The organism is Streptomyces sp. 3211.6 (genome assembly GCF_003634815.1).
GTDB classification, from domain to species: Bacteria; Actinomycetota; Actinomycetes; order Streptomycetales; family Streptomycetaceae; genus Streptomyces; species Streptomyces katrae_A.
Window position 1 is genome coordinate 3788109 of sequence record NZ_RBXC01000001.1, and the last position, 111434, is coordinate 3899542.

At 72.2% G+C, this 111434-nt stretch carries 103 protein-coding genes, 2 tRNA genes and 5 pseudogenes; 45 read left to right on the forward strand and 65 right to left on the reverse strand.

All coding sequences use genetic code 11. The annotated features are described in order from the left end of the window. Positions 1–154 precede the first annotated feature (154 nt). Positions 155–976 carry an oxidoreductase gene (locus BX286_RS17335; protein ID WP_121015416.1) on the reverse strand — a complete coding sequence of 274 codons (822 nt, stop codon included), beginning with the start codon at positions 974–976 and terminating at the stop codon, positions 155–157. A gap of 109 nt (positions 977–1085) precedes the next feature. Here BX286_RS17335 and BX286_RS17340 point away from each other — a divergent pair, with 109 nt between their 5' ends. Next, positions 1086–2096 (forward strand): ATP-binding protein, encoded by a 1011-nt coding sequence (locus BX286_RS17340; protein WP_121015418.1) that lies wholly within the window; start codon positions 1086–1088, stop codon positions 2094–2096. Here the strand turns inward: BX286_RS17340 and BX286_RS17345 are convergent. Continuing rightward, positions 2053–3360 (reverse strand): hypothetical protein, encoded by a 1308-nt coding sequence (locus BX286_RS17345; protein ID WP_121015420.1) that lies wholly within the window; start codon positions 3358–3360, stop codon positions 2053–2055. The genes BX286_RS17340 and BX286_RS17345 overlap by 44 nt on opposite strands. 234 nt (positions 3361–3594) lie before the next feature. Here BX286_RS17345 and BX286_RS17350 point away from each other — a divergent pair, with 234 nt between their 5' ends. From BX286_RS17350 to BX286_RS36605, 6 genes are all read left to right on the forward strand, one after another. Continuing rightward, a complete protein-coding gene (locus tag BX286_RS17350; protein WP_121015422.1) occupies positions 3595–6078 on the forward strand; it encodes a bifunctional SulP family inorganic anion transporter/carbonic anhydrase in 2484 nt (827 codons plus the stop codon). Positions 6079–6343: 265 nt separating this feature from the next. Further along, positions 6344–8299, forward strand: a complete 1956-nt coding sequence (gene acs, locus BX286_RS17355; protein ID WP_079428196.1) for an acetate--CoA ligase — start codon at positions 6344–6346, stop codon at positions 8297–8299. A gap of 238 nt (positions 8300–8537) precedes the next feature. Continuing rightward, on the forward strand, positions 8538–9983 hold the full coding sequence (gene nhaA, locus BX286_RS17360) for a Na+/H+ antiporter NhaA (protein ID WP_100863410.1): 1446 nt from the start codon (positions 8538–8540) through the stop codon (positions 9981–9983). Between the two features lie 54 nt (positions 9984–10037). Further along, positions 10038–10496 carry a phage holin family protein gene (locus BX286_RS17365; protein WP_079428200.1) on the forward strand — a complete coding sequence of 153 codons (459 nt, stop codon included), beginning with the start codon at positions 10038–10040 and terminating at the stop codon, positions 10494–10496. Further along, positions 10493–11467 (forward strand): alpha/beta fold hydrolase, encoded by a 975-nt coding sequence (locus tag BX286_RS17370; protein ID WP_100863409.1) that lies wholly within the window; start codon positions 10493–10495, stop codon positions 11465–11467. The genes BX286_RS17365 and BX286_RS17370 overlap by 4 nt, the downstream gene beginning before the upstream one ends. Before the next feature lie 160 nt (positions 11468–11627). Then, on the forward strand, positions 11628–11804 hold the full coding sequence (locus tag BX286_RS36605; protein ID WP_187344156.1) for a hypothetical protein: 177 nt from the start codon (positions 11628–11630) through the stop codon (positions 11802–11804). 4 nt (positions 11805–11808) lie between these two features. On the opposite strand, the gene BX286_RS17375 is transcribed toward BX286_RS36605, so the two are convergent. From BX286_RS17375 to nth, 3 genes are all read right to left on the reverse strand, one after another. After that, positions 11809–13011, reverse strand: a complete 1203-nt coding sequence (locus tag BX286_RS17375; protein WP_079431796.1) for a MarP family serine protease — start codon at positions 13009–13011, stop codon at positions 11809–11811. A gap of 13 nt (positions 13012–13024) precedes the next feature. After that, positions 13025–13744 carry a CoA pyrophosphatase gene (locus BX286_RS17380; RefSeq protein ID WP_079428205.1) on the reverse strand — a complete coding sequence of 240 codons (720 nt, stop codon included), beginning with the start codon at positions 13742–13744 and terminating at the stop codon, positions 13025–13027. A 115-nt stretch (positions 13745–13859) separates the two neighbouring features. Beyond that, the gene (gene nth / locus BX286_RS17385; protein ID WP_311736938.1) at positions 13860–14723 is read right to left on the reverse strand and encodes an endonuclease III; all 864 of its coding nucleotides are present in this window, start codon (positions 14721–14723) and stop codon (positions 13860–13862) included. Positions 14724–15058: 335 nt separating this feature from the next. On the opposite strand from nth, the gene BX286_RS17390 reads away from it, so the two are divergent. Beyond that, positions 15059–15733 carry a Crp/Fnr family transcriptional regulator gene (locus tag BX286_RS17390; protein WP_042811540.1) on the forward strand — a complete coding sequence of 225 codons (675 nt, stop codon included), beginning with the start codon at positions 15059–15061 and terminating at the stop codon, positions 15731–15733. A 126-nt stretch (positions 15734–15859) separates the two neighbouring features. Beyond that, positions 15860–16669: a nucleotidyltransferase domain-containing protein gene (locus BX286_RS17395; RefSeq protein ID WP_100863408.1), complete on the forward strand. Its 810-nt coding sequence runs from the start codon at positions 15860–15862 to the stop codon at positions 16667–16669. Between the two features lie 3 nt (positions 16670–16672). Here BX286_RS17395 and BX286_RS17400 read toward each other — a convergent pair whose 3' ends face one another. The 5 genes from BX286_RS17400 to BX286_RS17420 form a co-directional block, all read right to left on the reverse strand. Next, positions 16673–16978, reverse strand: a complete 306-nt coding sequence (locus BX286_RS17400; RefSeq protein WP_079428210.1) for a ribosomal protein L7/L12 — start codon at positions 16976–16978, stop codon at positions 16673–16675. Then, a complete protein-coding gene (locus BX286_RS17405; RefSeq protein ID WP_121015424.1) occupies positions 16975–17820 on the reverse strand; it encodes an MBL fold metallo-hydrolase in 846 nt (281 codons plus the stop codon). The genes BX286_RS17400 and BX286_RS17405 overlap by 4 nt, the downstream gene beginning before the upstream one ends. After that, positions 17817–18725, reverse strand: a complete 909-nt coding sequence (locus tag BX286_RS17410; RefSeq protein ID WP_121015426.1) for an NUDIX hydrolase — start codon at positions 18723–18725, stop codon at positions 17817–17819. The genes BX286_RS17405 and BX286_RS17410 overlap by 4 nt, the downstream gene beginning before the upstream one ends. Before the next feature lie 561 nt (positions 18726–19286). Beyond that, positions 19287–19760 (reverse strand): RidA family protein, encoded by a 474-nt coding sequence (locus BX286_RS17415; protein WP_079428216.1) that lies wholly within the window; start codon positions 19758–19760, stop codon positions 19287–19289. Further along, the gene (locus BX286_RS17420) at positions 19757–19918 is read right to left on the reverse strand and encodes a DUF4177 domain-containing protein (RefSeq protein WP_007264966.1); all 162 of its coding nucleotides are present in this window, start codon (positions 19916–19918) and stop codon (positions 19757–19759) included. Before BX286_RS17420 ends, BX286_RS17415 begins: the two co-directional genes overlap by 4 nt. 46 nt (positions 19919–19964) lie before the next feature. Between BX286_RS17420 and BX286_RS17425 the strand changes: the two genes are divergently transcribed. Both BX286_RS17425 and BX286_RS17430 read left to right on the forward strand, forming a co-directional pair. Further along, positions 19965–20951, forward strand: a complete 987-nt coding sequence (locus BX286_RS17425; RefSeq protein WP_079428218.1) for an ArsA-related P-loop ATPase — start codon at positions 19965–19967, stop codon at positions 20949–20951. A gap of 17 nt (positions 20952–20968) precedes the next feature. Continuing rightward, positions 20969–22225: an ArsA family ATPase gene (locus tag BX286_RS17430; protein ID WP_398898894.1), complete on the forward strand. Its 1257-nt coding sequence runs from the start codon at positions 20969–20971 to the stop codon at positions 22223–22225. Between the two features lie 38 nt (positions 22226–22263). Here BX286_RS17430 and BX286_RS17435 read toward each other — a convergent pair whose 3' ends face one another. After that, a complete protein-coding gene (locus tag BX286_RS17435) occupies positions 22264–22614 on the reverse strand; it encodes a WhiB family transcriptional regulator (protein WP_052713450.1) in 351 nt (116 codons plus the stop codon). A gap of 397 nt (positions 22615–23011) precedes the next feature. On the opposite strand from BX286_RS17435, the gene BX286_RS17445 reads away from it, so the two are divergent. Continuing rightward, positions 23012–25345, forward strand: a complete 2334-nt coding sequence (locus BX286_RS17445) for a transglycosylase domain-containing protein (protein WP_121015428.1) — start codon at positions 23012–23014, stop codon at positions 25343–25345. 65 nt (positions 25346–25410) lie between these two features. Here BX286_RS17445 and BX286_RS17450 read toward each other — a convergent pair whose 3' ends face one another. Then, positions 25411–25872, reverse strand: a complete 462-nt coding sequence (locus BX286_RS17450; RefSeq protein WP_079428224.1) for a GatB/YqeY domain-containing protein — start codon at positions 25870–25872, stop codon at positions 25411–25413. A gap of 68 nt (positions 25873–25940) precedes the next feature. On the opposite strand from BX286_RS17450, the gene BX286_RS17455 reads away from it, so the two are divergent. From BX286_RS17455 to BX286_RS17475, 4 genes are all read left to right on the forward strand, one after another. Further along, positions 25941–26879, forward strand: a complete 939-nt coding sequence (locus BX286_RS17455) for a metallophosphoesterase (protein WP_079428226.1) — start codon at positions 25941–25943, stop codon at positions 26877–26879. A 108-nt stretch (positions 26880–26987) separates the two neighbouring features. Beyond that, positions 26988–27061, forward strand: a tRNA-Pro gene (locus BX286_RS17460). Between the two features lie 419 nt (positions 27062–27480). After that, positions 27481–27978, forward strand: coding sequence for a potassium channel family protein (locus BX286_RS17470; protein WP_237292910.1), 498 nt, complete (start codon positions 27481–27483; stop codon positions 27976–27978). After that, positions 27975–29303 (forward strand): chloride channel protein, encoded by a 1329-nt coding sequence (locus BX286_RS17475; protein ID WP_121015430.1) that lies wholly within the window; start codon positions 27975–27977, stop codon positions 29301–29303. The genes BX286_RS17470 and BX286_RS17475 overlap by 4 nt, the downstream gene beginning before the upstream one ends. A gap of 44 nt (positions 29304–29347) precedes the next feature. On the opposite strand, the gene BX286_RS17480 is transcribed toward BX286_RS17475, so the two are convergent. The 3 genes from BX286_RS17480 to BX286_RS36610 all read right to left on the reverse strand — a co-directional run bounded on the left by BX286_RS17480 (position 29348) and on the right by BX286_RS36610 (position 31500). Then, positions 29348–29941 carry an HD domain-containing protein gene (locus BX286_RS17480; RefSeq protein ID WP_121015432.1) on the reverse strand — a complete coding sequence of 198 codons (594 nt, stop codon included), beginning with the start codon at positions 29939–29941 and terminating at the stop codon, positions 29348–29350. A gap of 10 nt (positions 29942–29951) precedes the next feature. Continuing rightward, a complete protein-coding gene (gene codA / locus BX286_RS17485; RefSeq protein ID WP_261993451.1) occupies positions 29952–31253 on the reverse strand; it encodes a cytosine deaminase in 1302 nt (433 codons plus the stop codon). 79 nt (positions 31254–31332) lie between these two features. Further along, complete coding sequence (locus BX286_RS36610) at positions 31333–31500, reverse strand: hypothetical protein (RefSeq protein WP_159036766.1); 168 nt, start codon at positions 31498–31500, stop codon at positions 31333–31335. A 91-nt stretch (positions 31501–31591) separates the two neighbouring features. Between BX286_RS36610 and BX286_RS17490 the strand changes: the two genes are divergently transcribed. Together BX286_RS17490 and BX286_RS17495 are read left to right on the forward strand one after the other, a co-directional pair. Continuing rightward, the gene (locus BX286_RS17490; protein WP_398898895.1) at positions 31592–33463 is read left to right on the forward strand and encodes a prolyl oligopeptidase family serine peptidase; all 1872 of its coding nucleotides are present in this window, start codon (positions 31592–31594) and stop codon (positions 33461–33463) included. Positions 33464–33506: 43 nt separating this feature from the next. Continuing rightward, the gene (locus BX286_RS17495) at positions 33507–34409 is read left to right on the forward strand and encodes an SURF1 family protein (protein WP_079428234.1); all 903 of its coding nucleotides are present in this window, start codon (positions 33507–33509) and stop codon (positions 34407–34409) included. Here the strand turns inward: BX286_RS17495 and BX286_RS17500 are convergent. From BX286_RS17500 to BX286_RS17530, 7 genes are all read right to left on the reverse strand, one after another. Then, positions 34387–35538, reverse strand: coding sequence for a hypothetical protein (locus tag BX286_RS17500; protein ID WP_121015434.1), 1152 nt, complete (start codon positions 35536–35538; stop codon positions 34387–34389). The two genes, BX286_RS17495 and BX286_RS17500, sit on opposite strands and share 23 nt — an antisense overlap. Further along, positions 35535–36344 (reverse strand): SigE family RNA polymerase sigma factor, encoded by an 810-nt coding sequence (locus tag BX286_RS17505; protein WP_121015436.1) that lies wholly within the window; start codon positions 36342–36344, stop codon positions 35535–35537. The genes BX286_RS17500 and BX286_RS17505 overlap by 4 nt, the downstream gene beginning before the upstream one ends. A 169-nt stretch (positions 36345–36513) precedes the next feature. Next, positions 36514–37590: an aspartate-semialdehyde dehydrogenase gene (locus BX286_RS17510; protein ID WP_079428238.1), complete on the reverse strand. Its 1077-nt coding sequence runs from the start codon at positions 37588–37590 to the stop codon at positions 36514–36516. Further along, positions 37587–38867 carry an aspartate kinase gene (locus tag BX286_RS17515; protein ID WP_079428240.1) on the reverse strand — a complete coding sequence of 427 codons (1281 nt, stop codon included), beginning with the start codon at positions 38865–38867 and terminating at the stop codon, positions 37587–37589. Before BX286_RS17515 ends, BX286_RS17510 begins: the two co-directional genes overlap by 4 nt. 89 nt (positions 38868–38956) lie before the next feature. Next, entirely contained in the window at positions 38957–39604 is a 648-nt protein-coding gene (locus BX286_RS17520; protein ID WP_079428242.1) for a DUF5063 domain-containing protein, read from the reverse strand. After that, complete coding sequence (recR, locus tag BX286_RS17525) at positions 39597–40196, reverse strand: recombination mediator RecR (protein ID WP_042816380.1); 600 nt, start codon at positions 40194–40196, stop codon at positions 39597–39599. The genes BX286_RS17520 and recR overlap by 8 nt, the downstream gene beginning before the upstream one ends. Before the next feature lie 83 nt (positions 40197–40279). Beyond that, the gene (locus tag BX286_RS17530; RefSeq protein ID WP_045945808.1) at positions 40280–40627 is read right to left on the reverse strand and encodes a YbaB/EbfC family nucleoid-associated protein; all 348 of its coding nucleotides are present in this window, start codon (positions 40625–40627) and stop codon (positions 40280–40282) included. Positions 40628–40904: 277 nt separating this feature from the next. Here BX286_RS17530 and BX286_RS17535 point away from each other — a divergent pair, with 277 nt between their 5' ends. Beyond that, positions 40905–41630, forward strand: coding sequence for an SLATT domain-containing protein (locus BX286_RS17535; protein ID WP_185117294.1), 726 nt, complete (start codon positions 40905–40907; stop codon positions 41628–41630). Between the two features lie 15 nt (positions 41631–41645). Here BX286_RS17535 and BX286_RS17540 read toward each other — a convergent pair whose 3' ends face one another. The 3 genes from BX286_RS17540 to BX286_RS17550 all read right to left on the reverse strand — a co-directional run bounded on the left by BX286_RS17540 (position 41646) and on the right by BX286_RS17550 (position 44536). Further along, complete coding sequence (locus tag BX286_RS17540; protein ID WP_121015438.1) at positions 41646–42296, reverse strand: hypothetical protein; 651 nt, start codon at positions 42294–42296, stop codon at positions 41646–41648. Positions 42297–42406: 110 nt separating this feature from the next. Continuing rightward, positions 42407–43075, reverse strand: coding sequence for a GntR family transcriptional regulator (locus BX286_RS17545; protein WP_079428248.1), 669 nt, complete (start codon positions 43073–43075; stop codon positions 42407–42409). A 108-nt stretch (positions 43076–43183) separates the two neighbouring features. After that, positions 43184–44536, reverse strand: coding sequence for an aspartate aminotransferase family protein (locus tag BX286_RS17550; RefSeq protein WP_100863399.1), 1353 nt, complete (start codon positions 44534–44536; stop codon positions 43184–43186). Positions 44537–44708: 172 nt separating this feature from the next. Here BX286_RS17550 and BX286_RS17555 point away from each other — a divergent pair, with 172 nt between their 5' ends. Beyond that, positions 44709–45470, forward strand: a complete 762-nt coding sequence (locus BX286_RS17555; protein ID WP_261993452.1) for a DJ-1/PfpI family protein — start codon at positions 44709–44711, stop codon at positions 45468–45470. Continuing rightward, entirely contained in the window at positions 45463–45957 is a 495-nt protein-coding gene (locus BX286_RS17560; protein ID WP_121015440.1) for a MarR family winged helix-turn-helix transcriptional regulator, read from the forward strand. Before BX286_RS17555 ends, BX286_RS17560 begins: the two co-directional genes overlap by 8 nt. Positions 45958–46054: 97 nt before the next feature. On the opposite strand, the gene BX286_RS17565 is transcribed toward BX286_RS17560, so the two are convergent. Further along, positions 46055–46531, reverse strand: coding sequence for an HIT family protein (locus BX286_RS17565; protein ID WP_079431803.1), 477 nt, complete (start codon positions 46529–46531; stop codon positions 46055–46057). 174 nt (positions 46532–46705) lie between these two features. On the opposite strand from BX286_RS17565, the gene BX286_RS17570 reads away from it, so the two are divergent. The 7 genes from BX286_RS17570 (at position 46706) to BX286_RS17600 (ending at position 54307) form a co-directional block, all read left to right on the forward strand. Beyond that, complete coding sequence (locus tag BX286_RS17570; protein ID WP_121015442.1) at positions 46706–47737, forward strand: alpha/beta hydrolase; 1032 nt, start codon at positions 46706–46708, stop codon at positions 47735–47737. Continuing rightward, on the forward strand, positions 47730–48953 hold the full coding sequence (locus BX286_RS17575; protein ID WP_121015444.1) for an acyltransferase: 1224 nt from the start codon (positions 47730–47732) through the stop codon (positions 48951–48953). Before BX286_RS17570 ends, BX286_RS17575 begins: the two co-directional genes overlap by 8 nt. Before the next feature lie 64 nt (positions 48954–49017). Further along, a complete protein-coding gene (locus BX286_RS17580) occupies positions 49018–50340 on the forward strand; it encodes a sensor histidine kinase (protein ID WP_261993453.1) in 1323 nt (440 codons plus the stop codon). Next, positions 50337–51008 carry a response regulator transcription factor gene (locus BX286_RS17585; RefSeq protein WP_079428258.1) on the forward strand — a complete coding sequence of 224 codons (672 nt, stop codon included), beginning with the start codon at positions 50337–50339 and terminating at the stop codon, positions 51006–51008. The genes BX286_RS17580 and BX286_RS17585 overlap by 4 nt, the downstream gene beginning before the upstream one ends. An 87-nt stretch (positions 51009–51095) precedes the next feature. Beyond that, positions 51096–52424 (forward strand): histidine kinase, encoded by a 1329-nt coding sequence (locus tag BX286_RS17590; RefSeq protein ID WP_121015446.1) that lies wholly within the window; start codon positions 51096–51098, stop codon positions 52422–52424. Next, positions 52421–53080: a response regulator transcription factor gene (locus BX286_RS17595; protein ID WP_100863394.1), complete on the forward strand. Its 660-nt coding sequence runs from the start codon at positions 52421–52423 to the stop codon at positions 53078–53080. The genes BX286_RS17590 and BX286_RS17595 overlap by 4 nt, the downstream gene beginning before the upstream one ends. A 9-nt stretch (positions 53081–53089) precedes the next feature. Beyond that, on the forward strand, positions 53090–54307 hold the full coding sequence (locus BX286_RS17600) for a cytochrome P450 (RefSeq protein ID WP_121015448.1): 1218 nt from the start codon (positions 53090–53092) through the stop codon (positions 54305–54307). A gap of 58 nt (positions 54308–54365) precedes the next feature. Here the strand turns inward: BX286_RS17600 and BX286_RS17605 are convergent, their stop codons facing one another. After that, a complete protein-coding gene (locus tag BX286_RS17605; RefSeq protein WP_079428266.1) occupies positions 54366–55196 on the reverse strand; it encodes a diacylglycerol kinase in 831 nt (276 codons plus the stop codon). A 184-nt stretch (positions 55197–55380) separates the two neighbouring features. Here BX286_RS17605 and BX286_RS17610 point away from each other — a divergent pair, with 184 nt between their 5' ends. Beyond that, positions 55381–56664, forward strand: a complete 1284-nt coding sequence (locus BX286_RS17610) for an adenylosuccinate synthase (RefSeq protein WP_045945791.1) — start codon at positions 55381–55383, stop codon at positions 56662–56664. 95 nt (positions 56665–56759) lie between these two features. Here the strand turns inward: BX286_RS17610 and BX286_RS17615 are convergent, their stop codons facing one another. Beyond that, positions 56760–57830, reverse strand: coding sequence for a serine hydrolase (locus BX286_RS17615; RefSeq protein WP_121015449.1), 1071 nt, complete (start codon positions 57828–57830; stop codon positions 56760–56762). A gap of 102 nt (positions 57831–57932) precedes the next feature. After that, the gene (locus tag BX286_RS17620) at positions 57933–58604 is read right to left on the reverse strand and encodes a DUF4097 family beta strand repeat-containing protein (protein WP_121015451.1); all 672 of its coding nucleotides are present in this window, start codon (positions 58602–58604) and stop codon (positions 57933–57935) included. A gap of 226 nt (positions 58605–58830) precedes the next feature. On the opposite strand from BX286_RS17620, the gene BX286_RS17625 reads away from it, so the two are divergent. Next, complete coding sequence (locus BX286_RS17625) at positions 58831–59592, forward strand: helix-turn-helix domain-containing protein (RefSeq protein ID WP_121017676.1); 762 nt, start codon at positions 58831–58833, stop codon at positions 59590–59592. 101 nt (positions 59593–59693) lie between these two features. Beyond that, the gene (locus tag BX286_RS17630) at positions 59694–60200 is read left to right on the forward strand and encodes a carboxymuconolactone decarboxylase family protein (RefSeq protein WP_107438274.1); all 507 of its coding nucleotides are present in this window, start codon (positions 59694–59696) and stop codon (positions 60198–60200) included. 327 nt (positions 60201–60527) lie between these two features. On the opposite strand, the gene BX286_RS17635 is transcribed toward BX286_RS17630, so the two are convergent. The 3 genes from BX286_RS17635 to BX286_RS17645 all read right to left on the reverse strand — a co-directional run bounded on the left by BX286_RS17635 (position 60528) and on the right by BX286_RS17645 (position 62070). After that, positions 60528–60890 (reverse strand): hypothetical protein, encoded by a 363-nt coding sequence (locus BX286_RS17635; protein ID WP_261993454.1) that lies wholly within the window; start codon positions 60888–60890, stop codon positions 60528–60530. 80 nt (positions 60891–60970) lie between these two features. Further along, on the reverse strand, positions 60971–61216 hold the full coding sequence (locus BX286_RS17640) for a DUF397 domain-containing protein (protein ID WP_079428272.1): 246 nt from the start codon (positions 61214–61216) through the stop codon (positions 60971–60973). Further along, complete coding sequence (locus BX286_RS17645) at positions 61213–62070, reverse strand: helix-turn-helix transcriptional regulator (RefSeq protein ID WP_261993455.1); 858 nt, start codon at positions 62068–62070, stop codon at positions 61213–61215. Before BX286_RS17645 ends, BX286_RS17640 begins: the two co-directional genes overlap by 4 nt. A 125-nt stretch (positions 62071–62195) precedes the next feature. Between BX286_RS17645 and BX286_RS17650 the strand changes: the two genes are divergently transcribed. Further along, on the forward strand, positions 62196–62672 hold the full coding sequence (locus BX286_RS17650; RefSeq protein WP_237292926.1) for a hypothetical protein: 477 nt from the start codon (positions 62196–62198) through the stop codon (positions 62670–62672). Here BX286_RS17650 and BX286_RS17655 read toward each other — a convergent pair. The 5 genes and pseudogenes from BX286_RS17655 to BX286_RS17675 all read right to left on the reverse strand — a co-directional run. Then, positions 62597–63472 (reverse strand): alpha/beta hydrolase, encoded by an 876-nt coding sequence (locus BX286_RS17655; RefSeq protein WP_121015455.1) that lies wholly within the window; start codon positions 63470–63472, stop codon positions 62597–62599. The genes BX286_RS17650 and BX286_RS17655 overlap by 76 nt on opposite strands. A 171-nt stretch (positions 63473–63643) precedes the next feature. Continuing rightward, positions 63644–64846, reverse strand: coding sequence for a kynureninase (kynU, locus tag BX286_RS17660; RefSeq protein ID WP_079428278.1), 1203 nt, complete (start codon positions 64844–64846; stop codon positions 63644–63646). Beyond that, positions 64839–65687: a tryptophan 2,3-dioxygenase family protein gene (locus tag BX286_RS17665; protein ID WP_100863389.1), complete on the reverse strand. Its 849-nt coding sequence runs from the start codon at positions 65685–65687 to the stop codon at positions 64839–64841. The genes kynU and BX286_RS17665 overlap by 8 nt, the downstream gene beginning before the upstream one ends. Positions 65688–65816: 129 nt before the next feature. Then, positions 65817–66230 carry a DUF3151 domain-containing protein gene (locus tag BX286_RS17670; RefSeq protein WP_079428282.1) on the reverse strand — a complete coding sequence of 138 codons (414 nt, stop codon included), beginning with the start codon at positions 66228–66230 and terminating at the stop codon, positions 65817–65819. A gap of 247 nt (positions 66231–66477) precedes the next feature. Next, positions 66478–67545 (reverse strand): annotated as a pseudogene (locus BX286_RS17675) (CE1758 family FMN-dependent luciferase-like monooxygenase); the annotation flags it as partial. Between the two features lie 237 nt (positions 67546–67782). On the opposite strand from BX286_RS17675, the gene BX286_RS17680 reads away from it, so the two are divergent. Next, positions 67783–69060 (forward strand): transposase, encoded by a 1278-nt coding sequence (locus BX286_RS17680; RefSeq protein WP_261993456.1) that lies wholly within the window; start codon positions 67783–67785, stop codon positions 69058–69060. On the opposite strand, the gene BX286_RS17685 is transcribed toward BX286_RS17680, so the two are convergent. The 9 genes from BX286_RS17685 to BX286_RS17725 form a co-directional block, all read right to left on the reverse strand. Continuing rightward, positions 69033–70988: a helix-turn-helix domain-containing protein gene (locus tag BX286_RS17685; protein WP_121015459.1), complete on the reverse strand. Its 1956-nt coding sequence runs from the start codon at positions 70986–70988 to the stop codon at positions 69033–69035. The genes BX286_RS17680 and BX286_RS17685 overlap by 28 nt on opposite strands. 175 nt (positions 70989–71163) lie before the next feature. Further along, entirely contained in the window at positions 71164–71871 is a 708-nt protein-coding gene (locus tag BX286_RS36615; protein ID WP_159402097.1) for a BTAD domain-containing putative transcriptional regulator, read from the reverse strand. An 80-nt stretch (positions 71872–71951) separates the two neighbouring features. Further along, a complete protein-coding gene (locus BX286_RS17695) occupies positions 71952–72680 on the reverse strand; it encodes a ScbR family autoregulator-binding transcription factor (RefSeq protein ID WP_261993457.1) in 729 nt (242 codons plus the stop codon). 188 nt (positions 72681–72868) lie between these two features. After that, on the reverse strand, positions 72869–73891 hold the full coding sequence (gene fbaA, locus BX286_RS17700; protein WP_079428286.1) for a class II fructose-bisphosphate aldolase: 1023 nt from the start codon (positions 73889–73891) through the stop codon (positions 72869–72871). A 314-nt stretch (positions 73892–74205) separates the two neighbouring features. Next, positions 74206–74745, reverse strand: a complete 540-nt coding sequence (gene pyrE, locus BX286_RS17705) for an orotate phosphoribosyltransferase (protein WP_079428287.1) — start codon at positions 74743–74745, stop codon at positions 74206–74208. A gap of 21 nt (positions 74746–74766) precedes the next feature. Beyond that, a complete protein-coding gene (locus BX286_RS17710) occupies positions 74767–75555 on the reverse strand; it encodes an aldose epimerase (protein WP_079428288.1) in 789 nt (262 codons plus the stop codon). Between the two features lie 91 nt (positions 75556–75646). After that, positions 75647–76495, reverse strand: coding sequence for an SRPBCC family protein (locus BX286_RS17715; RefSeq protein ID WP_079428289.1), 849 nt, complete (start codon positions 76493–76495; stop codon positions 75647–75649). Between the two features lie 59 nt (positions 76496–76554). Further along, on the reverse strand, positions 76555–78195 hold the full coding sequence (locus BX286_RS17720; RefSeq protein ID WP_237292931.1) for a polyamine aminopropyltransferase: 1641 nt from the start codon (positions 78193–78195) through the stop codon (positions 76555–76557). A gap of 116 nt (positions 78196–78311) precedes the next feature. Next, positions 78312–78830 (reverse strand): DUF2617 family protein, encoded by a 519-nt coding sequence (locus tag BX286_RS17725; protein ID WP_079428290.1) that lies wholly within the window; start codon positions 78828–78830, stop codon positions 78312–78314. A 703-nt stretch (positions 78831–79533) separates the two neighbouring features. Between BX286_RS17725 and BX286_RS17735 the strand changes: the two genes are divergently transcribed. Further along, positions 79534–80718, forward strand: coding sequence for a pyridoxal phosphate-dependent aminotransferase (locus BX286_RS17735; protein ID WP_100863387.1), 1185 nt, complete (start codon positions 79534–79536; stop codon positions 80716–80718). Positions 80719–80726: 8 nt separating this feature from the next. Beyond that, positions 80727–81875: a hypothetical protein gene (locus BX286_RS17740; protein WP_260338082.1), complete on the forward strand. Its 1149-nt coding sequence runs from the start codon at positions 80727–80729 to the stop codon at positions 81873–81875. A gap of 21 nt (positions 81876–81896) precedes the next feature. Here BX286_RS17740 and BX286_RS17745 read toward each other — a convergent pair whose 3' ends face one another. Together BX286_RS17745 and clpB are read right to left on the reverse strand one after the other, a co-directional pair. After that, positions 81897–82439 (reverse strand): YbjN domain-containing protein, encoded by a 543-nt coding sequence (locus BX286_RS17745; protein WP_100863385.1) that lies wholly within the window; start codon positions 82437–82439, stop codon positions 81897–81899. Positions 82440–82563: 124 nt separating this feature from the next. Next, positions 82564–85155, reverse strand: coding sequence for an ATP-dependent chaperone ClpB (gene clpB / locus BX286_RS17750; RefSeq protein ID WP_121015463.1), 2592 nt, complete (start codon positions 85153–85155; stop codon positions 82564–82566). Between the two features lie 112 nt (positions 85156–85267). On the opposite strand from clpB, the gene BX286_RS17755 reads away from it, so the two are divergent. Beyond that, entirely contained in the window at positions 85268–85687 is a 420-nt protein-coding gene (locus tag BX286_RS17755; protein WP_079428295.1) for a pyridoxamine 5'-phosphate oxidase family protein, read from the forward strand. A gap of 185 nt (positions 85688–85872) precedes the next feature. On the opposite strand, the gene BX286_RS17760 is transcribed toward BX286_RS17755, so the two are convergent. Both BX286_RS17760 and BX286_RS17765 read right to left on the reverse strand, forming a co-directional pair. Then, positions 85873–86187, reverse strand: a complete 315-nt coding sequence (locus BX286_RS17760; RefSeq protein ID WP_042820115.1) for a (2Fe-2S)-binding protein — start codon at positions 86185–86187, stop codon at positions 85873–85875. Beyond that, a complete protein-coding gene (locus BX286_RS17765; RefSeq protein ID WP_185117295.1) occupies positions 86187–86459 on the reverse strand; it encodes a hypothetical protein in 273 nt (90 codons plus the stop codon). The genes BX286_RS17760 and BX286_RS17765 overlap by 1 nt, the downstream gene beginning before the upstream one ends. Positions 86460–86561: 102 nt before the next feature. Here BX286_RS17765 and BX286_RS17770 point away from each other — a divergent pair, with 102 nt between their 5' ends. Continuing rightward, positions 86562–87629, forward strand: a complete 1068-nt coding sequence (locus BX286_RS17770; RefSeq protein WP_100863384.1) for a helix-turn-helix transcriptional regulator — start codon at positions 86562–86564, stop codon at positions 87627–87629. Positions 87630–87736: 107 nt separating this feature from the next. Here the strand turns inward: BX286_RS17770 and BX286_RS17775 are convergent, their stop codons facing one another. The 4 genes from BX286_RS17775 to dnaK are packed head-to-tail and all read right to left on the reverse strand — an operon-like array spanning position 87737 to position 91930. Then, positions 87737–88201: a heat shock protein transcriptional repressor HspR gene (locus tag BX286_RS17775; protein WP_079428299.1), complete on the reverse strand. Its 465-nt coding sequence runs from the start codon at positions 88199–88201 to the stop codon at positions 87737–87739. Position 88202: 1 nt separating this feature from the next. Then, positions 88203–89378 (reverse strand): molecular chaperone DnaJ, encoded by a 1176-nt coding sequence (gene dnaJ / locus BX286_RS17780; RefSeq protein WP_079428300.1) that lies wholly within the window; start codon positions 89376–89378, stop codon positions 88203–88205. 39 nt (positions 89379–89417) lie between these two features. After that, on the reverse strand, positions 89418–90086 hold the full coding sequence (gene grpE / locus BX286_RS17785; RefSeq protein WP_079428302.1) for a nucleotide exchange factor GrpE: 669 nt from the start codon (positions 90084–90086) through the stop codon (positions 89418–89420). After that, positions 90086–91930, reverse strand: a complete 1845-nt coding sequence (gene dnaK / locus BX286_RS17790) for a molecular chaperone DnaK (RefSeq protein ID WP_079428305.1) — start codon at positions 91928–91930, stop codon at positions 90086–90088. The genes grpE and dnaK overlap by 1 nt, the downstream gene beginning before the upstream one ends. A gap of 354 nt (positions 91931–92284) precedes the next feature. Here dnaK and BX286_RS17795 point away from each other — a divergent pair, with 354 nt between their 5' ends. Continuing rightward, on the forward strand, positions 92285–92926 hold the full coding sequence (locus BX286_RS17795; protein ID WP_315974740.1) for a sugar transferase: 642 nt from the start codon (positions 92285–92287) through the stop codon (positions 92924–92926). A gap of 110 nt (positions 92927–93036) precedes the next feature. After that, positions 93037–95283, forward strand: a pseudogene (locus tag BX286_RS17800) (heterodisulfide reductase-related iron-sulfur binding cluster); the annotation flags it as partial. Positions 95284–96103: 820 nt separating this feature from the next. On the opposite strand, the gene BX286_RS36620 reads toward BX286_RS17800, so the two are convergent. Beyond that, entirely contained in the window at positions 96104–97111 is a 1008-nt protein-coding gene (locus BX286_RS36620) for a hypothetical protein (RefSeq protein WP_121015465.1), read from the reverse strand. Positions 97112–97361: 250 nt separating this feature from the next. Here BX286_RS36620 and BX286_RS17815 point away from each other — a divergent pair, with 250 nt between their 5' ends. Beyond that, a complete protein-coding gene (locus tag BX286_RS17815; protein WP_121015467.1) occupies positions 97362–98306 on the forward strand; it encodes a Yip1 family protein in 945 nt (314 codons plus the stop codon). A 72-nt stretch (positions 98307–98378) separates the two neighbouring features. On the opposite strand, the gene BX286_RS17820 is transcribed toward BX286_RS17815, so the two are convergent. Together BX286_RS17820 and dcd are read right to left on the reverse strand one after the other, a co-directional pair. Beyond that, positions 98379–98876: a phosphoribosyltransferase gene (locus BX286_RS17820; RefSeq protein WP_079428312.1), complete on the reverse strand. Its 498-nt coding sequence runs from the start codon at positions 98874–98876 to the stop codon at positions 98379–98381. Next, positions 98873–99460: a dCTP deaminase gene (gene dcd, locus BX286_RS17825; protein ID WP_007265045.1), complete on the reverse strand. Its 588-nt coding sequence runs from the start codon at positions 99458–99460 to the stop codon at positions 98873–98875. Before dcd ends, BX286_RS17820 begins: the two co-directional genes overlap by 4 nt. A 470-nt stretch (positions 99461–99930) precedes the next feature. On the opposite strand from dcd, the gene BX286_RS17835 reads away from it, so the two are divergent. Then, positions 99931–100004, forward strand: a tRNA-Gly gene (locus BX286_RS17835). 829 nt (positions 100005–100833) lie between these two features. Here BX286_RS17835 and BX286_RS17840 read toward each other — a convergent pair. From BX286_RS17840 to BX286_RS17860, 5 genes and pseudogenes are all read right to left on the reverse strand, one after another. Further along, complete coding sequence (locus BX286_RS17840; RefSeq protein WP_121015469.1) at positions 100834–101268, reverse strand: NUDIX domain-containing protein; 435 nt, start codon at positions 101266–101268, stop codon at positions 100834–100836. An 18-nt stretch (positions 101269–101286) separates the two neighbouring features. After that, a complete protein-coding gene (locus BX286_RS17845) occupies positions 101287–101700 on the reverse strand; it encodes an NUDIX hydrolase (RefSeq protein ID WP_121015471.1) in 414 nt (137 codons plus the stop codon). After that, positions 101697–101950 (reverse strand): annotated as a pseudogene (locus BX286_RS37455) (NUDIX hydrolase); the annotation flags it as partial. The pseudogene BX286_RS37455 and the gene BX286_RS17845, both read right to left, overlap by 4 nt. A gap of 70 nt (positions 101951–102020) precedes the next feature. After that, complete coding sequence (locus BX286_RS17855) at positions 102021–104405, reverse strand: FtsX-like permease family protein (RefSeq protein WP_121015473.1); 2385 nt, start codon at positions 104403–104405, stop codon at positions 102021–102023. After that, positions 104402–105094, reverse strand: a complete 693-nt coding sequence (locus BX286_RS17860) for an ABC transporter ATP-binding protein (protein WP_121015475.1) — start codon at positions 105092–105094, stop codon at positions 104402–104404. The genes BX286_RS17855 and BX286_RS17860 overlap by 4 nt, the downstream gene beginning before the upstream one ends. Positions 105095–105402: 308 nt before the next feature. On the opposite strand from BX286_RS17860, the gene BX286_RS17865 reads away from it, so the two are divergent. Next, positions 105403–106530: a sensor histidine kinase gene (locus BX286_RS17865; RefSeq protein WP_315974742.1), complete on the forward strand. Its 1128-nt coding sequence runs from the start codon at positions 105403–105405 to the stop codon at positions 106528–106530. Next, a complete protein-coding gene (locus tag BX286_RS17870; protein WP_121015479.1) occupies positions 106527–107207 on the forward strand; it encodes a response regulator transcription factor in 681 nt (226 codons plus the stop codon). Before BX286_RS17865 ends, BX286_RS17870 begins: the two co-directional genes overlap by 4 nt. 204 nt (positions 107208–107411) lie before the next feature. On the opposite strand, the gene BX286_RS17875 is transcribed toward BX286_RS17870, so the two are convergent. Both BX286_RS17875 and BX286_RS17880 read right to left on the reverse strand, forming a co-directional pair. Next, entirely contained in the window at positions 107412–107855 is a 444-nt protein-coding gene (locus BX286_RS17875; RefSeq protein ID WP_079428350.1) for an ester cyclase, read from the reverse strand. 56 nt (positions 107856–107911) lie between these two features. Next, a complete protein-coding gene (locus tag BX286_RS17880) occupies positions 107912–108970 on the reverse strand; it encodes an NAD(P)/FAD-dependent oxidoreductase (protein ID WP_100863375.1) in 1059 nt (352 codons plus the stop codon). 31 nt (positions 108971–109001) lie between these two features. Between BX286_RS17880 and BX286_RS17885 the strand changes: the two are divergent. Beyond that, a pseudogene (locus tag BX286_RS17885) lies at positions 109002–109488 on the forward strand (sigma factor-like helix-turn-helix DNA-binding protein); the annotation flags it as partial. 183 nt (positions 109489–109671) lie between these two features. After that, a pseudogene (locus tag BX286_RS17890) lies at positions 109672–110613 on the forward strand (sigma-70 family RNA polymerase sigma factor); the annotation flags it as partial. A gap of 6 nt (positions 110614–110619) precedes the next feature. Here the strand turns inward: BX286_RS17890 and BX286_RS17895 are convergent. Continuing rightward, the gene (locus BX286_RS17895) at positions 110620–111336 is read right to left on the reverse strand and encodes a DUF998 domain-containing protein (protein WP_121015481.1); all 717 of its coding nucleotides are present in this window, start codon (positions 111334–111336) and stop codon (positions 110620–110622) included. Positions 111337–111434 lie beyond the last annotated feature (98 nt).

Sequence of the window (111434 nt, forward strand, 5' to 3'; positions counted from 1 at the left end):
GCCGCACCAGGCCACGGGCAAAGTACCCGGCCTGATGGGCATCATCGAGGACGCTTGGTAACTGGGCGTGAATGCCAGCGGCGACACCAGAGCAGTACGGTGTCGCCGCAACCCTGTGTCCGGACCCTCCGCCCGGACGCCCGTCGCGCGGGCCCTACGCCGCGCCGCGCTGGAGCGCCTCGCAGACCGCCGTCGACTCGCGCGCACCGAGCTCGACCGCGCGGCCGCAGTGCGCGATCCAGGCCGCCATCCCCTCCGCCGTACCGGAGGCGTAGCCCTTGAAGGCCTCCAGGTAGGCCTCCGTCCCCTGTTCGGCGTGGCCGACCTCCGCCGGGCAGATCGCCTTCGGGTCGAGCCCGCTGTTGATCAGCACGATCCGCTCCGCCGCCCGCGCGACCAGGCCGTTGTACGAGGCGAAGGGACGCAGCGCCAACAGCTCGCCGTGCACCACCGCGGCCGTGACCAGAGCCGGAGCCGACCCGCCCGCGATGACCACGCGCGCCAGCCCGTCGAGCCGGCCCGCGACCTCCTCGGCGTCCGGAAGCTGGAGGTCCACCAGGGGCTCGTCCACCGGCTCACCGGCCAGGCGCGGGCGGCCCACCACGTCCCCCGCCACGGCCGAACCGGACGCCACCAGGTGCAGCCGGGCGAGGACCCGCATCGGCGACTGGCGCCAGATGCTCAGCAGCTGGCCCGCCTCCGCCGTCAGGCGCAGGGCCGCGCCGACCGTCAGCGCCTCCGGGTCCGCGCCGAAGTCGGTCCGGCGGCGCACCTCCTCCAGCGCCCAGTCGGCCGCCGACAGCGCCGCGCTCCCCCGGGCGCCGCGCAGCGCGGCCTCCGAGGTGATCTCCCCGCCGCGCCGGCGCATGACCCGGTGCCCGTAGACCCGGTCCACGGCCTTGCGTACGGATTCCACGGACTCTGCGACGCCCGGCAGGGCGCCCAGGGCCGCCAGGGGATCGGAAGCGCTACTCATAAGTAGGGAGCCTACGCACTGCGGGCCCATAGCACCGACCCCTCCTTGGAGTGGTCTTCTTCACTCACCTCGGACACACCGCGCTGTCATCCCACTACTCTTGGTGAACATGAAGATCGCTTTCGTGGGAAAGGGAGGCAGTGGGAAGACGACGCTGTCCTCCCTCTTCATCCGCCACCTCGCAGCCAGTGGAGCCCCCGTCGTCGCGGTGGACGCCGACATCAACCAGCACCTCGGAGCCGCCCTCGGGCTCACCGAGGAGGAGGCCGCCGCGCTGCCCGCGCTGGGTGCGCACCTGCCCCTGATCAAGGAGTACCTGCGCGGTTCGAACCCGCGCATCGCCTCGGCCGACAGCATGATCAAGACGACGCCGCCCGGTGCGGGTTCGCGCCTGCTGCGGGTGGACGAGGACAACCCCGTCTACGAGGCCTGCGCGCGCACGCTGCTGCTCGACGGGGACGCCGTACGGCTGATGGCGACGGGCCCGTTCGCCGAGTCGGACCTGGGGGTGGCCTGCTACCACTCCAAGGTCGGAGCCGTCGAGCTCTGCCTCAACCACCTGGTCGACGGGCCGGACGAGTACGTCGTCGTCGACATGACGGCGGGCTCGGACTCCTTCGCCTCGGGCATGTTCACCCGCTTCGACATGACCTTCCTGGTGGCCGAGCCGACCCGCAAGGGCGTCTCGGTCTACCGCCAGTACAAGGAGTACGCCCGGGACTTCGGGGTCCGCCTGCGGGTGGTCGGGAACAAGGTGCAGGGGCCCGAGGACATCGAGTTCCTCCAGGACGAGGTGGGCGAGGACCTGCTGGTCACCTTCGGGCACTCCGACTGGGTGCGGGCGATGGAGCGGGGCCGCCCGGCCGCGTTCGAGCTGCTGGAGGCGACCAACCGGCTCGCCCTGCGGGCCCTCCAGGAGGCGGCGCAGGACTCCTACTCCGTCCGCGACTGGGCCAGGTACACCGAGCAGATGGTCCACTTCCACCTGCGCAACGCGGAGAGCTGGGGCAACGCCAGGACCGGGGCCGACCTGTCAGAACAGGTCGACCCCGGCTTCGTCCTCCACGAGGGGCTGGTCAGCCCGCGTCCGGCTCGCCGGCCGGCCCCGCAGCCGGCTTGACCTTCCCCGCCGGGGCGGCCGGCGCGGCCGGCGGCCCCGCGGTGAGGAACTTGTTCCAGCCCTCCTTCGGCGCCTGGCCGACCTCGAGGGTCCGCAGCCAGTCCAGGGTCTTCGGGTCCTGGGCGTCCAGCCAGTCGGCCAGCTCGCGGAAGGGCACGCAGCGGACCTCCTTCTGGCCGCACATGCTCTTGATGGACTCCTCCACGGCGCGCATGTAGGTGCCGCCGTTCCAGGACTCGAAGTGGTTGCCGATGATCAGCGGTGCGCGGTTGCCCTCGTAGGCCCGGTCGAAGGCCTGCTTGAGGCCGTCGCGCATCTGGTCGCCCCAGTACTGGTGCTGCGAGGGGTCGCCCTGGGTGGTCGTCCCGGACTGGTTGACCATGTAGTTGTAGTCCATGCTCAGCGTGTCGAAGGCCCGGCCGGGCATCGGCACCAGCTGGAGCGGGAGGTCCCAGAGCCCGTCCGTCTTCTTGGGCCAGACCTGCTTGCTGATCCCGCTGGAGTCGTAGCGGAAGCCCATGTCCTTGGCCGCCAGCATGAAGTTCTTCTGCCCCTCCAGGCAGGGGGTGCGGGCGCCGATGAGCTCCTTGTCGTAGTCGAAGGGGAGCGGGTCCATCTCCTTCAGGCCGGCGTTCGTCTTCCAGTTCTTGACGAAGGACTTGGCCTGGTTGATCTCGCTCTTCCACTCCTCGACGGACCAGGTGCCCACACCGCCGTCGGGGCCGCAGAAGTGGCCGTTGAAGTGGGTGCCGATCTCGTTGCCCTCCAGCCAGGCCGCGCGGACCTGGGTGGCGGTGTCCTTGATGCCCTGGAGGTCGCCGAACCCGATGTCGGAGAGGCCCGGCGAGTGCTGCGGCGCGGTGTAGAGGGACCGCTTCTCCTCCGGCAGCATGTACACGCCGCTGAGGAAGTAGGTCATCCGGGCGTTGTACTCCTTGCCGACCTCGCGGAAGTGCGAGAAGAGCTTCTGGCTGTCCTCGCCGGCCCCGTCCCACGAGAACACCACGAACTGCGGCGGCTTCTCACCGGGCTTCAGCTTCTGCGGCTTCTGCACGTTCGGCTGCGGACCGGTGTAGGCGGTCGAGCCGTCGCCGATGGGCCGGTTGACGCTGCCGGGCGCCTCGGGGGCGGGGGCGCCCTTCCTCCCGTTCGGCGCGCCGGGGGCCCCGCGCCCGGTGGACCCCGAGCCGCTGCACCCGGCGGCGCACAGGACCAGGGCCGTGGCGACCAGCCCGCCGGCGATCTTCTTCGTGGCGGCCATCATCCGCACACCTCTCCCTCGCAGTACCGATGCAGGACGTTCCCGACGCAACGTCCCATGCGGTGCGGTTTTAGGAAGGTATGACAAGCCAGACAAAATGCTTAATCACTCCTGCGAGTGGGTTTCTAAGCCGTTTGCCCGCATTCCCTCCCGCCCTTCTTTACTCTCCATTACCATCCATTTACCGAGTGTTGAGACTCCCGCCGCTTCATCCCTCCCCAGAGGAGACGGGAACCCATGACAGCCAGCGCACCAGCCCCATCCGCCCTCCGACCGCCACCGGGCGGGAGCGCCTTCCGCAAGGACCTCCCGGCCGATCTGTCCGCGTCCGCAGCCGTCTTCCTGATCGCCCTGCCGCTCTCCCTCGGCATCGCGCTCGCCACCGGCGCCCCCCTTCAGGCCGGGCTGGTGGCCGCGGCGGTGGGCGGGATCGTTGCCGGACGGCTCGGCGGCGCGCCCCTCCAGGTGAGCGGCCCCGCCGCCGGACTCACGGTCGTGACCGCCGAGTTGATCCAGCGCTACGGGTGGCGGACCACCTGCGCGATCACCGTCCTCGCGGGCTGCTGCCAGCTGGGGCTCGCCTTCCTGCGCACCGCGCGGTCGGCGCTCATGGTGAGTCCGGCCATCGTGCACGGCATGCTCGCGGGCATCGGCGTGACCATCGCACTGGCCCAGCTGCACATCGTGCTCGGGGGCACCCCGCAGAGCTCGGCCGTGGCCAACGTGCTCGGCCTGCCCGCCCAGTTGGCCGACCCGCACCCGGCCGCGCTGGCGGTGAGCGCGCTGACGCTGTGCGTGCTGCTCGGCTGGAACCGGCTGTCCGGCCGGGTGGGCCGCGCCCTGCGCAAGGTGCCGGCCGCCCTGGCCGCGGTCGCCTCCGCCACGGCGTTCGCGGCCCTGGCCGGGCTCGCCCTGCCCCGGGTCGACCTGCCGTCCTGGAGCAGCCACGCGCTGCCAGGGGTGCCCGAGGGGCCGGTGCTCGGGCTGATCGCCGCCGTCCTGACGATCACGCTGGTGGGCAGCGTGGAGTCCCTGCTCTCCTCGGTCGCCACCGACAAGCTGATCGCCTCCGAGCGCGGGACGGACGCCCGCCCGCCCCGGGCCGACCTCGACCGCGAACTGCGCGGCCAGGGCGCGGCGAACATCGTCTCCGGGCTGCTGGGCGGACTGCCGATCACGGGCGTGGCCGTGCGCAGCGTGGCGAACGTCAAGGCGGGCGCGGTCAGCCGGAAATCAGCCATGTTCCACGGGCTGTGGGTGGTGCTCGCCGCCGGTCTGCTGGTCCCGGTCCTCGACCTGATCCCGCTCGCGGCCCTGGCCGCGCTGGTGATGTTCGTCGGAATCCAGATGGTCAGCATCACGCACCTGCGGACCGTCTCCCGGCACCGCGAGGTCCTGGTCTACGCGACCACGATCGCGGCCGTGGTGCTGGGCGGGGTACTGGAGGGCGTGGCCGTCGGCATCGCGGTGGCGGTGGCCCTGGCGCTGCGCCGGCTGGCCCGCACCCGGATCACCGTGGCGGAGGAGGGAGGTGTCCACCGGGTCACGGTGCGCGGTCAGTTGACCTTCCTGGCGGTCCCCCGGCTGAGCCGGGTGCTGAACCAGGTTCCGCACGAGGGGCATGTGGTGGTCGAGCTCGACGGTTCGTTCATGGACCACGCCGCCTACGAGACCCTGCACGACTGGCAGGAGTCACACCTGGCGCACAGCGGGACGCTCGAACTGACCGGCCGGGGCGGCAGGGCGTTCTCCGGCGGGACCCCGGACGGCTCCTGGGCGGCCGGCGACGGCGGGGACGAGGGCGGGCGCGAGGGCGCGCCGGCCGGCGGCCACCGGGGCGAGGCGGGCCGGGGGGCGCACCAGTGCTGCCGCCCCTGGACGCCCTGGCAGAACCACTGCGACCACCGGGCGGCTCCGGTCGCGCAGTCCGCCCAGCCCGCACCGGCGGACCGGGCGGGACACGGCGCCGCGGGCCCCGCGAGCGCCCCCGCCCGTACGGGTCCGGGCGCGGGCGGGACTCCCGGCGCTGCGGCGGTCGCCCCCCGGCGGTCCGGCGCGGGCCAACTCGCCAGCGGGATCACCGCCTTCCAGCGGGACACCGCCCCGCACGTACGCGAGGAGCTGGCCCGGCTGGCGCGCGAGGGGCAGCGTCCCTCGCAGCTCTTCCTGACCTGCGCCGACTCCCGTCTGGTCACCAGCATGATCACCGCCAGCGGTCCGGGCGACCTGTTCACCGTGCGCAACGTGGGCAATCTCGTCCCGCTGCCCGGTGCGGAGTCCGGCGACGATTCGGTGGCGGCGGCCATCGAGTACGCCGTGGACGTGCTGAAGGTCGCCAGCATCACGGTGTGCGGGCACTCGGGCTGCGGGGCCATGCAGGCCCTGCTCAACTCCCGGCCGGGCGCTCCGGCGACCCCGCTGAGCCGATGGCTGCGGCACGGCCTGCCCAGCCTGCAGCGCATGGGCAGCCGGCACCACGCCTGGGCGCGGATCGCGGGGCGGCTCCCGGCCGATGCCGTGGAGCAGCTCTGCCTGACCAACGTGGTGCAGCAGCTGGAGCACCTGCGGGCCCACGAGTCGGTGGCCCGGCGCCTCGCCGAGGGCACGCTCGAGCTGCACGGGATGTACTTCCACGTGGGAGAGGCCCAGGCCTATCTCCTCTCCGCCGGCGAGGACTTCTTCGACTGTCGGGTTTTCGACAGCGTCGGGCAGAACGCCTGACCAGAGGCCCTCCCGAACCGATACCCTCCCGTATCCGTGCAAGCCATGGGCCCTCCCGCACCAGCGGCGGGAAGGGCCCTTGGCGCGCCGCCCCGCCCGCACGCCGACACGCCGCGCGCGCGAAGGCGGAGCACGGGCCCAGTCGTGGTATAGGTCTAAACCAATTTTCGGCAACCCCTTGTCACCTGGGCGTCTGACTGATGAGCTGTCCCCGGGGACTCAGCTATGCCCGGGGACAACGGACACCCTGGGAAAGGGAGATGTCGTGAGCAACGAGAGCCTGGCCAACCTGCTGAAAGAGGAGCGGCGGTTCGCACCGCCCGCCGATCTGGCCGCCGCCGCGAACGTGAAGGAGGCCGCGTACGCGAAGGCCGACACGGACCGGCTGGGCTTCTGGGCCGAGCAGGCCCGACGGCTTTCCTGGGAGACCGAGCCCACCGAGACGCTCGACTGGAGCAACCCGCCCTTCGCGAAGTGGTTCGCCGACGGCAAGCTGAACGTCGCGTACAACTGCGTGGACCGCCACGTGGAGGCCGGCAACGGCGACCGCGTCGCCCTCCACTTCGAGGGCGAGCCGGGCGACAGCCGCTCGATCACCTACGCCCAGCTCAAGGACGAGGTCTCGCAGGCCGCGAACGCCCTCACCGAGCTCGGTGTCCAGGCGGGCGACCGGGTCGCCGTCTACCTCCCGATGATCCCCGAGGCCGTCGTCGCGATGCTCGCGTGCGCCCGCGTCGGCGCCGCGCACTCGGTGGTCTTCGGCGGCTTCTCCGCCGACGCCGTCGCCTCCCGCATCCAGGACGCCGACGCCAAGCTGGTCATCACCGCCGACGGCGGCTACCGCCGCGGCAAGCCCAGCGCGCTCAAGCCCGCCATCGACGAGGCCGTCGCCAAGTGCCCGCAGGTCGAGCACGTCCTCGTCGTCCGCCGCACCGGCCAGGACACCGCCTTCACCGAGGGCCGCGACCTGTGGTGGCACGACCTGGTCGGCCGCCAGTCCACCGAGCACACCCCGCAGGCCTTCGACGCCGAGCACCCGCTCTTCATCCTCTACACCTCGGGGACCACGGGTAAGCCGAAGGGCATCCTGCACACCTCGGGCGGCTACCTCACCCAGGCCTCGTACACCCACCACGCCGTCTTCGACCTGAAGCCGGAGAGCGACGTCTACTGGTGCACCGCCGACATCGGCTGGGTCACCGGGCACTCCTACATCGTCTACGGCCCGCTGGCCAACGGCGCCACGCAGGTGATGTACGAGGGCACCCCGGACACCCCGCACCAGGGCCGGTTCTGGGAGGTCGTGCAGAAGTACCGCGTCACCATCCTCTACACCGCGCCCACCGCGATCCGTACGTTCATGAAGTGGGGCGACGACATCCCCGCGAAGTTCGACCTGTCGAGCCTGCGCGTGCTCGGCTCGGTCGGCGAGCCGATCAACCCCGAGGCCTGGATCTGGTACCGCAAGCACATCGGCGGCGACCGCTGCCCGATCGTGGACACCTGGTGGCAGACCGAGACCGGCGCGATGATGATCTCCCCGCTCCCCGGTGTCACCGCGACCAAGCCGGGCTCGGCCCAGCGCGCCCTGCCGGGCATCGGCGCCACCGTCGTCGACGACGAGGGCCACGAGGTGGCGAACGGCGGAGGCGGCTACCTGGTCCTCACCGAACCGTGGCCGTCGATGCTGCGCACCATCTGGGGCGACGACCAGCGCTTCATCGACACCTACTGGTCCCGCTTCGAGGGCCGCTACTTCGCGGGCGACGGCGCCAAGAAGGACGACGACGGCGACATCTGGCTGCTGGGCCGCGTCGACGACGTGATGCTGGTGTCGGGCCACAACATCTCCACCACCGAGGTGGAGTCGGCGCTCGTCTCCCACCCCGCCGTGGCCGAGGCCGCCGTCGTCGGCGCGGCCGACGAGACCACCGGGCAGGCCATCGTGGCCTTCGTCATCCTGCGCGGCAGCGCCTCGGAGACGGACGGCCTGGTCGCGGAGCTGCGCAACCACGTGGGCGCCACCCTCGGCCCGATCGCCAAGCCGAAGCGGATCCTGCCGGTGCAGGAGCTGCCGAAGACCCGTTCCGGCAAGATCATGCGCCGTCTGCTGCGCGACGTGGCCGAGAACCGCGCGGTCGGCGACGTCACCACGCTCGCCGACTCCTCCGTGATGGACCTGATCCAGACGAAGCTGCCCAGCGCCTCCGACGAGGACTGACCTGCGGCAGGACGAGTACGACCCGACGAGGGCGTCCGGCGCACAGCGCGCCGGACGCCCTCCGTCCGTTTAAGGTGAAGATCACCCGATACGACGGAACGGACCCTGTAAAATATGAGAAGCGTCAAGATTTGACGCCCTAAAGCCTCAACGAAGCCTCACTGAAGTCTCTGGGTGTGCCGGGAAGTCTGGTCGGCAACTGCATGCGTCATGCCGTCGACCAACCGGAGGTCCCCCCGTGGCCACGCCCGCACCCCGCCGCAAGCTCCTCGGACGGCTCTCCCTCCCCGAGCACCGCTTCGTCGCGGACGCGCTGCGCACCGAGACCGTCGGCGGCGTCCTGCTGCTGGTGGCCGCGATCGCCGCACTCCTGTGGGCGAACATACCCGCGATATCGGACAGCTTCGCCGACGTCCGTTCCTTCCACATCGGCCCCGCCTCCCTCGGCCTGGACCTCTCGCTCCAGCACTGGGCGGCCGACGGCCTGCTTGCGGTCTTCTTCTTCGTCGCCGGCATCGAGCTCAAGCGGGAACTCGTCGCGGGCGACCTGCGCGACGCCAAGGCCGCCGCGCTCCCCGTCATCGCCGCCGTCTGCGGCATGGCCGTACCCGCGCTGGTCTACTTCCTGGTCAACACCCTCGGCGGCGGCTCGACCGACGGCTGGGCGGTCCCCACCGCCACCGACATCGCCTTCGCCCTCGCCGTCCTCGCGGTCATCGGCACCTCGCTGCCCTCCGCGCTGCGCGCCTTCCTGCTGACCCTGGCCGTCGTCGACGACCTCTTCGCCATCCTGATCATCGCGGTGTTCTTCACCGGCAGCATCGACTTCGCCGCGCTGGGCGGGGCCGTCGCCGGCCTGGTCCTCTTCTGGTTCCTGCTGCGTGCCGGGGTCCGCGGCTGGTACGTCTACGTGCCGCTGGCGCTGGTCATCTGGGGCCTGATGTACAACAGCGGCGTCCACGCCACCATCGCCGGCGTCGCCATGGGCCTGATGCTGCGCTGCACCCGCCGGGAGGGCGAAGAGCACTCCCCGGGCGAGCACATCGAGCACCTGGTCCGGCCCCTGTCGGCCGGCCTGGCCGTGCCCCTCTTCGCCCTGTTCTCCGCCGGGGTCTCCCTTTCGGGCGGGGCGATCGCGCAGGTCTTCACCCGCCCCGAGACCCTGGGCGTGGTCCTCGGCCTGGTCGTCGGCAAGACGGTGGGCATCTTCGGCGGCACCTGGCTGGCCGCCCGCTTCACCCGTGCGGAGCTCAGCGAGGACCTGGCCTGGCCCGATGTGCTCGCCGTGGCCTCCCTGGCCGGCATCGGCTTCACCGTCTCCCTCCTGATCGGCGAACTCGCCTTCGCCGAGGACCCCGTCCTCACCGACGAGGTCAAGGCCGCCGTCCTGCTCGGCTCGCTCATCGCGGCGGTCGTCGCCTGCGTCATGCTCAAGCTCCGCGACCGCACGTACCGCTCCCTGACCGAGGCGGAGGAGCGCGACGAGGACCGCGACGGGATCCCGGACATCTACGAAGAGGGCAACCCGGAGTACCACCTGCGGATGGCTCGGATCCACGAGGAGAAGGCGGCCGAACACCGCCTGCGGGCCACCGCGCTCGCCCTGGCGCAGTCCCCGGAGCCGGACGACGGCGCGGGCGAAGCAACGGGCGGGTCCAGCGCGCGGGCCGACCGTCCGGCATGATCTGACTGACGACGGAGGACAGCCGCCGGCAGACGACGACAGAGGGAGACAGAGATGAGCGCAGTGGACCAAGGGGCTCCGGGGGCCGAGCGCACCCTCGGCCAGCTCGTCGCCGCGGCCACCGCCGAGATGTCCGCCCTGGTGCACGACGAGATCGCGCTCGCCAAGGTGGAGATCAAGCAGGACGTCAAGCGCGCGGGCATCGGCAGCGGCGCCGCGATCGCGGCGGGCGTGCTCGTGCTCTTCTCCCTCCCCGTACTGAGTTTCGCCGCGGCCTACGGCATCCACAACCTCGGTCTCGGGCTCGCCTGGTCCTTCCTCATCGTCGGCGGCGCGTTCTGGCTGCTGGCGGGGCTGGTCGGGCTGCTGGCGGTGGCCAAGTTCAAGAAGATCAAGCCGCCGGTGAAGACGATGGACTCCGTCAAGCAGACCGCCGCGGTGGTGGGAACCGTCAAGCCGCATCCGCGGCCGGTGAGTGACCAGGCCGTGGGTGTGGCACGCTCGTCCTCATGACAGCCCCCTCGCCGGACTCCAGCACTCCGCCCACCGCCGCCACGGCGGTACGGATCGCCCTGCCGGACGGCAGGGCGGTGACTCACCGGGACGTCGCGGCCAACGGCGCCCGGTTCCACGTCGCGGAGCTCGGCGACGGACCGCTGGTCCTCCTGCTGCACGGCTTCCCGCAGTTCTGGTGGACCTGGCGGCACCAGCTGACCGCCCTCGCGGACGCCGGGTACCGCGCGGTGGCGATGGACCTGCGCGGAGTGGGCGGCAGCGACCGCACCCCGCGCGGCTACGACCCGGCGAACCTCGCGCTCGACGTCACCGGGGTCATCCGCTCCCTCGGCGAGCCGGACGCCGCCCTCGTCGGACACGACCTGGGCGGCTACCTGGCCTGGACGGCGGCCGTGATGCGGCCCAAGCTGGTGCGCCGGCTGGTCGTCTCCTCCATGCCGCACCCGCGCCGCTGGCGCTCGGCCATGCTGGGCGACGTCGGGCAGACCCGGGCGAGCTCCCACATCTGGGGCTTCCAGCGGCCGTTCATCCCCGAGCGGCAGCTGGTCGCCGACGACGGGGCTCTCGTGGGACAGCTGATCCGGGAGTGGTCCGGGCCGCGGCTCCAGGAGGAGGGCTCGGACGAGGAAGCGCTCGGCGTGTACCGGCGGGCGATGTGCATCCCGTCCACCGCGCACTGCTCGATCGAGCCCTACCGCTGGATGATGCGCTCGATGGCCCGGCCGGACGGGCTGCAGTTCTACCGCCGGATGAAGCGGCCCGTACGGGTGCCGACGCTGCACCTGCACGGATCGCTGGACCCGGTGATGCGTACGCGCAGCGCCGCCGGATCCGGGGAGTACGTCGAGGCTCCCTACCGCTGGCGGCTCTTCGACGGCCTCGGGCACTTCCCGCACGAGGAGGACCCGGCCGCCTTCTCCGCCGAGCTGGTGAACTGGCTCAAGGACCCCGAGCCCGACCGCCCCTGACGAAGCCTTGGCCTGTACCTGACGGGTCGATGACCGGTTCCTGACGGGTCCGCAGTTTATTCGTACGACTGGCTTACGGTCATTCAATTGCCCGGCGCATAGGCCAATTGGCCGCCGCGGACGGGGTTACCGACCTTGGAGGCCGGGCACAGCTCGTTGTATGGGCTGGACGCACGACCACGGTGACACCACACGCGAACGCCGCTCGGCCACGGTGCCGGGCACGCACGACAGGGGGGCGGGCCGCGAAGGCCACGACCCCCGCCTCGGGATTCCGCGCATCCTGCGCCGCCGCGCCCGCTGGGTGTCGGCGCGGCTGCGCCATCCACGGGTGTAGCGGGTCAGAGGGCGCAACCCTGGGTGTCGACCCGCCGGTCGGCGATCCTGCCGACGCGGATGTCGTCCCGGATCTCGTCCGCCGTCAGGGCGTAGCCGGTGTTCGGGTCGTCGAGCGACTTCGCGAAGACGACCCCGTACACCCGGCCCTCGGGCGTCAGCAGCGGGCCGCCGGAGTTGCCCTGGCGGACGGTCGCGTAGAGCGAGTAGACGTCGCGGCGGACGGTGCCCCGGTGGTAGATGTCCGGGCCGTTGGCGTTGATCCTGCCGCGGACGCGGGCGGCGCGGACGTCGTACCCGCCGTTCTCCGGGAAGCCGGCGACGATCGCGTCGCTGCTGCTCGTCGCGTCCTTCTCGGTGAACTCCAGGGCCGGGGCGCGCAGCTTCGGCACATCCAGGACGGCGATGTCGCGCTCCCAGTCGTAGAGCACCACCTTGCCGTCGTACAGCTTGCCCTCGCCGCCGATCTGCACGGTCGGCTCGATGACCCCGCCGACGACATGGGCGTTGGTCATCACCTTGCCGGGCGCGAAGACGAAGCCGGTGCCTTCCAGGACCTTGCTGCAGCTGGGCGCGGTGCCGACGACCTTCACGATCGAGAGCCTGGCCTGCTGGGCGACGGCGCCGGCGGCCAGCGCCGGGTCGGGCGGCTTCACCTCGGCGATGGGCTCGTTCGAGAAGGGGCTGAAGACCTGGGGGAGGCCGTTGCGGGCGAGGGTGGAGCTGAAGTCCGAGAACCAGGTGTTGGCCTGGTCGGGCAGCACCCGCGACACGCCCAGCAGCACCTTGGAGTTGCGGACCTCCTTGCCCAGGGTGGGCAGTGAGGTGCCGGCCAGCGCGGAGCCGATCAGCCAGGCCACCAGCAGCATCGCGACGACGTTGACCAGCGCGCCGCCGGTCGCGTCGAGCGCGCGGGCCGGTGACCAGGTGATGTAGCGCCGGAGCCGGTTGCCCAGATGGGTGGTCAGGGCCTGGCCGATCGAGGCGCAGATGATGATGACCACGACGGCGATCACCACGACCGTGGTGGACACCTGGGTGCCGTTTTCCGTCACCCGGTCCCAGATCAGCGGGAGCAGGGACACGGCGATGAGGCCACCGCCCAGGAAGCCGGTCACCGACAGGACGCCGACGACGAAGCCCTGGCGGTAGCCGACGATCGCGAACCACACGGCCGCGAGCAGCAACAGGATGTCCAGCACGTTCACGAGGGTCACCGTCTCATGCGTGCCAGTCGAGCGGGACGTGACGTGAGCGGTCCCACGGGCGTTCCCAGCCCGCGAAGTGCAGGATCCGGTCGATGACCCCGGCGGTGAAACCCCAGACCAGGGCCGATTCCACGGTGAAGGCGGGCCCCTGATGGCCCCTCGGGTGGACCACGGTGACCCGGTGGGCGGGGTCCGTGAGATCCGCCACGGGCACCGTGAAGACCCGGGCAGTCTCCGCCGGGTCCACCGGGCCGACCGGCGAGGGCTCGCGCCACCAGCCGAGCACCGGGGTCACGACGAACTCGCTGACCGGGATGTAGAGCCGGGGCAGTACGCCGAAGAGCTGCACGCCCGCCGGGTCCAGCCCGGTCTCCTCCTCGGCCTCCCGCAGCGCGGCGCGCAGCGGGCCGGTGGTGTGCGGATCGCCGTCCTGCGGGTCCAGGGCGCCGCCCGGGAAGGAGGGCTGGCCGGCATGCGAGCGCAGCGTGCCGGCGCGCTCCTGGAGGAGGATCTCGGGGCCGCGCGGGCCCTCCCCGAAGAGGATCAGCACGGCGGACTGGCGGCCCCGGCCGTCCTCGGGGGGCAGGAAGCTGCTGAGCTGGCGGGGCCGGACCGTCCGGGCCGCCTCGACGACGGGGTCGAGCCAGCCGGGCAGGCCGGCCGTCGTCAGCTCCAGGCCGTCGGCCCGGTGCCCGGCCTCGGCCGTGGTCTCGTCCTGCGTACCGCGCGTCATGGGCAACCCCTGTCCGTGTTCTCCTCGTCCGCTGAACGCGGCCCGGGTACCGATTCGTTCCGCCGGGGGCGCGCGGCGGCTGCGCCACACGCCCCCGGCGGCGCGGGCGCCCCGCTCAGGCCCCCGTACGGGCCCCCAGGGGCGCGGCGGGGAGGCCGGGGTAGTCCGGGGGCGGCGAGAGCCGCTGGCCCGGCTGGCCGCCCTTCTCGTACTTCAGCAGCTTCTTCGCCTTCTCCGGGTCGGTCTCGCCCTCCCCGTAGGCCGGGCAGAGCGGGGCGATCGGGCAGGCTCCGCAGGCGGGCCGGCGGGCGTGGCAGATGCGGCGGCCGTGGAAGACGACGCGGTGCGAGAGCATCGTCCACTCGCTCTTGGGGAAGATCGCGCAGATCTCCGCCTCGACCTTCTCGGGGTCCTCCTGCTCGGTCCACTTGAACCGGCGCACCAGCCGTCCGAAGTGGGTGTCGACGGTGATCCCGGGGACCCCGAAGGCGTTGCCGAGGACGACGTTCGCCGTTTTGCGGCCGACTCCCGGCAGCTTGACCAGGTCTTCCATGCGGCCCGGCACCTCGCCGCCGAAGTCGTCCCGCAGGGCCTGCGAGAGGCCGAGGAGGGACTTCGCCTTCGCCCGGAAGAACCCGGTCGGCCGAATGATCTCCTCCAGTTCCTCCGGCACGGCCGCGGCCATGTCCTCGGGGGTCGGGTAGGCGGCGAACAGGGCCGGGGTCGTCTGGTTCACCCGCAGGTCGGTGGTCTGCGCGGAGAGGACGGTGGCGACCAGGAGCTCGAAGGGGTTGCGGAAGTCCAGCTCCGGATGGGCGTACGGGTACACCTCGGCGAGCTCGCGGTTGATGCGGCGGGCCCGGCGGACCATGGCCAGGCGGGACTCGGGCTTGGGCGCGGCGGCCGGCCGCGGGACCCGGGCGGCCTTCGTCGCGGGCTCCGCAGCCTGCGCCGGCCCGGCCGCCCCGGCGGCCTTCACGGACTGCGATTTCTTGGCCGAAGCTTTGCCCTGGGGGGCAGGTCGGGGCGTTTCGGACGCCACCGCAGGGGCCTGTTCGCCCACGGCTGAATTCTGGGCCGCCGTCACTCCCGCGGACCCCTTGGCCTGTGCTCTCACCGGCTTATTGGACACCCGGCCAGCCTAAGGCCGGACGCTGACACCCCGCCCGGACCTCAGGTAACACCACCCCGATTGGCCTCTCGCCGCACAGCACGCCCGTCCGTCCGGCATCCTTGTGATTGATCGCACTGTTTGAGCCGTCCGGCAAAATGGGGAACGGTCCCCACTGGCCGGTCGACATAGGAGAGAGACTCGTGGACGACGTTCTGCGGCGCGCCCCGCTCTTCGCGGCGCTCGATGACGAGCAGGCCGCGGAGCTCCGCGCCTCCATGGGCGAGGTGACCCTCGCACGCGGTGACGCCCTGTTCCACGAGGGCGACCCCGGTGACCGGCTGTACGTCGTGACCGAGGGCAAGGTGAAGCTGCACCGCACCTCCCCCGACGGCCGCGAGAACATGCTGGCCGTCCTCGGCCCCGGCGAGCTGATCGGCGAGCTGTCGCTGTTCGACCCGGGCCCGCGCACCGCCACCGCCACCGCCCTGACCGAGGTCAAGCTCCTCGGCCTCGGCCACAGCGACCTCCAGCCCTGGCTGAACGCCCGGCCCGAGGTCGCGACCGCCCTGCTGCGCGCCGTCGCCCGGCGCCTGCGCAAGACCAACGACCAGATGTCCGACCTGGTCTTCTCCGACGTCCCGGGCCGCGTGGCCCGCGCGCTCCTCGACCTGTCGCGCCGCTTCGGCGTGCAGTCGGAGGAGGGCATCCACGTCGTCCACGACCTCACGCAGGAGGAGCTCGCCCAGCTCGTCGGCGCCTCGCGCGAGACCGTGAACAAGGCGCTCGCCGACTTCGCGGGCCGCGGCTGGCTGCGCCTGGAGGCGCGCGCCGTGATCCTGCTGGACGTGGAGCGGCTCGCCAAGCGCTCGCGCTGACCAAGCTTCGCGCAGGGGCCCCGTCCGGGTGTCGGACGGGGCCCCTGCGCGCGTCCGGCGGCGCGGGCCGGGCCGCCGGACGTAAATGCCCGCGGCCCGGGCCGTGCGCCGGGCACAGTAGGGATCATGGATCTCAGAGGGCTGGACGCGGACGGGTACTTCGAGCGGGAGGGCTCCCTCGGCAGGATCCAGCCCGCGTTCGCGGACCTCGTCGCCGCCGCGCGCGGCCGGCTCGTGGAGGCGTACGGGAACCGGCTCCACAGCGCCTACCTGTACGGTTCCGTGCCGCGCGGCACCGCCCGCCCCGGCCGCTCCGACCTCGACCTGCTGATCGCCCTGCACCGGGAACCCGCCGACGAGGACCGGGACACCGCCGAGGTACTGGGCCGCGGGCTCGACCAGGACTTCCCGCAGATCGACGGCGTCGGGATCCTGCTCTACGGCAAGGACCGGCTGCTGAGCGAGCAGGAACGTTACGACCTGGGCTGGTTCCTGGCCTGCCTGTGCACCCCGCTGCTCGGCGCCGACCTGGCCGAGCACCTGCCCCGCTACCGGCCCGACAGCCTGCTCGCGCGGGAGACCAACGGCGACCTGGCCGCCCTGCTGCCCCGGTGGCGGGACCGGTGGGAGGCGGCGACGGAGCCCGCCGAGTTCCGCCGGATGAACCGGTTCTTCTCGCGGCACCTGGTGCGGACCGCCTTCACGCTGGTCATGCCCGAGTGGGGCGGCTGGACCAGCGACCTCGCCGAGTCCGCGGAGGTCTTCGGCCGCTACTACCCCGAGCGGGCGGCGCAGCTGCGCGAGGCCGCCGCCGTGGCCCTGGAGCCGGTCGAGGACCCGGCCGTGGCCCGCCGGTACCTGGACGACCTCGGTCCGTGGCTGGCGGCGGAGTACGGGGCCCGGCACGGCACGAAGGCCCCGCGGCCGGGGGCGTGAGGGTCAGCCCCGGGCCTTGCCCGCCAGGTCCAGGGACTCGACGGCCTGCTTGGCCTCCGCCAGGCCCGCGCCGGTGATCTCCCGGTAGGCCTTGATCGCCGAGACGGTCCGGCCCTCGCGCATCAGCGCGCGTACTCCGTCCAGCCCGGCCGGCTCCGGCTCCTCGACGCCCAGGTGCTCCAGCACCAGGCCGAGCCGCCGCTCCAGCCGGTCCGCGCGGTCCTGCAGGGCGCGCATGCGCAGGCTCACCGTGGAGGTGATCCAGCCCGCGGCCGCGAGCACCGCGAGCAGCACGTACAGCGTGTTCATTCAGGTCCCCCCGGGATCAGTCCGTGTTCACGAAGGTACTCGAGCTGCGCGCGCACGGACCATTCGGCGGCCGGCCACAGCGAGCGGTCCACGTCCGCGTAGACGTGGGCGACGACGGCCTCCGGGGTGACCAGACCGTCCTCGACCGCCGTCTCGACCTGGGCGAGCCGGTGGGCGCGGTGGGCCAGGTAGTACTCCACGGCGCCCTGCGCGTCCTCCAGGACCGGGCCGTGCCCCGGCAGCACGGTGTGGACCCCGTCGTCGACGGTGAGGGAGCGCAGGCGGCGCAGGGAGTCCAGGTAGTCGCCCAGGCGGCCGTCGGGGTGCGCGACGACGGTCGTCCCGCGGCCCAGGATGGTGTCGCCGGTCAGCACGGCCCCGTCGGCCGGCAGGTGGAAGCACAGGGAGTCGGCGGTGTGGCCGGGCGTGGCCACGACCCGCATCTCCAGGCCGCCGGTGCGGATCACGTTCCCCGCGGCCAGGCCCTCGTCGCCCAGGCGCAGCGCCGGGTCCAGGGCGCGCACCTTGGTGCCGGTCAGCTCGGCGAAGCGGCCGGCGCCCTCGGCGTGGTCGGGGTGGCCGTGGGTGAGGAGGGTCAGCGCGACCCGCTTGCCCGCCTGCTCGGCGGTGGCGATGACGGCGCGCAGGTGCGCCTCGTCGAGGGGGCCCGGGTCGATGACGACGGCGAGCTCGGAGTCGGGCTCGGAGACCAGCCAGGTGTTGGTGCCGTCCAGGGTCATGGCCGACGGGTTGGGGGCCAGGATGTTGACCGCGCGGGCGGTGGCCGGTCCGGAGACGACCGTTCCGCGGGGCTGGCCGGGCAGGGCCGCTGCGTCGGTCATGCGGGGCCTCCTCCGAGGGTGACGCGCTTGGTGAACTCGTCGTGGCCCGGCCAGCTGAGCACGACCACGCCGTCCTCCAGCGTGGCCTCGGCCAGCACCGGGGTGAGGTCCTGCGCGCCGGACGCCGCGAGGGCGTCGGCGGCGGCCCCGTACGGCTCCAGGGAGCGCAGGGTGGAGATGGTGGGCGGCATCATCAGCAGCTCGCCCGCGTCGTAGCCGGCGGCGGCGTCCTGCGGGCGGATCCAGACGGTCCGGTCGGCCTCGGTGGAGGCGTTGCGCGTGCGCTGGCCCTCCGGGAGGGCGGCGACGAAGAACCACGTGTCGTAGCGGCGGGGCTCGAACTCGGGGGTGATCCAGCGGGCCCAGGCCCCGAGCAGGTCGGAGCGCAGCAGCAGGCCGCGGCGGTCGAGGAACTCGGCGAAGGACAGCTCGCGGCCGACGAGGGCCTGCCGGTCGGCCTCCCAGTCGTCCCCGGTGGTGTCGCCGACGACGGTGTCCGGGGTCTTCCCGGCGAGCAGGACGCCCGCCTCCTCGAAGGTCTCGCGGACCGCGCCGCAGACGATCGCCTGGGCGGTGGCGGCGTCGGTACCGAGGCGTGCCGCCCACTGCTCCTGGTCCGGGCCGGCCCAGCCGATGCGGTGGTCCTCGTCGCGGGGGTCGACCCCGCCGCCGGGGTAGGCGTAGGCGCCGCCGGCGAACGCCATGGAGGAGCGGCGGCGCAGCATGTGCACGGCCGGGCCGGCGGGGGTGTCGCGGAGCAGCATCACCGTGGCGGCGCGCCGGGGCTCCGCGGGGGTGAGGGCGCCTTCCGCCAGGGCGCGGATGCGGGCGGGCCACTCCGGGGGGTACCACTGGCCTCCGGCGGGGGGCTCGGGCGAGGGCTGACCGTGCTGACCATTCGGCATGGCCGGATGCTACGACCATCCGGCCCGATGTTCGAGGGCCGCTCCTGCCGGACGGCGTCCGCCGGCCTGCCGGACGGGGCCCCGGCCACGGCGGGTCCGGCGCCGCGGGTCCGGCGCCGCGGCCCCCGGCCGTCACGGGTCCGGCGCCGCGGCCCCCGGCCGTCACGGGTCCTGCCGTCACGGGTCCTGCCGTCGCTGCCCCAGCCGTCACGGGTCCTGCGCCGCGGCCCCCGGCCGTCGCGGGGGGGGGCGGCCGTCGCGGGTGCGGCCGTCGCGGGTGCGGCCGTCGCGGGTGCGGCCGTCGCTGCCCCAGCCGTCACGGGTCCTGCGCCGCGGCCCCCGGCCGTCGCAGGGGGCGGCCGTCGCGGGTGCGGCCGTTGTGCCTCGGATGCCGGCGGGGCCGTTCACAGCCCCGCCGGCCTGGGAGGCGACGGGCGCGCAGCGCCCGGGGAACCGCCCCGCCCGGCCACCGGCGGGCGGAGTCCGGCGCAGCGGCGCGGGGCCGGCAAGGCGCCCCGGCGCCGGGCGGCGCGAGCGGTACGGCGAGGCCGAGAAGGGCCCTCAGGCGTCCGGGGCGAGTTCCACCTGGATCTCGACCTCGACCGGGGCGTCCAGCGGGAGGACCGCCACGCCGACCGCGCTGCGGGCGTGCACGCCCTTGTCGCCGAGGACCTCGCCCAGCAGCTCGCTCGCGCCGTTCAGCACGCCCGGCTGCCCCGTGAAGTCGGGGGCCGAGGCGACGAAGCCGACGACCTTCACCACGCGCGCGATCCGGTCCAGGTCACCGGCCACGGACTTCACGGCGGCCAGCGCGTTCAGCGCGCACGTCGCCGCCAGCTCCTTGGCCTGCTCCGGCGAAACCTCCGCGCCGACCTTGCCGGTCAGCGGGAGCTTGCCCTGCACCATCGGGAGCTGCCCCGCGGTGTACACGTACGCGCCCGAGCGCACCGCCGGCTGGTACGCGGCCAGCGGCGGGACGACCTCGGGGAGGGTCAGGCCGAGCTCGGCGAGCCGGGCCTCGACGGCGCCGCTCATGCCTTCTCCCGCTTGAGGTAGGCCACGAGCTGCTCGGGGTTGTTCGGGCCGGGCACGACCTGGACGAGCTCCCAGCCGTCCTCGCCCCAGGTGTCCAGGATCTGCTTGGTGGCGTGGACCAGCAGGGGGACCGTCGCGTATTCGAACTTCTTGGTCATGGGGGCGAGCGTAACGCCTGAGCGGGAGTGGTTAGGCTCGGAGGTTGTGAGCAGGCTCCAGGTGGTCAGCGGCAAGGGCGGCACCGGCAAGACCACGGTCGCCGCCGCACTCGCGCTGGCCCTCGCGCGCGAGGGCAGGCGGACTCTACTCGTGGAGGTCGAGGGCAGGCAGGGCATCGCACAGCTATTCGGCACGGAAGCGCTCCCCTACGAGGAGCGGAAGATCGCCGTCGCGCCGGGCGTGGGCGGCGGAGAGGTGTACGCGCTCGCCATCGACGCGGAGCGGGCGCTGCTGGACTACCTCCAGATGTTCTACAAGCTCGGGTCGGCGGGACGCGCCCTGAAGAAGCTCGGGGCCATCGACTTCGCGACGACCATCGCACCCGGTCTGCGGGACGTCCTGCTGACCGGCAAGGCGTGCGAGGCGGTGCGGCGGAAAGACAAGGCCGGGCGGTTCGTCTACGACCACGTGATCATGGACGCCCCGCCGACCGGCCGGATCACCCGCTTCCTGAACGTCAACGACGAAGTGGCGGGGCTGGCCCGCTTCGGGCCGATCCACAACCAGGCGCAGGCCGTCATGAAGGTGCTCAAGTCCCCGGACACCGCCGTGCACCTGGTGACCCTGCTGGAGGAGATGCCGGTCCAGGAGACCGCCGACGGGATCGAGGAACTGCGCACGGCCGGACTTCCGTTCGGGCGGGTCATCGTCAACATGGTGCGCCCGCACCACCTGGACGAGGACACCCTGCGCACGGCCGCCGAGGGCCGGCGCCCCGGAATCGCCAAGGCCCTGTCCCGGGCGGGTCTCGGCGGGGCCCGGCGGGGCGGGCTGGCCGAGCGGCTGGTGGAGCCGCTGCTGGCACAGGCCGCCGAGCACGCGAGCCGCGTCGAGCTGGAGCGGGAGCAGCGCGCGGTGCTGGCGGGGCTTCAGGTGCCGACGTACGAACTCCCCCTGCTGGGCTCGGGGATGGAGCTGGCCGGGCTGTACGAGCTGGCGACGGAGCTGCGCAAGCAGGCGGACGCGCAATGAGCGGGAGCGGGAACACCATGGGCCTGGACACGCCGCAGCGGCTGGCGGTCGACGCGCTGCTGGACGACCCCACGACGCGGATCATCGTGTGCTGCGGCGCGGGCGGGGTCGGCAAGACCACGACGGCCGCGGCGCTGGGCGTACGGGCGGCCGAGCGGGGGCGGAAGGTGGTGGTGCTGACCATCGACCCGGCGCGCCGGCTGGCGCAGTCGATGGGCATCGACTCGCTGGACAACACCCCGCGCAGGGTCGAGGGGGTGGACGGCGACGGCGGTGAACTGCACGCCATGATGCTGGACATGAAGCGGACCTTCGACGAGATCGTCGAGGCGCACGCGGACCGCGAGCGGGCGCGGGCGATCCTGGCGAACCCCTTCTACCAGTCCCTGTCGGCCGGCTTCGCGGGCACGCAGGAGTACATGGCGATGGAGAAGCTGGGCCAGCTGCGGGCGAAGGACGACTGGGACCTGATCGTCGTGGACACCCCGCCGAGCCGCTCCGCGCTGGACTTCCTCGACGCGCCGAAGCGGCTGGGGTCCTTCCTGGACGGGAAGTTCATCCGGGTGCTGATGGCTCCGGCGAAGGTCGGCGGGCGGGCCGGGATGAAGTTCCTGAACGTCGGCATGTCGATGATGACCGGCACGCTGAGCAAGCTGATGGGGGCTTCGCTGCTGAAGGACGTGCAGACGTTCGTGGCGGCGATGGACACGATGTTCGGCGGGTTCCGCACCCGCGCCGACGCGACGTTCCGTCTGCTCCAGGCGCCGGGCACGGCCTTCCTGGTGGTCGCGGCGCCCGAGCCGGACGCGCTGCGCGAGGCGGCGTACTTCGTGGAACGGCTGGCCGCCGAGAGCATGCCGCTGGCGGGTCTGGTGCTGAACCGGGTGCACGGCAGCGACGCGCGGCAGCTGTCCGCGGAGCGGGCGCTGGCGGCTGCAGAGAATCTTGAAGAAGGCGGCATTGTCGATCAGGAGCCCGGGAAAGCTGGACTTCGTGACGCCGACGACGGCTCCCCCGCCGTGGACGACGTGGACGACATGAACACCGCGGACGGCTCCGGTGACGCTGACGCGATCACTGCGGGGCTGCTGCGCCTGCACGCGGAACGCATGCAGGTGATCGCGCGGGAACAGCGCACGCGCGATCGCTTCACCTCGCTGCATCCCGAGGTGGCGGTGGCCGAAGTGGCCGCCCTGCCCGGCGATGTGCACGACCTCGCCGGGCTGCGGGCCATCGGAGAGCGACTCGCGGCCGGGGTTCCGGCCGGAGCTTGACCGTGGTGACGAGTGCTTCCTGCGCGGTGTCCGGGTGGCTACCCGGCCGCCGCGTAGGTCTCGTACGCCACGTCGATCTCCGCGCCGACATCCACGGTGAGGATGCCGGTACTGCGCTCGTACTCCGTGCGAGCGGTTTCGAGCAGCCGTCGCCACGAGGTGACGGTGGGACGCCTGCGCAACAAAGCGCGCCGTTCCCGCTCGGTCATTCCGCCCCACACTCCGAACTCGACACGATTGTCGAGCGCGTCGGCCAGGCACTCGGTCCGCACCGGGCATCCGGTGCACACCGCCTTGGCCCTGTTCTGTGCCGCTCCTTGAACGAACAGTTCATCCGGATCGGTAGTGCGGCAGGCTGCCTGCGCACTCCAGTCGGTTACCCAGCCCATCCCGGTGCCGTCCTCTCCCGAATCGAGGCTCCCCCACGGCGGTAGCGGCATATTCACCGCTGCCAGTTGAGGACGTTACGGAAGGCGAGGACGCCGCAACACCCCCGACGGGCCCAATCTTGAATGGTCCGAACGGACTATGGGTAAGCGGCAGATCACCCGACGGAGTGATCCGGCGACATGCCCGGCCATTCCGGCGATTCGGGTGAAATCAGGGAAGCGCCGGTGAGCGGCCGTCAGAGCGAAGGGCGAGATTCGGACATCCGTCCACCCCATTCGGGAAGGGTGAAAATCAAGCCGAAGGGTTGATGTCGCACCACACTCCTGTGACAGTTGGGGACAGCTTAGGCCAAGGCATTCGCGCGTGTCCGGCGAATGAGAACGTAGGCTGCCCTCCATGGGAAAGAAGCGCTCGGGCGCAGGGCTCACGGGGCCGCAGCAGGCCACCAGGTTCCTCGGTTTGTCGGTTCTCTCCGGAGTCGTTCTCGCCGGCATCGCGATCCCGGGCGCCGGTGCGCTGGGTCTCGCCGCCAAGGGCACCGTCGAGGGTTTCGATGAGATCCCGGCCAATCTCAAGACGCCTCCGCTGAGCCAGCGGACCACCATTCTGGACGCCGAGGGTGGCCTGATCGCCACCGTCTATTCGCGGGACCGGCAGGTGGTCCCGCTCACGGCCATCTCGCCGTACATGCAGAAGGCGATCGTCGCGATCGAGGACTCGCGTTTCTACGAGCACGGCGCCGTCGACCTCAAGGGCATCCTGCGCGCGGTCAACCGCAACGCGCAGGAGGGCGGCGCCGCGCAGGGCGCCTCCACGCTGACGCAGCAGTACGTGAAGAACGTCTTCGTCGAGGAGGCCGGCGACGACCCGGCCAAGGTCGCCGAGGCGCAGCAGAAGAGCCTCGGGCGCAAGATCCGCGAGCTGAAGTACTCGATCCAGGTCGAGGAGGAGCTCGGGAAGAAGAAGATCCTCGAGAACTACCTCAACATCACCTACTTCGGGCAGGCGGCCTACGGCATCGAGTCCGCGGCCCAGCGCTACTTCAGCAAGCCGGCCAAGGACCTGACCCTGGACGAGTCGGCCCTGCTGGCCGGCGTCGTGCAGTCGCCGAGCCGGTTCGACCCGGTGAACGACGCGCAGGAGGCGATGAAGCGCCGCAACGTCGTCCTCCAGCGGATGGCCGACGTGAAGGACATCTCGCAGGCCGAGGCCGACGAGGCGAAGAAGCTGCCGGTCACCCTGAAGGTGACCCGCCCGAAGAACGGCTGCATCACCGCCGTCAAGGGTGCCGGCTTCTTCTGCGACTACGTGCGCAACACCTTCCTGTCCGACCCGGTCTTCGGCAAGACCCGCGAGGAGCGGGCGAAGGTCTGGAACCAGGGCGGTCTGACGGTCCGCACCACCCTGGACCCGCAGTCGCAGGACGCCGCGAACAACTCGATCCGCGACCACGTCAACCAGGACGACTCGATCGCCACGGCCGTGACCATGGTCCAGCCGGGCACGGGCCGGATCCTGGCGATGGGCCAGTCCAAGCCGTACGGCTTCGGGAAGAACGAGACGCAGATCAACTACTCCGTCGACAAGCGGATGGGCGGCTCCAACTTCGGCTTCCAGGTCGGCTCCACGTTCAAGCCCTTCATCGCGGCCGCGGCCATAGAGAAGGGAGTGGAGCCGACGAAGGTCTACTCGGCTCCGAACAAGATGGACTACCCGAGCCCGGTCTCCCGGTGCGAGGGCACCCCGCCGTGGCAGAACCTGCCGCTGGACGGCGGCAAGCTGCAGACCGCCCAGAACGAGACGGCGGACGAGCAGGGCCCGTACGCGCTGAAGACGGCGATGGAGAAGTCCATCAACACCTACTTCGTGCAGATGATCTCCGACATCGGGCTCTGCCCGGTGACGGAGATGACGCAGAAGCTCGGCGTGGTCCCGGCCAGCGGGGTGAAGCTGCCCGAGGAGCCGTCCATCGCGCTCGGCTCGGCCGAGATGTCCCCGCTGACGATGGCCAACGCGTACGCCGCATTCGCCAACCGGGGCGTCTACTGCACCCCGATCGCCCTGGAGTCGATCACCGACGCCCACGGCAAGGCGCTCGCGGTGCCCAAGAGCAAGTGCGATCGGGCCATGTCCCAGGACACCGCCGACACGATCAACAACCTGCTGCGCGGAGTGGTCGACTCCGGCACCGGTGAGAAGGCCGGCCTGACCGACCGCGACAACGCGGGCAAGACCGGTACCACCGACAACCGCTACAACGCCTGGTTCGTGGGCTACACCCCGAACATGTCCGGCGCGGTGTGGGTCGGCTCCGGCGGCGCGAAGAAGATCACGATGGAGGACATCACCATCGGCGGTCAGTACTACCCGAAGGTCTTCGGCGGCGGCCTGCCCGGCCCGATCTGGAAGGACGCGGTCTCGGGCGCGCTGGCCGGCCGGGAGGCACCGCCCTTCGCGAACGTCCACGTCCCGGACCCGGTGGTCGGGGGCGGCGGCGGCAACGGCGGCGGGGCCGGCGGCAACGGCGGCGGCGGACGGGGCAACACCCCGAACCAGCCGACGAACCCGCGCAAGCCCGGGAAGCCCGGCAAGCCGGGCGGCGACGGCAAGCCCGGCGACAGCCGGCCCGGCACGGCCGGCGGTGCCGGCACCCCGGCCGACCCGCCGGTCAACCCGATCCCCGGGCTCCCCGCGGACCCGGGCCTGATCGGGGGCAACGAAACCCAGTAGCAGCACGGGGGAGGGCCCCGGCCGGATCATCCGGCCGGGGCCCTCCCCCGTCTTCCCCGCGCGACTTACGAAAGCCGCTTCTTGACGGCGGCGGCGACGCGGCCGCCCTCCGCCAGACCCGCCACCTTCGGGTTCACGATCTTCATGACGGCGCCCATGGCCCGCGGCCCCTCGGCACCGGCCGCCCTGGCCTCCTCGACCGCCGCGGCCACGATCGCGTCGAGCTCGTCGTCGCCGAGCTGCTTGGGCAGGTAGGCGTCGAGGAACTCGCCCTCCGCCGTCTCGCGCGCGGCCTGCTCGTCGCGGCCGCCCTGGGCGAAGGCCTCCGCGGCCTCGCGGCGCTTCTTCGCCTCCTTCGCGATCACCTTGAGGACCTCGTCGTCGGAGAGCACGCGCGCCTCCTTGCCCGCGACCTCCTCCTTGGTGATGGCGGCGAGGGTCAGGCGCAGCGTGGACGAACCGAGTTCGTCGCGCGCCTTGATGGCGGTGGTGAGGTCTTCCTGGAGCTTGGCCTTGAGCGTGGTCATGCCCTTGAGTCTGCCAGGTGCGGGGGCTGTGGCGCCCATCCGTTTTCCGCGTCTGCGACCATGGGGCCATGCGTGCGCGTTACGGAGTACCCCTGAAGGTCACCGCCTCGGTCGCGGCGGTGGGGGCCGCGGGAGTGGCCTACGCCGCCGGGTTCGAGGCCCGCTCCTTCCGGCTGCGCCGGGTCACCGTTCCGGTGCTCCCCGCCGGGGCCCGCCCGCTGCGCGTCCTGCAGGTGTCGGACATCCACATGGTCGGCGGGCAGCGCAAGAAGCGCGCCTGGCTCCAGTCCCTCGCCGGGCTGCGCCCCGATTTCGTCGTCAACACCGGTGACAACCTCTCCGACACCGAGGGCGTGCCGGAGCTCCTCGACGCGCTCGGTCCGCTGATGGAGTTCCCGGGCGTGTACGTCTTCGGCTCCAACGACTACTACGGGCCGCGGCTGCGCAACCCGGGCCGCTACCTGATCGAGAAGGCCCAGGGCCGGCACGGCCTGAACGGCAACAAGCCGGTCGTCGGCGCCGTCCACAACCCCTGGGAGGGGATGCGGGACGCCTTCGACGCGGCGGGCTGGCTGAACCTGACCAACACCCGGGGCCGGCTGAAGCTGGGCGGCATGGAGCTGGCGTTCACCGGCCTGGACGACCCGCACATCAAGCGCGACCGCTACGAGCGGGTCGCGGGCGGCCCGGAAGCGGACGCGGACTTCTCGATCGCCGTGGTGCACGCCCCGTACCTGCGGGTGCTGGAGTCCTTCACCGCCGACCACTACCCGCTGATCCTGGCCGGGCACACGCACGGCGGCCAGCTGTGCATCCCCTTCTACGGGGCCCTGGTCACCAACTGCGACCTCGACACGAAGCGGGTCAAGGGGCTGTCGACGTACGAGGCCGGGGGCGAGCGCGCCTACCTCCACGTCTCGGCGGGCTGCGGCACCAACCGCTTCACCCCGGTCCGCTTCGCCTGCCCCCCGGAGGCCACCCTCCTGACCCTCGCCCCGAAGCCCTAGAACCCGGGCGGGGCCCCCGCGGGCACCCCGCGAAAACCGGATTTCGTCTCCGGCGCCGGGTCCGCTAAAGTAATCGATGTCGCCAGGCAGAAACGCCGGGGCGGCGATCGGGGTGTAGCGCAGCTTGGCAGCGCGCTTCGTTCGGGACGAAGAGGTCGTGGGTTCAAATCCCGCCACCCCGACTTCGTAAGACCAGGTCAAGGGCCTGATCCACTCAGTGGATCAGGCCCTTCCTGCGTCTCCGGTGGCTGCTGGGCATCGCCTTCGGGCCGATCGTCTCCTGGAGCCCGATGGCCGCACTGGCCGCACAGGCCGCGTTCATGGTGATGGTCTGCTTCGCGACGGTCGACCGTCGGGATCATCGGCCTGCACAAGCACAGCGCCCGCAAGCACCGCGAAGAGTGAGCAAGCGGGGTGGTGGGTGGGGTACGCCGTTCGGGGGTGGCGCCAAGTGCTGGCGGGCTTGGCTGTGTTCTCTGCCTGTGCGCTGGTGGCGGTGTGTGGGGTGCGGGTGGGGGTGGGGGGTGTTGGAATGCCCGGAGGGGGGTGGCGGGTGTGAGGAGGTGTGGGTATGGGGTGTGGTGGCTTTCGGCTCGGGGGTGTGCTGGGGCACCTGCTGCTGCCCGCCGGGACGGTGGTGCTGATCACCTGGCTGTACTACCTGGCTCCGCTCGACTACGGCTTCGGGGCCGTGGCGGTCCTGGCGCTGGCCGGGGGGCTGTTGCTCTTCGGGTGTCTGGTGCTGTGGCAGGTCGGCGCCATCGCCCGTTCGGCGCGTCCGCGGCTGCGGGCCCTGGAGGCGATGGCCACCGCCGTGCCGTTGTTCCTGGTCCTGTTCGCGTCGACGTACTTCCTGCTGTCGCGTGACCGGCCCCTGTCGTTCTCGGAGCCTCTGAGCAGGACCGACGCCCTGTACTTCGCGGTGACGGTGTTCGCGACCGTGGGGTTCGGGGACATCGCGCCGGCCGACGGGACGGCGCGGGCGCTGACCACCGTGCAGATGGTGGCCGACCTGATCGTGGTGGGACTGGTCGCCAAGGTGCTCCTCGGCGCGGTCCAGACCGGGCTGTCCCGGCAGCCCGAAAGGAGCGGGCCGTGACCGCGACGCAGGCGGGGGAGGCGGAACTGCTGCGGGGGCTGCTCAAGACGCCTCCGTACCGGAAGACGCTGGCGTTGTGCGCCCTGGTCGGCATTCCGGTGTCCCTGGTGTGCTTCTGGTTCCTGGCCGGGCTGCACGAGTTGCAGCACCTGGTGTGGGAGAGCCTGCCGCACGGGCTGGGCTGGGAGACGGCGCCGTGGTGGTGGCCGCTGCCGTTGCTGCTGGTCGCGGGGGTCGTGGTGGGCTGGGTGGCCGCCCGGCTGCCCGGTGCGGGCGGGCACGTTCCGGCGGCCGGGCTGGCCGTGGGCGGGGCCTCGACCACGGCGTTGCCCGGGGTGGTGCTCGCCGCGACCGCGAGCCTGCCGCTGGGTGCGGTACTGGGTCCCGAGGCCCCGCTGATCGCCCTGGGCGGCGGCCTCGCGCTGCTGCTGCGGGACCTCGCGCGCGGGCCGGGAACCCCGCAGGCCAGTGTGCTCATGGGGGTGGCGGGGGCCTCCGCGGCCATTTCGGCGATCTTCGGGAGCCCGCTGATCGCGGCGGTGCTGCTGATCGAGGTGGTGGGGGTGGGCGGGCCCCAGCTGGTCGCCGTCATGCTGCCCGCGCTGCTGTCCAGCGGGCTGGGGGCGCTGGTGTTCACCGGCTTCGGGCGGTGGACCGGGCTGAAGACCGGCGGGCTGACCGTCAAGATCCCCGAGGCGGCGCCCCGGCTGGACGTGGCGGACGTGGGCTGGGGGCTGCTGCTGGCGGTGGCCGTGGCGGTGGTGCTGCGGCTGACGGTGGGTGCGGGGCAGGGCGTCGCCGCCTTCGTGACCCGGCAGACCGTCGCCCGCACGGCGCTGTGCGCGCTCGGCTCCGGGGTGTGCGCGGCGGTGTACGCCCTGGTCACCGACCGGTCCCCGGCGGAGGTCGCCTCGTCCGGGCAGGCCACGATGGCCTCGCTGGTCGGGAACCCGCACGCCTGGGGGGTGGGCGTGCTGGTGGCGGTGCTGCTGTGCAAGACGGCCGCGTACGCGCTGTGCCTCGGCAGCCTGCGCGGCGGCCCGATCTTCCCGGCCCTGTTCCTGGGGGCCGCGGCCGGGGTGCTCGCGGCGCCGCTGCCGGGCCTGGGCGTGGTGCCGGCCGTCGCGGCGGGGCTGGCCGCGGCCGGTGTCAGCGTGCTGGGGCTGCCGGTCAGCAGTGCGGTGATGGCGCTGCTGCTGACCGGCAGCCCGTCGATGACGCCGGTGGTCATCCTGGCGACGGTCGCCGCCCTGATCACCGCCGAGCTCCTGCCGGTGGGACGCAAGCGCCGCGAACCGGCGCACCCTGCCGGTCAGCGGGCCTGAGCCCGGCCGGAGGACTGCGGGGGCCTATGGGTCTCGCAGTCGGATCACGCGTCCAGCGGGTTCGCCGCAATGCGCTTCGCCGCGCCGCCCGCCACGTACGCGGCCGCCGCGCAGGCGGGCTTGCGGGCCGCCTGGTCCTCGACCAGGGACAGGAAGGAGGGGCCGAAGCCGAGACGGGGGTGGGCGGACAGGAGGGCGGCGCGGAAGGCGGGGTCGAAGTCGGGGACGCGCAGGCCCGAGACGTCCGCGCTGGTGCCCACCTGGAGGAGGTGGCTCTCGACGTCCTCGGCGGCGGTGACGTCGTCGCGCATGTGGAGCACGATCACCTCCTCCGCCCGCGCCCGGCGGGCCGCCTCCCAGCCCAGGCCGGCCGTGAAGACGCGCGCCACGTGGCCGCCGGCCTCCTCGAAGGGCAGGGTGTGGCTGTCGAACGGCACGGTCAGGCCCAGGTCGTGGAGCAGGGCGCTGACGTAGAACAGCTCGGCGTCATGGGCGAGGCCGTGCTGCCGGGCGTACTCGGCGCCGAAGGCGTAGGAGCGGACGGAGTGGTTGAGGAGTGCGGCGTCCGCGTACTCCGAGGCGATCTCGAAGGCGCGGCGGGCCGCGTCCGAGTCAGGCTGGTGAAGGGTCCACGTCATGCACCGCACCTTAGAGGGGCGGGGTGAAGTCCACTTCCGACGGGCCCTGTTGCCCGGGCCACCACAGCCGGGCCGGGGCGGGCGGGTTCTCGGCGAGGACGGTGCCGCGCGAGACCACGTACCGGGGGCGGACCTGGCGGCGGACGGCCTCCTCGGGGGTGGGGGCCGGGAGGAGGACGAAGGAGGCGGGGGCGCCCTCGGCCACCCCGTACTCGTCCGGGCCCAGGCCCAGGACGCGTGCCGCGCGCTCCGTCACCATCGAGAAGGCGAGCGGGATCTCGTCGGCCCCGGTGAGCTGGGCGGCGTACAGGCCGACGAGGGCGGTCTGGAGCGGGTTGCCGGTGCCGAGCGCGTTCCAGGGGTCCATCACGTCGTCGTGGCCGAAGGCCACGTTGACCCCGGCCGCCAGCATTTCCTTCACCTGGGAGAGGCCGCGCCGCTTGGGATAGGCGTCGAAGCGGCCTTGGAGGTTGAGGTTGGCGAAGGGGTTGGAGACCAGGTTGATGCCCGAACGGGACAGGAGGCGCTGGAGTTTGTACGCGTAGGCGCCGTTGTAGGAGCCCATGGCCGTCGTGTGGGAGGCGGTGGCCCGCTCCCGCAGTCCCGTGCGCAGCGCGAGGGTGGCCAGCACCTCCACGAAGCGGGACTGTTCGTCGTCGATCTCGTCGCAGTGGGCGTCCAGCCGCAGCCCGTGCTCCTCGGCCAGCGCGAACGCGGTCCGCAGGGAGGTGATCCCGTCCTCGCGGGTGTCCTCGAAGTGCGGGATCGCGCCGACCACGTCCGCGCCGCGCGCCACGGCCTCGCGCAGCAGCGCCTCACCGTCGGGGAAGGAGACGATCCCTTCCTGGGGGAAGGCCGTGATCTGAAGGGTCATCACTTCCCGTACCCGGTCGCGGACCTCCAGCAGGGCGTCGAGGGCGGTCAGTGAGGGGTCGGTGACGTCGCAGTGCGTGCGGACGTGCAGGACGCCCTGGGCCGCCTGCCAGCGCAGCACCTCGGTGGCCCGCGTGATCACGTCCTCACGGGTCAGGGTCCGCTTGCGCTCGCTCCAGCAGGCGATGCCCTCCCAGAGAGTGCCGGAGGCGTTCGGGCGCGGCTGTCCGGCGGTCAGGGCGGTGTCCAGGTGGATGTGCGGCTCGACGAAGGGGGCGCTGAGCAGCCCGCCATGGGCCTCGATGAGCACGCCCGTCGCCGGCGGCTCCTTCTGGTCGTCGTACGGGAGGACGCGCGCGATGCGTCCGTCCTCGGCTACCTCCACGTCGTGAAGGCCCTCGTCGTGCAGCAGCCGGGCGCCCCGGACGATCATCCGCATGGCGTCAGGCTAGGGCGGCACGGTCGGTGTTTCACGTGAAACACGGACCGTGACCGGATACTGCGTCCGGTGTCGCGGCTCAGCCGCGCTTGGCCTGGGCCTTCTGGTGCATGCCCCGCGTCTTCGCCGAGAGGGACTGGGCATCCCTGCCCGCGGCCTTGGCACGCGCCTCGGCCGCCGTGTTCTTCGCCATCGCCCGCTCGGAGTCCTGATGGCTGTGGTGACCGGTATGCGCCTTCTTGGCCATGATCAACACCCTCTTGGGAAGCGTTCTTCGTACGCCCTCCACCATGCGCCCGTTCGGAGCAGTCGGCATCCCGGCGGCCCGTCGGGCCAGAATGGAGGGCATGACCAGCAGCGACAGCGATCTGACCGCCGGTGTGACCCCCGGCGGGACCCGTGGCGAGACCCCCGCTTCCGACATGCCCGACTGGGAGAAGCGGTTCCGGGCCCCGCGCGTGGGGCTCCCCGAATGGGCCGAGGACGCCCCGGACCGCTCGCTCTTCGTCTCGAACGCCACCGGGACCTACGAGCTCTACGCCTGGGACCGCGCCACCGGCACGCAGCGCCAGGCCACCGACCGTCCCAACGGCACCACCGACGGCACCCTCTCCCCCGACGGGGAGTGGATCTGGTGGTTCTCCGACACCGACGGCGACGAGTTCGGCACCTGGGTCCGCCAGCCCTTCGCGGGCGGCCCCGACGAGCCCGCCACCCCCGGCCTGGAGCCCTCCTACCCCGCCGGGCTGGCCATCGGCCGCGACGGGACGGCGGTCGTCGGGCGGTCCACCGACGAGGAGGGCACCACGATCCACGTCGTCCGCCCCGACGGCAGCGCCCCGGCCGTGATCTACCGGCACCGCGAGTCGGCCGGCGTCGGCGACCTCTCCCGCGACGGGACCCTCGTCGCGATCGAGCACACCGAGCACGGCGACGCGATGCACTCGGCGCTGCGCGTGGTCACCCTGGACGGGGCCACCGTCGCGGAGCTGGACGACTCGCGCGGCGGCACCGAGGAACTGGGCCTGGAGGTGCTGGGCTTCGCCCCGGTCGAGGGGGACACCCGGCTGCTGGTCGGCCACCAGCGCCGCGGGCGCTGGGAACCGATGGTGTGGGACGTGGCCACCGGCGCCCAGGAGGACCTTGCGATCGAGCTCCCGGGCGATGTGAGCGCCGAGTGGTACCCGGACGGGACGGCGCTGCTCATCGAGCACAGCTTCGAGGCGCGCGACGAGCTGTGGCGCTACGACCTGGCCGCGCGGGAGCTCGTACGGGTGGACACTCCCCCAGGGTCGCTGTCGGGGGCCACGGCGCGCCCGGACGGCACGGTCGAGTACCAGTGGTCCTCCGCGGCCGAACCGGCCTCCGTACGGTCCACCGCGGGCGCAGTGGTGCTGGACCCGCCCGGTTTCCGGCCGCCCGGCTCGGTGCCGGTGGAGGACGTGTGGGTGGAGGGCCCCGGCGGGCGGATCCACGCGCTGGCGCAGCGGCCGCAGGGGCACGGCGAGGGTCCCTTCCCGACGGTCTTCGAGATCCACGGCGGTCCGACCTGGCACGACTCCGACTCCTTCGCGGCCGCCCCGGCGGCCTGGCTGGACCACGGCTTCGCGGTGGTCCGGGTCAACTACCGGGGCTCGACCGGCTACGGCCGGGAGTGGACGGACGCCCTCAAGCACCGCGTCGGCCTGATCGAGCTGGAGGACATCTCGGCGGTCCGCGAGTGGGCCGTCTCCTCGGGTCTGGCGGACCCGGCGCGGCTGGTGCTGTCCGGCGGCTCCTGGGGCGGCTACCTGACCCTGCTGGGCATCGGGACGCGGCCCGACGACTGGGCGGTCGGGCTGGCCGCCGTACCGGTGGCGGACTACGTGACGGCGTACCACGACGAGATGGAGGCGCTGAAGTCCCTGGACCGCACCCTCTTCGGCGGCACTCCGGAGGAGGTGCCGGACCGCTTCGAGGCCTCCTCGCCGCTGACGTACGTGGACGCGGTGAAGGCGCCCGTGCACATCGCGGCGGGCGTGAACGACCCCCGCTGCCCGATCCGGCAGATCGACAACTACGTCGACCGGCTCGTGGCGCGCGGAGCGGTCCACGAGGTGTACCGCTACGACGCGGGGCACGGCTCGCTGGTGGTGGAGGAGCGGATCAAGCAGGTCCGGATGGAGCTGGAATTCGCCCTCAAGCACCTGCCTCAGGGCCCGCCGCGCTGACCCGGCACCGGGCTTCGGGTGCACCCCCCGTACCGTTGGTGGGGTGCACCGGTTTCTCCTGACCCCGCGCTGGTGGGGGATCAACGTCTTCGTCGCGCTCGCCATCCCGTTCTGCCTGTTCATGGGGACCTGGCAGCTCGGCCGGTTCGAGGACCGCGTGGGCAGCCACCGGGAGGCGAGCGCCGAGCGGCCCGCCGAGGAGGCGGCCGCGCCGCTGGACTCGCTCCTGCCGGTGGACACGAAGACCTCCGGGCGGCCGGCCTCCGCGTCCGGCGAGTACGGGCAGCAGCTGCTCGTCCCCGACCGGGACCTCGACGGCAAGCGCGGTTTCTACGTCCTGACCCTGCTGCGGACCGACTCCGGCAAGACCGTCCCGGTGGTCCGGGGCTGGATGCCGGGTACGGCGGACGCGGCAAAGGCTCCGGCCCCGCCGGCCGGGCGGGTCGAGGTGACGGGGGCCCTGCAGGCCTCGGAGAACGCCGGCACCAAGGGCGTGCACGCCCAGGGCGGGCTGCCGCCGGGCCAGCTCGGGGTGATCGGGTCGGCCACGCTGGTCAACCTGGTGCAGGACCCGCTGTACGACGCCTGGCTGACGGTGCAGACCCCGGCGGACGGGATGGTCCCCGTCCCGGCGCAGGCGCCCAGCAACACCGGGCTCGACCTGAAGGCCTTCCAGAACCTCGGTTACACCGGCGAGTGGTTCGTCTTCGTCGCCTTCGTGCTGTTCATGTGGTGGCGGCTCTACCGGCGCGAGCTGGAGACCCTGCGCGACGCCGAGGCGGGGCTGCTGCCCGCCGCAAGCCCGGCGGGCACGCCCGGCGCGCCCGGCACCGCCTCCGCCAAAGCGGACACGGACACCTACACGCACGACGCGGACAGCGACGCGGCCCCGGTGAAGGCGGCGTCCGCCGGAACGGCCTCCGCTACGACGTCGGCTGGGGAATGAGCCCCGTCCGGTAGACCGTGCCGCCGCAGGCCTGCGGGATGGTGGTCTGGGTGACCGGGGCGCCCGTGGCGGTGGCCGGGGCGTGCGAGACCGCCACTCCGGCCGTGTCCGGGTCGGCCGGCCGCTGCACTCCGCCGGCCGAGTCGCCGGCCCCGGCCGGGACGCCCGCGGCCCCGCCGGCCGCGGTGTCGGCCGGACCGCCGTCGGACTGGCCCGCCGGGCGCTGCGCCGTACCGTTCTGCCGCTCGGGCGTGGTCGTGGGGCCGGGGGTGCCGGCCGGGCAGGAATGGGCGGAGGGCACCCAGGCGAAGAGGACCTCGTACGCCTGCTTCGGCTGGAGCACCAGAGCCGGCGCCTCCTCGGCGGGGTCGGGCAGTCCGCTCGCCGGGTCCCCCGCCGTGTGGCCCGTGACCGTCACCCCGCGGGGCTGTGCGGGCGGCGGGCCTTGCGTCAGGGAGGCGGCCGTCACGGTGTCGGGGCCGGTGACCGTGCAGCCCCGGGGGGAGACGTTGGTGACCTTGAAGCTGCCGTAGACCTTGCCGTCGGACTCGGGGGCGCGGGCGCTGCCCGCCACTCCGAGCTGGTCGGCGGTGCATTCGGGGGCCGCGGCGGCCGCTCCGGCCGGGGGCTGCGGGCCGTTGCCGAGGGGGGCCGTGGGGAGGCCGTCGCCGGAGGGGCCCGCCGATACGCCGCCGGAGGGGGAACCGCCGGGCCGCGGGGAGGGCCGTCCGCCCGTGCCGCCCGGCGTCTGCCCCCGGTCGGCGGGCCTCGTCGGCTGCGGCCGCGTCCCGCCCTCGGGCCCGTCGTGGTGCGGGTCGCCCGGGAGGCCGCCCGGTGCCTCGCCGTGGCCCGCCATCGCCGAGTGCCCGGCGGCGGAGCCCTCGTCCTCCTCGCCCAGGTGCAGTGCGGCGGGGATCCCGGTGCCGGCCAGGAGCACGGCCACGGCCGCCCCGACGAGGGTCTGCCGTTTGCGGGCCCGGCGTGCGGGCACGGCGTGGCGCAGCCGCTCCAGTGCCCCTTCGGAGGGTTCCAGGCCCTGCACGGCCCCGGCGAACAGGCTGCGCAGCACCTGCTCGTCACCGGCGGTCGGGGTGGCGGGGCACGGCGGGTTCTTGTGGTCGTCCCTCATGACTGCGCAGCCTCCATCGCCACCCTCAGCGCGGCAATGCCCCGCGATCCGTACGCCTTGACCGAGCCGAGCGATATGCCGAGCGTCTCGGCGACCTGGGCTTCCGTCATGTCCGCGAAGTAGCGCAGCACCAGCACCTCGCGCTGGCGGCGCTGGAGTCCGCGCATGGCCTTGATCAGGTCGTCGCGCTCGAGCTGGTCGTACGCCCCTTCTTCCGCGCTGGCCATGTCCGGCATCGGCTTCGACAGCAGCTTGAGGCCGAGGATGCGGCGGCGCAGTGCCGAGCGCGAGAGGTTCACGACGGTCTGGCGGAGGTAGGCCAGGGTCTTGTCGCGGTCGCGCACCCGGTTGCGGGCGGAGTGGACGCGGATGAAGGCCTCCTGGACGACGTCCTCGCAGGAGGCGGTGTCGTCGAGGAGGAGCGCGGCCCGGCCGAGGAGCGAACGGTAGTGGGCCTGGTAGGTCTCGGTGAGGTGGTCGACCGTGGTCCCGGCCACGACGGGCGGCGCATCGGCGGCGGCTCCCCCGGCGACGACGGCGGCCCCGGCGACGGCGGCCCCGGCGACGGCGGTGCCGGCGACGGCGGCCATGTCGGCAGCCGCGGGGCCCGCGGCCGGCTCCGCGTGGTCACGGGGCGCGGGCACACGGACGCCCGGCGCCGCCCCGACGGACGGCGCGGCGGGAACGCCCGCCGGCGGGACGGGCACGATCACAGGAATGCCGCCGTATGCGCCGGTGCGCCGGCGCGGGGGAACGATCCCCGGGCGTGCCGGTACGACGGCGAAGTCCAAGAGTGCCTCTGCCACGCCCGTTGGACACGCGTGCCCCCGCCAGGGTTGTACGCGCGAGGCAGAGTATTCAGCAATTTCCCCATTGCCTTCATGCGTACCCGCTCTTCCCGATTGCCCCATTCATCCAGGCGGCAGTCGGGCCATCACCTTGACCAAGGGATCACAACCGATCCTACAAAGCGGATTACGCGAATTCACCCGCGATCAGTTCCGAGATCTGAGCGGCATTCAGCGCGGCGCCTTTGCGTAGATTGTCCGCGCACACGAAGAACTCCAGGGACCGGGCGTCGTCCAGCGAGCCCCTGAGCCGGCCCACCCAGGCCGGATCCGTCCCGGCCGCGTCGGCCGGCGTCGGCCACTCCCCCGCCGCCGGATCGTCCACGAGGACCACCCCGGGGGCCGCTTCCAGGATCTCCCGGGCGTGCGCCGCGGCCACCTCCCGCTCGAAGCGGGCCCGCACGGTCAGGGAATGCCCGGTCACCACGGGAACCTGTACACAGGTCACGGAGACCGGAAGGGCCTCCAGGCCCAGGATCCGCCGGGTCTCCGCCCGTACGGCCAGCTCGTGCGAGGACCAGCCGTCCGCGCGCAGCTCGCCGGACCAGGGCACCACGTTCAGCGCGAGCGGGGCCGCGAACGGCCCGGTGTCCTCGCCGACCGCGCGCCGCACGTCCCCGGGCTGCTCCCCCAGCGGGCTCCCGGCGACCAGCGACAGCTGGCGGCGCAGCGCCTCCGCGCCGGCCCGGCCCGAACGGCTGGCGGCCTGGTACGAGGAGACGGCCAGCTCGGCCAGCCCGTACTCGGCGTGCAGCGCGCCCAGGGCGGCGATCATCGCGGCGGTCACGCAGTCCGGGCCCGCGACGATCCCGCGCGGGCGGCTGCGTACGGCGGGGGCGTTGACCTCGGGCACCACCAGGGGCACCTCGGGGTCCTCCCGGAAGGCGGCGGACTGGTCCACCACCACGGCCCCGCGCGCGGTGGCGACGGGAGCCCAGCGCGCCGACACCTCGGCCGGGGTCAGGAAGAGCACGACGTCGCCCTCGCCAAGGCCCTCGAAGGCGTCCTCGGTGAGGGCGAGCACCTCGGTCTCCTCGCCGCGGACGGCCAGCAGGCGGCCGGCCGAGCGTGGGGAGGCGATCAGGCGTATGGCGCCCCAGACGTCCGCCCGCTGGGACAGGATCTGGAGCAGGATCGATCCGACCGCCCCGGTCGCCCCGACCACGGCGAGCGCCGGGGCCGGGGCCGACCGGTGCGGACTCATCGTCCGGTGCCTCCGTAGACGACCGCCTCGTCGCTGTCGGAGTCGAGGCCGAAGGCCGTGTGGACGGCGATGACGGCCGCGTTGACGTCGTCCTGGCGGGTCACCACCGAGATGCGGATCTCGGAGGTGGAGATCAGCTCGATGTTGACGCCCGCGTCGGACAGCGCCTGGAAGAAGGAGGCGGTGACGCCGGGGTTGGTCTTCATGCCCGCGCCGACCAGGGAGATCTTGCCGATCTGGTCGTCGTAGCGCAGGGAGTCGAAGCCGATCTGCCCCTTGGCCTTCTCCAGGGCGTCGATGGCCTTGTGGCCCTCGGCCTTGGGGAGGGTGAAGGAGATGTCGGTCAGGCCCGTGGAGGCCGCCGACACGTTCTGGACGATCATGTCGATGTTGATCTCGGCGTCCGCGATGGCGCGGAAGATGGCCGCGGCCTCGCCCGGCTTGTCCGGGACGCCGACGACGGTGATCTTGGCTTCGGAGACGTCGTGGGCGACTCCGGAGATGATGGCGTGCTCCACCTGCTCGTCCCCTTGCGACTCGGGCTTCTCGTTGCTGACCCAGGTACCCGGCAGTCCGGAGAAGGACGAACGGACGTGGATCGGAATGTTGTAGCGGCGCGCGTACTCGACGCAGCGGTGCAGCAGCACCTTGGAGCCGGAGGCCGCGAGCTCCAGCATGTCCTCGGAGGAGATCCAGTCGATCTTCCGGGCCCTCTTCACGACGCGGGGGTCCGCGGTGAAGACGCCGTCGACGTCGGTGTAGATCTCACAGACCTCGGCGTCCAGCGCCGCGGCCAGCGCCACGGCGGTGGTGTCCGAGCCGCCGCGGCCCAGGGTGGTGATGTCCTTGGAGTCCGCGGACACGCCCTGGAAGCCGGCCACGATGGCGATGTTGCCCTCGTCCAGCGCGGTGCGGATACGGCCCGGCGTCACATCGATGATGCGCGCTTTGTTGTGGACCGAGTCGGTGATCACGCCTGCCTGGCTGCCGGTGAACGACTGGGCCTCGTGGCCCAGGTTTTTGATCGCCATGGCCAGCAGGGCCATGGAGATCCGCTCCCCGGCGGTCAGCAGCATGTCGAATTCGCGCCCGGCAGGCATCGGCGATACCTGCTCGGCGAGATCGATCAGCTCGTCCGTCGTGTCGCCCATCGCGGAAACCACGACGACCACCTGGTGGCCGTTCTTCTTGGCATCCACGATCCGCTTGGCGACGCGCTTGATGCCCTCGGCATCGGCTACGGAGGAGCCTCCGTACTTCTGCACGACAAGGCCCACGTGCGCTCCTCGCTCGGTCCGTCTCATTGCGGGTGCAGTCTAACGAGCGGCCGGGATCCGACCGCCTCGTACCACATCATGAGATGGGATTATTTACGGCCGAGACGGCCGAGCTCCTGCTCCATGACCTGGCCGGCCTGCTCCACGAGGTCCTCCTCGGTCAGGTCCTCGTCCGTGTCCAGGCCGTCCAGGGCCGCGAGCGGCTGGTCGAGACGGACGTGCGAGATCAGCGACTGGAGGGCCCGCAGGGTGGCCGAGGCCGTCGGCCCCCAGTTGGTGAAGTACGAGAACTGCCACCACCACAGCGCCTCGGTGACCCGGCCCGCCTGGTGGTGGATGAGCCCGTGCCGCAGGTCGGCGACCACGTCGGCCAGGTCGTCGGAGATCCGGTGCGCGACCGGGGCCTTGCGCGGCTCGTACGGGTCGAAGACCTCGGAGTAGACGTCGACCGGCTCCAGCATCACGGCGAACCGCTCGCGCAGCTCGTCCACGTCCGGCTCCGGGCCCAGGTCGGGCTCGTAGCGCTCCTCGGGCAGGACGTCCTGGTACGCGCCCAGCCGGCCGCCCGCCAGCAGCAGCTGGGACACCTCCAGGAGGAGGAAGGGAACGGCGCTGTCCGGGTCCTCGCCCTTGGCCACCTCGGTGACCGCGACGAGGAAGGACTCGATCTGGTCCGCGATCGAGGCGGCGAAGTCGTCCGGATCCTGTCCCAGGGCGTGCAGCGTTGCGTCAGACATCGAGAAGTCGCCTTCCTTCAAAGGCCCGCCCGAGCGTGACCTCGTCCGCGTACTCCAGGTCTCCCCCGACGGGGAGCCCGCTGGCCAGGCGGGTGACCTTCAGGCCCATGGGCTTGATCATGCGGGCGAGGTAGGTGGCGGTCGCCTCGCCCTCCAGGTTCGGGTCGGTCGCGAGGATCAGCTCGGTGACCGTCCCGTCCGCGAGGCGCGCCAGCAGCTCGCGGATGCGCAGGTCGTCGGGGCCGACGCCCTCGATCGGGCTGATCGCGCCGCCCAGGACGTGGTACTTGCCCCGGAACTCGCGGGTCCGCTCGATCGCGACCACGTCCTTCGGCTCCTCGACCACGCAGATCACCGTGGCGTCGCGGCGCGGGTCGCGGCAGATGCCGCATCGCTCCTCCTGCGCCACGTTCCCGCAGACCGCGCAGAACCGGACCTTCTCCTTGACCTCGAGCAGCGCGTGCGCGAGGCGGCGGACGTCGGTGGGCTCGGCCTGCAGGATGTGGAAGGCGATCCGCTGCGCGCTCTTGGGCCCGACGCCGGGCAGCCTGCCCAGCTCGTCGATCAGGTCCTGGACCACGCCTTCGTACAACGGAATGCCTTCTTTCGGTTCTGGTGCCGTGTTCTACAGGGAACGGGGAGGGAAAGGGAAGGGACGGGAACGAAAGGGGCGGGCTAGAAGGGGAGGCCGGGGATGCCGCTGCCGGCGCCGCCCAGGCCCTGGGCCAGCGGGCCCAGCTTCTGCTGCTGGAGCGCCTGCGCGTTCTCGTTGGCCGCCTGGACCGCCGCGACGACCAGGTCGGCAAGGGTCTCGGTGTCCTCCGGGTCCACGGCCTTCGGGTCGATGACCAGGGCCCGCAGCTCACCGGAACCTGTGACGGTGGCCTTCACCAGGCCGCCGCCGGCCTGCCCCTCGACCTCGGTCCGGGCCAGCTCCTCCTGGGCCGTCGCAAGGTCGCGCTGCATCTTCTGGGCCTGCTGGAGGAGCTGCTGCATGTTGGGCTGGCCACCACCGGGAATCACGGGTACTCACTCCATCTGCGCATCGGCCTGGCTTCGGCCGTCGGGAACGCTCGGTCAATCCGAGCCTACGTGCTCCCCGCGCGCCGCGCCCTACGCCGGGAGGACCAACTCTTTCGGGTGAGAGAGGGGGCGTGCGCGTCCCTGAGGGAGCCCTCCTTGCGGGCGGAAAACCGGGGATTCGTTGTCCATCGCGTGTCATTCGAAGGTAGGAAGAGCATGCGCACCATTGCGCACACGCGCACCACGACACGTCAGTGCAGGCAGAGGGAGTGCCCGGGTGAGTCAGCCGGAGATGCAGCCCGAGGGGCCACCCCGGGATCCCGCAGAGGACGGCGACCTGACCGGCCGGCCGTTCCCCCTCGGCGACTGGGGCGAGCCCGCCGAGCGGCTCGACGAGCTCTACCGGCGGGTGGAGGCCGACGCCCTGCGCACCGCCGAGTGGTACCTGTCGGACCGGGCCTGGAAGCGGCGGGGCGCGCGGACCCTGCGGGCGGGCGCGGCCGTGGGCGCCGTCACGGGGGCGGCGATGCCGCTGCTGGAGCTGACCGGCTCGGCTCCCGGGGTGGCCCCGTACGGCTACCTCTCGCTGCTGCTGGCCGCGGCCTGCCTGGCCTGCGACCGGTTCTTCGGGCTGACGTCGGGGTGGATGCGCGACGTGGCGACCGCCCAGGCGGTGCAGCGCAGGCTCCAGACGCTCCAGTTCGACTGGGCCTCGGAGAACGTGCGCGAGGTGCTGGGGCCGACGGAGGGGACGGCGAGCGAGGCCGCCGAGCGCTGTCTGACGGTGCTGCGACGGTTCTCGGAGGACGTCACGGAACTGGTGCGCTCCGAGACGGCCGACTGGATGGTGGAGTTCCGGGCGGGGCCGACGCCGCTGGCCATGCAGTCCCTGGCCGCCGCCCCGGCCCGCCCGGACCCGGGGCTCCCCCCGGCCCGCTTCCCCCTCCCCCCGGGCACCCGCCCGAACATGCCGCGCCAGCGGCCCCCGGAGCAGCCCCGCTGAGCGGGGCGGGCCCCCTCAGCTAAAGATGATCATGGAGCCCTGGCCCAGACTCCGGGTGGCCGCCGCGTGCAGGCCCAGCCAGACGTGCCGCTCCCGCGCGAAGGGGCTCGCATCGTACGGGATCGGCCCCGCCGGCTCCTCCAGCGCCGTCGGTCTGCCCGGCGGCGCCGGCGCGGCGGGGGGATTCACGGGGTCTATCCCGATCGCGGGGGCGACGAAGGCCAGCTCCCGCAGCAGCCCCTGCGCCGACCCCAGCGGACCGCCCCCGGCCAGCAGCTCCTCGTTGGCCAGCGGCGCGGGGAAGTCCACCGGGACGTAGGCCCCGGCGTGGTCGTAGTGCCACACCAGGTGCGACTGCTGCGCGGTGGGCTCGAACATCTCCAGCAGCTGCTCGTAGTCCCCGCCCAGCTCGTCCACCGGTGTCACCGGCAGTCCGCAGACCTGCAGCAGGTACGCCCGCCGCAGGAAGTGCAGGGCGTCGTAGTCGAAACCGGCCACCGGGGCCACGTCCCCGCTCAGGCCCGGCATGTAGGCGAACACGGGCACCGACGGCAGACCCGCCTCGCCCAGCGCCTTGTCGTACGCGGCGATCTCCTCCGCGAAGGGATTGTCGGGGCTGTGGCACAGCACGTCGACAAGGGGGACCAGCCACAGGTCACAGGCCACGCGGGCTCCGATCAGTCGTTGCCGCCGATCCGGTCAGCGTAATGCGCCGGACACGCTCCGCGAAGGGGTGCGCAGAACCTGGCGCGACGGGCTGACGCCGGGCCCGCGCCTCAGAGGGTGGCGGCCCAGTCCAGCCCGTGCTGGTTGTAGGCGCGCACGATGCGGCGCACCTCCTCGGCGTCGGCCAGCGTCACCGCGTCGACCAGCTCGCCGTGCCCGTCCCACAGGGCGGTCCCCAGCTCCGGGGCCTCCTGGAGGTGCGGCACGGAGAAGACCCAGCACTGCACGCGGATCCGGTGCAGGAACTCGGTGATGTACGTGTTGCCGACCAGCCCGCTGAGCTCCCGCCAGAACCGCAGGTCGTAGCCGATCAGCACTTCGAGCGAACCGCTGCGCGCGGCCCGCCGCGCCTCCTCCGCGCGGCGGCGCACGGACACCAGCCGCTCGGCCGAACCGGGCGCGGTCCCGCACTCGACGAGCCGGCGGAAGATCCCGTCCAGTATCAGCATCCGGGCCTCGATCATGCCCCGGTAGTCGTCCACGGAGTAGACGCGGACCCGGAAGCCCCGGTGCTGCACCGATTCCAGCAGCCCCTGTGCGGAGAGGTCGACGAGCGCCTCGCGGACCGGGGTCGCGGAGACCTCGTACTGCTCGGCGATCTGCTTGACCGTGAACTCGGTGCCCGGGGGCAGACGGCCCGCGAGCACCTCGTCACGCAGCGCGTCCGCGATCTGCTGTCGCAGGGTGCTGCGGGTGACACCTCCGCCGCTGCCTGACATAGGGGCCCGTCTCCTCGGTAGAACTTCGGACACCTTAGGCCAGACAGCGCGGCCGAAACCGATCGGTTCCCCGCCGTTATCCGGAGATACCGACCGCTATGCGGACGATCAGGCCCCCGTGGTGTGGCGGTCGGCGACGGTGAGGGCCGCGTCCAGGAGCGCCAGGCCCTCCTTGGCCTCGGCGTCCGTGACGTTGCACGGGGGGACGACGTGCGTCCGGTTCATGTTGACGAACGGCCACAGTCCGGACGCCTTGCAGGCCGCCGCGAACTCGGCCATGGGAGCGTTGTCGGCGCCGGCGGCGTTGTACGGGACGAGCGGCTCGCGCGTCTCCTTGTCCCGTACGAGCTCCACCGCCCAGAAGGTGCCGAGCCCGCGGACCTCGCCGACGGACGGGTGGCGCTCGGCGATCTCGGCGAGCCCGGGGCCGATGACCTCGGCGCCGACGCGGGCGGCGTTCTCGACGATGCCCTCTTGCGCCATCGTGTTGATCGTGGCGACGGCGGCGGCGCAGGCCAGGGGGTGGCCGGAGTAGGTCAGTCCGCCCGGGTAGGGGCGGGTGGCGAAGGTCTCGGCGATGGCACCGGAGATGGCGACGCCGCCGAGCGGCACGTATCCGCTGTTCACGCCCTTGGCGAAGGTGATCAGGTCGGGGGTGACGTCCCAGTGGTCGGCGGCGAACCACTTGCCGGTGCGGCCGAAGCCGGACATGACCTCGTCCAGGATGAAGACGATGCCGTAGCGGTCGCAGAGCTCGCGGACGCCGGCCAGGTAGCCGGGCGGCGGGGTCATGATGCCGGCGGTGCCGGGCACCGACTCCAGGATGATCGCGGCGACGGACTGCGGGCCCTCGAAGGCGAGGGTGTCGGCGAGGTGGGCGAGGGCGCGCTCGCACTCCTCGGCCTCGGTGGTGGCGTGGAAGGGCGAGCGGTAGAGGAAGGGGCCCCAGAAGTGCACGACACCGGCGGAGGCGGTGTCGGAGGGCCAGCGGCGCGGGTCGCCGGTGAGGTTGATCGCGGCGGCGGTGGCACCGTGGTACGAGCGGTAGGTGGACAGCACCTTCTGGCGGCCGGTGTGCAGCCGGGCCATCCGGACGGCGTTCTCCACGGCCTCGGCGCCGCCGTTGGTGAAGAAGATCTTGTCGAGGTCGCCGGGGGTGCGCTCCGCGATCAGGCGCGCGGCCTCGGAGCGGACGTCCACGGCGAACCCGGGCGCCAGGGTGCACAGCTTGGCGGCCTGCTCCTGCACGGCCGCGACCACCTTGGGGTGCTGGTGGCCGATGTTGGTGTTGACCAGCTGGGAGGCGAAGTCGAGGAAGCGGTTCCCGTCGTAGTCCCAGAAGTAGGAGCCCTCGGCCCCGGCGACGGCCAGCGGGTCGATCAGGGCCTGGGCGGACCACGAGTGGAAGACGTGAGCGCGGTCGGCGGCCTTGACGGTCGCGCCGGTGACATGAGGGGTCATGGCGTCACGCTAGAAGTGCGCAGGTGGGAAGGGATATCGGCGGACTGTATGGGGGTGGGGGGCCGCCCTCGGCAGTCTGTCGGCCCGGAGCAGTATTGACAGCATGCTGTCATGAGGGGAGCGTGGTGGTGTCCCTCCCGCGCTCCGTCCGCTCGTATCCCGGAGGCGTCCCATGAACACCCCGATCGCTGCGGCCACCCCCGTCGCCGCGGCCGCCCCCGTCGCCGCGGCCGCCCCCGTCGCCGCGGCCCACCCGGTCGCTGCCGCGGCCACCCCCGTCGCTGCGGCGGCCCCGGTCACTGCGGCGGCCCCCGCGACCACGCGGCCCGTGCACCTCGCGGTCTACGACACGTACGCGGACTGGGAGACCGGCCACACCACCGCGCACCTCACGCAGCGCGGCCACCGGATCCGCACGGTCGGCCCGGCGGCCGGGGTGCCGGTCACCAGCATGGGCGGCCTGCGCGTCCAGCCCGACCTCTCCCTGGCCGACCTGCGCCCCGAGGACTCCTCGCTGCTGATCCTGACGGGCGCGCGGCTGTGGGACACCGGCGACGAACTGGCCCCGTTCGCGGCCAAGGCCCGCGAGTTCCTTGCGGCCGGGGTACCGGTCGCGGCGATCTGCGGGGCCACGGCGGGCCTCGCCCGGGAAGGCCTGCTGGACGACCGCCCGCACACCAGCGGGGCCGCCGCCTACCTCGCCGCGCAGCCGGGGTACGGGGGCGCCGCCCGGTACGTGGAGGCCGACGCGGTCACCGCGGGCGACCTGATCACGGCGGGGCCGACGGAACCGGTGGCCTTCGCCCGGGAGGTGTTCGCCCGGCTGGGGGTGTACAAGCCGGACGTACTGGACGCCTGGTACCGGCTCTTCCACGACTCCGACGCCGGCGCCTTCCCGGTCCTGATGGCGGCGGCGGAAGCCGGCGATGCCTGAGCCGGTGCCGCGGGATCCCGCGGAGCCCCTGTCCGGGCGGGAGCGGCAGGACCTGCTCAGCCGGACCGCGCTCGGCGTCTTCCAGCTGAACGGCCAGTTCCTCGCCGTCTCCGAGGAACTGGCCCGGCCGGCGGGGCTGACGGCCGCGTGGTGGCAGGTGCTGGGCGCGGTACTGACGGAGCCGCTGCCCGTCGCCGGGATCGCCCGGAAGATGGGGATCACCCGGCAGAGCGTGCAGCGCGTGGCGGACCTGCTGTCCGCCAGGGGGCTCGCCGAGTACGTGCCGAACCCCGCGCACCGCCGGGCCAAACTGCTCCGTCCGACGGAGGAGGGGCGCGCGGCGATCGCCCGCATCGGGCCGGGCCACGCGGAACTGGCGGCCCGGCTGGCGGCCCTCCTGGGCGAGGCGGCCTTCGCGGAGACGGCGGCGGCACTGGAACGCCTGTCCCAGGCCCTGGCCACGCTGGCGTCGGAACCCGGCGGCTGAGGGGGCGGGGTCCGGCGCCTCGAGCTGGACGGGTCGGACAGCGCCCCTCTCACGTATGACCGGGACTAGGACTGGAGGGGGGTCCGGGCGGATTGCGTCATCCGGTGAGCCGGTCCAGTTCCTCCGTGATGGCGGTGCGTACCGCGTCGTGGCGGGGTGCCAGGGCGTGGCGGTCGCCGCGCCAGTACTCCTCGTCCCGGTAGAGCCAGACCGGCATCCGGACGAGGTCGGCGGGCTCCCAGTCGTAACGCGGCCAGATGTGGGCGTGCAGGTACGGGTCGGTGTTGCCCAGGATCTCGATGTTGACGCGGCGGAAGGCCGGGTCGAGGCGGGCGCAGGCGCGCTCGACGGCCTCGGCGAACCGGTCCAGGTCGGCGAGGTAGGCGGTGCGGCGGGCCGGCGTGAGGTCGGAGAGGCGGGTCACAGCAGGGTCGTCGGTGAGCAGGACGGAGTAGCCGGGGAGGAACTGCCGGTCCCCGATCGCCGCGAATCCTGCCTCCAGGCGGCGCAGGACGGTGGGGTTCTGCCCCCGGTGGGCGCTGCCGATGCGGTCCTGCCGCCAGTCGTTGCCGATGTCGATCATTCCCGGACCCTAGCCGCGGCGCTGGCTCTCAGGTAGGGCGCGTCATACCTGAGAGCCAGTTTGAAGGCGGCTCCGCAGTGTGATGCCGGCCAGGGGTCCGGATTCCTAACTTCGGTACCGGAGCGGGCGAGTGCCCGATCGGGAGCGAAGTACGGGGGCACCGCCATGAACAGCCGGCTGAACAGCGAGGACTGCAACGGCAACGGCAACGGCGTCGACGGCGTCGACGGCGACAACGGCCGCGGCGGCCGGTTCCGCGGCCGTGGGGGCCGGCTGCGGCGCACGCTGCTGGCGGGGATCGTCGCCGCGGCCGTGGTCGTCCCCGTGTCCGCCGCCGCTTCCCCCCGAGTACCGGCGCCGGCGCCGGCCGTGTTCGCCGAGTCCGCCACTCCGCGCGACCGTTATGCCGCCAACCTCGCCAACCTCGCCGAATCGGCCCGGATGGCCGAGGAGGCGGGGCGGGTCGAGCGGGCGGCGAAGCTGCGGGAGATGGCGTCGGCGGGAGAGGGGGACGCGCGGTTCCTCACCTTCGACGGGCGGGGCAGGGGCCGGGCCATAGAGGTCTTCGGCGATCTGGGCGCCGCCGACCGGATAGCGGTGCTGGTGCCCGGCTCCGACACGACCCTGGACACCTACCGGCGCTTCCGCGACGGCGCGCTCAGCCTTCAGCGGCGGCTGACGGAGGAACACCCGCGCTCCGCGGTGATCGCCTGGCTCGGGTACGACACCCCGGGCACGGTCAGCACCACCGTGCTGACCGCCGACCGCGCCGACGAGGCCGCCGCCCAGCTCGGGCCGTTCCTGTCCCGGCTGCCGGGTCTCGCCCCGGCCGGCGCCCGGATATCGCTGCTGTGCCACTCCTACGGCTCGGTGGTCTGCGCCCGCACGGAGACCGGCCCCGGGGTGACGGACATCGCCTTGTTCGGCAGCCCGGGTACGGGGGCCGCTTCCGCGGCCGGACTGCCGACCCGGGCCCGGGTGTGGGCCGGGCGGGGCAGTGAGGACTGGATCGGGGGCGTGCCGCATGTCCGGGTCGGCGGGGTCGGGTTCGGCCCCGATCCCGTGGACCCCGCCTTCGGCGCCCGGGTCTTCGCGGCGGGCACCGCCGGGCACAGCGACTACCTCAAGCCCGGCACCGCCTCCCTCGACAGCCTGGCCCGCATCGTCCTCGGCGCGGAGGTGGTCCCGCATGTCTGAGGTGCGCGACCGGTGGGCCACGCTCGCGGAGCGGGTGGACCGTGCGACCCCGGCCGGGAGGGACCGGGCCGTGGACGCCCTGCGGGCCTTCGCGATCCTCGGGGTGGTGCTCGGGCACTGGCTGGTCACCGCCCTGACCACGGGCGACGGCGCCCTGCAGGGCACGAGCCCGCTGGTGCGCATGCCCTGGCTGGCCCCGGTGTCCTGGGTGTTCCAGACCCTGGCCGTGTTCTTCCTGGTCGGCGGCCATGTCGCGGCCCAGGGGTACGCGTCGGCGCGGGCGCGCGGGGTCGCGTACGGGGACTGGGTCCGGCAGCGGCTGGGGCGGCTGTTCCGTCCGGTGGCGGCGGTGGTCGCCCTGTGGGTGGTCGTAGCGGGCGGACTGCTGCTGGGCGGGGCCGGAGGGGAGACCGTGGAGACGCTGCTCACGCTGGCGTGGTCGCCGCTGTGGTTCCTGCTGGTGTTCGCCGCGCTCACCGCCGCGACTCCGCTGGTGGCCCGGCTCAGCCCGGTGTGGCCGCTGGCCGTGGTGGCGGGGGTCGACGTGTGGCGGTTCGGGCTCGGCGGGCCGCAGTGGGCCGGCTGGGTCAACGTGGCCGCCGGCTGGCTCGTCCCCTACACCCTGGGGGCCGCCTGGGCCCGGGGGGCATTCGCCCGGCGGCGTCCGGCCCTGTTGCTGCTGGGCGGTGGGGCGGCCGCCACCGCCGCGCTGGTCCTGTGGGGCGGGTATCCGGCGTCGATGGTGGGGGTGCCCGGGGCGGCGATATCGAACCTGAACCCGCCGACTCTGGCCGCCGTCGCGTTCGGTCTGGCCCAGTGCGGGCTGGCCCTGCTGGTGCGCGAGCCGCTGGCCAGGGCGATGCGCCGGCCCCGGACCTGGGCGAAGGTGGCGTTGCTGAACCTGTCGGCGATGACCGTGTTCCTGTGGCACCAGACCTCGATGATGGCCGTCACCGCGCTCGGACTGCTGGTCTCCACCGATCTGCCCGGGCTGCACACGGTGCCCGTCTCGGTGGGCTGGATCGCCGCCCGGCTGCTGTGGCTGCCGGTGTTCGCCGGGGTCCTGGCCGTCTGCTGGGCCGCGTTCCGGGTCCACGAGCGGCCCCGGCCGCGGGCGGCCGGCCGTATCGCGGGCGCTGCGGACACCGCCGCGGACACCACCCGTACCAGCCGTGACCGGCGTCCGGCAGCGGCCCCGGGAGGCTTCCGTGCCTAGGCGGTCCCTTTCGGGTCGACCCGGGCCCGGCCTGCTCCCCAAGACACTGCCTACGCTGGGCGGCGTGAACGAGCAGAGCGAACCCCCGGCACCGGTGACCTCCCCCGAGCGGGACGGCCGCGCCCAGCACGGGGTGGCCGGGCAGTTGTTCACCCTCCGGCGGGACCCGCTGCCGCCCATGAAGCGGCCCCGGTGGCTGGCCCGGCTGCCGCACGGGCTCATCGTGTACGCGGCCGTCTTCTTCGGGTTCATGACGTCCCTTCAGCTCCAGGACCACTACGGCGTGCACGATCCGCGCATCGTCGTCCTCTCCTTGTTCACCGGCTTCTCGATCGTGGCCGCGATGTTCCGTCCGATCGCCGCCTGGTGGCTCGGGCTGGTGACGGCCGGGTTCATCGCCTCCACGATCCACGGCCACGTCGGACCGGGCCAGAGCTGGCCCTGGACGCCGATCGGGCCCTTCGCCTTCGCGCCGCTGGTCCTGCTCGTGGCCCTGCGCGTGCCACCGAAGGTCACGGCCGCGGTCATCGGGGTCTCCATCGCCGCCACCGGCGTGGCCGAGGGGGCGTTCAAGCCCGAGCACAGCCAGAGCAGCGCGATCGGCGCACTCCTCGTCTTCGGCTTCGCCGGGCTCCTCGGGTACGCCCTGCGCGCCACCCGGCTGGCCCGCAGCCAGCTCGTCGCACAAGAGACCTTGACCGAGGAGGAGCGGGCCCGGCGGACCCTGCTGGAGGAGCGCAGCCGCATCGCCCGCGAGCTGCACGACGTGGTCGCCCACCACATGTCGGTGATCTCCATCCAGGCGCAGGTCGCCCCGCACCTGGTGGAGAACCCTTCCGAGGAGCTCAGGGAGAACCTGGCGGGCATCCGCGAGAACGCCCTGGAGGCCCTGACGGAGCTGCGCCGGGTGCTGGGCGTGCTGCGGTCCGAGCAGCCCGGGGATCCGGCCGGCCCGCACCATCCGCAGCCCACCCTCGCCGAGCTGGACGGGCTCGTGGACAACGTGCGCGGCGCCGGGCTGGAGGTCACCCAGGAGGTGGCGGGGATCCGGCGGCCCCTGACCCCGGGCGTGGAGCTGACCGCGTACCGGATCGTGCAGGAGGCGCTCAGCAACTGCCTGCGGCACGCCCCCGGTTCCCGGGTGGAGGTCGGCATCGCCTACGGGCCGCGTGACCTGCACCTGTGCGTGGCGAACTCCGCTCCGACCCGGCCCGTGCCCCCCTCGCCGGGCGCCGGGCACGGGCTGCTCGGGATGCGGGAGCGGGCGGGCATGCTGGGGGGCGAACTGGCCGCCGGGCCACGCCCCGACGGCGGGTACGAGGTGAGCGCCGTCCTCCCCGTGGACCCGCCGGGCCGGTCCTCCCACGAGACGAAGAAGGACGCATGAGCACTCCGATCAGGGTGATGATCGCCGACGATCAGATGATGGTCCGGCAGGGCTTCACCGTTCTGCTCAACGCCCAGCCCGACATCGAGGTGGTCGGCCAGGCCGTCGACGGGTCGGACGCGGTGGCGAAGGCCGCCGAACTCGGGCCGGACGTGGTCCTGATGGACATCCGCATGCCCGGGATGGGTGGCATCGAGGCCACCTCGGTCATCACCGCCGTCCCGGACTGCGCGGTGAAGGTCCTCGTGCTGACCACCTTCGACCTGGACGAGTACGTGTACGAGGCGCTGCGCGCCGGTGCCTCCGGGTTCCTGCTGAAGGACGCCTCGGCCGATCAGCTGGCCGAGGCGGTACGGGTGGTGGCGGCCGGGGAGGCCCTGCTGTCGCCGAACATCACCAAGCGGCTGATCACCGAGTTCTCCCGGCTGGGTGCCCCGCGCGCGCCGTCGAAGGCGCGGCTGCGGGACCTGACGGAGCGGGAGACGGAGGTGCTGTCGCTGATCGCCCAGGGGCTGTCCAACGCGGAGATCGCGGAGCATCTGGTGCTGGCGGAGCAGACGGTGAAGACGCATGTGGGCCGGATCCTGGTGAAGCTGGGCCTGCGGGACCGCACGCAGGCGGCGGTGTTCGCGTACGAGACGGGTCTGATCCGTCCGACGGGCTACTGACGGGCCCGTGTAGTACCTGAGAGGGACCCCGGGAAATCCCCTTCAGCGGCGACGCGGACGAACCGGGCCCCGGCCTACGGTGAAGGCATGACCGAGACGACCACCGGGGCGACCCCCCGGCCTCCCGAACTGCGGCTGGCTTCGGGCTTGATCCAGAGCCTGCGTGACGACCTGCTCACCGATGCCTTCGCCTACCGGCCGCTCGCCCCGATGCGGACCGACGGGCGGCTGCCCCGGCTGCTGCCGCGGCGGATACGGCCGAAGGCCGCCTACCTGCCGCATGCGGCGGTGGCGGCGGTGGCGTTCTTCGTGTTCCTGCTGGGGAACACCGACAGCTTCGACGGGGTGCCGCCGGTCCAGGCCCTGGTGATCGGCGTGCTGGCGGCGGTTCCGGTGCTGATGACCCTGGTGCGGCCGGTGGGCGCGTTCTGGGCGGCCCTGGCCGTCACCGCGGTGCTGTCCGTGCTCCAGGACCGGATCATGGTCTGGCCGTGGTCGCCGGCCACCTTCGTCGGGCAGCTCGCGGTGATGGCGTTCGTGGCGATGCGGACCCGGCCCCGGGTGGCCGGATGGATGTGGGTCATCACCCTGGTGTTCGGGACGGCCCTGCCGGTCCTCGTGGGCTCCGCCGGTTCGGTGCAGCCGGCGCCGATGGTGGTCGCCTCGGCGGTGCTGCTGCTGGCGGTGACCGTGCGCAACACCCGGCGGGAGGCGAGGCAGGAGGTGACGGCGCAGCAGGAGGTGACGGCCGTCGAGCGGGACCGGCGGACCCTGCTGGAGGAGCGGACGACCATCGCGCGCGAGCTGCATGACGTGGTGGCGCACCACATGTCGGTGGTGGCGATCCAGGCGGAGGCGGCCCCGTACCGGGTGAAGAACCCGCCGCCGGAGCTGGAGGCGGCCTTCGCCACCATCCGGGAGAACGCGGTGGCGGCGCTGACGGAGCTGCGCCGGGTGCTGGGTGTGGTCCGGTCCGCGGACTACGAGGCCCCCCAGGCCCCGCAGCCGACGCTCGCCGCGCTGGACGGGCTGCTGGCCAATGTGCGGGAGGCCGGGCTGAGCGTGGACAAGACGGTCACGGGGGCGGTGCGCGAACTGCCGCAGGGCGTGGAGCTGTCGGCGTACCGGATCGTGCAGGAGGCGCTGAGCAACAGCCTGCGGCACGCGCCGGGGGCGTCGGCCGGGGTGGAGCTCTCGTACGTGCTGGGGGGCTTGGGGATACGGGTGGTCAACGGCCCGGCGGTCGGGGACGTCCGGCCCTCGCCGGGCGCCGGGCACGGGATCACGGGGATGCGGGAGCGGGTGGCCATGCTGGAGGGGGAGATGACGGCCGGGGAGAGCGCGGGCGGCGGGTACGAGGTGGCCGTGTTCCTTCCGGTGCGCAGCCGGCCGCAGCCGGAGGAGTCGCCGGTATGACGATCAGGGTGTTGATCGTCGACGACCAGATGATGGTCCGCGAGGGGTTCTCCGTCCTGCTGAACGCGATGGAGGGCATCGAGGTCGTCGGTGAGGCGGTCGACGGTCGGCAGGCGATCGCGCAGGTGGCGGCGCTGCGGCCGGACGTGGTGCTGATGGACATCCGGATGCCGGAGATGAACGGGCTGGAGGCGACCCGGCACATCGTGGCGGCCGACACGGACGCGAAGGTGCTGGTCCTGACGACCTTCGACCTCGACGAGTACGTGTACCAGGCGCTGCGGGCGGGGGCTTCGGGGTTCCTGCTGAAGGACGCGTCCGCGCGGCAGCTGGCGGAGGGGGTGCGGGTGGTGGCGGCCGGGGAGGCGCTGCTGGCCCCTTCGGTGACGAAGCGGCTGATCCTGGAGTTCTCGAAGCTGTCGGAGGTCGCGCGGTCCCCGGATCCGGCGGGGGTGGGGGAGTTGACGGAGCGGGAGACGGAGGTGCTGGTGCTGATCGCCCAGGGGCTGTCCAACGCGGAGATAGCCGACCGGCTGCTGGTCGCGGAGTCCACGATCAAGACGCATGTGAGCCGCGTCCTGGTGAAGCTGGGGCTGCGGGACCGTACGCAGGCGGCGGTGTACGCCTACGAGACACGGCTGGTGACACCGGCTTAGGCTGCGGGGATGGGCTTTGATCCGTGGGACGCCGGCTTCGTCGCCGATCCGTACCCCGCCTACCGGGAGTTGCGGGAACGGGGGCGGGCCGAGTGGTCGCAGGCGACCGGGCAGTGGCTGGTGTCGCACTACGCCGATGTGAGCGCGCTGCTGCGGGACCGCAGGCTGGGGCGGACCTACCTGCACCGGTTCAGCCACGAGGAGTTCGGGCGCGAGGCCCCGCCCCCGGAGCACGAGCCCTTCCACGTGCTCAACGGCAACGGGCTGCTGGATCTGGAGGATCCCGCGCACGGGCGGGTGCGCCGGCTGGTGTCGAAGGCGTTCACCCCGCGCACGGTCGAGCGGCTCGCGCCCGCCGTGGAGCGGCTGGCGCGGGAGCTGGTGGCCGGGCTGCTGGCCGAGGGCGGCGGGGACCTGCTGACGGCCGTCGCCGAGCCGCTGCCGGTGGCGGTGATCGCGGAGCTGCTGGGGATCCCGGAGGCGGACCGGGGGCTGCTGCGGCCTTGGTCGGCGGACATCTGCGGGATGTTCGAGCTCCGGCCGGACGCGGAGACCGCGCGGCGGGCGGTGACGGCCAGTGTGGAGTTCAGCGCCTATCTGCGGGAGCTGATCGCCGAGCGGCGCCGGCGGCCCGGCCCGGATTTGATCTCCGCGCTGATCGCCGCCCACGATGAGGGGGGCCGGCTCAGCGAGCAGGAGATGATCTCCACCTGTGTCCTCCTGCTGAACGCCGGGCACGAGGCGACGGTCAACACCACCGTCAACGGCTGGTGGGCCCTTTTCCGCAATCCCGCACAGCTCGCCGGGCTGCGCGCGCTCCCCGGATCCCCCGGTCCCGAAAAGTTGTCCACAGCTGTGGATGAACTCATGCGCTACGACACACCCCTACAAATGTTCGAGCGCTGGGTGCTCGACGACATCGAGGTGGGGGACACCGTGATCCCGCGCGGTGCCGAGGTCGCCCTGCTCTTCGGGTCCGCCAACCGGGACCCCGCGCGCTTCGAGGACCCGGACACGCTGGACCTCGCCCGGGCCGACAACCCGCACCTGACGTTCGGCGCCGGCATCCACTACTGCCTGGGCGCCCCGCTGGCCCGCCTGGAGCTGGTCTCCTCGTTCGGCGCGCTGCTGGACGAGAAGGTCCCGCCGATGCGGCTCGTCCGGGAGCCGCAGTGGCAGGAGGGCTACGTCATCCGGGGCCTGCGGGAGCTGCCGGTCGAGTTCTGAGCGGCGGCTCCCGGGGCGGGCCGCCCTCGGGCGGCGCGGGCTCAGGGGCGGCGCGGCCTCAGGGGCGGGGCAGCGTCAGGGACCAGGCCGACGGGTGGCGGGTCCAGGTGCGGCGGCGGGTCGGGGCGCCGGGCTGGGCGTGGTCGGCGCGGTAGTGGAACGCCGCAGCGGGGCCCGTCACGGACACCGTCACCGCCTCCCCGTGCCCCGTCAGCGGCGCCCCGCCCCGGACCCGGACCACCACCCGGGCCGGCCCCCCGTCCTCCCGGGTCCGTACCGCGACGTCCTCCACCGGCCGGTCCTCGCCCACCAGCACCACCCCGTCCACCTCCACCCGCAGCGACTGCACCGGCCGCCCCGCCCCGGGCGCCGCCGCCGGAGCCGGCAGCAGCGTCCGCAGCAACGACCGGTACCCCCCGGCCCGCCGCGCGGCCTGCGCCGGGGGCGGGCCGGTGATCCGCAGACCGCCCAGCACCACCCCGCCGCAGTCGTCCACCAGCAGGTCCCGCGGCCGCGGGACCCCGTCCAGCGCGGCCCGCGCCGCGAACACCGCCGACAGCGGCACCCCCAGCGAACGCGCCAGCGCCAGCGACCCCGCCGGCCCCACCGGCACGAGGGAGACGGCGGCGTCCCCGGGTCCCGGCTCCCCGTGCAGCAGCCCCACGGCCCGCACCAGCGCCCGGTCGTCGCCGACCACCACCGGCCGCCGATGACCCCGGCGGGCGAGCGCCCGCGCAAATTCCTCCTGCGAATCCGGGAGGCAGATTTTCGCCGCAGCCCCCGCTGACAACACATCCTTCGCGATTCGCACGGACTCGCCGTCAAGACGGCGGGCGACCGGGTCGACGAGCACGAGCAGACCGCCTACCGGCGCGCCCGCATGGCTCATGGTGGGCTCTGGAGCCGACACCTCGGTCCTTCCTCGGGTAGCATCTTTGTGCAAGAGGCCCTTGCGCTATTGCGCCAGGGCCTTCGTCTATTCCGGGGCACCGGTCCGACGGCTCAGCCTGCGGTGTACATCGTCGTACGCCCCCTGACCTTGGACATGCCCCATCCGGAAGAGGTGTACGCCTGTGCCCGCTCTTGTGCTGCTCGGAGCTCAGTGGGGTGACGAGGGCAAGGGAAAGGCCACCGACCTGCTCGGTGGTTCCGTCGACTATGTGGTGCGCTACCAGGGCGGCAACAACGCCGGCCACACGGTGGTCGTAGGTGACCAGAAGTACGCGCTGCACCTCCTCCCCTCCGGCATCCTCTCCCCCGGATGCACGCCGGTCATCGGCAACGGTGTCGTCGTCGACCCGGCCGTCCTGCTCTCCGAGCTGCGCGGCCTGAACGAGCGCGGCATCGACACCTCCAAGCTGCTCATCAGCGGCAACGCGCACCTCATCACGCCGTACAACGTCACCCTCGACAAGGTCGGCGAGCGCTTCCTCGGCAAGCGCAAGATCGGTACGACCGGCCGCGGCATCGGCCCGACCTACGCGGACAAGATCAACCGCGTCGGCATCCGCGTCCAGGACCTGTACGACGAGTCGATCCTCAGCCAGAAGGTCGAGGCGGCACTGGAGAACAAGAACCAGCTGCTCGCCAAGCTCTACAACCGCCGCGCCATCGAGGTCGACGCGATCGTCGAGGAGATGCTCCAGTACGCGGAGCAGATCAAGCCGTACGTCGCCGACACCACCCTGATCCTCAACAACGCGCTGGACGAGGACAAGGTCGTGCTCTTCGAGGGCGGCCAGGGCACCCTGCTCGACGTCGACCACGGCACGTACCCCTTCGTCACCTCCTCGAACCCGACCGCCGGCGGCGCCTGCACCGGCACCGGCGTGGGCCCGACGAAGATCAGCCGCGTCATCGGCATCCTCAAGGCCTACACCACGCGCGTCGGCGCCGGTCCGTTCCCGACCGAGCTGTTCGACGAGGACGGCGAGGCGCTGCGCCGCATCGGCGGCGAGCGCGGCGTGACCACCGGCCGCGACCGCCGCTGCGGCTGGTTCGACGCCCCGATCGCCCGCTACGCCACCCGCGTCAACGGCCTGACGGACTTCTTCCTCACCAAGCTCGACGTGCTGACCGGCTGGGAGGAGATCCCGGTCTGCGTCGCGTACGAGATCGACGGCAAGCGCGTCGAGGAGCTGCCCTACTCGCAGACCGACTTCCACCACGCGAAGCCGATCTACGAAACCCTGCCGGGCTGGTCCGAGGACATCACCAAGGCCAAGACCTTCGCCGACCTGCCGAAGAACGCGCAGAACTACGTGAAGGCGCTGGAGGAGATGTCGGGCGCCCCGATCTCCGCGATCGGCGTCGGCCCCGGCCGCACCGAGACGATCGAGATCAACTCGTTCCTGTAAGCAGGACGGCGGTACGGCATACGGCGGTACGGCGCTGAGGGGCGGGGCACGCGATGCGTGCCCCGCCCCTCCGTCGTACCCCGGCCCCTCCCTGATCAGAACACCTCGGCGACGAGCCGCTTCTGGGCCTCCCCGAACAGCTCCCCCACCCGCATCATGTCGAGCCGGGCGTCCCCGCAGGTCAGCGAGGCGGTGAAGGTGGTGGCGCCGTCGGGCGAGCTGAACATCAGCGCGCCCCAGCCCCACATGCCGCCGTTGTGGGTGTAGACGGTGCGGCCGTCCTCCGTCTGCTGCACGAACAGCCCGAGGCCGTAGCCCAGCTTGGGGTGCGGCGTGCGCATGTCCTCCAGCAGTCCGGCCGGGAGGATCCGGCCGCCCATGAGGGCGGAGAAGAAGACGTGCAGGTCGCGGGTGGTCGAGATCATGTCACCGGCGGCGGAGATCCAGGAGGGGTTCGAGCGGGTGACGTCGAGCGTCTTCCACTCCTCCCCGTCCTGGTAGGTGTACATCGCGTGGGCGTGCGGCTCGGGGATCTCCGGCGAGTCCTCCGGCGCCACGGTGCCCGTCAGGCCCAGCGGGGTGAGGATCCGGCGCCGCATCTCCTCGGCGTACGGGCGGCCGGTGACCTTCTCGACCAGCAGGCGGAGCAGGACGTAGTTGGTGTTGGAGTAGCTCCAGTCCGCCCCCGGCTCGAACCGCGCGGGCTTGGACAGGGCCAGCCGGACCAGTTCCTCGGGCCGGTAGGTGCGCAGCAGGTTGTCCACCCATTCCCGGCCTTCCCAGGCAATGCCCGGGGCGGTCGTCCCGTCCTCGTAGTACTCGCCGGTGAAGTTGAACAGCCCGCTGGTGTGCTGGAGGACCATCCGCAGGGTGATCCGCGGGTCCAGGCCGTACTCCGGGAGGTGGTCGGCGACCGGGCCGTCGAGCTCCAGCCGGCCGTCGGCCACCAGGAGGAGCACGAGGGTCGCGGTGAAGACCTTGGTGTTGCTGCCGATCCGGAAGTGCCCGTCGGCCGGCGGCGCGGCGCTCCGGCCCGGCTCGGCCACCCCGGCGGTGCCGACCCACTCTCCGCGCGGGTCGTTCACCCGCAGCTGCATCCCGGCCCAGCCGGAGTCGACGATGTCCTGGATGGCCTGCTGGAGCTCGGGGCGGTGGTCGTCGGTCATGGTGGTGCGCTCCTTGGGTGTGGTGGGGAGGTGGTGAGGCGGGGCGGGAGGTGCGGTCGCGGAGGCTTCTTCTGCCGCCGTCCATGCGGGGGGGGAGGCCGGTCAGATGCTGCGGGCGGTGATGTCGCCGTAGGAGGTGGTCGCGCGGATGGTGAGGGCGGCCGCGGGGCCGTCGGTGTTGTTCAGGGCGTTGTGGATGCGGCCGTAGCCGGTTCCGGCGTCGAGGGTGGCGCTGACCCCGCGGGCGGCGCCGACCGTGATGGCGCCGTGCTGGGTGGTGAGGGTGAGCTCGCCCTTGGCGGCCTCGGCGATGGTGATGTCGCCCTTCTGGGTGCCGATCTCCGCGGGCCCGTTCAGCCGGCCCAGTACGACGTCACCGGCCTGGACGGTCACCCGCGCGGAGGCGGCCTCCTCGACCTTGACCTCCGCCTGCGCGCCCTCCAGGACGACCTCGCCGAGCGGCCCGGCGGTGCGGAACTCGGCGGCGGCCACGGTCGCGGTGACGTGGGAGCCGGCGGGCAGCTGCACGGTCACCTCCACGTGGCCGGAGTTGCCCATGATCCGGCTGCCGCCGGGTGCGGCGGCGATCCGCAGGACCCCGTCGCGGAACTCGACCGTGGTCTCCTCGGCCGCCTTTACGTCCCGGCTCCGGGACGCGTCGGCCGGGCGGACCTCGACGGTGGCGTCGGAGCGGTCGGCGGCGACGAGCCGGATGCGTCCGGCGGGGATGTCGAGGACGGTCGAGACGGCGGCGGTGGTGGCGAAGGTCTGCATTGTGGTCTCCTGCGCTCGGCGTTGTTTCTGACAGGAGAAACGCTAAGTTGCGTTTGTTGGAGTGGCAACACTGTCGTTGCGTCGGATTCTCATTTTCGCAGGTCACACCACTGAAATCGTTGCATCGGCTTGAAATCTAACGCAACGAAACCTGGCCGATCATTGCAATGGACTGCAACTGAACGCTATGCTGGCCGCCTCACCGCGCACCACCGAGGAGGACGCAATGCCGGGAGGCAGACTCACCCAGGCCGAACGCCAGCACATCGCGCTGGGACTGGCCGACGGACTCGCCTACGCCGAGATCGCCAGACGGCTCGACCGTCCGACCTCCACGGTCACCCGCGAGGTCATGCGCAACGGCGGCCCCGCCTCCTACCGCGCCGACCTGGCCCACCGCGCCACCGAACACCGCGCCCACCGCCGCAAGCAGGCCGCGCCCCGGGGCCCGGAGGCCCCACCGCTGGCCCACGGACGCGACCCCGAGGCGGTGGCCGCGTACGAGGAGACCTTCACGACGGTCCTGATCGCGACGGGCACGCCCAAGATGATGGCCCGGGTGATGACCTGCCTGTACACCAGCGACTCCGGCAGCCTCACCGCGGCGGAACTCGTCCAGCGGCTCCAGGTCAGCCCGGCGTCGATCTCCAAGGCGATCGCCTTCCTGGAGACCCAGGGCCTCGTCCGCCGGGAACGCGACGAACGCCGCCGCGAGCGGTACGTCGCCGACAACGACGTCTGGTACCAGTCGATGATCGCCAGCGCCAAGGGCACCGCCCACCTCGCCGAGACCGCACGTCAGGGCGTGGGCGTCTTCGGCTCCCAGACCCCGGCGGGCGTCCGCCTGGAGAACATCGCCCGGTTCGTCGACTTCGTCTCCGAGAGCATCGCCCGAGCGGCGGAACAGGCCCGCGAGATCCTCCACACGAAGCCGGAGGCGGGTGCGGAGGCGGAGACGGAGACGGAGGATCCGGACGGGACGGCCTGAGGTTCCTCCCGCCGGGCTGTCACATCACGGCCCGCCCGCACGTCAGTGGGGTGAGGGCCGACGCACACGGCGACGGCCACCACCCGAGGAGACGGGCAGCCATGACGGACAACCCGACCACCGCGACCACCTCGATCTCCCGCATGCCGAACCCGGGCGAGTTCGTGCCGGAACTGGCCGACATCGGCGCCGCCCTCTTCCGCGCCACCGGCAACCGGTCGGTCCCCCGCAGCACGATGAGCCTCGTGCACCTGCGTGCGGGGCAGATCGTCAACAACACCTACCTGACCATCCTGAACACGGGTTTCCTGCGGAAGGCCGGGGTGTCCGAGGAACAGATCACCTCGGTCGCCTCGTGGCAGGACTCCCCGTACTTCAGCCCGGCGGAACGCGCCGCCCTCGCCCTGGTCGAGGCCACCCTCCAGCCGCCGGCACCGGGCAAGGAGCGCGTCTCGGACGAGCTGTACGCGGAGGTGGCGAAGCACTACGACGAGAAGGCGCTGGCCACCCTGACGATCGCGATCGGCCAGATCAACTTCTTCATCGCCCTGGCCGTCATCGGCAAGCCGCAGCCGGTGGAAACGCTGGCCGCGCAGCAGTGGGGCTGAGGGGCGGGGGCCGCCATCTCCCCCTCGAGGGGTAGGGGCCGGGCGGTGTTTGCCCACCCGCCTCACGGCGGGATCCGAGCGGGACGGAACGGGACAACGGCCCGGTACCGGGGATGACCGGGGTTCCAGCTGGGCGGTCTCAGAGAGGGGTTGGGGCTTTCCCGTCAGTCTCATCGTCCTTCCGCGTCGGGCCACCCTGTCAAGGGTCGCCGCAGGCGATCGCGAAGCGACGCGACGAAGGAGCGCCCTTGACAGGGCGGCCCGGACCGGAAGGACAGTGGGACTGACGGGAAGCCCCCAGCCCCTCTCTGAGACCGCCCGAGTGGGTCAGACCAGGTCGTCCCGTCCGAGCCAGCTGGGGCGCTCGGGGATGTCGGCCTCCCTTGGCGCGGCCCGTGGTTGTGGGGGCCTGGGCGGGCGGGGCCTCCGGGGCTTCCGCTGCTCCACGGGCTTCGGCTTCGGCTCCGGCTCCGGCTCCGGCGGTGGGGGTGGCAGGGCGCTGTCCTCGAGTAGCTCGGCGAGTTTGAACCGGTAGTGCCACGCGCGTGCGAAGCGGCCCTCCATGAGCAGCATGAAACCGTCGCCGTCGCCGTAGAGCCGCCGTCGGTTCACCTTGGTGAAGAGCGCGGGGTCGAACGCGTCCGCCCGTGCGCGGAGGGCGGTCAGGGCCTCTTCCCTGGTCCCGTCCACGTGTCCCAGGACAGTGACCGACCAGGCCAACCCGTGGCCTTTGGGGATGTTCTGCTCCATGAGGAGCGCCCAGGTCGTCACTACGCCCGTCCGGCCGCCCAGTTGGCGAAGTCGGCCCAGGCCGTGGGTGCCAGGGTGAGGGTGGGGCCGAGGTTCTTGGAGTCCCGGACGTGGATGGCATGGGGGCACCCCGCCACCTCGACGCAGTTACCGCCGCCGCCGTCGCTGTAGCTCGACTTGCGCCAGTCGAAGGCCACTTCGACGCAGTTGCCGCCACCACTGTCGCTGTAGCTCGACTTGAACCACCGCAGGGTGCTGGTGTTCATTTCCGTTCTCCCGCCAACTGCTTGATGAGCCCCAGGGATTCGTCAGGGCTGAGCGCCTGTGCGCGGATCTTCGCATACCGCTGGATCAGCCGAGAGACCTTGGCCGGGTTGCTGATCAGGATGCTCTCGTCCTCGATCTCCATGTAGACCACGTGTTCGTGGTCCTTCGTCTCGACCAGTTTCATCGGGCCACGGTCCCCGGCGTAAGTCCCCTTGAGGCCCCGGTCGAGGGGCAGGACCTGGACCGTTACGTTGTGGCGCTGGGCGTCATCCGCCAACGAGTGCAGCTGCTGTCGCATGATGTCCCAGCTGCCGAAGGGGCGACGCAACACCGACTCCTCCACGATCAGTTCGATCATCGCCGTCGGGTCACGGTCGAACAGCGCCCTGCGGGCGAGCCGAGCATCCACCAGTTCATGCACCTTGGCCGGGGAGACCTGTGGATAGCTACCGGCGATGAGCGCATGCGCATACGCCTCGGTCTGGAACAGGCCGTCCAGAACCATCGTCTCGTAGGACGAGATCATGTGCGCCGACGCCTCCATCTGCGAGAACCCCCGGAACCGCACCGGGTACTTCTCCATCAGCACGTACTTGCGCCCCGCCTCGAAGATGCCCCTGTTGTCGCCGATGGCCCCCTCCAGGCGTTCCAGCATCTTGTCGCTGACCGGCTGGGCGCCCGTCTCCATGGCGCTGATCGCCGACCCCGTGTAGTTGGTGAGCCGCCCCACGGCCTCCTGGGTCAGGCCCTTCTCCAGGCGCAGGATTCGGGCGATCTCGGCCATCAGCTGTGTCGCCGGGCGTTCCTCCTCCGCGTCCGGTCCCCCGCCCCTGCCGCCTTCCGGCTTCGGCATAGCGAACACCCCCGAACTCAAACGAACTCAAACGGTCTCAAGCGCAGTTCGACGCAATCCCATGACTCTCAGGCCTTCAAGTCCGGGCTATGGAAACGGTAGACCTGAGCCATCACGCTTGTTCCATGAACACTGAAAGTGACAGCCCCCTCACGCCCACCCCCACCTGGCTCCCGCCCGCCGGCATCGCGTTCCGCAAGGCCGGCGTGCAGTTTGACGCCCTACGCGTGGACGGTGACATGGGACGGGACCTCGCCGATCTGCTCGTGACGCTCACGGGCGGTGACCCCGGCCCCATCGTCGTGCAGGCCAACGGGCGCCGGCCCGTCTACTTCCTGATCCCCGTCGGCAGCGCCCAGTACCGCATGTGGCCCCCCGGGTTCCGGCGGCTCACGGCCGGGCCGCGCCGGACCACGTACATCCCCGTGCCCGCGCTCGACGGGGCCTGGCCGCTGGCCTGGCGGTGTCCGCCGAGGGCCGAGGACCGGTTCGTGCACGCGCTGCTGCTGCACCGTGCCGCCGGGCTCTACCAGGCCAGCTGCGAGATCTCCTCCGCCACCACCGCGCAGGCGTCCGCCGCCGGGTCGATCAGCGGGAAGTGACCGACCCCCTCGACCAGGGTCAGGCCCACGATCTCGCCCGCCTTCGCCGCCGCGGCCGCGTACGACTCCGCCACCGCCGGCGGGACCACGATGTCCTCGCGGCCCTGGACCACCGTCGTCGCGATGCCCGTCGGCAGGAGCGAGGCGGGGTCCGCCGACGGGCGGCGGGCGTCCCAGTGGGCCGGGCCGCCCAGCAGCTGGGCCGAGGCCCCGCCGCACACGCCGAGCTTCTCCGCGACCTCGAAGTCCGCGATGGGGGCCAGCGCCACCACGCCGCGCAGCTGCGGCGGGGAAGGCAGCCGCCACGGGGAGCCGGGCGGCAGGACGTGCCGGGCGGCGGCCCACAGGGCCAGCTGCCCGCCCGCGGAGTGGCCCGTGACCACCGTCCTGCGCGGGTCGGCGGCCGGGAGGGCGGACGCGAGGAGGCCGGGCAGGGCGTCCATGGCGGCGGCGACGTCGTCGAAGGTCTCCGGCCAGCGGCCCGCGACCGGGCCCTCGGAACCCTGGTGGGGCAGGGAACTCCCGCGCCGGTACTCGACGTTGGCCACGGCGAAGCCGCGCCGGGCGAGGAAGTCGGCGAACGGGGTGATGTGCTCGCGGTCGTACGGGGCGCGCCAGGCGCCCCCGTGCAGGACGACGACGAGCGGTGCCGTGCCCGCGCAGTCCCCGCGCGGGGCGTAGAAGTCGATGACCTGGTCGGGGTGTTCCCCGTACGCGGCGCTCGCGTCCGGCGCGACCGGGGGGTGCGCGAAGGCCGCGGCGGCCTCGGCGGCGTCCCGTTCGACTGCGGGGTCCGTCATCGGCTCGGCCTCTCGGTAACGCGTGTGACAGCGGGGACAGATGTTCCGGTGTTCCGGCAGAGCGGGACCGTATCAGGCTGCCACGTGCCCCTAGCCGTCGGGACGAGTCCGCACGGAGGCGGGCGGAGCCGCAGCCCCGCCCGCCCGGTGGTGTGACGTTTCGCTACCGCGTCACCCGAAAATGTGACCCAGCGTGCGCGCCGCGCGCTCGGCGTCGGCGAAACCGACGTAGAGCGGGGTGAAGCCGAAGCGCAGCACGTCGGGGGCGCGGAAGTCGCCCACGATGCCGCGGGAGATGAGCTCCGCCATCACCTCGCGGGCGCCGTCGGTGCGCAGGGAGACCTGGCTGCCGCGGTGGGCGTGCTCCTGCGGGGTGACCACCTCGACCGTGCCCGGCGGGACGTACGCCGCCACGCAGTCGAGGAAGAAGTCGGTCAGCGCGAGGGACTTGGCGCGGACGGCCTCGACGTCCACGTCCTCCCAGGCGTCCAGGGCCGACTCCAGGGCCAGCATGGACAGGATGTCCGGGGTCCCGACGCGGGCCCGGGCCGCACCCTGGGCGGGCGTGTACTGCGGGGTCATCGCGAAGGGCTCGGCGTGGCTGTTCCAGCCGGGGAGCGGGGAGTCGAAGGCGCCCTGGTGGCGCTGGGCCACGTACAGGTACGCCGGGGAGCCGGGGCCGCCGTTGAGGTACTTGTACGTGCAGCCGACCGCGAGGTCGACGGCGTGCGCGTCGAGGCCGACGGGGAGGGCGCCGGCGCTGTGGCAGAGGTCCCAGACGATCAGCGCGCCCGCGGCGTGCGCGGCCCCGGTGAGGGCGGGCAGGTCGTGGAGCCGGCCGGTGCGGTAGTCGACGTGGTTGAGGAGGACCACGGCCGTGCGCTCGTCCATCGCGCCCGCCGCGTCGGAGGGGTCGACCGGGACGAGGTCCAGGCCGGTCATCCGGGCGGCGGAGGCGGCGATGTAGCCGTCGGTGGGGAAGGTGGTGGCGTCGACCAGCATCGTGGTGCGGCCGGGCGCGGCCAGGCGGGCGGCGCCGACCAGGGCCTTGAAGAGGTTGACGCTGGTGGAGTCGCCGACGGTGACCTGGCCGGGGGCGGCGCCGACGAGGGGGGCGATGCGGTCGCCGATCCGCTCGGGGGCGGTCCACCAGCCGCTCTCGTCCCAGGAGCGGATCAGCAGCTCGCCCCACTGGCGGCCGACCACGTCGGCCACCGCGCCGGGGACGCCCGCGGGGAGGGCGCCGAGGGAGTTGCCGTCGAGGTAGACCACGCCCTCGGGGAGGGTGAAGCGCTCGCGGTGCTTGCCGAGGGGGTCCTCGGCGTCGAGGCGGGCGGCGCGGGCCTGGAGGTCGTTGAGCATCGCGTCAGACATGGCTGCGGGCCGTCCAGAGCTCGGGGAAGACGTTCTTGGAGGCGCGCTTCTCCAGCCAGGTCACCCCTGCGGAGCCGCCCGTGCCGGTCTTGGCGCCCATCGCGCGGCGGGTGGCGACCAGGTGGTCGTTGCGCCAGCGCCAGACCAGTTCGGCCACGTCGGTGAGGATCTCGCCGAGGCGGTGCAGGTCGGCGTGGGCGCCGGTGGGGTCGGCGTAGAGGTCCGTCCAGACGGCCTCGACCGCGGCGGAGGGCTCGTAGCGCTGGGAGAGGTCCCGGTCGAGGACCGACTGCGGGACGGGCAGACCGCGGCGGGCGAGCAGGCGCAGGGTCTCGTCGTAGAGGCTCGGCTCGTGGAGGGCCTTCTCCAGCTCGGCGTGGACGCGGGGGGCGCCGCGGTGCGGGACCAGCATGGACGCGGACTTCTCGCCGAGGAGGAACTCCATCCGGCGGTACATCGCGGACTGGAAACCGGAACCCTCGCCAAGGGCCGCGCGGTAGGCGTTGAACTGCGCGGGGGTGAGGTGGGCGATCGGCCGCCAGGAGTGGTTGAGCGCTTCCAGTTCCCGGAGGGATCGTTTCAGCGCGTCCGTCGCGACCGGGATGTCGTCCTCGCGCAGGGCGCGGGCGGCGGTCTCCCACTCGTGGACGATGACGGTGAACCACAGCTCCATGACCTGGGTGGTGACCAGGAAGACCATCTCGCCGGGGTCGTCCGAGCGGGGGTGCTGGAGGTGGGTGAGGACGTCCGCCTGGACGTAGTCCTCGTACGGGGTGGTGCCGGCGAAGTCGAGGTTCGGGGTATCCGAACCGGCTCCGGAGGCATCAAGGGCGTGCGACATCGCTGTCTCCTCGACACGTGCTTCCGGGTAGCGGTCCGCTCCTTCCGATTGGGTGAGTGGAGCCCCGGTCCCCTGCATCGCATCATAAACAGGAGATCCGGGGCGCCTCTAGGGCACTCGGCCCGGCCGTTACGCGAGCGTGTCCGCCGCGGTCGGGGAGGAGTCGCGCAGGAAGGTCGAGCAGCGCTCGTACTCGTCCTTCTCGCCGATGGCGCCGGCGGCGCGGGCCAGGGCGTGCAGGGCGCGCAGGAAGCCGCGGTTCGGCTCGTGCTCCCACGGCACCGGGCCGTGGCCCTTCCAGCCGGCGCGGCGCAGGGCGTCCAGGCCGCGGTGGTAGCCGGTGCGGGCGTACGCGTAGGACTCGACGGTCCGGCCGGCGGCGTAGGCCTCGTCGGCGAGGGCGGCCCAGGCGAGGGAGGAGGTCGGGTGGGCGGCGGCCACCTCGGCGGGGGCGGTGCCGGCGGCGAGGGCCTCGCGGGGCGCGGGCTCGTCGGGCAGGTGGGTGGGGGCAGGGCCCCCGAGCAGGTTCTGGTGAATCGACATGCGTTCAGTGTGTCGGATCGGTGTGTCCGATGCGGCCGGGCGGCCGGGCGGCCGCCCCGGTGAGCTGCTTCGGCGGTGCGGCCGGGGCGGGCTCGGCCGTCCGGGTGGCGCTGGCGGGGGCGGAGGGCGGTGGGGGGTCTGCCGCCGCCCGGACCGTCGACAGGTGGGCCGCCGCCCGGGGGTCCGCCGCCCGGTGGGCCGTCGACGGGTGGGCTGCCGCCCGGGGGTCCGTCGACGGGTGGGCTGCCGCCCCGGGCTCCGTCGCCGGGTGGCGGGGGGCCGGGGGGATCGTGGGCGGGCGGGTGGCGGCCAGTTCGCGGCGCAGGACCGGGACGATGTGCTCGCCCAGGATGTCGATCTGCTCCAGCGCGGTCTCCAGCGGGATCCCGGCGTGGTCCACGGTGAACAGCTGGCGCTGGTAGTGCCCGTAGACCTCCCGGAAACCGAGGATCTTCTCGATGGCCTCGTCGGGGCTGCCCACGGTCAGCGGGGTGCGTGCCGCCGCCTCCTCCAGGGACCAGTGCCGGGAGCGGGCCGGGGAGCGGTCGAAGTAGGGACGGAACCCGCTCAGCGCGTCCTGCGAGCGGGCCCGTACGAACAGCTGGCCGCCGAGGCCGACGATGGCCTGTTCGGGGGCGCCGTGGCCGTGCTCGGCGTAACGGGTGCGGTAGAGCTCGATCAGGCGGGCGTAGTGCCCGACGGGGGCGAGGAGGTTGTCGGCGAAGAACCCGTCGCCGTAGTACGCGGCCCGCTCGGCGGTCTCCGGGGAGCGCACCGAAGCGTGCCAGACGAAGGGCGGTACGCCGTCCAGCGGGCGGGGCGTGGAGGTGAAGCCGTCCAGGCGGGCGCGGGAGCGGCCCCGCCAGTCGACGTCGGTCTCGCGCCAGAGGCGGTGCAGCAGGGCGTAGTTCTCGCGGGCGAGGGCCAGGGCCTCGCGCAGGTCCTGGCCGAACCACGGGTAGACGTCGGGGGTGTTGCCGCGGCCGGCGATCAGGTCGAGCCGGCCGCCCGCCAGGTGCTGGAGCAGCGCGTACTCCTCGGCGACGCGCACCGGGTCGTTGGTGGTGATCAGGGTGGTGGCGGTGGAGAGGATCAGCCGCCGGGTGCGGGCGGCCACGTACGCGAGCAGGGTGGACGGCGCGGAGCACACGTAGGGCGGGCTGTGGTGCTCGCCGGTGGCGAAGACGTCGAGGCCGGCCTCCTCCGCGCGGACGGCGAGGGCGGTCATGGCCCGGATGCGTTCGTGCTCGGTCGGCATGCGGCCGGCCCGGGGGTCGGGCGCGAGCTCACCGACCGAGAAGATGCCGAACTGCACGCCGCTGCTCCCGCCTTCCCACGCCTCCCGTGCCGCCGTCGCGGGTCCCGACCGTGCCCGATCTGCGGTGATCCGGCCAGTTCCGGCCCGACAGTCCGTCAAGTCGCGGAGGTGGTGGGGATCCCACCACCTCCGGGGTGATCGCGGTGACCGGCACACCTCCCCCAACGGGGTGTCCTCGTCGGACGGTAGAGGGGCAGTGGACGCACGCCGAGGGGGCATGTCGTGGAAGCGGTCATGGGCAGCAGCAACACCGTCACGGGCACGGGGAGGAACACGGGGGCATCCGCGGGGGCGGGGGCCGGCGAGGGGAGCGGGCGGCCGGATCCGGCCCGGCAGGCGGCCGACGACCTGTGCGCCGCCGTCCTGTCCTCCCTGCGCCGCAAGGACCAGCGGGAGAAGGGCAGGCGGTACGTACAGGGGCTGCTCGCCCTCCCGGGACGCAAGTCGATGCGCGGGATCGCGGGGCAGGTCGGCGGCGGGGCGGCCGAGCAGAGCATGCACCACTTCATCTCCAGCTCCACCTGGGACTGGCAGCCGATCCGGGCCAACCTCTCCCGGTTCCTGGAGGCCGCGAGCCCGCTGACGGCGTGGGTGGCGCAGCCGATGGCCATCCCGAAGGGCGGGGAGCACTCGGTGGGCGTGGCCAACCGGTTCGACCCCCACCAGGGCCAGATGTTCCGGGGGCAGCAGGCGTTCGGGACCTGGTTCGCCTCGGCCGCGCTGGCGACGCCGGTGGGCTGGGAGATGTTCCTTCCGGAGACGGAGACGGACCCGGAGCAGGACCCCGAGCGGGGGCGGGAGCCGGGGCGGCCGAAGGGATACGCGGCGGAGCCGTCGGGGGAGCACGCCGCGCGGGCCGCTTACGAGGAGGCCGCGGCGGCCGCCGTGATCTCCACGGTGCGGCGCAGCGGGAGCCCGGTGCGGCCCGTGGTGCTGGACATCCGGCAGATCGGGACGCGCTCCACGATGAACCGTTTCGCGGAGGCGGGGCTGCCCGTCATCGCCCGGATCAGCCCGTCCACCCCCCTGCTCGTCACCGATCCGGCGCTGCCCGGGCACGGGGCGGGGGCCCGCTGCGCACGGGACGTCCTGCAGGCGGTGAAGGGGCTCAGCACGCCGGTGGAGTGGACCGACCCCGATCCGGCGGCCGGGCCCGGCCGGCACCGCAGCACCCTCGCGGTCGCGGTGCGGGTGATGATGCCCGACCCCTCGCCGGCCCGCCGCCGCCACCTGCTGCTGGTCGGGGAGTGGACGGACCCGCGGCGCGCCCCGTCACAGCTGTGGGTGACGGACCTGGTGCGGCTGCCGGTGGGCCCGCTGCTGCGGCTGACGAAGCAGGGCCGGCGGGTGGCGTTCGCCGCCGAGCACAGCGGTCAGGAGGCGGGGCTGCGCGACTTCGCGGGGCGGGCGCTGCCGGGCTGGCACCGGCACGTGACGCTGGCCTCGGTGGCACACGCCGCGCGGGCGCTGACGGCGACGGAGGGCTACGGGCTCTCGTACGGGGCCGCGTAGGGGGCGGCGCCCGAGCGGTTGGCGGCGGTGCGGCGGTCGTGCAGGACGGCACGGGTCTTGCGCAGCCGCAGCGCCATCTGGATCTCCAGCGCCCGGCCGGGCTTCTGCCAGTCGGGGCCGAGCAGTTCGGCGATGCGCTCCAGGCGGCGGGAGACGGTGTTGGGGTGGACGTGCAGGGCCTCGGCGGCGTGGGTGGGGCTGGCGCCGGAGGCGAAGTACGCCTCCAGGGTGCGGGTCAGCTCCGCCGGGCGGCCGGAGTCGTACTCCAGGACGGGGCCGATGGTGCCGGTGATGTACGCCTCCACGTCGTGGTCGGCGGACAGCAGCAGGCCGAGGAAGCCCAGTTCCCGCAGGGAGGCGGTGCCGCCGACCCCGTCGAGGGCGGTCAGCGCGTCGAGGCAGCGCACCGCCTCGGCGTAGGTACGGGCCACGTCGCCGGGGGCCGCGGTGGGACCGGCGGCGCCGGTGGACACCGCGTGGCCGAGCAGCGGCGACAGCTCGCCGGAGGCGCGGTGGGCCGCGGCCGAGGCGTCGGTGCCGGGCAGCACGAGGACGATGCAGCCCCGGCGGACGCCCTTGAGGCCGCCCATCCGGTAGGCGTACGAGGAGGCCCAGGCGACGGCCTTGCCCAGTTCGCCGCCCTCGGGGCGGGCGACGACCACCACGTGCGGGCGGTCGAGGTCGATGCCGAGCCGGCGGGTGCGTTCCAGCAGGTGCGGGTCGACGGAGTGCGGCCGGTCGAGGAGGTCGGCGAGGAGTTCGTCGTGGACGGGGCCCTCGGCGGCGGCGGTGCCCCGCTGGATGAGCATCAGGGAGGCCACGGACTGGGCGGCCAGCTGGAGCAGCCGTACGTCCTCGTCGGCGAGCGGGGCGGAGGGGCTGAGCAGGAGCACCCCGAGGTCCTCGGCTCCGGCGAGGACGGGGGCCAGCCACAGGCCGCCGGGCAGCCGGACGGGGCGCCGGAGGGTCAGCGCGTGGAGGGCCCCCTTGGTGACGGCCTCCTCGTCCAGGTCCGGCAGTTCCCCGGTGGCGGTCAGCGGCCGTCCGCCCGGGTCCCGTACCTGGAGGACGCCGTCCAGCGCGTCGGCGGTGGCCCGGGCGAGGGTGGGCAGGCCGGCGCCGTCCAGGACGAGTCCGGCGAGGCGGGCGTGGCACTCCCACAGGTGGCGGACGCGGGTGAGGGCGGTGTGGGTGCGGGAGCCGAAGGCCTCCAGCTCGGTGACCTGGTCGCGGGTCTGCTCCAGCAGGCGGGCCTTCTCGATGGCGACGGCGGCCAGGTCGGCGAGGGAGAGCATGATGCCGATCTCGTCCGGGCTGAACTGCCGTACGGCGCGGTCGGAGCCGTAGAGGGCGCCGAGGGTGGAGTCCCCGCGGCGCAGCGGGACGGCGATGATCGCGTGGAGGCCTTCGGCCTCGACGACGGCGTCGATGCCGGGGGCGTGCGCGATGGCGGGGTCGGCGAGGTAGTCCGCGGTCCACACCGGGGAGCGGCGGGCCTGGGCGATGCTGCCGAGGCCCCGGCCGGTGCCGAGTTCGAGTCCGACGTTGAAGGCGGTGGTCTCGCCCTCGGAGGTGCGTACGTACGCCGTGCCGTCGGGGCGGCTCAGGGACAGCCAGGCCATGTCGAAGCCGAGGAGGCGCCGGGCGCGTCGGGTGATCAGGCGGAGCAGGCCGTCGATGTCATAGGGGGAGGTCAGGTCGTGCGCGGTGTCGACGAGCGCGGTGAGGGCGGCTTCGCGCTGCCGGCTGCGGCTGGCGCGGGCCTGGACCGAGCGGGCCAGTTCCAGGGCGCGGATGAGCCCGTCGAGGGTGGCGTCGTCGGCGCCGGCCGCGCGGGCGTCGGTGAGGAGCGCCTCGTACCGGCCCGGCGGGGCGTCCTCCGCGAGCAGTTCCAGTACGGCCAGTGCGCCCGCCTCGTCCCCGCGCATCCTGCCGACCCCCTCCGACCAGCTGTTTTCCCCGCTTCCCGTCCCGAACCTAGGTTCCGGGCGGCGAAGGGTCAAGCAGGGGTCAAAGGCTGGCCGGGCGGTGGGCTCCTGCCTGGCGGTACGCGGGCTCCGGCCGGGGAGTCGCCTCCGGCCGGGCCGTGGGCTCCGCGCCCCGTCAGCGGCGTACCGCGCCCGCCAGGGTGAGGCCGGGGCCGGGGAGGGCGGCGCGCAGGGCGGCCACGCGGGTCTCGGCCCGGCGCAGGGCGGCGAGGTAGGTGCCGTCGTGGTGGCGGCCCTCGGCACCGCGCAGGCCCGCGAGTTCCAGGAGCAGTTCGCGGTGGTGACCGAGGGCGAGCTCGGCTTCGACCCACTGGCCGAGTACGGACAGCCGGTCGGCGTCGAGGGAGGCGGTGCGGCCGCGCAGCCAGGTCCCGGCGTCGATGCCGTCGAGTGCGGGGCCGGTCCACAGGTCGAGGGCGCGGCGCAGCCGGGAGGCGGCCTGGGCGAAGTCCCCCCGGCCCATGGCCCGGTAGCCGGCGCCGGCCTCGCGTTCGAACTCGCGGACGTCGCAGCGGCCGCCGCCGGTGTCGAGGAGGTATCCGCCGGGACGCGCGGCCAGGACGCTCTCGGGGGTACGCACCGAGCCGGCCCCCAGGGCCTCCGCGAACCGCTCGCGCAGCCGGCGTACGGCGGTGTGCAGGACGGCGCGCGAGTGTTCGGGCGAGGTGTGGCGGGTCAGCTCGTCGGCGAGCACGCAGACCGGGACGACCCGGTCGGGGCAGGCCGCGAGGGCCGCCAGGACGTGCCGGGACTCCGGTGTGGGGGCGGTGATGGGCACACCGTTCTCGGTGACCCGTGGTGCGCCGAGTACCTCAATGTCCACAGTGTTCTCCCTGGGCAGGCGAGCAAAAAAATAATACCCGGGGGGATCTTTTTGGGAAGGGGCGGGGCTGGTGGGGCAGTTCAGGCGGCGGGGTCGTCCTGGTCCCCGAACTCCCCGGCCGGGGCGACCCCTCCGGCGCAGCCGACCCGGCAGGTGTGCGCGCCCAGCGGCCCGTGGAGGGCCCGGGCTCCGCGCCCCGGGGCGGTGTCCAGGCGGATCGCCACGGCCGGGACCACCACGTTCGGCATCACGTGCGTGTAGAGCTCGGCGACCTGCGCGTCCAGGTCGAGGCCGAGGGTGTGGGACATGGTGTTCAGCCCCGCGTACGCGCCGACGATCAGCCGGGCGGGCACGACCGGTTCCACGCCGGGCAGCAGCTCCCCGCGGTCGCGGGCCTCGGAGAGCAGGCCGGTGCACAGCTCTATCCAGGTCTCGTAGGGCGTCGCCCGGTCGAGGTCGCGGCCCGTCTGGTCCAGCGTGAGCCGGGCGCTCGCCCGGATCAGCACCTCGTGCCGCATCCGGTGCGAGAAGACCATGCCGATGTCGATGAACTCCTGCGCCTTGTACGGCTGGGGCAGGGCCTGCGGCTGGCCCTGGTTCTGCGCGTCGATGACGGCCTGGGCCAGGCCTTCCTTCGACTCGAAGTGGAAGTAGAGGGCACCCTTGGTGACCTTGGCGATGTTGACGATGTCCGAGAGCTTGGCCGCGTCGTAGCCGTGCTCCTCGAACACCACGGCCGCCGCCTGCAGGATGGCGTGGCGGGTGCGCACCGCCCGGTCCTGCTTCACCTGGGGTCTCTCGGTCTTCATCGGTGGCGTCGCCTCTCCTGGCCCGCCGGCTTCACATTCCCACGGGTACGTTTTCCGGTATTCCACACCATCGCGCGGGTGGACGTCCACCGGCCCTGTCACCTCGCGCACACGAAAGAGGGGTCCGCCCGTCCGTTTCCGGACGGGCGGACCCCTCTGCGGGTCCCGGGCGCGGTGGGCGCCGGGGACTACTTCAGCTTGGTGCCCGTGGAGCGCAGGTCGCCGCAGGCCTGGACGACGCGCTTGGCCATGCTCGCCTCGGCCAGCTTGCCCCAGGTGCGCGGGTCGTAGGTGGACTTCTTGCCGACCTCGCCGTCGACCTTCAGGACACCGTCGTAGTTGCGGAACATGTGGTCCGCGACCGGGCGGGTGAAGGCGTACTGGGTGTCGGTGTCCAGGTTCATCTTCACGACGCCGTTCTCCAGCGCGGTGGCGATCTCCTGCTCGGTGGAGCCGGAGCCGCCGTGGAAGACGAAGTCGAACGGGCTGCTCTTGCCGTACTTCTCGCCGACGCCCTGCTGGAGGTCCTTGAGCAGCTCGGGGCGGAGCACGACGTTGCCCGGCTTGTAGACGCCGTGGACGTTGCCGAAGGAGGCGGCCAGCAGGTAACGGCCCTTCTCGCCCAGGCCCAGGGCCTCGGCGGTGCGGATGGCGTCCTCGACGGTGGTGTACAGCTCGTCGTTGATCTCGTGGCTGACGCCGTCCTCCTCGCCGCCGGTCGGGGTGATCTCGACCTCGAGGATGATCTTCGCGGCGGCGGCCTTGGCGAGCAGCTCCTGGCCGATGGCCAGGTTGTCGGCCAGGGTCTCGGCGGAGCCGTCCCACATGTGCGACTGGAAGAGCGGGTTCAGGCCCTTGGCCACGCGCTCGGCGGAGATGTCGAGCAGCGGGCGGACGTAGCCGTCCAGCTTGTCCTTGGGGCAGTGGTCGGTGTGCAGGGCGACCGTGATGTCGTACTTGGCGGCCACGACGTGCGCGAACTCGGCCAGGGCGACCGCGCCGGTGACCATGTCCTTGTTGTACTGGCCACCCAGGAACTCGGCACCGCCGGTGGAGATCTGGATGATGCCGTCGCTCTCGGCCTCCGCGAAGCCGCGCAGCGCAGCGTGCAGGGTCTGGGTCGAGGTCACGTTGATCGCCGGGTAGGCGAACTTGCCTGCCTTCGCCCGGTCGAGCATCTCGTTGTAGACCTCGGGGGTTGCGATGGGCATCTGTCCGCTCCTTGGATGTGCGGGGAGTGTGCTTATTGCGGGCCCTGACCTGGGGGCGACGTCAGACGTCGCGCCTATCTTTCCAGACTCGGCGCGACACTCCACCCCGCGTGACGGCCCTCGCACGGCGAGAAGGGCGGGGTGTTTCACGTGAAACACCCCGCCCTTCCGAAAAGGTGCAGGTCAGGAGTGGAGCGAGAGCTTCCGGGGACCTTCGTCACCCGTTGCGGCGGGCCCGCTCCGAGACCCCCTCACCACCCCTTCGCGACCACACTCCGAGACGGCCCGGGCCGCGCAGGGGCCGCCGGGGAGGGTCAGGCCAGGCCCAGGTCGCCGAGCTGGTAGCCGGTGAGGTAGGGCAGGCCCGCTCCGGCGATGGCCTCGGCCGCGCCGCGGTCCACGATGGTGGCGACGGCGACGACCTCACCGCCGGCCTCGCGGACCGCCTCGACGGCGGTCAGCGGGGAGCCGCCGGTGGTGGAGGTGTCCTCGACGACCAGGCAGCGCTTGCCCTTGACGTCGGTGCCCTCGATGCGGCGCTGCATGCCGTGCGCCTTCTGCGCCTTGCGGACGACGAAGGCGTCCAGGCGCTGCCCGCGCGCGGCGGAGGCGTGCAGCATCGAGGTGGCGACCGGGTCGGCGCCCAGGGTCAGGCCGCCGACGCAGTCGAATTCGAGGTCGGCGGTCAGGTCGAGCATGACCTGACCGACCAGCGGGGCGGCCTCGCCGTCGAGGGTGATGCGGCGGAGGTCGATGTAGTAGTCGGCCTCCTTGCCGGAGGAGAGGGTCACCTTGCCGTGCACGACGGCCTTGTCCTTGATCTGCTGCAGAAGCGCATCGCGTACGTCAGTCATGCCGTCGAGCTTAAGGGGGCTCTAGCCGAGGCGGCGCCAGGTCCAGGTCGTGGAGACCTCCAGCGGGTCCACCGGGGTGACCAGGCGCGGGAGGGTGTTCAGTCCGTTCGGCGGACCGGACTGCGGCTCGACGCAGACGGCCTCGGGCTGCTCGTCGTACACGACCACCCATTCGGCCGGGCTGGTGACCTTCAGCTCCAGCTCCCCCGGCCAGGTGAGGGTGACGTCGACCCCGTAGGGCATCCCGAAGCAGTCGTCCCAGGGGCCGGGGGCGGGGTCGATCCGGCGGCCGGTCGGCAGGTGGTCCGCACCGCGCTCCTCCTGCCAGGCCGGCTCGAAGGCGATCTGCGCCTCGGCGCCCCCGTCCGTCAGGGTGCGGTTGAACCAGGGGTGCCAGCCCGCCTGCGCCGGGAATGAGTCCTGGTACGTCTCCACACCCATGCTGATCTTGAGGGAGTCCCCGCCCAGCTCGAAGGTCTGCGTCACCCGGCCGGCGTAGGGCCAGGGGTCGGCGAGGTCGAAGTAGAAGGCCGCCCCGGTGCCGGTCACGGAGGCGGTCCGCCAGGGCAGGTCGCGGCCCAGGCCGTGGATGGCGTGCGGGGGGTGGTTGAGGGGCATCCGGTGGACGGTGCCGCCGTCGCGGAACTCCCCGTTCGCGGTGCGGCCGCACCAGGGGACCATCGGGAAGGCCCCGTAGCGCGGGCCCTGGCGCAGCAGCTCGATGCCGTCGACGCGCAGGCCGGCGATGCGGCAGCCGTTCTCCTGGTCGATGGTGATGTCGGCGCCGCCGGAGCTCAGTTGCGTACTCATACGGCCGACCCTACGGCGATCGGGGTCGGCTGCCGCTCAACGGCGGCTCGGCGACGGTTCAGTGGTGACTCGGCAGTGCCCCGGCTGCCGTTCAGCGGCGTCGGCGCAGGGCCCGTCCCACGACCACCGCCGAGGCCAGGGCCAGGGCCGCGGCCGGGGCGATCCAGCGCAGGGCGGGGGAGCTCCCGCCGGAGGAGGGGGCCGGGACGGGGGCGTAACGGCCGCGCGGGGGTGCGTGGTCGACCTCCTCCGCGCTGCGGCCGATCATCGTGCGGCGGGCGTGGGCGGCCTCGGCCGGCGGGTGAGGGGGTGCGGTGGGGTCGTCGGCGGCGTCCCCGGGCCCGGCGGTCTGCGGGAGTTCGCCCAGCTCGGGCAGCCCGGCGAAGTCGGGCAGGTCGGGGAAGCCCTCGTCCAGGAAGGGGTCGAGGGACGGCGGCGGCACCTCGGCGTCGAACACGGAGGACGCACCGGTCCCGGGCTCCCCCTGCACCCCGGGCTCCCGGGGGCCGGCCTCCTCGGCCAGGTTGGCGCAGAGCCGGTCGAGCAGCCGCCGGACGGCGGTGGTCAGGGCTTCCGGGTCGAAGGCGGCGGTGCGTCCGTCGGCGCCGGCCTCCCCGGTGAACTCCAGCCGGGTCCCACCGTCGTGGGGGATCAGCCGCAGCACGGCGGACAGCTTGACGGTGCCGTGGCCGCGTACCTCGGCGCCCTCGCAGTCCGCGGTGAAGTGCTCCGGGTCCCGCTCGGCGAGCGCCAGCGTCCCCCGGTAGGTGACGGTGCTGGAGCCGACGCGCAGCCTGAGCCGCCCGGTCACGGCCCCGGCGGCCGCGTCGGCGTCGGCGTCCTGCTGGAGTCCGGGCACGCAGCGGGCCACCCGGGCGGGGTCGCGCAGCACGGCGCGCAGATCGTCTGCCGGTACCGGTACGAACACCTGATGCTCCATGCGGTCGAGCCTACCGACGAGAGCCGCCCCTGCACACGGACGCGACGGGGCCCGTGGTCCTAGGAGTAGCGCGGGTGCGGGAGCGTGGAGGGCGGCAGGCCGGACAGCCGGAGGCGGGCCGCGTCGCGGGCGGCGTCCTGGAGGCCGCGGGTGGACACCGCGCGCAGGGCGGGCGTGTCGCGGTCCACCCGCAGCTCGGGGACCCGGTCCCGGGCGGCGAGGACGAAGCCCCAGTCCTGCGGCGGGGCGTCGGCGGCGCCGAGGGTGCGGTCGGGCCCCGCGGCGAAGCCGGAGAGGCGGCCGCCCGCGCTGTAGGGGGTGGTGCGCAGGCCGGCGGCGCGCAGGGTGGACTCGACGGTCCAGTAGGTACGGGGTCTCGTGCTCAGCGGTCCCGCGTGGACGGCGATGCGGCCGCCCGGGTTCAGGGCCCGCGCGGCCAGCCCGTAGAACTCCTGCGAGTACAGCTTGGTGCTCGGGGTGATGCCGGGGTCGGGGAGGTCGGAGACGATCACGTCGAACCGGGCGCGGGCGGCGGGTCCGCGCAGCCAGCGGAAGGCGTCCTGGGAGACCACGTCCAGGCGCGGGTCCTCGTAGGCCCGGCCGTTGAGGGCGCAGAGCATCGGGTCGGTGCGGGCGAGCTGGACCACCCCCGGGTCGAGCTCGACGACGGTGACGGACACGACGTCCGGGTAGCGCAGGACCTCACGGGCGGCGAGCCCGTCGCCGCCGCCGAGGACCAGGACCCGGGCGTGCGGACCCGTCATCGCGGGGTGCACCAGGGCCTCGTGGTAGCGGTACTCGTCGTAGCCGCTGACCCGCAGCCGCCCGTCGAGGTAGAGGTCGAGGGAGCGTGGGGAGCCGGTGGAGGGGCCGGTCAGCACCAGCTCCTGCACCCCGGTCTGCACCGCGACGCGCACCTCCTCGCCGTAGACGGCGGTACGCGCGACGCGCTCGAAGTCGTCGGCGAGCAGGGTCGCGCAGGCCAGACCGGCCAGCACCGCGGCGTTGACGGCGAGGATCAGCCAGCGGCAGCGCCGGCTGAGGTCGCGGCGGAACAGCCACAGGACCAGGCCGCCGCCGACCACGGCGTTGACGGTGCCGGTGAGCATCGCCCCGGTGAGCTGGCCGAGGACGGGCAGCAGCAGGAAGGGGAAGGCGAGTCCGCCGACCAGGGCCCCCACGTAGTCGGCGGCGAACAGGTCGGCGACGGCCCCGCCGGCGTCCTGTCTGCGGATGCGCTGGATGAGGACCATCAGCAGCGGGATCTCGGCGCCGATGAGCACCCCGATGGCGAAGGAGAACGCGACGAGCGCGGGCCGGGACTCGCCCAGCCAGGCGAAGCTCGCGTAGAGGGCCATGGCGGAGAACCCGCCCAGCAGGGCGAGCCCGGCCTCGATGGCGGCGAAGCCGACGGCGGGGTGGGTGCGGAGCCGTTTGGCGAGGAGGGAACCGACGCCCATCGCGAAGACCATGACGGACAGCACGACGGACGCCTGGGTGACGGAGTCCCCGATGAGGTACGAGCCGAGGGCGAGCAGCTCCAGCTCGTACACGAGTCCGCAGGCGGCACAGACGAACACCGTGGCCAGGACGAGGAGTCGGCCGGTCCGGGGCTGTACGGGCAGGGCGGCCGGAACGGTCTGCACGCCCCGCGGCTCCGCCGCCGGGAGCACCCCGCGGGGGGCGGAACGGTCGATCATGCAGCGAACCGTACGTCACCACCCACGGACACCCTGTCACCCACATGGGTGCAAGTGCCCCATTGATCCCGCCAGTTGGCCTAATGCGTACACAACCCGGCCGTACGGAACGGCGGCTAGACCGGCGCCCCCATCCGCACGCCCACCCGGGTCCGGGTGGCCACCAGCTGACCCTCCTGCGGGTACGCGTGCCAGGTCCGCCAGCGCACCTGCCCCTCGTGGTGCTGGGCCAGCATGGCGGTGAAGGCGTGCGGGTCGCCCGGGAAGGTGCCCGCCAGTCCGTTCGGGTGATCCGCGACCAGGGCCAGCAGCTCCTGCGCCCGTCCCGCGAACGAACCGCGCGAAAGGGTCTCGACGCGCGCGGCGAACTCGTACTCCCAGTCACCCACCCGCTTGGCCACGCCCAGCGGCAGCGGCGTCCGGCTGCCGGGCATACAGGCGACCGTCTCCGAACAGAGCACCTCGCCCTCCTCCAGGAGCACCTGATGGGAGGCCCCGAGCAGGCGCAACTCCACCTTCGCGTCCTGGAGCTGGAGGTTCAGTACGGCCAGGGCGGGCAGCCGGTCCCGTCCCAGGGCCCAGGCGAGATCGGCGGCACGCGTGTCGGTGTAGGTGGTCTGGAGGGTCGTGAGCATGAGTCGGCTCCGCAAACGCGCGAGGGAGAGGGGCCGGGGCCCGCCGGCGGCAACAGAACGGGTGGGGGAATACCGGCACGGGTCCACTGGGGGTCCCCCCAGCGGTAGCTGGGGGAGAAGTCCAGGGAGGTCCTCCGAGGACTGGTCTACTCAACCGAGGGAATCATGAAAGGCACGGCACTCACAGCGTTTTTACCCAACTTGAAGGGGTTTACATCCCCTCGGGGGCTACCCGGTTCACGTGTTCAACACCAGGCCGTCCGTACGCCTTCGTACGCACCCGAACAAGAAGACGCCCGAAGGAAGTTGTCCCCGCCGGGCGCCCTGTCCACGCGGCCCCCGCCGCCCCGCTCCAGTGTCAGCTCCCCCCGCACCCGCCGCCACCGCAGGAGGAACCGCAGGACGATCCGCAGGAGGACGACGAACCGCAGGAGGAGGAAGACCCCCCGCCGCCCGCCCACCAGCTGCCGCCGGAGCTCCCGCCGCTGCCGGATCCGCCCCCGCCGGACAGCTTCCTCGCGACCCAGACGACCACTGCGGCGATCGCCCCTGCGACCAGTACGACGACGACCATGGCCACCGCCCCCTTCCTGACACCCCCGGTCCCCCGGGGGACGGGATCCCCGTGTCCCGTGTGCAGGGGGATGCCCGCGGGCCGAACCCGCCAAAGCGCACTTGAGCAAGTCCAGAGGTTCCCCGCAGGATGGCGCCCATGAGCGCACTCGTGAGCAGCGACCGCCCCTTCCTCAACCGCCGCCTGGCGGCCTTCGGCACCACGATCTTCGCGGAGATGTCGGCCCTGGCCGCCCGCACCGGGTCGATCAACCTGGGCCAGGGTTTCCCCGACACCGACGGCCCCGCCGAGATCGCCGAGGCGGCCGTCCGGGCGATCCGCGACGGCCGGGGCAACCAGTACCCGCCCGGCCCGGGCGTCCCCGAGCTCCGCGAGGCGATCGCCGCCCACCAGCAGCGCTTCTACGGCCTCGGCTACGACCCCGACACGGAGGTCCTGGTCACGGCGGGCGCCACCGAGGCCATCGCCGCCGCCCTCCTCGCCCTCCTCGAACCGGGCGACGAGGTCATCGCCCTGGAGCCGTTCTACGACTCCTACGCCGCCTGCATCGCCATGGCCGGCGCCGTCCGCGTCCCGCTCACCCTGCGCGCCCCCGGCTTCCGCCCCGACCTCGACGCCCTGCGCGACGCCGTCACCCCGCGCACCCGCCTGCTCCTGCTCAACACCCCCCACAACCCGACCGGCACCGTCCTCACCCCCGGGGAACTCGCCGCCATCGCCGAGCTGGCCGTCGAGCGCGACCTGCTCGTCGTCACCGACGAGGTCTACGAGCACCTGGTCTTCGAAGGCGGCCACACCCCGCTGGCCTCCCTGCCCGGGATGCGCGAACGCACCGTCACCATCTCCTCCGCCGGCAAGACCTTCTCCTTCACCGGCTGGAAGGTCGGCTGGATCACCGCCCCGCCCGCGCTGGTCTCGGCCGTCCGCTCGGCGAAGCAGTTCCTCACCTACGTCTCCTCCGGCCCCTTCCAGTACGCCGTCGCCGAGGCCCTCGCCCTCCCCGACACCTACTACGACGCCTTCCGCGCCGACCTCGCCGCCAAGCGCGACCTGCTCAGCGACGGCCTCACCGCCGCCGGCCTGCGGGTCTTCCGCCCGCAGGGCACGTACTTCATCACCACCGACATCTCCCCCCTCGGGGAGAAGGACGGCCTGGCCTTCTGCCGCGCCCTGCCCGAGCGCTGCGGGGTCGTCGCCATCCCCAACCAGGTCTTCTACGACGACCAGGAGGCCGGCTCCACCCAGGTCCGCTGGGCCTTCTGCAAGAAGACGGAGGTCCTGAGCGAAGCCGTGGACCGGCTGAGGGCGCTCTAGGCCCCGCCGTGGGCGTATCGACGCAGCGGACCCCGCCCGCCCCCGCGCGGACCGTCCGAAGCCCCGGTCCGGCCGCGCCGGCCGGGGCGGCGCTCGCCGTGTTCGCCGGCGTGCGCGGGGCCGGGGTGCTGGTGGTCGCCCTCGGGGCCTGGTGGGCCGGGCGCGACCCGGTCAAGGTGCTCGGCGGCTCCTGGGACTCCTACTGGTACCTCTCCATCGCCGCCAACGGCTACGGCCGCACCCAGATGTGGCCCGCCTCCGACTCCATCCAGAGCGACGCCGCCTTCTTCCCGCTGTACCCCGTCTTGGTGCACCTCTTCGGCGGCGGCCCCGTCGCCGGGCTCGCGGTGGCCTGGGCGGCCGCCGCGGTGGCCGCCGCGGGCGTGTACCGGGTCGGGGAGCGGCTGCTCGGGGCGCGGGCCGGGGTGCTGCTCGTCGCGCTGTGGGCCTCGCTGCCGCACGCCGTGGTGCTGAACCTCGGCTACACCGAGCCGCTGCTGTGCGCACTGGCCGCCTGGGCGCTGTACGCGCTGCTGCGCGGGCGCTGGATGTGGGCGGCCTCCCTGGCGGTGCTCGCGGGGCTGACCAGGCCGACCGGGATCGCCGTGGCCGCCGCCGTGAGCCTGCCGGCCCTGCGGGAGCTGCTGCGGGGCAACCGGACGCCCGAGGTGTGGGCGGCCGGGCTGCTGGCGCCCGCGGGCTGGGTCGCGTACGTACTGGCCGTCGGGGCGCGCCGGCACGAGCTGCTCGGCTACTTCACCGTGCAGCGGCAGTGGGGCTCGCGCTTCGACTTCGGCGCGGGCACGGTCGCCGCCGTGGGCGAGGTCCTGACCGGCGGGCGCGTGACGCTCCCGGTGGCCGTCACGGTGGCCACCCTGGCCGTGGCCGGGCTGTCGGCCGTGCTCCTGCTGCTGGACCGGGCGCCGCTGCCGCTGCTGGTGTACACCGCGGTCCTGCTGGTGATCACCCTCGGCGGGGCGGGGTTCTTCGAGTCGAAGCCGCGGTTCCTGCTGCCGGCGTTCCCGCTGCTGATCCCGCTGGCCGCCGCCACGGCGAAAGCCCGGCCGCGCACGGCGGTCGCGGTGACCGCCGGCATGGCCGGGCTGTCGTTCGGCTACGGGGCGTACCTCCTGCTCCTGGCGAAGGTGCCCCTGTAGCGGGCCGGGGGGCGGGGACGGCTAGGCGTCGTCCCCGTCCTCGGAGCCGGAGTCGCCCTCGGCGGAGTCGATCTCCTTCTCCAGGCCGAGCTGCTCCACGAGCCACTTGTCGAACTCGATCGACGCGCGGACCCAGCTGACCGTGGAGGACACGAAGTGCTCCAGGCTGACGCCGGTGCCGATCAGCATCTGCGCCTCGCCGATCAGACGGACCGAGCCGTCGTCGTGCGTGTGGCTGTAGACCTTGGGCCACAGGGTGCGGCGGTTCCAGTCGTCGATCGACTCGAGCAGCTGCGGCTTGTCGTCGATCGCGTGGGGGCGGTCGTAGAAGGTGCGGACGGAGAAGACCTGCTGCTCGCCCTCACCGCGGAACATGAAGTACGTGCGGAAGTCCTCCCACGGCGCCGCGAGGTCGCCCTCGTCGTCGACGACGTACTTGAGTTCCATCTGCTCCAGGAGCTGCTTGACCAGGTCCTGGTCGGGGACGACGGGGCCCGCCGGTCCTGTCGCCTGCGGTTCGGGCTGACCCCCGAAGTTCGGAATCGAGGCCGGGTCGATGCTCACCGTGTACTTCCCTTCGTGCGGATACAGCCATCCTCCACCATCGCGCCCACCCCCTGTCCACCCCCGCACGCCCGATCCGCTCCGGGCGGACACGGACGCGCGGCGGTCCTTACGGGCGCGGGGGCTACAGGGCCCGGCCCACCAGCAGGTCCTCGCCGGCCACGTCGACGCGGACCGTGTCGCCGTCCTTGACCTCGCCGGACAGGATCTCCTTGGCCAGCCGGTCCCCGACGGCCGTCTGGATCAGGCGGCGCAGCGGGCGGGCGCCGTACGCCGGGTCGTTGCCCTTGTCGGCCAGCCAGGCCAGGGCCTCGGGCGTGACGTCCAGGGCCAGGCGGCGGTCGGCGAGGCGCTTGGCCAGGCGGCCGATCTGCAGCTCGGCGATGTGCGCCAGCTCGTCGCGGGTGAGGGCCGCGAAGACCACGAGGTCGTCCAGGCGGTTGAGGAACTCCGGCTTGAAGCTCGCCCGGACCACCTCCAGGACCCGGGCCTTCTTGTCCTCGGCGGAGGGGAGCGGGTCCACCAGGAACTGGCTGCCGAGGTTGGAGGTCAGGATCAGGATGGTGTTGCGGAAGTCGACCGTGCGGCCCTGGCCGTCGGTGAGGCGGCCGTCGTCGAGGACCTGGAGCAGGATGTCGAAGACCTCGGGGTGGGCCTTCTCCACCTCGTCCAGCAGCACCACGCTGTACGGGCGGCGCCGGACGGCCTCGGTGAGCTGGCCGCCCTCCTCGTAGCCCACGTACCCGGGCGGGGCGCCGACGAGCCGGGCCACGCTGTGCTTCTCGGAGTACTCGGACATGTCGATGCGGACCATGGCCCGCTCGTCGTCGAAGAGGAAGTCCGCGAGGGCCTTGGCCAGCTCGGTCTTGCCCACGCCGGTGGGGCCCAGGAAGAGGAACGAGCCGGTCGGCCGGTCCGGGTCGGCGATGCCGGCGCGGGTGCGGCGCACGGCGTCCGCGACGGCCCGTACGGCCTCGGTCTGGCCGATCAGGCGGCGGCCCAGCTCCTCCTCCATGCGCAGGAGCTTCTGGGTCTCGCCCTCCAGGAGGCGGCCGGCGGGGATGCCGGTCCAGGCGGCGACCACGTCCGCGATGTCGTCGGGTCCGACCTCGTCCTTGACCATGCTGTCCTTCACGGGACCGGCCTTGGCCTCCTCCTCGGTGGCCTCGGCCAGCTCGCGCTCCAGCGCCGGGATCTCCCCGTAGAGCAGCTTGGAGGCGGAGTCGAAGTCACCGTCGCGCTGGGCGCGCTCGGCCTGGCCGCGCAGGTCGTCCAGGCGCTCCTTGAGCTCGCCGACCCGGTTGAGGGACTGCTTCTCCTTCTCCCAGCGGGCGGTGAGGCCGCGCAGCTCCTCCTCCTTGTCGGCGAGGTCCTTGCGGAGCTTGTCCAGGCGCTCGATCGAGGCCGGGTCGGACTCGTTCTTCAGCGCCAGCTCCTCCATGCGCAGCCGGTCGACGGAGCGCTGGAGCTCGTCGATCTCCAGCGGGGAGGAGTCGATCTCCATGCGCAGCCGGGAGGCGGACTCGTCGACGAGGTCGATGGCCTTGTCGGGGAGGAAGCGGGAGGTGATGTAGCGGTCGGAGAGGGTGGCGGCGGCGACGAGGGCGCTGTCGTTGATGACCACCTTGTGGTGGGCCTCGTAGCGGCCCTTGAGGCCGCGCAGGATCGCGATGGTGTCCTCGACGGTGGGCTCGGCGACCAGCACCTGCTGGAAGCGGCGCTCCAGTGCCGGGTCCTTCTCGATGCGCTCGCGGTACTCGTCCAGGGTGGTGGCGCCGACCATGCGCAGCTCGCCGCGGGCCAGCATGGGCTTGAGCATGTTGCCCGCGTCCATGGCGGAGTCCCCGCCGGCTCCGGCGCCGACGACGGTGTGCAGCTCGTCGATGAAGGTGATGATCTGGCCGTCGCTGGACTTGATCTCGGCGAGGACGGTCTTGAGGCGTTCCTCGAACTCGCCCCGGTACTTGGCACCGGCGACCATGGCGCCAAGGTCGAGGGCGACGAGCCGCTTGTTCTTCAGGGACTCGGGGACGTCGCCCTTGACGATGCGCTGGGCGAGGCCCTCGACGACGGCGGTCTTGCCGACGCCGGGCTCGCCGATGAGCACCGGGTTGTTCTTCGTGCGGCGCGAGAGGACCTGGACGACGCGCCGGATCTCGTGGTCGCGGCCGATGACGGGGTCGAGCTTGCCCTCGCGGGCCGCCGCCGTGAAGTCGGTGCCGAACTTCTCCAGGGCCTTGTACTGGCCCTCGGGGTCGGGGGTGGTCACCCGCCGTCCTCCTCGTGCGTTCTCGAAGGCGGCCAGCAGCTTCTTCGCGGTCGCGCCCTGGGCGGAAAGGACCTCACCGGCCTGGCCGCCCTTGGCGGCGACGGCGATGAGGAGGTGTTCGGTGGAGAGGTAGTCGTCGCCGAGGGCCTTCGCCTGGGAGTCGGCCTCGGCGAGTACGGCGAGCAGGTCGCGGCTGGGCTGCGGGGGCGCGACGGTGGAGCCGGTGACGCTGGGCAGGGCGGCGAGCAGCCGCTCCGCGCCGGCGCGGACGGCGGCCTGGTCGGCCCCGGTCGCGGCGAGCAGATCGGTGATGTTCTCGTTGTCCTCGCCGGCGAGCAGGGCCAGCAGCAGGTGCGCGGGGGTCAGGTCGGCGTGGCCGTCCTTGACGGCCCTGCTGGTGGCCGCGTTCAGCGCGTCACGGCTCTTGTTGGTCAGCTCGGCGTCCACTCTCGGTTTCTCCTCTCCGGCGGGACTTTCACAACTCTGACAGGTTCAGCGTCTGCAAAGTTGAGTCTATTCCACTCAAGGCCGGATTCGGCCCGGACATATGCTTCGGGCCATGTCTGTTTCGAAGCCGGTCCACGACGTACTCAACCCGACGCCCGACTACCTCGCCTTCTGGCGGGAGCGGCACGTCTGCACCCTGACCACCCCGCGGCCCGACGGCACCCCGCACGTGGTCCCGGTGGGGGTGACGTACGACCCGGAGGCCGGGCTCGCGCGGGTGATCAGCAGCAAGCACAGCAAGAAGGTGCGCAACGTCCTGGAGGCACCCGGCGGAGCGGCACGGGTGGCGGTGTGCCAGATGGAGGGCCGGCGCTGGGCGACGCTGGAGGGCCGCGCGGTGGTCCGCAGCGACGAGGCGTCGGTCGCCGAGGCGGTGGCGCGCTACGCGCAGCGGTACGGGCGGACGCCCTCGCCCAACCCCGACCGGGTGGTCCTGGAGATCACGCTGGACCGGGCCATGGGGCGCGCCTGAGAAAAACGGCCGGATTCGAGCGGTCCTCAAGCGGTCCTGGACCGTTTCTCAGTGGATCCTCACCCGGATGTCCGGTTCGGACACTGGACGCGGACAGCACAACGGCGCCATCGTGGTCAGGTCCACGATGGCGCCGTTGTGTGGGGGAAGCACCTGGAGCGATCTGCAACGACGGGGGAATCGCCTCAGGCACTGCGGGGGGTGGCGGTGGTGATATCGGGTTCGAAGAGCTGGTGATCACGCTGATCGAGGTTGACGAAGACCATGCCGTACCGCACTTCACAGCGGACGGGCTGCGGTGCGCCCCGGGGGCGGCGCAGGCAGCGGTAGGCACGGACGTCCTCGTCCTCCTCGCGCACGATGACGATCGGCTGGCCGAACAGGGTGACCATCAGCGAGTCGCCGGCGTAGGGGATCGCCGTGGCGAGGTCGATGAACTGCCAGCCAGAGCGGTACGCCGAAGCCATCTCGCGCCGGAAGTCGCGGTCGTCGGGGGTCATCAGGCGACCGTCTCGGGTGTCGAGTTCCAACCGCTGTCGGGCTCGCCGTTCGTCGTGGCGACCGGGCCGGCGCCCGTCGGGGCGATGTTCCAGCCGCTGTCGCCGGACGCCATGTTGTTCCAGCCGCTGTCTTCCTTGCCTGCGGGCGCGGTGTTCCAACCGCTGTCGGCCCGAGCGCTCCCCGCATCGCCATTGACGGCGCTGACTGCCCCAAAGACCGCAACAGCGGAGAAAACAACGGCAAGCGCCGAGCGAAGCATTCTCTTGTACATGGTCGGCTTCGTCCTCACTTGATGGAATCCTCTCCCCCGCACGTCAGACCATGGCTCATTCAGGCACGTTACGGCCACAGGGACGATGCATCATGTTCTTGCATGTTCAGGACCCTGGGGGGTGGAGATTTGCCCATAAGCGACACAAACCCGACACATCCCCACCCCGTCACATCACTGTGCGACGAAGGTGCACGACTGTACGCGGCGGCGCTCAGCACCGGCCGCATCCCCCGCAGCGAAGTGGCAAACGCCCCCTGCCTGCTCGAATTCGCACTCCTGCGGCCCGACCCGGATGACGCGAACCAGCTCCGCGCAGTTCCACCGTCCGTCGCCCTCGCCCAGCGGCTGCAGCCGCTGGAGCGCGAAATCCAGGAACGGCGGCGCACCGCCGTCGATCTCACCGATGCATTCGAGCCGTTCCTCACCATCAGCGCGCAGAACCCCGCCAACACCCACGCCATCACGGTGCTGGAGGGCTTCGACCAGATCAACGCCGCCCTCGACCTGGCCACGGCCGAGTGCCACACGGAGATGCTGACGGTCCAGCCCGGCGGCGCACGGCCCTCCTACGCCCTCAGCGAGGCCCTGGAGCGCGACGCCCCGCTGATCGACCGGGGGGTGAGCATCCGCACGCTCTACCAGCACACGGCCCGGCACAGCCAGGGAACGCTCGCCTACGTGGACCGCATCTCGACGGGCAAGGTGGAGATCCGCACCCTCGAGGAGCTGATCGAACGGCTCATAGTGTTCGACCGGACCGTGGCCTTCATCCCGGCCAGCGACGACCGCCGCGTGGCGCTGGAGCTGCGCCACCCCGGGCTCGTCGACTACCTGATCAAGGTGTTCGAGCAGCTGTGGCGGCGGGCCGTGCCGCTGAGCGACGAGGTCACCTACACGCACATGCCCGACGGCATATCGGGCGTCCAGCGTTCCATCGCCCAGCTCCTCATCGAGGGGCACGTGGACGAGGCGATCGCCCGCCGGCTGGGGATGAACGTACGCACCTGCCGCGCGCACATCGCGAAGCTGGCCACCGCCCTCGGCAGCGGCAGCAGGGCCCAGCTGGGCTACCTCATCGCCCGCTCCGGCATCCTCCACGACGAGGGCGGGACGGCGCCCGCCCCGGGCTGCCAGGGGCCCGCCGAGGGCCTTGCGGGGCCCGGCTGAGGGGAAAGGGCGGGGGATATGCCGAAGGCCCCGTCCGGGCCCCTGAGGGGCCTGGACGGGGCCTTCGGCGAGTCGCACCGACCGCGCCGGCCGGTGCGGGCCCGGCGTCAGTCCATCGGGCGCTTGGGACGCCAGACGACCAGGGCGCTGCCCGGCTGCGGCGGCTGGTACGGCACCAGGTCGCGGCGGTACGAGGCGTGCACCGCGGCCTCACGGGCCTGGAGGGCCGCGGCAGCGCCGTCCACCGCGGCGGACAGCTCGGCGACGCGCTGCTGGAGCGCGGCCACCTGGTTCTCCAGCTCGATGATCCGCTTGATGCCCGCCAGGTTGATGCCCTCGTCCTGGGACAGCTGCTGCACCGTGCGGAGCAGTTCGATGTCCCGGGCCGAGTAGCGCCGGCCGCGCCCGGCCGTGCGGTCCGGGGAGACCAGGCCGAGGCGGTCGTACTGGCGGAGGGTCTGCGGGTGGAGTCCCGAGAGCTGGGCGGCCACCGAGATCACGTAGACCGGGGTCTCGTCGGTCAACTGGTACGCCCCGTCACCGAAACGGGACTGTCGTCGGCGGCCTTCCATGTCAAGCTCCCTTCGCGGACTCGAACAGCAGGGCACGCGGGTCCTCCGACCCGGTGGCGTCCCGGAACATCTCCAGGGCCTCGCGGGCCTTGTCGGACAGTTCCACCGGTACCGCGACCTCGACCGTGACGAGCAGGTCGCCGCGGGTGCCGTCCTTGCGGACCGCGCCCTTGCCGCGGGCCCGCATCGTGCGGCCGGTCGGGGTGCCCGGGGGCAGCTTCAGCGTCACCGCCGGGCCGCCCAGGGTCGGGACCTTGATGTCGGCGCCGAGTGCCGCCTCGGCGATCGTGACGGGCACGGTCACCGTGAGGTTGTCGCCCTTGCGGCCGAAGACCGGGTGCGTGCCCACGTGCACGACGACGTAGAGGTCGCCCGCCGGGCCGCCGCGCTCGCCCGGGGCTCCCTTGCCGCGCAGCCGGATCCGCTGGCCGTCGGAGACGCCCGCCGGGATCCGGACCTGCATGGTCCGGGAGGACTTGGCGCGCCCGCTGCCCTTGCAGACCTCGCAGGGGTTCTCCGCGATCAGGCCGCGGCCCTTGCAGTCCGCACAGGGGTCGGTCAGCGAGAAGCCGCCGCCGCTGCCGCGCGAGACCTGTCCGGTGCCGACGCAGGTCGGGCACACCCGGGGCGTGCCGTTCTTGTCGCCGGTGCCCGAGCAGGCCTTGCAGGGGGCCTGCGAGGACATCCGCAGTGGGACCGTCGCCCCGTCCACGGCCTCCGTGAAGGAGAGCGTGACCTCGGACTCGATGTCCTGGCCGCGGCGCGGCTGGGTGCGGGTGCCCGCACCGGCGCCGGCGCCGCGGTTGAACAGGCCGCCGAAGACGTCGCCCAGGCCACCGCCGAAGCCGCCCTGGCCGGCGCCCTGGGTGCCCCCGAAGAGGTCGCCCAGGTCGAAGTTGAACGAGCCGCCCCCGCCCGGACCGGGGCGGAAGCCCCCGTTGCCGAACAGGGCGCGGGCCTCGTCGTACTCCTTGCGCTTCTTGGCGTCGCCGAGGACGTCGTTCGCCTCGGAGATCTCCTTGAAGCGCGCCTCGGCCGAGGCGTCGCCCTTGTTGGCGTCCGGGTGGAACTCGCGGGCGAGCTTCCGGTACGCCTTCTTGATCTCGGCCTCGGTGGCGTCCTTCGGGACACCGAGGACCTTGTAGTAGTCCTTCTCGACGAAGTCCTTCGTGCTCATCCCCGGTGTCCCTCCTCCCGCCTGCCTACATGGTGTGCGTCAGCCCTTGTCGGGGGCATCCGTGTCCTTGTCGGACGGCGTGTCGCCGTCGGCGGACTCGGACTTCCCGGCGGGAGCCGCGCCCGGCTGGGGTTCGGCCACCGCCACCCGCGCGGGGCGGATCGTACGCTCGCCGATCCGGTACCCCGGCTGCAGGATCGCCACGCAGGTCGTCTCGGTGACGTCCGGCGCGTACGAGTGCATCAGGGCCTCGTGGATCGTCGGGTCGAAGGGCTCGCCCTCCTTGCCGAACTGCTGCAGCCCCATCTTGGCGGCGGCCGTCTCCAGCGACTCGGCGACGGACTTGAAACCGCCCACCACCTCGCCGTGTTCCCGGGCCCGGCCGATGTCGTCCAGGGTGGGAAGGAGCTCCGACAGCAGGTTCGCGACCGCGATCTCCTTGACGGCGACCCGGTCCCGCTCCACGCGGCGCCGGTAGTTCTGGTACTCGGCCTGGAGCCGCTGGAGGTCCGCGGTGCGCTCGCTGAGTGCGGTACGGGCCTGGTCCAGCTGCGCCAGGAGGGCCGTTTCCTGCCCAGGACCTTGAGCTGCGTCCCCGGCCGGGGCCGCCTCCTTCTCCTTGGAGGAGTCGGCGGCCTTCGGCTCGGCGTCGTCGGCGCCGGTGGGGACTTCGGGCTTCTCGTCGAAGCCCGGGGTCTCCTCCGACATCAGGCCTGGCCGCCCTTCGGCTTGTCCTCGTCGACGATCTCGGCGTCCACGACGTCGTCGTCGGCCTTGGCGTGGCCCGCGTCACCGGCACCGCCGGCGGCCTGGGCGGCCTGCGCGTCGGCGTAGATGGCCTGGCCCAGCTTCTGGCTGACCGCGGCGAGCTTCTCCGTGGCGGTGCGGATCTCGGCGGTGTCGTCGCCCTTGAGCTTCTCCTTCAGCTCGGTGACGGCCGTCTCGACCTCGGTCTTGACCTCGGCCGGGACCTTCTCCGCGTTGTCCGCGAGGAACTTCTCCGTCTGGTAGACGAGCTGCTCGCCCTGGTTGCGGGACTCGGCGGCCTCGCGGCGGCGGTGGTCTTCCTCCGCGTACTGCTCGGCCTCCTGGCGCATGCGGTCGACCTCGTCCTTGCCGAGCGAGGAGCCGCCGGTGACGGTCATCTTCTGCTCCTTGCCCGTGCCGAGGTCCTTGGCCGTGACGTGCATGATGCCGTTCGCGTCGATGTCGAAGGAGACCTCGATCTGCGGGACGCCACGCGGGGCCGGCGGCAGACCCGTCAGCTCGAACATGCCGAGCTTCTTGTTGTACGCCGCGATCTCGCGCTCGCCCTGGTAGACCTGGATCTGCACGGACGGCTGGTTGTCCTCGGCCGTCGTGAAGATCTCCGACCGCTTGGTCGGGATGGTCGTGTTGCGCTCGATGAGCTTGGTCATGATGCCGCCCTTGGTCTCGATGCCGAGGGACAGCGGGGTCACGTCGAGGAGCAGGACGTCCTTGACCTCACCCTTGAGGACACCGGCCTGGAGGGTGGCGCCGATGGCGACGACCTCGTCCGGGTTGACGCCCTTGTTGGCGTCCTGACCGCCGGTGAGCTCCTTGACGAGCTCGGCGACGGCCGGCATGCGGGTGGAGCCGCCGACCAGGACCACGTGGTCGATCTCGGACAGGCTGATGCCGGCGTCCTTGATGACGTTGTGGAACGGGGTCTTGCAGCGGTCGAGCAGGTCCGCGGTGAGCTGCTGGAACTGCGAGCGCGTGAGCTTCTCGTCCAGGTGCAGCGGGCCCTCGGCGGAGGCCGTGATGTACGGCAGGTTGATGGTCGTCTCGGTGGAGGACGACAGCTCGATCTTCGCCTTCTCGGCGGCCTCGCGCAGACGCTGGAGCGCCATCTTGTCCTTGGACAGGTCGACGCCGTGGCCGTTCTGGAACTGCTTCACGAGGTAGTCGACGACGCGCTGGTCCCAGTCGTCACCACCGAGGTGGTTGTCACCGTTGGTGGCCTTCACCTCGACGACACCGTCGCCGATCTCGAGGAGGGACACGTCGAAGGTGCCGCCGCCGAGGTCGAAGACGAGAATGGTCTGGTCGTCCTTGTCGAGACCGTAGGCCAGGGCGGCGGCCGTCGGCTCGTTGACGATGCGCAGGACGTTCAGACCGGCGATCTCGCCGGCCTCCTTCGTCGCCTGGCGCTCGGAGTCGTTGAAGTAGGCCGGGACGGTGATGACCGCGTCCGTGACCTTCTCGCCCAGGTACGCCTCGGCGTCGCGCTTCAGCTTCTGCAGGATGAAGGCGCTCATCTGCTGCGGGTTGAAGTCCTTGCCATCCAGGTTGATCTTCCAGTCAGTGCCCATGTGGCGCTTGACGGAGCGGATGGTCCGGTCCACGTTCGTGACCGCCTGGCGCTTGGCCACCTCGCCGACGAGGACCTCGCCGTTCTTGGCGAAGGCGACGACGGACGGCGTGGTCCTGGCACCCTCGGCGTTGGTGATGACGGTGGGCTCGCCGCCTTCGAGAACGCTGACGACGGAGTTAGTGGTGCCCAGGTCGATGCCGACCGCACGTGCCATTTCGATTCCTCCAGCTGACTTGAGTGGAACAGACTCAAGGATGCCGCACCGCCGCGCCTGCGTCAACAGAGGTGAGTCGAGGGGGCTCAACCTTTAGGCGGAGCTTACGCTCAGGTTCCCCGCTTACGGGGCGCTGCGCGCCCGTCGCCTCAAGCGCCGGCGGGGCTGAAATCCGCGGGACGGCGTCGCGCACGCGCGACCCGGCGCTGCAGAATCCAGCCCCGCCGGCGTTTGAGGCGCGGGGGTTCCGGGGCAGAGCCCCCGGCCGCGGCGCGGCACCCGAACGGGTCCCGGTGCGGGGCCCGGCCGCGCGGCGCGCCCGGCTCGCGGCGGGCGTCCGGCAGCGTGCCTGGCATGCCTCTGATGCCGCCCCTGCCCGCCCGGGCCGCCCGGCTCGCCCGGTACGCCCGGCCCGCCCGGGCTCCCTGGTCCGGCTGGGCCGCCCGGCCCGCCCGGCCCGCCCGGCCGTGGTCGCTCCGGAGCCGGATCCGGATGCACTGGCCGGCCAGGCCCCCGGCCAAGCGGGTGTGCGACCTGATCGGCGCGGTCCCCCTGACCCTGCTGTGCGCGGCCCTGCTCCTCCTGGCGGCAACCGCCCTGTACGGGGCCACCCGCGCGGGCGTCCTCGTACGGGAGCCCGCGCTCGGTCTGGCCGGCCGCCCCTTCCGCACCTGGCGGCTGCGCACCGAGGGGGCCGGCCGCCCCGGGGCCTGGGTACGGCGGTGCGCCCTGGACGGGCTGCCCCAGCTGCTGAACGTGCTGCGTGGCGAGATGTCGCTGGTCGGGCCGCGCCCCGAGACCCGTACGGAGCACCCCGAACGCCTGCTCGTACGCCCCGGAATGACCGGATTGTGGCAGGTCAGCGCACGTTCCGACCTCCCCTGGGAGGAGATGCCCCTGCTGGACCGGCACTATGTGGAGAGCCACTGGCTGGGGATGGACCTCGCGATCCTCGCGAAGACCCCTCGGGCCGCCTACGAACAGAGGCGTGCCTGAGCGACACAGATCACCGCTCACTCACCTACAGTGCGGCGCGGGAAATGGGTAACCTCAAGCCTTGACTCAATAAGTTACCGCTTAGTAAGTCCCGCCCGAGGAGCCCTCCCATGCAACTCGCCGCGATCATCGTGTCGCTGGTCCTGACCGTGGTCGGCGTCGCGCTGCTCGCCCGAGCCGTGGCGCAGATCTACCGGTTCGTGAAGCTCGGCCAACCCGTACCGGCGGGCAGCCGCACCGACCGGCCGAAGGAACGAACGATCACCCTGGTCAGGGAGTTCCTCGGCCACACCCGGATGAACCGCTGGGGCATCGTCGGCTTCGCCCACTGGTTCGTCGCGATCGGCTTCCTGACCCTCCCGCCGACCCTGGTGCAGGCCTTCGGCCAGCTCTTCCAGGCCGACTGGCTGCTGCCGATCGTCGGTGACTGGCTGCCGTTCGAGCTCTACACCGAGTTCATCGGCGTGATGACGGTCCTCGGCATCGCCGTCCTGATGGTCATCCGCCTGCTCAACCTTCCCTCGCGGGCCGGTCGCAAGTCGCGCTTCGCGGGCTCGAAGGCCTGGCAGGCGTACTTCGTCGAGTGGGTCATCCTCACCATCGGCATCGCGATCCTGTGCCTGCGCGGCCTGGAGGGCGCGATCCACGGGGTGGACGCGTACGAGCCGGCGTACTTCGCCTCGTACCCGCTGGTCCTGGCCTTCAAGGCGCTCTCCGCCTCCGGCATGCAGAACGCCATCTACTTCACCGCGATGGTGAAGATCAGCGTGTCGTTCATCTGGATGATCACCGTCTCGCTCAACACCAACATGGGTGTGGCCTGGCACCGCTTCCTCGGCTTCCCGAACATCTGGTTCAAGCGGAACGCCGACGGCGCGACGGCGCTCGGCGCCCTCCAGCCGATGACGAGCGGCGGCAAGGAGATCGACTTCGAGGACCCGGGCGAGGACGACGTCTTCGGCGTCTCCCAGGTCGAGCAGTTCTCCTGGAAGGGCATCCTCGACTTCTCCACCTGCACCGAGTGCGGCCGCTGCCAGTCGCAGTGCCCGGCCTGGAACACCGGCAAGCCCCTCTCCCCCAAGCTGCTGATCATGTCGCTGCGCGACCACGCGCACGCCAAGGCCCCGTACCTGCTCGCGGGCGGCGGCAAGACCATGGAGGGCGAGGAGAAGGCCACCGCCGAGCAGCTCGCCGGTGTCCCCGCCACCGCCCTCGCGGAGGCCGAGCGGCCGCTGATCGGCACCGCCGAGGAGAACGGCGTCATCGACCCCGACGTGCTGTGGTCCTGCACCACCTGCGGGGCGTGCGTGGAGCAGTGCCCCGTCGACATCGAGCACATCGACCACATCGTCGACATGCGCCGCTACCAGGTGATGATCGAGTCCGCGTTCCCGTCCGAGGCGGGCACGATGCTCAAGAACCTGGAGAAGAAGGGCAACCCCTGGGGCCTGGCCAAGAAGCAGCGGGTGGAATGGACCAAGGAGGTCGACTTCGAGGTCCCGATCATCGGCAAGGACGCCGAGGACCTCTCGGAGTTCGACTACCTGTACTGGGTCGGCTGCGCGGGCGCCCTCGAAGACCGCGCGAAGAAGACCACGAAGGCCTTCGCCGAGCTCCTGAACATCGCGGGCGTGAAGTTCGCGATCATGGGCGGCGAGGAGAAGTGCACCGGTGACTCCCCGCGCCGCCTGGGCAACGAGCCGCTGTTCCAGCAGCTGGGCCAGGAGAACGTCGCCATGCTCAACATGGCCTTCGGCGAGGACGACGAGGACCCGGCGACGAAGAAGCCGAAGTCGGCCAAGCGGATCGTCTCGACCTGCCCGCACTGCTTCAACACCATCGCCAACGAGTACCCGCAGCTGGGCGGCGAGTACGAGGTCATCCACCACACCCAGCTGCTCCAGCACCTCATCGACGAGGGCCGCCTCACCCCGGTCACCCCGGTCGAGGGCCTGATCACCTACCACGACCCCTGCTACCTGGGCCGCCACAACAAGGTCTACACCCCGCCGCGCGAGATCATGTCCGCGGTCCCGGGCCTGCGCCAGCAGGAGATGCACCGCCACAAGGAACGCGGCTTCTGCTGCGGCGCGGGCGGCGCGCGGATGTGGATGGAAGAGCGGATCGGCAAGCGCATCAACAACGAGCGCGTCGACGAGGCCCTGTCCCTCAACCCGGACATCGTCTCGACCGCCTGCCCGTTCTGCCTGGTCATGCTCACCGACTCCGTCAACGGCAAGAAGAACGACGGCCAGGCGAAGGAATCCGTCCAGGTCGTCGACGTCGCCCAGCTCCTGCTGGAGTCGGTGAAGACCCCGGAACCGACGGAGGAAGAACTGGCCGCCGCGGAGGCGGAGGCCGCCGCGGAGGCGGAGGCGAAGGCCGCGGCCGAGGCGGAGGCGAAGGCCGCCGCGGAGGCGGAGGCGAAGGCCGCGGCCGAGGCAAAGGCTGCGGCTGACGCGGAGGCGGAGGCTGAGGCAAAGGCCGCGGCTGACGCGAAGGCCAAGGCGGAGGCCGAGGCGAAGGCGGACGCGGGGGCCGAGACCGAGGCTGCGGCCGAGCCGGAGGCAAAGGCTGCGGCCGACGCAGACACCCCGGAAGAGGCCAAGGCCGAGCCGGAGGCTGCGGCCGACGCAGACGCCGACGCCAAGGCGGAGGCCGAGCCGGAGGCTAAGGCTGTGGCCGAGGCTGAGGCTGAGACGACCCCGGACGCCGACGCCGCGACCGAGGACGCCGAGAACGCTCCCGTAGCGGAGGAGAAGGCGGAAGCCCCCGAGGCGGCGGACACGAAGCCCGAGACCGAGGCCCCCGCGGCGGCGGACGCGAAGGCCGAGGCTCCGGCGGAGCCCACCGCCGAGGCGCCCACCGAGGTCAAGGACGAGCCGGCGGCCGCACAGCCGGAGGCAGAGCCCGCGACCGATGCCGACGCCAAGGCCGAGGGTCAGCCCGACGCCGAGGCCGACGCCAAGGCCGAGGGTCAGGCCGAGGCGGACACCGACGCGAAGGTGACGGCCGAGGCCGACACCAAGGCGGACGTGACGGCCGAGGACGCCGCGCCGGAATCCGCGGCGAAGGCCCACGGCGCCAAGTAGCACCGACCGCCGGTACGACCGAAGAGACGGCCGGTCCCCTTCTCGGGGGCCGGCCGTCGCCGTTCACCCAGGAGCGCGGCGGCGGTCAGCCGCGCGGGCGGTCGCGGAGGACCGCGAAGCCCAGCCCCGCCGCGCCGATCGCGGCCATCCCCCCACCCGCGGCCAGCAGCACCGGCGTGTCCGCCTCCGGCTTCGCAACCCCCTCGGCCCCCGCCTTCACCCCGCCCTTCGGGACGACCCGCCCGCGCTTCTCGGCCTCGTACCGCTCGATCAGCTTCCCGGTGGCGAAGTCGTACACCCAGCTGCCCCCTCCGCCCTTGCCGTCGATGACGACGAACTTCACCCGGTCCCCGTCCCGGACGAGCTTGTACGTCCAGCCGTCGTTCACGACGCTCGGGTTCTTCAGGTCGATGCTGCCGAGGACGTTCCCGTTCGGCATGGAGATCTCGACGCGCTTGTCCATGGGGCCGCGGTCGATCAGCTTCGCGATCCGCCCGTCCGGCATGGTGATCCGTACCGGAGCGCCCTTGCGGACCTCATCCGTCGGCTTCGGCTTGGGCTTCGGCTTCGGCTTCGGATCGCCGCCCTCGGTCCACGAGGTCACGGTGCCGTTCGGGTGCAGGACGACGTGCAGGCCGTTGTTCTGCCCGTACGCCGGCTTGCCGCCCTTGCTGACCAGGGTGTCCAGCTTGGTGCCACCCACGAGGACGTCCGCCTCGAAGTGACCGCCGCCGACCTTGTAGACCTTCGCCACCGACCCGTCGGCCAGCTTCACGGTGGTGACGTACACCCGCTTCCCGGCCGCCGGCCCAGGCGAAGTGGAGGGCTTCGGCTCCACCGTCGGATCGACCTGCGGCTTCGGATCCACCTTGGGCTTGGGAGCCACCGAAGGCTTGGGAGCCACCTCCGGCTTCGGATCCGCGGCCGGCTGCTCCACAGCCGGCCGCTCCACCCCCGGCAGCACCTGCGGCTCCGGCCCCTCCGGCGAGTCGGCGAAGGCGGACCCCACGGGCAGCGCCAGCACGGCGGCGGCGCCGGTCAGGACGACGGCGGTACGGAGGGGGGTGGAGGTGGAAACAGTGGTGCGACGCATGGCGGGGGGGCTCTTTCCTTGCTCGGAGACACGGCTCTCAGCGCTCGAGGACACTTCGAACCTACGAGCCCCACCCATACGCAATCCGTAGGCAATGTAACGAACACCACCAAAACACCACACGGCCCCGTAAACCACCCACCCGCACTCCCCCCTAGGGGCCCCTAGGGGATGTCACAGCTCAGCCGCAAAGGCCCCGTTTCCACCGGCCCGGCCCCGGCCGCTCCCGCGAGCAGGTACTTTCGATCACGTGGCTGGATTCAGGATCGGACGGGGCCGGGACGACAACCGCCCCCCGCAACAACCCCCGCACGCCCCGCGGCAGCAGCCGTACGGTCAGCAGCAGGCGCCCCAGGCGCAGGCGCAGGCACCGTACGGCCATCAGCCGTACCCGCCCGCCGGCGGCCCGCCACCCCAGCAGCACTGGCCGCAGCCGGGCGGGAGCACCGGCGGCCACGGGGAGCCGGAGTACTTCGACCCGTACGGCGGCGGCGCCCACGGCGGCCACCACGGCCAGCACCCGCACCACGCCGCCCCGCACGAGCCCTCGTACGCGGACAACCCGGGCCACACCCAGGCCTTCTCCGTCGGCGAGGACCCGTACAGCCAGGCGGCGACCTACCACGCGGGCACCGCGGCCCCCGCCCCGGCCGGGCCGCGCCTGCACTGGAAGGACCTGCTGCGCGGCATCGTGCTGCGGCCCGGGCCGACGTTCCTGCAGATGCGCGACTACGCCGTCTGGGGTCCGGCCCTCACCGTGACCTTCGTCTACGGCATGCTCGCCGTCTTCGGCTTCGACAAGGCCCGCGAGGACGCGATCAAGGCGACCCTCACCCAGCTGATCCCGATCGTCCTGAGCACCGGCGTGGCCTTCGTCCTCTGCGGCCTCATCCTGGGCGCCGTCACGCACACCCTGGCGCGCCAGCTGGGCGGCGACGGGGCGTGGCAGCCGACCGTGGGCCTGTCGATGCTGGTCATGTCCATCACGGACGCTCCGCGCCTGCTGGTGGCGGTGTTCCTCAGCGGCGACAACATGGTCGTCCAGGTCCTGGGGTGGGTGACCTGGCTGGCTGCCGGGGCGCTCTTCACCTCGATGGTCAGCAAGTCGCACGACCTGCCCTGGCAGAAGGCGCTGGGCGCGTCCGCGATCCAGCTGGTCGCCCTGCTGTCGATGATCAAGCTCGGCACGCTCTGACGGAGCGCCCCGCACACACGGAAGGGCCCGCCGCGCACCAGCGCGGCGGGCCCTTCCCCTTGCCCACCCGGCTCAGGCGTCGAGGATCTGCCCCTCGCGCTTGACCACCGGCGGCTCCGTGGACCACGGGAACTCGATCCAGTCGTCGGTCTTCTTCCACACGTACTCGCACTTCACGAGCGAGTGCGACTTCTCGTAGATCACCGCGGAGCGGACCTCGGCGACATGGCCCAGGCAGAAGTCGTGGACGAGCTTGAGCGTCTTCCCGGTGTCGGCCACGTCATCTGCGATGAGGACCTTCTTGTCGGTGAAGTCGATCGCCTCGGGCACGGGCGCCAGCATGACCGGCATCTCCAGCGTGGTGCCCACGCCGGTGTAGAACTCGACGTTCACGAGGTGGATGTTCTTGCAGTCCAGCGCGTAGGCCAGACCCCCGGCGACGAACACCCCGCCCCGGGCGATGCTGAGGATGATGTCCGGCTCGTAGCCGTCGGCGGCGACGGCCTGCGCCAGCTCGCGGATGGCGTTGCCGAACGCCTCGTAGGTCAGGGTCTCGCGTACTTCGCTCATGCCTCGTGCCTCACCTGGGTGCGGTGGAAGTTCTGGAAGGAGCGCGAGGCGGTCGGCCCGCGCTGCCCCTGGTACCGGGAGCCGTACCGCTCGCTGCCGTAAGGGAACTCCGCGGGCGAGCTGAGGCGGAACATGCACAGCTGCCCGATCTTCATGCCCGGCCAGAGCTTGATCGGCAGGGTGGCGAGGTTCGACAGCTCCAGGGTCACGTGGCCCGAGAACCCGGGGTCGATGAACCCGGCCGTCGAATGCGTCACCAGACCCAGGCGGCCCAGGCTGGACTTCCCCTCCAGTCTGGAGGCGATGTCCTCGGGCAGCGAGATGACCTCGTACGTCGAGGCGAGGACGAACTCACCCGGGTGCAGGATGAAGGCCTCGTCCCCCTCCGGCTCGACCATGCGGGTCAGGTCGGGCTGCTCGATGGCGGGGTCGATGTGCGCGTAGCGGTGATTCTCGAAGACCCGGAAGAACCGGTCGAGGCGTACGTCGATGCTGGAGGGCTGCACCATCGACTCGTCGAACGGGTCAATGCGAACCCGTCCGCTGTCGATCTCGGCCCGGATGTCTTTGTCGGAGAGAAGCACGTCCCGAGGATACGCAGAGCGCGCGGGCCGCCCCCAATCGAGAGCGGGCCCGCGCGCCCGGAAGCCGTGCGTGACGGCCCTACCGCTTGACGCCGCCCACGGGCACCGCGTGCCTCAGCCGCGCGCACCGCGGACACCGCAGCAGCCGCCCCGGTCCGATCCGGCCGGCACCGAGGTGCTGCAGCGGGAAGGAGGCGGTGCTGAAAACGTGCCCTTCGGCACAACGGACGACTGTGCGCTCCATCGAGTCCCTTTCCCCAACGAGCCGTACTGCGATGAATCGCCACATTAGGGGATGAACGAGACCCACTCCAGCCGCCGCTCCGCACCCCAAAGGTACGCCCCAACTCCCGCCCGCGTGACGCCTGGTGCCCCACACGAAAGACGGCGACCCCGCGGGCGGATTCACCGGGGGTCGATCATGGGGTACAGTGTGCAACGGTAGGGATCCAGGCAACTGGGCCCTCTGCGCGGATGTAGTTTAATGGTAGAACATGAGCTTCCCAAGCTTATAGCGCGGGTTCGATTCCCGTCATCCGCTCCATGACAAAGCCCCAGGTCACAGACCTGGGGCTTGTTTGTTGTCTAGACCTATCCCGGCCTGCGTGCCATTCGCATGCCATAACTTCCCTAACGGGGCGTCAGGTTGTTGCCGTGACCCTTGTGAGGATCACCTCGCCCGTGCGCCCACGGCCCGGACGTGGCTCCGTCACCGCGCCCAAACCGCAGCCGGACGAAGATGTGGCTCAGCCGCCATTCGAGCAAGTGGCTGAGCCCGCGAAGCCGACCGCCGAACGCTCCGGGCAGCTGGGGGCCACCTACGAGCAAGTAGTCGAGATCGGGCGCACCGCTCCGCTGGGCCGTGGGGGGAGAGTCTCGCGCCGCCGCATGGAAGAGGCAGTTCGCGCCAAGGGCCTGGGCGCCGGCAAGGACCTCCTCGAAAGGGCCAAGAAGGACCTCCCGACCTGCGGACACCCGAAGAGGCGGGGCGCCGCGGTGGTCTCCCGCCCTGCCCACATCCGAAGGCTCGTACGACGCACGATCAGCACACCCTCGTCGCCAACGACCGACGGCAGCCGGAACCGCTCACCTCGTTCCAGGCGGAGCAAGTTATCGGCCAAGACACTCCACCCCGTCGGGGAAGCGCGTCTCGGCCGGTGCCGCCCCTGGGGTGGCGTGGCGGACCGGAGCCAGGGGGCACCGGTCCGCCACGCAGCGACCGAGGGAGGACCGCAGCCGGGGATAGGTCCGCACCCCGACGCAAGCGCTCGCCGAATCGGGCGGTAGCCCGCTGGCCGCCGCCACCACTGACCCCACGGCCATGTCCCTCCAGGGGCCAAAGCCCGTGTTGCCCGAAAGAACGCCTGGTTCGTTCAGTGACTGGATGGGGCGAGGGTCCCGGCGCTGATGGCACCCCTCAGGACGTGGACGATCTCCTCGGGCTTGAAGTCGATGCCGTCGAGCCCCTCCAAGGTCAGCGGGACCTCTTCCAGCGCGTACGCGCCCCGGCCCTCGGCGCTGAACTCGGGGCCGGTGCGGTCCTCGAACGACCACGTCTTGACGCGGGCGAGGTAGAAGAGCTGCCGCTCCTCGTCCGACTCCATCGTGTGGAGGAGGCGGACGATGTCGGCCTTCCCGGCGATTTCCTCGTGGATCTCCCGGTGGAGGGCGGCTTCTCTGGACTCGTCGCTGGCTTCGACGCCACCACCAGGAAGCACCCAGTACTCGGGGATTCCTGGCTTGGTGCGGCGGATGACCAGCATCGTGTCGTCAGCGGTGACGAGGACGGCGCGAACCCGTTCGAGCATTGTGTTCTCCGACTTTCGTCAGCGGTCCAGGGCCGCGTCAAGGTGCTGTTGTACCGGCTCGAACAGGCCGTACGGGACGTACTGCGGGATCTCAGCGTGGGCAACCCACGCAAGTTCGGCCAGCTCGTCAGTGTCCGCCACGTGTGCGTCACCGCCGACCACCTCACAGGCGGTGTACGACATCAGGCGGCTGGTGGCCGGATGGATCCGCTCGCCGAGCAGCTTCACCGCCTTCACGGTGAGACCCGTCTCCTCCTGGGTCTCCCGTACGGCGGCGTCCTCGCGGGCTTCGTTGGGCTCGACCTCGCCGGCCGGGAACTGCCAGGAGAGCTGGCCCTCGCTGACCCGACGCCGCACCATGAGCACGCGGCCCTCGTGCACCACGATGGCCGCGGCGATGCCCGGTCGCTCGTCAGCGTTCTGCTGCGTCACGTCTGCTCCTCCAGGACGGCCAGGATGGGTGGGAAGATCGTATCGACGGGGATGAACCGGGTGAGTGAGTTTTCGGAACCGACATGACGTCCGCGTTCTCTACGGCGTCGGCGTTGGCGGCCTCGCCTGCCAGGTACTCGCACAGGAAGTACTCGCACAGCACCCCGGTCACCGGGTGGAGGCGACTACCCAGGTGCTGGCGTACAGCACAGTGGACGCCCGTCTCAACCAGCGTTTCCCGCACTGTGGTGGGGACGGGCCCGTGAGCGCACATCCCCGCGCGCGCGAATTCGTTTCCACAAAACGGTAGTTCCGCTGAGCTACTCGGTGCGCAGCGCCGTGACGGTTCGGGTCCGAGCGGCCCAGGTGGCGGGCATGAGCGCGCCGGGGACGGCGATGAGCAGGCCGCCGAGGCCGAGCAGGATGAGTTCTGACGCCGGGTAGACGTTGATGGCCGAGGCGGGGAAATCGAGGCCGGAGCTGCGGCCCATGGCGGGCACGATCACCGCATGGAGGGCCAGGCCGGCCGGCAGACCGAGGGCGCCGCCGATGAGGCCGACAACGGCGGCCGCCGCGAGGATCATGGAGATGGTCTGGCGGGGTGTCATGCCCAGTGCCTTGGCGACGCCGATGTCGCGGACCCGTTCGCGGGTTTCGAGGACGACGGTGTTGAGCACGCCCAGGCCTGCGACGGTCACAAGCATCAGTGTGAGGATGGCGGTCAGCGTGTCGAGGGCGAGGATCACGTCGCTCGACCCTTCGGCCCGGTCGGTCACGGCGGAGACGCCCAGCGGCGTCAGCGAGGTGTTGAGGGTGTCGACGTAGCCGGCCACGTTCGTGCCGGGCTTCACCTTGATGTAGTAGCTCGCAGGGTGCAGGTCAGGCTCAGCGGCGGTGAGCGTCGCTGCATCGGTGAGGACCTCGTTGGTCTGGGTGTGGGGGTCGAAGACCTCGCCGACGATCCGGACCGGGATCGCCTTGCCGTGGTCGTGCAGCGTGACGGCGTCCCCGATCCGGGTGGCGGTGGCGGTCATGAAGGTCGACGGCGCGACGGCCTCGCCGGGGCCGTGGAACCAGCGTCCCGAGACCATCTTGTAGCCGGCCCAGGTGGAGTCGCCGGTGAAGGTGGAGACGGTGGTGGATCCGGACACCCCCGCGACGGTCAGCTCCGTGTTTGCGGTGCCGTAGTAATCCTGGGTTCCGGCTTGGGCGTTGACCGCCGCGGTGATGGCGGCAGGGTCGGTCGTGGCCGGTGTCACGGCCGGAGGTCCGGGACGTCCGGGGCCGGGTGCAGGCGGAGGACTGAAGGTGTGGATGACGACGTCGGCGGTGTCGTGGTGCTTGGCGGTCTGCACCCAGCTCAGTGACGACGCCATGCCGACGGCGAAGGTGGTGGCGGCGGCGCCGAAGACGATCGCCGCGATCATCCCGGCCGCGCGCGCGGGACGGGCGAAGGGCTGGGCCAGGCCGAGGCTGACCGGCCGCGGCAGCGGGAGCCGCGCCGTCAGCCGGGCAGCGCGCCGGCCGCGGCCGGTACGCGGGGTCCGCCCGACGGCGAGCGCGTCGACGGTGCGCAGCCGTCCGGCCCGCAACGCGGCCGCCCACGCGGTGAGGGTCACCATGCCCAGAGCGCCAGCGATCACCGCGAAGTCGACCCATGGGGCGACGCCCGCGGTCGTCGTGCCGTAGACCTGCGCGGTCGTGGACAGCACCGGGACGGCCAGGGCGTTGCCCGCGACAGCACCGATCGCGGTGCCGGCCGCCGCCGGGATCAGGGCCTGGCCCATGTACGAACGCACGACCTGAGCTGGGGTGAACCCGAGAGCCTTGAGGATGCCGATCCGTCGCGTCCCCGTGCCGACCGCACCGGCGACGACGTTGCCGACGATGAGCACCGACATGAGTACGCCGAGCAGGCCGAAGGCGATGAGGAAGGGCACGAAGAGCGCGGTGTTCCGGTCGGTGCCCTGTCTGGTGTTGAGCCAGGACTGCACGCCGGCCAAGGCTCCGGCAGGAGTCGCGGACATCACCGCGGCGCGGTCGGCCTCGATCTGGGCGGCGGTGCCCGCCGCGGCGAAGCGGTAGAGCATCTGGTAGCCGCCGGCCGCGCCGGGAGCCGTGAGCGAGGCGATCTCGGACGGCGCCACCCAGGCACCGGCGGTCTGGCTGACGGACCGGGCGAAGCCCACCACGGTCAGCGTCGGAGCGCCGGGAAGCTCGGGGAACCGCAAGGTCGTGCCCACCCGCTTGATCGGGATGTCGTAGCCGGTGGACAACACGACCTGGCCGGGGCCGGACACCCACGTTCCCTGGAGCAGCGTGACGTCGTCGACGGGTCCGCCGGGATCGGCGCGGCCGACGACCGTCATCGGCGGCAGGCTCATACCGGTGGGGATTTCGAGGTCCGAGCCGCCTTGCGGGTTGATCGTCGCGGTCTGGAACGGTCCGGAGGCCGCAGTGACACCGGCGGCGTGCGCGGAGGCCGAAAGCTGCGCGGCAGTGATCCTGCTCGCGTCGAACTGCGCGGTGAGGTGCGCGCCGTGCTGCCTGGCGAAAGCCTGGTCGAAGGGTCCCGTGGAGGCCACCAGCAGCGACCCCCCGAGCACGGACGCGGTCACGGCCATCATCGTGGCCAGCCCGGTCACGAGAGTCTGGACCTTCCGGCGCCGGACGCCTGATCGCACGACCTTGCCCAGGCCGCTCATCGGGTCGCCGCGATCGGGATGTCGGCGACGATCCGGCCGTCGACAATCCTGACTGTGCGCGTCGCGCACGCCTGCGCCAGCGTCAGGTCGTGGGTGACCGTCACAATCGTCTGGCCGTCGGCGTGCAGCTCGTTGAGCAGAGCCTTGACGTCGTCACCGGAATTGGAGTCCAGCGCCCCGGTGGGCTCGTCGGCCAGCAGCAGCGCCGGACGGTTCATCAGAGCCCTGGCCACCGCCACCCGCTGGCGCTCGCCGCCGGACAGCCGCCCCGGGTAGGCCTGGGTGTGCCGGCCGATGCCGAGCGTGTCCAGCAGCTCCGCCGCACGCCGGCGCGCCTCGCCACGGTCCATCCCCGCCAGCTCGGCCGGGAGCCGGACGTTGTCGGCCACCGTCAGGTCGTCGAGCAGGTTGAAGAACTGGAAGACCATGCCGACCTTGGCCCGCCGGTATCGCGCCGACCCGGCCTCGCCCAACTCGTCCACGCGCACGCCGTCCACCGTGACGGTCCCCGCGGTCGGCCGGTCCAGGCCGGCGATCAGGTTGAGCATCGTGGACTTGCCGCTGCCGGACGGTCCGAGGATCGCCACGGACTCCCCGGCCCGCACGGTCAGCGACACGTCGTCCAGGGCCGCAGGCCCCTCGTCGTAGCGGCGGCTGACACCGCTCAGCTCGATCACGGGCGTGGTCATCATCGTCTCCCTCGCTTGCCGGACTGACCGGTTCGAAACTAGGAGTGCGCCCCGGACAGGCACCTCGCTCGGAGGAGGCATTTCCCGTACCGCGCTGGGATGAGGTCGCCTGGTGTCATCCTTGCGATGTAGCCGAGGGATGTACCAGGTAGACCGACCAGGGGGATGTACCAGGACGGGTGGTCGGCAACAATCGCCTGGTGTTGAACGTGCCGAGAGCGGACCGACTTCGAGAACTGACCCGTCGGATAACGCGTCACACCGGGCGCCTGCCGCGCCTTGCTCGGCGTAGCCGGGCATTCGACGCGGTGCTCGCGCTGCTCCTCTCCCTCATCGGCGTCCGCTACATCACGGCCATGGATGTGGCAGGGACAGTCGACTGGACCGGCACGGTACTCCTCGTGCCGCTCGCCCCGGCGCCCCTGGCACTCCGCCGCCGGTTTCCGCTGGCGGTGCTGTGGACCGTGATGGCGCTGACCCCGTTGATCAGGCACAACTCTCCGGACATCGCCTTCTGGGCAGGTGGTGTCGTCTGCGTCGTCGCCGCCTACAGCGCCGCGGCCTACTGCCCTCACCGGGTGCCGACACTCGTGAGCCTGCCGGTGGCGGCCGCCGTTCTGGTGGTGCTGTTCACGGACGCGAAGCTGCCCCACTTCCCGAACGGTGTCGTCGCGGTCCTGGTCCTGGTGCCGGTCTTCGCGGCGGCCTACGAGATCCGCATGTGGAGACGCCGGGTCGACGAAGGACGCGCAAGGATGTCCACTCTGGAACACGGGCAGGTCGAGGCGCTGAACCGCGCGATCGAGCACGAGCGCGCCCGCATCGCCCGCGAACTGCACGACGTGGTGACGCACAACGTCAGCGTGATGGTCATCCAGGCCGGCGCTGCCCGCAAGATCATGGACGCCGCCCCCGACCAGGCCCGCGAAGCGCTCCTCGCGGTCGAGACCGGCGGCCGGAGCGCGATGACCGAACTGCGCCATGTCATGGGGCTGCTCACGATGGACGACGGCCCCGACGCGGCCTGGGCGTCGGACCTCACACCGCAGCCGGGCCTGAACCGGCTGGAAGCCCTGGTCCATGGAGTACGGCAGTCCGGGATGCCGGTCGAGCTGACCGTGGCCGGGCAGCTGCGCCCCGTGCCGCCCGGCCTCGAACTTGCTGCCTACCGGGTGGTCCAGGAGGCGTTGACGAACACCGTGAAGCACGCGAGTGGTGCGACCGCGGAAGTGATCGTCGAATTCAGCGTCGACCACCTGCGCGTCGAGGTCACCGACACCGGCGGCCGCCCGAGCGCCTCCGCCTCCTCCGGGAACGGTCGCGGACTGATCGGCCTGCGCGAGCGCCTCGCCGTCTACGGCGGGACCCTCCACACCGGGCCTCGCCCTCGGGGCGGCTACCGTGTCAGAGCACTGATACCCCTGGAGGCCTCGTGACCGGGTCGCTGCGCGTGGTGGTCGCTGACGACCTGGCGCTGGTGCGCGCCGGTTTCAGGATGATCCTGACGTCCGAGGGCATGGAGGTGGTCGCCGAGGCGAGCAACGGCGCCGAGGCCGTCGACGCGGTACGTCGTACCCGGCCCGATGTGGTCCTGATGGACATCCGCATGCCGGAGATGGACGGCCTGGAGGCCACGCGGCGCATCGTCGCCGCCGACGCGGACGGTCCACGAGTGATCATCCTGACCACCTTCGACCTCGACCACTACGTCTACGCCGCCCTGTCCGCCGGGGCCAGCGGCTTCCTCCTCAAGGACGTCAGTCCGGAGCACCTCGCCGCCGCCGTCCGCATGGTGCGCATCGGCGACGCGCTGCTGGCCCCGGCCATCACCCGCCGCCTCGTCGAACGGTTCGCCCGCCGCGACCCCGCCACCGCGGCGGTCCACCGTGACCTGGCCGCGCTGACCCCGCGCGAACTTGAGGTCATGCGCCTGCTCGCCCAAGGACTGAGCAACGCCGAACTCGCCGGCCGGCTCCACCTGTCCGAGGCGACCGTCAAGACCCATGTCGCCCGCATCCTCGCCAAGCTCAGACTCCGCGACCGCGCCCAAGCAGTCGTCGTCGCCTACGAGACCGGACTGGTCAGCGCCGGCGGAAACGCGGCCGAGGCGTAGCCGCCGTGATGAAGAGCCCTGTGAGCCGTGAACGGAGCGTGCCACTACGTGCCAGTCAGGGTGCGCGGGTTCGATTCCCGTCATCCGCTCCATGACAAAGCCCCAGGTCAGCGGCCTGGGGCTTTTGTGTTGCCTAGACCTCTGCACCCCTCACGTGCCAGTCAGCGGCCACGTCGGGCGCCAACACGGGCCACGTTACTTCGGTCATGAAGGGCCACCGGGAATCACGCCGAGCTGCCGCATCTGCGAGAAGACGTCGACGACCCCCCAGATCTCGGCGATCCGGCCTTCCGTGTAGCGGAAGATGAAGATCTCGCTGTAGGTGACGGCCTTTCCGGTTGGCGGGAGGCCCCTGTACTCGCCCTGGTGGGTCCCGGTGACCGTGTTCCTGAACACGACCTTGTCCCCTTCGGCGATCACGTCCTCGACCGCGACATGAAGGTCGGGGAACGCGCGAAGGAGCACTGTCCACACTTGCTTGAGTGCCTGCACCCCCGTCACACCCACCGGCACCGGCGCGTGGAACAGCACGTCCGGTTCGACGACCTCGTCGATCGTCTTCGAGATGAGCTCCACATCGCCGGTGTTCAAGGTGTCGTGGAAGCGGCTGAACGCCGCTCTGTTGGTTGTTGCCTGGGATGTCGGCATGCGACTTCTCCTGGGTTTGAGAGGGGATGATGTCCGGGCCCGCCCGGGCCCTGTGTTCAGGCGCCGGTGCCCGTGCGGGCGCCGTACTTCCCGCCGCGGGACGCCAGCTCCTTGATCACGACCGCGGTGCGCCCGGTGACGTAGGCCCGCCGGAGGGTGTCGTCGGGGCGGGTGAACTGGCCCACCGCGTTCTTTCGTCCGAGCGTGACCGCCCGAGCGACGTAACGAAGGGCGTACGGCTCGGGCTTGCGGCCCTCGCTCAGGCGGGCCAGGGTGTTGGCCGCGTGAGCGGCCTGCGGCGTGGCGAGCGCGCAGGCGAATCGGGCTCCGGGTACTGCCGCGCAGTCGCCCACGACGAAGATCCGTTCGTCGTCGACGCTGCGCAGGTACTCGTCCACGAGCGCACGGCCTTCCGAGTCGACCTTGAGACCACTGCGTGCCGCAAGGTCGGGGACGCCCGACACGATCGCCCACAGGGTGAGGTCGGAGGCGAACGCCGCTCCCGACCGAAGGTGCACGATGCCGCCGACGACCTCGGTGACGCCGTCGTCCACGACATCGACCTTCAGCCGTACCAGTCCGGACCGGACCCTCTGGTACGCCCGGTGTGAGAAGCCCCCGGCGACCGCCGAACCGACGATCCGCACCCGCAAGTCGGGCCGCGCCTCGGCCACCTCGGCCGCTGTCTCGATACCCGTCGCGCCGCCCCCGATCACCGTGACCGTGTTGCCCGCGGGAAGTGCGGCGAGCGCCGCGCGCGCCTGTTCTGCCCCCTCCCAGGTGCCCACCGGGACCGATCCCGGCATCGGCTGCACCGTGCTGCCCACGGCGAGGAACGCGTAGTCGAAGTCGAGGCTCGTGCCGTCGTCGAGCGCGACGCTGCCGTCGCCGATCTTGTCGACGGCAGCCACCCGCGAGGTGATCCCGTCGCACAGCATCGAAGTGAGGGGAGCCGCGGCGACGGCGGTCCCCGCAACCTGCTGGTGCAGCCGTACCCGCTCCACGAAGTGGGGGCGCGGGTTGATCACCGCGATCTCGGCGGCCTTCACCTTCTTGGCGAGCCGGTTCGCCGCGAGCAGGCCCGCGTATCCGGCGCCCACCACTACAACCTTCATGTCGGCCTCCTGTCGGTGTGACTGGTCGGACATGAGATGCCGGCGGGCCGAATCCTGTGACACCCCTTCGACGTGGCGCGCGTCACAGGGCGTCTCCCGTCCCGACCCCGCCCCCGAGGCGTTCGTCACCCACCGCAACCCGCTCTTCACCATCGCCTACGAGATACTCGGCTCGGCGGCCGACGCGGAGGATGTGCTCCGGGAAACCTGGCTGCGCTGGGCGGGCGTCGATCTCGACGCGGTGCGGGAGCAACGCGCCGCTGCTCACCGTGCCGGACGTAGCCGAGGACGTAGAACTGGCCGACAGCATGTCGATGGCGATGACGCTGGTCATGGAGACGCTCGCGCCGACCGAGCGGGCGGTGTTCGTACTGCGCGAGGTGTTCGGCCTCGGGTACGACGAGATCGCGGAGGCCGTCGACAAGACCCCGGCCGCGGTCCGCCAGATCGCCCACCGGGCACGGTCACACGTCGCCGCGCGCCGACCCCGCGGTGTCGTCTCCGCGGTCGGGACACGGACCGGGCGGGGTCGCGCCCGTGCGGTGGGCTGTGTCGGGGTCGCGGCCGGCCGTCCGCACTCGTGCCCCGACTCCGGCCGGTCCGGCGTCAGTCGCCGGCCTGCCTGATGACGGGCCTCCGCCTAAGGTGAGGCCGTCAGGGACGGGAACGAAGGGGGATGTGCCGTGGGTGGCGGTGGGGCTGTGGCGGAGCGGCTCGAAGAGTTCCGGGGGGAGCTGAACGGCTACTGCTATCGCATGCTCGGCTCGTTCTCCGAGGCGGAGGACGCGGTGCAGGAGACCCTGCTCCGCGCATGGCGGAACGTCGAGCGGTTCGAGGGACGGTCGTCCCTGCGGTCGTGGGTGTACCGCATTGCCACCAACGTGTGCCTGGACGCGCTCGCCACAGGCAAACGGCGGGCTCTGCCGATGGACCTCTCAAGCCCGGCCGACGGCGCCACACCGCCGGGGGCTCCGGCGGAGGGGGCCCTGTGGATCGAGCCCTGTCCGGGCGGTGACCCGGGGGACGCGGTGGCGGCCGGCGAGTCGGTGCACCTGGCCTTCGTCGCCGCGCTCCAGCACCTGCCGCCCAAGCAGCGGGCAACGCTCATCCTCCGCGACGTTCTGGGCTTCTCCGCCCGCGAGGTCGCCGACCTGCACGGATCGACCGTCGCCTCCGTCAACAGCGCCCTGCAGCGGGCCCGCGCCACGCTGGCCGCCCGGCGTGGGGAGGCCGGCGGGGTGTCCGACGGCGTCCGCCAGGTACTGGCCGCGCGGTATGCCACGGCGTTCTCCCGCTACGACATGGACGAGCTGAACATGCTGCTCCACGTCGACGCCACCCTGTGCCTGCCGCCGTACGCGAAGTGGATGCGCGGGATCTCCGACATCCAGGCGTGGCTCACCGGTCCGGCCGTCGGCTGCCGTGGGTCCCGTCTGCTGCCCGTCGTGGCGAACGGCTCCCCCGCCTTCGGCCAGTACCGCCTCCGTCCGGACGGAACCGGCTACGAGCCCTGGGCGCTGCAGGTCGTCGAGTTCTCCGGCGACCGCATCGTCAGCATCACCGCCTTCCGCGACACCGCGTACCTCTTCCCTCTCTTCAACCTGCCGGACCGCCTGGGCGAGGACGCCGGCCTCGGTGTTCCGGCCTGCTCACTTGCCGCTGTCCTCGGCGAGGGTGTGAGCGACGAGGTCGTTGGCGCGCCGTTCGGCCGGGGTGGCGGCCAGACGGGCCGTGACCGCCGCCAGCCACAGAAGGCCGAGACCGGCGCCGGCGGTGAAAGCCAGCACGGAGGCGGCCGAGGCCATGAACCCCGCGAGGACGACCACCGGCATGACGCGGGAAGCCACGGCCCAGCCCCGCAGGCCCCGGACGGCGAGCGGACGGGCCAGGACGACGAACGCGGCGCACAGGGTGAGGTAACCGACCATGCCGCCGAACATGTGGACGGCGCCGTGCCCGCTCATCACGGTCGTCTCGGGCGCGCCGGCGGGGAAGCCCGCGCCGGCGTCGGCGGGGAAGACCGCGGCGGCCCAGAAGGAGACGGCGAAGACGCCGACCAGGGCCGGGCCCCAGGTCCCACCCGGTGTGCCGCGCAGCATGCGCCGCAGTCCCGTCGCACCGGCCATCAACAGCGCTCCCGTGAGCACGAAGTTCACCGTCTGGATCCAGCCCGATTCCCCGACTGCGAGCTGGCTGATGGCGTTCCGGGTGAAGTCGAAGCCTTCCCGCGCGAAGCCCTGAGCGAGTCCGGCACCCAGGAACAGCGGGCCCGCCACCATGCCGCCGGCCACCGCCCACCGCGCGGCCGGTCGCGGCGTGGGCTCGGCGGAGACAGCGTCGCGGGGTGCGGTGAGCGAGTGGGTCATGTCGAGGCCTTCCTTGTCTTGGTGTCGCTCGTATGACCGACGGCAAGGGGCGAGGTCATCGCTCCTGGCAATGTGCACTGGATCACGCAGGGGTCGGG

What these genes read in the sequence shown, in the direction of transcription:
- BX286_RS17335 (WP_121015416.1), bottom strand. Translation starts at nt 976, where the DNA reads ATGAGTAGCGCTTCCGATCCCCTGGCGGCCCTGGGCGCCCTGCCGGGC.
- BX286_RS17340 (WP_121015418.1), top strand. Translation starts at nt 1,086, where the DNA reads ATGAAGATCGCTTTCGTGGGAAAGGGAGGCAGTGGGAAGACGACGCTG.
- BX286_RS17345 (WP_121015420.1), bottom strand. Translation starts at nt 3,360, where the DNA reads ATGATGGCCGCCACGAAGAAGATCGCCGGCGGGCTGGTCGCCACGGCC.
- BX286_RS17350 (WP_121015422.1), top strand. Translation starts at nt 3,595, where the DNA reads ATGACAGCCAGCGCACCAGCCCCATCCGCCCTCCGACCGCCACCGGGC.
- BX286_RS17365 (WP_079428200.1), top strand. Translation starts at nt 10,038, where the DNA reads ATGAGCGCAGTGGACCAAGGGGCTCCGGGGGCCGAGCGCACCCTCGGC.
- BX286_RS17370 (WP_100863409.1), top strand. Translation starts at nt 10,493, where the DNA reads ATGACAGCCCCCTCGCCGGACTCCAGCACTCCGCCCACCGCCGCCACG.
- BX286_RS36605 (WP_187344156.1), top strand. Translation starts at nt 11,628, where the DNA reads ATGGGCTGGACGCACGACCACGGTGACACCACACGCGAACGCCGCTCG.
- BX286_RS17380 (WP_079428205.1), bottom strand. Translation starts at nt 13,744, where the DNA reads ATGACGCGCGGTACGCAGGACGAGACCACGGCCGAGGCCGGGCACCGG.
- BX286_RS17395 (WP_100863408.1), top strand. Translation starts at nt 15,860, where the DNA reads ATGGATCTCAGAGGGCTGGACGCGGACGGGTACTTCGAGCGGGAGGGC.
- BX286_RS17400 (WP_079428210.1), bottom strand. Translation starts at nt 16,978, where the DNA reads ATGAACACGCTGTACGTGCTGCTCGCGGTGCTCGCGGCCGCGGGCTGG.
- BX286_RS17405 (WP_121015424.1), bottom strand. Translation starts at nt 17,820, where the DNA reads ATGACCGACGCAGCGGCCCTGCCCGGCCAGCCCCGCGGAACGGTCGTC.
- BX286_RS17410 (WP_121015426.1), bottom strand. Translation starts at nt 18,725, where the DNA reads ATGCCGAATGGTCAGCACGGTCAGCCCTCGCCCGAGCCCCCCGCCGGA.
- BX286_RS17415 (WP_079428216.1), bottom strand. Translation starts at nt 19,760, where the DNA reads ATGAGCGGCGCCGTCGAGGCCCGGCTCGCCGAGCTCGGCCTGACCCTC.
- BX286_RS17420 (WP_007264966.1), bottom strand. Translation starts at nt 19,918, where the DNA reads ATGACCAAGAAGTTCGAATACGCGACGGTCCCCCTGCTGGTCCACGCC.
- BX286_RS17430 (WP_398898894.1), top strand. Translation starts at nt 20,969, where the DNA reads ATGGGCCTGGACACGCCGCAGCGGCTGGCGGTCGACGCGCTGCTGGAC.
- BX286_RS17435 (WP_052713450.1), bottom strand. Translation starts at nt 22,614, where the DNA reads ATGGGCTGGGTAACCGACTGGAGTGCGCAGGCAGCCTGCCGCACTACC.
- BX286_RS17445 (WP_121015428.1), top strand. Translation starts at nt 23,012, where the DNA reads ATGGGAAAGAAGCGCTCGGGCGCAGGGCTCACGGGGCCGCAGCAGGCC.
- BX286_RS17450 (WP_079428224.1), bottom strand. Translation starts at nt 25,872, where the DNA reads ATGACCACGCTCAAGGCCAAGCTCCAGGAAGACCTCACCACCGCCATC.
- BX286_RS17455 (WP_079428226.1), top strand. Translation starts at nt 25,941, where the DNA reads ATGCGTGCGCGTTACGGAGTACCCCTGAAGGTCACCGCCTCGGTCGCG.
- BX286_RS17480 (WP_121015432.1), bottom strand. Translation starts at nt 29,941, where the DNA reads ATGACGTGGACCCTTCACCAGCCTGACTCGGACGCGGCCCGCCGCGCC.
- codA (WP_261993451.1), bottom strand. Translation starts at nt 31,253, where the DNA reads ATGCGGATGATCGTCCGGGGCGCCCGGCTGCTGCACGACGAGGGCCTT.
- BX286_RS36610 (WP_159036766.1), bottom strand. Translation starts at nt 31,500, where the DNA reads ATGGCCAAGAAGGCGCATACCGGTCACCACAGCCATCAGGACTCCGAG.
- BX286_RS17490 (WP_398898895.1), top strand. Translation starts at nt 31,592, where the DNA reads ATGGAGGGCATGACCAGCAGCGACAGCGATCTGACCGCCGGTGTGACC.
- BX286_RS17500 (WP_121015434.1), bottom strand. Translation starts at nt 35,538, where the DNA reads ATGAGGGACGACCACAAGAACCCGCCGTGCCCCGCCACCCCGACCGCC.
- BX286_RS17510 (WP_079428238.1), bottom strand. Translation starts at nt 37,590, where the DNA reads ATGAGTCCGCACCGGTCGGCCCCGGCCCCGGCGCTCGCCGTGGTCGGG.
- BX286_RS17520 (WP_079428242.1), bottom strand. Translation starts at nt 39,604, where the DNA reads ATGTCTGACGCAACGCTGCACGCCCTGGGACAGGATCCGGACGACTTC.
- BX286_RS17545 (WP_079428248.1), bottom strand. Translation starts at nt 43,075, where the DNA reads ATGTCAGGCAGCGGCGGAGGTGTCACCCGCAGCACCCTGCGACAGCAG.
- BX286_RS17550 (WP_100863399.1), bottom strand. Translation starts at nt 44,536, where the DNA reads ATGACCCCTCATGTCACCGGCGCGACCGTCAAGGCCGCCGACCGCGCT.
- BX286_RS17555 (WP_261993452.1), top strand. Translation starts at nt 44,709, where the DNA reads ATGAACACCCCGATCGCTGCGGCCACCCCCGTCGCCGCGGCCGCCCCC.
- BX286_RS17560 (WP_121015440.1), top strand. Translation starts at nt 45,463, where the DNA reads ATGCCTGAGCCGGTGCCGCGGGATCCCGCGGAGCCCCTGTCCGGGCGG.
- BX286_RS17570 (WP_121015442.1), top strand. Translation starts at nt 46,706, where the DNA reads ATGAACAGCCGGCTGAACAGCGAGGACTGCAACGGCAACGGCAACGGC.
- BX286_RS17575 (WP_121015444.1), top strand. Translation starts at nt 47,730, where the DNA reads ATGTCTGAGGTGCGCGACCGGTGGGCCACGCTCGCGGAGCGGGTGGAC.
- BX286_RS17585 (WP_079428258.1), top strand. Translation starts at nt 50,337, where the DNA reads ATGAGCACTCCGATCAGGGTGATGATCGCCGACGATCAGATGATGGTC.
- BX286_RS17590 (WP_121015446.1), top strand. Translation starts at nt 51,096, where the DNA reads ATGACCGAGACGACCACCGGGGCGACCCCCCGGCCTCCCGAACTGCGG.
- BX286_RS17595 (WP_100863394.1), top strand. Translation starts at nt 52,421, where the DNA reads ATGACGATCAGGGTGTTGATCGTCGACGACCAGATGATGGTCCGCGAG.
- BX286_RS17600 (WP_121015448.1), top strand. Translation starts at nt 53,090, where the DNA reads ATGGGCTTTGATCCGTGGGACGCCGGCTTCGTCGCCGATCCGTACCCC.
- BX286_RS17605 (WP_079428266.1), bottom strand. Translation starts at nt 55,196, where the DNA reads ATGAGCCATGCGGGCGCGCCGGTAGGCGGTCTGCTCGTGCTCGTCGAC.
- BX286_RS17615 (WP_121015449.1), bottom strand. Translation starts at nt 57,830, where the DNA reads ATGACCGACGACCACCGCCCCGAGCTCCAGCAGGCCATCCAGGACATC.
- BX286_RS17620 (WP_121015451.1), bottom strand. Translation starts at nt 58,604, where the DNA reads ATGCAGACCTTCGCCACCACCGCCGCCGTCTCGACCGTCCTCGACATC.
- BX286_RS17625 (WP_121017676.1), top strand. Translation starts at nt 58,831, where the DNA reads ATGCCGGGAGGCAGACTCACCCAGGCCGAACGCCAGCACATCGCGCTG.
- BX286_RS17630 (WP_107438274.1), top strand. Translation starts at nt 59,694, where the DNA reads ATGACGGACAACCCGACCACCGCGACCACCTCGATCTCCCGCATGCCG.
- BX286_RS17640 (WP_079428272.1), bottom strand. Translation starts at nt 61,216, where the DNA reads ATGAACACCAGCACCCTGCGGTGGTTCAAGTCGAGCTACAGCGACAGT.
- BX286_RS17645 (WP_261993455.1), bottom strand. Translation starts at nt 62,070, where the DNA reads ATGCCGAAGCCGGAAGGCGGCAGGGGCGGGGGACCGGACGCGGAGGAG.
- BX286_RS17650 (WP_237292926.1), top strand. Translation starts at nt 62,196, where the DNA reads ATGAACACTGAAAGTGACAGCCCCCTCACGCCCACCCCCACCTGGCTC.
- BX286_RS17655 (WP_121015455.1), bottom strand. Translation starts at nt 63,472, where the DNA reads ATGACGGACCCCGCAGTCGAACGGGACGCCGCCGAGGCCGCCGCGGCC.
- kynU (WP_079428278.1), bottom strand. Translation starts at nt 64,846, where the DNA reads ATGTCTGACGCGATGCTCAACGACCTCCAGGCCCGCGCCGCCCGCCTC.
- BX286_RS17665 (WP_100863389.1), bottom strand. Translation starts at nt 65,687, where the DNA reads ATGTCGCACGCCCTTGATGCCTCCGGAGCCGGTTCGGATACCCCGAAC.
- BX286_RS17670 (WP_079428282.1), bottom strand. Translation starts at nt 66,230, where the DNA reads ATGTCGATTCACCAGAACCTGCTCGGGGGCCCTGCCCCCACCCACCTG.
- BX286_RS17680 (WP_261993456.1), top strand. Translation starts at nt 67,783, where the DNA reads ATGGGCAGCAGCAACACCGTCACGGGCACGGGGAGGAACACGGGGGCA.
- BX286_RS17685 (WP_121015459.1), bottom strand. Translation starts at nt 70,988, where the DNA reads ATGCGCGGGGACGAGGCGGGCGCACTGGCCGTACTGGAACTGCTCGCG.
- BX286_RS17695 (WP_261993457.1), bottom strand. Translation starts at nt 72,680, where the DNA reads ATGAAGACCGAGAGACCCCAGGTGAAGCAGGACCGGGCGGTGCGCACC.
- fbaA (WP_079428286.1), bottom strand. Translation starts at nt 73,891, where the DNA reads ATGCCCATCGCAACCCCCGAGGTCTACAACGAGATGCTCGACCGGGCG.
- pyrE (WP_079428287.1), bottom strand. Translation starts at nt 74,745, where the DNA reads ATGACTGACGTACGCGATGCGCTTCTGCAGCAGATCAAGGACAAGGCC.
- BX286_RS17710 (WP_079428288.1), bottom strand. Translation starts at nt 75,555, where the DNA reads ATGAGTACGCAACTGAGCTCCGGCGGCGCCGACATCACCATCGACCAG.
- BX286_RS17715 (WP_079428289.1), bottom strand. Translation starts at nt 76,495, where the DNA reads ATGGAGCATCAGGTGTTCGTACCGGTACCGGCAGACGATCTGCGCGCC.
- BX286_RS17720 (WP_237292931.1), bottom strand. Translation starts at nt 78,195, where the DNA reads ATGATCGACCGTTCCGCCCCCCGCGGGGTGCTCCCGGCGGCGGAGCCG.
- BX286_RS17725 (WP_079428290.1), bottom strand. Translation starts at nt 78,830, where the DNA reads ATGCTCACGACCCTCCAGACCACCTACACCGACACGCGTGCCGCCGAT.
- BX286_RS17735 (WP_100863387.1), top strand. Translation starts at nt 79,534, where the DNA reads ATGGCGCCCATGAGCGCACTCGTGAGCAGCGACCGCCCCTTCCTCAAC.
- BX286_RS17755 (WP_079428295.1), top strand. Translation starts at nt 85,268, where the DNA reads ATGTCTGTTTCGAAGCCGGTCCACGACGTACTCAACCCGACGCCCGAC.
- BX286_RS17760 (WP_042820115.1), bottom strand. Translation starts at nt 86,187, where the DNA reads ATGACCCCCGACGACCGCGACTTCCGGCGCGAGATGGCTTCGGCGTAC.
- BX286_RS17765 (WP_185117295.1), bottom strand. Translation starts at nt 86,459, where the DNA reads ATGTACAAGAGAATGCTTCGCTCGGCGCTTGCCGTTGTTTTCTCCGCT.
- BX286_RS17770 (WP_100863384.1), top strand. Translation starts at nt 86,562, where the DNA reads ATGTTCAGGACCCTGGGGGGTGGAGATTTGCCCATAAGCGACACAAAC.
- BX286_RS17775 (WP_079428299.1), bottom strand. Translation starts at nt 88,201, where the DNA reads ATGGAAGGCCGCCGACGACAGTCCCGTTTCGGTGACGGGGCGTACCAG.
- dnaJ (WP_079428300.1), bottom strand. Translation starts at nt 89,378, where the DNA reads ATGAGCACGAAGGACTTCGTCGAGAAGGACTACTACAAGGTCCTCGGT.
- grpE (WP_079428302.1), bottom strand. Translation starts at nt 90,086, where the DNA reads ATGTCGGAGGAGACCCCGGGCTTCGACGAGAAGCCCGAAGTCCCCACC.
- dnaK (WP_079428305.1), bottom strand. Translation starts at nt 91,930, where the DNA reads ATGGCACGTGCGGTCGGCATCGACCTGGGCACCACTAACTCCGTCGTC.
- BX286_RS17795 (WP_315974740.1), top strand. Translation starts at nt 92,285, where the DNA reads ATGCCTCTGATGCCGCCCCTGCCCGCCCGGGCCGCCCGGCTCGCCCGG.
- BX286_RS36620 (WP_121015465.1), bottom strand. Translation starts at nt 97,111, where the DNA reads ATGCGTCGCACCACTGTTTCCACCTCCACCCCCCTCCGTACCGCCGTC.
- BX286_RS17820 (WP_079428312.1), bottom strand. Translation starts at nt 98,876, where the DNA reads ATGAGCGAAGTACGCGAGACCCTGACCTACGAGGCGTTCGGCAACGCC.
- BX286_RS17840 (WP_121015469.1), bottom strand. Translation starts at nt 101,268, where the DNA reads ATGCTCGAACGGGTTCGCGCCGTCCTCGTCACCGCTGACGACACGATG.
- BX286_RS17855 (WP_121015473.1), bottom strand. Translation starts at nt 104,405, where the DNA reads ATGAGCGGCCTGGGCAAGGTCGTGCGATCAGGCGTCCGGCGCCGGAAG.
- BX286_RS17860 (WP_121015475.1), bottom strand. Translation starts at nt 105,094, where the DNA reads ATGACCACGCCCGTGATCGAGCTGAGCGGTGTCAGCCGCCGCTACGAC.
- BX286_RS17875 (WP_079428350.1), bottom strand. Translation starts at nt 107,855, where the DNA reads ATGCCGACATCCCAGGCAACAACCAACAGAGCGGCGTTCAGCCGCTTC.
- BX286_RS17880 (WP_100863375.1), bottom strand. Translation starts at nt 108,970, where the DNA reads ATGAAGGTTGTAGTGGTGGGCGCCGGATACGCGGGCCTGCTCGCGGCG.
- BX286_RS17895 (WP_121015481.1), bottom strand. Translation starts at nt 111,336, where the DNA reads ATGACCCACTCGCTCACCGCACCCCGCGACGCTGTCTCCGCCGAGCCC.